The sequence below is a fragment of the Paraburkholderia caribensis genome (genome assembly GCF_002902945.1).
In the GTDB taxonomy this organism is placed as follows: Bacteria; Pseudomonadota; Gammaproteobacteria; order Burkholderiales; family Burkholderiaceae; genus Paraburkholderia; species Paraburkholderia caribensis.
The window spans coordinates 2,010,627-2,125,969 of the sequence record NZ_CP026101.1 but is presented as its reverse complement, the minus strand read 5'-3'; the positions used below and the strand labels follow the sequence as shown (position 1 = coordinate 2,125,969).

General features: G+C 64.2%; 90 protein-coding genes, 3 tRNA genes and 1 pseudogene (2 of these 94 cut by a window edge). 57 read left to right on the top strand and 37 right to left on the bottom strand.

Features of this window, described 5'->3' with window-relative positions; all coding sequences use genetic code 11:
- The 6 genes from typA to C2L66_RS09425 form a co-directional block, all read left to right on the top strand.
- A protein-coding gene (gene typA, locus C2L66_RS09450) for a translational GTPase TypA (protein WP_054930268.1) crosses the window boundary here: on the top strand, window positions 1-855 show its 3' end. The gene continues 972 nt to the left of window position 1, outside the view; only the last 855 of its 1,827 coding nucleotides appear in the window; its start codon lies off the left edge, out of view; it ends in the stop codon at window positions 853-855.
- Window positions 856-1,206: 351 nt separating this feature from the next.
- Window positions 1,207-4,062, top strand: coding sequence for a 2-oxoglutarate dehydrogenase E1 component (locus C2L66_RS09445; protein WP_054930269.1), 2,856 nt, complete (start codon window positions 1,207-1,209; stop codon window positions 4,060-4,062).
- A 143-nt stretch (window positions 4,063-4,205) separates the two neighbouring features.
- Window positions 4,206-5,480, top strand: a complete 1,275-nt coding sequence (gene odhB / locus C2L66_RS09440; protein WP_060600401.1) for a 2-oxoglutarate dehydrogenase complex dihydrolipoyllysine-residue succinyltransferase — start codon at window positions 4,206-4,208, stop codon at window positions 5,478-5,480.
- Window positions 5,481-5,615: 135 nt separating this feature from the next.
- Window positions 5,616-7,046 (top strand): dihydrolipoyl dehydrogenase, encoded by a 1,431-nt coding sequence (gene lpdA, locus C2L66_RS09435; RefSeq protein ID WP_060600403.1) that lies wholly within the window; start codon window positions 5,616-5,618, stop codon window positions 7,044-7,046.
- A 107-nt stretch (window positions 7,047-7,153) separates the two neighbouring features.
- On the top strand, window positions 7,154-8,251 hold the full coding sequence (zapE, locus tag C2L66_RS09430; protein ID WP_054930272.1) for a cell division protein ZapE: 1,098 nt from the start codon (window positions 7,154-7,156) through the stop codon (window positions 8,249-8,251).
- Window positions 8,252-8,409: 158 nt separating this feature from the next.
- Window positions 8,410-8,862, top strand: coding sequence for a transposase (locus C2L66_RS09425; RefSeq protein WP_060602613.1), 453 nt, complete (start codon window positions 8,410-8,412; stop codon window positions 8,860-8,862).
- A gap of 121 nt (window positions 8,863-8,983) precedes the next feature.
- On the opposite strand, the gene C2L66_RS09420 is transcribed toward C2L66_RS09425, so the two are convergent.
- The 3 genes from C2L66_RS09420 to C2L66_RS09410 form a co-directional block, all read right to left on the bottom strand.
- A complete protein-coding gene (locus tag C2L66_RS09420; RefSeq protein WP_060600405.1) occupies window positions 8,984-9,469 on the bottom strand; it encodes a DUF2147 domain-containing protein in 486 nt (161 codons plus the stop codon).
- A gap of 180 nt (window positions 9,470-9,649) precedes the next feature.
- Complete coding sequence (locus C2L66_RS09415; protein WP_060600407.1) at window positions 9,650-11,350, bottom strand: ShlB/FhaC/HecB family hemolysin secretion/activation protein; 1,701 nt, start codon at window positions 11,348-11,350, stop codon at window positions 9,650-9,652.
- A gap of 236 nt (window positions 11,351-11,586) precedes the next feature.
- Complete coding sequence (locus C2L66_RS09410; RefSeq protein WP_060600409.1) at window positions 11,587-12,993, bottom strand: collagen-like triple helix repeat-containing protein; 1,407 nt, start codon at window positions 12,991-12,993, stop codon at window positions 11,587-11,589.
- 669 nt (window positions 12,994-13,662) lie between these two features.
- On the opposite strand from C2L66_RS09410, the gene C2L66_RS09405 reads away from it, so the two are divergent.
- From C2L66_RS09405 to C2L66_RS09340, 14 genes are all read left to right on the top strand, one after another.
- Window positions 13,663-13,851 (top strand): Flp family type IVb pilin, encoded by a 189-nt coding sequence (locus C2L66_RS09405; protein WP_054930276.1) that lies wholly within the window; start codon window positions 13,663-13,665, stop codon window positions 13,849-13,851.
- A gap of 173 nt (window positions 13,852-14,024) precedes the next feature.
- Window positions 14,025-14,519: a prepilin peptidase gene (locus tag C2L66_RS09400; protein ID WP_060600411.1), complete on the top strand. Its 495-nt coding sequence runs from the start codon at window positions 14,025-14,027 to the stop codon at window positions 14,517-14,519.
- A gap of 50 nt (window positions 14,520-14,569) precedes the next feature.
- Window positions 14,570-15,031: a TadE/TadG family type IV pilus assembly protein gene (locus tag C2L66_RS09395; RefSeq protein WP_060600413.1), complete on the top strand. Its 462-nt coding sequence runs from the start codon at window positions 14,570-14,572 to the stop codon at window positions 15,029-15,031.
- Window positions 15,032-15,128: 97 nt separating this feature from the next.
- Window positions 15,129-16,040: a Flp pilus assembly protein CpaB gene (gene cpaB / locus C2L66_RS09390; protein WP_176056862.1), complete on the top strand. Its 912-nt coding sequence runs from the start codon at window positions 15,129-15,131 to the stop codon at window positions 16,038-16,040.
- 95 nt (window positions 16,041-16,135) lie between these two features.
- Window positions 16,136-17,536: a type II and III secretion system protein family protein gene (locus C2L66_RS09385; protein ID WP_060600416.1), complete on the top strand. Its 1,401-nt coding sequence runs from the start codon at window positions 16,136-16,138 to the stop codon at window positions 17,534-17,536.
- 75 nt (window positions 17,537-17,611) lie between these two features.
- The gene (locus tag C2L66_RS09380; RefSeq protein ID WP_060600418.1) at window positions 17,612-18,964 is read left to right on the top strand and encodes a fimbrial protein; all 1,353 of its coding nucleotides are present in this window, start codon (window positions 17,612-17,614) and stop codon (window positions 18,962-18,964) included.
- Window positions 18,965-18,967: 3 nt separating this feature from the next.
- Window positions 18,968-20,332: a CpaF family protein gene (locus C2L66_RS09375; RefSeq protein WP_054930281.1), complete on the top strand. Its 1,365-nt coding sequence runs from the start codon at window positions 18,968-18,970 to the stop codon at window positions 20,330-20,332.
- Window positions 20,325-21,326, top strand: coding sequence for a type II secretion system F family protein (locus C2L66_RS09370; RefSeq protein ID WP_060602615.1), 1,002 nt, complete (start codon window positions 20,325-20,327; stop codon window positions 21,324-21,326). Before C2L66_RS09375 ends, C2L66_RS09370 begins: the two co-directional genes overlap by 8 nt.
- Before the next feature lie 2 nt (window positions 21,327-21,328).
- The gene (locus tag C2L66_RS09365; RefSeq protein ID WP_054930282.1) at window positions 21,329-22,351 is read left to right on the top strand and encodes a type II secretion system F family protein; all 1,023 of its coding nucleotides are present in this window, start codon (window positions 21,329-21,331) and stop codon (window positions 22,349-22,351) included.
- 15 nt (window positions 22,352-22,366) lie between these two features.
- Window positions 22,367-23,266 (top strand): tetratricopeptide repeat protein, encoded by a 900-nt coding sequence (locus tag C2L66_RS09360; RefSeq protein WP_233444899.1) that lies wholly within the window; start codon window positions 22,367-22,369, stop codon window positions 23,264-23,266.
- A 41-nt stretch (window positions 23,267-23,307) separates the two neighbouring features.
- The gene (locus C2L66_RS09355) at window positions 23,308-23,658 is read left to right on the top strand and encodes a DUF3613 domain-containing protein (RefSeq protein WP_060600422.1); all 351 of its coding nucleotides are present in this window, start codon (window positions 23,308-23,310) and stop codon (window positions 23,656-23,658) included.
- Window position 23,659: 1 nt separating this feature from the next.
- Window positions 23,660-25,435 (top strand): TadG family pilus assembly protein, encoded by a 1,776-nt coding sequence (locus C2L66_RS09350; RefSeq protein WP_063803355.1) that lies wholly within the window; start codon window positions 23,660-23,662, stop codon window positions 25,433-25,435.
- A 31-nt stretch (window positions 25,436-25,466) separates the two neighbouring features.
- Window positions 25,467-26,858 carry a sigma 54-interacting transcriptional regulator gene (locus tag C2L66_RS09345; RefSeq protein WP_054930288.1) on the top strand — a complete coding sequence of 464 codons (1,392 nt, stop codon included), beginning with the start codon at window positions 25,467-25,469 and terminating at the stop codon, window positions 26,856-26,858.
- A gap of 48 nt (window positions 26,859-26,906) precedes the next feature.
- Entirely contained in the window at window positions 26,907-27,620 is a 714-nt protein-coding gene (locus tag C2L66_RS09340; protein ID WP_054930289.1) for a DUF2968 domain-containing protein, read from the top strand.
- Between the two features lie 260 nt (window positions 27,621-27,880).
- Here the strand turns inward: C2L66_RS09340 and C2L66_RS41210 are convergent, their stop codons facing one another.
- Window positions 27,881-28,051: a hypothetical protein gene (locus tag C2L66_RS41210; RefSeq protein ID WP_167352344.1), complete on the bottom strand. Its 171-nt coding sequence runs from the start codon at window positions 28,049-28,051 to the stop codon at window positions 27,881-27,883.
- 270 nt (window positions 28,052-28,321) lie between these two features.
- Here C2L66_RS41210 and C2L66_RS09330 point away from each other — a divergent pair, with 270 nt between their 5' ends.
- Entirely contained in the window at window positions 28,322-28,549 is a 228-nt protein-coding gene (locus tag C2L66_RS09330) for a hypothetical protein (protein WP_060602628.1), read from the top strand.
- Window positions 28,550-28,625: 76 nt separating this feature from the next.
- Here the strand turns inward: C2L66_RS09330 and hfq are convergent, their stop codons facing one another.
- A complete protein-coding gene (hfq, locus tag C2L66_RS09325) occupies window positions 28,626-29,081 on the bottom strand; it encodes an RNA chaperone Hfq (RefSeq protein ID WP_054930290.1) in 456 nt (151 codons plus the stop codon).
- A gap of 516 nt (window positions 29,082-29,597) precedes the next feature.
- On the opposite strand from hfq, the gene C2L66_RS41205 reads away from it, so the two are divergent.
- From C2L66_RS41205 to C2L66_RS09300, 6 genes are all read left to right on the top strand, one after another.
- Window positions 29,598-29,744: a hypothetical protein gene (locus C2L66_RS41205; RefSeq protein WP_167352345.1), complete on the top strand. Its 147-nt coding sequence runs from the start codon at window positions 29,598-29,600 to the stop codon at window positions 29,742-29,744.
- A 33-nt stretch (window positions 29,745-29,777) separates the two neighbouring features.
- Window positions 29,778-30,296 carry a sigma-70 family RNA polymerase sigma factor gene (locus C2L66_RS09320; protein ID WP_036004697.1) on the top strand — a complete coding sequence of 173 codons (519 nt, stop codon included), beginning with the start codon at window positions 29,778-29,780 and terminating at the stop codon, window positions 30,294-30,296.
- Between the two features lie 10 nt (window positions 30,297-30,306).
- Complete coding sequence (locus C2L66_RS09315) at window positions 30,307-31,101, top strand: anti-sigma factor family protein (protein ID WP_060600424.1); 795 nt, start codon at window positions 30,307-30,309, stop codon at window positions 31,099-31,101.
- A gap of 246 nt (window positions 31,102-31,347) precedes the next feature.
- Window positions 31,348-31,830, top strand: coding sequence for a hypothetical protein (locus tag C2L66_RS09310; protein WP_060602631.1), 483 nt, complete (start codon window positions 31,348-31,350; stop codon window positions 31,828-31,830).
- Between the two features lie 120 nt (window positions 31,831-31,950).
- Complete coding sequence (locus C2L66_RS09305; protein ID WP_060600427.1) at window positions 31,951-33,531, top strand: FAD-binding oxidoreductase; 1,581 nt, start codon at window positions 31,951-31,953, stop codon at window positions 33,529-33,531.
- A gap of 21 nt (window positions 33,532-33,552) precedes the next feature.
- Complete coding sequence (locus tag C2L66_RS09300; protein ID WP_060600429.1) at window positions 33,553-33,945, top strand: hypothetical protein; 393 nt, start codon at window positions 33,553-33,555, stop codon at window positions 33,943-33,945.
- On the opposite strand, the gene C2L66_RS09295 is transcribed toward C2L66_RS09300, so the two are convergent.
- The 10 genes from C2L66_RS09295 to C2L66_RS09255 form a co-directional block, all read right to left on the bottom strand.
- Window positions 33,946-34,929 (bottom strand): DUF1571 domain-containing protein, encoded by a 984-nt coding sequence (locus C2L66_RS09295; RefSeq protein ID WP_060600430.1) that lies wholly within the window; start codon window positions 34,927-34,929, stop codon window positions 33,946-33,948.
- A 61-nt stretch (window positions 34,930-34,990) separates the two neighbouring features.
- On the bottom strand, window positions 34,991-36,790 hold the full coding sequence (locus C2L66_RS09290) for an AMP-binding protein (protein WP_060600432.1): 1,800 nt from the start codon (window positions 36,788-36,790) through the stop codon (window positions 34,991-34,993).
- 80 nt (window positions 36,791-36,870) lie between these two features.
- Window positions 36,871-38,193, bottom strand: a complete 1,323-nt coding sequence (locus tag C2L66_RS09285) for an acetyl-CoA C-acetyltransferase (protein ID WP_060600434.1) — start codon at window positions 38,191-38,193, stop codon at window positions 36,871-36,873.
- Window positions 38,186-38,338: a hypothetical protein gene (locus tag C2L66_RS40595; protein ID WP_156516595.1), complete on the bottom strand. Its 153-nt coding sequence runs from the start codon at window positions 38,336-38,338 to the stop codon at window positions 38,186-38,188. Before C2L66_RS40595 ends, C2L66_RS09285 begins: the two co-directional genes overlap by 8 nt.
- Window positions 38,335-39,252 (bottom strand): MaoC/PaaZ C-terminal domain-containing protein, encoded by a 918-nt coding sequence (locus C2L66_RS09280; RefSeq protein WP_060600436.1) that lies wholly within the window; start codon window positions 39,250-39,252, stop codon window positions 38,335-38,337. Before C2L66_RS09280 ends, C2L66_RS40595 begins: the two co-directional genes overlap by 4 nt.
- A 5-nt stretch (window positions 39,253-39,257) precedes the next feature.
- Window positions 39,258-40,709 (bottom strand): 3-oxoacyl-ACP reductase, encoded by a 1,452-nt coding sequence (locus C2L66_RS09275; protein ID WP_060600438.1) that lies wholly within the window; start codon window positions 40,707-40,709, stop codon window positions 39,258-39,260.
- Window positions 40,710-40,891: 182 nt separating this feature from the next.
- The gene (locus C2L66_RS09270) at window positions 40,892-42,208 is read right to left on the bottom strand and encodes a M60 family metallopeptidase (protein ID WP_082433780.1); all 1,317 of its coding nucleotides are present in this window, start codon (window positions 42,206-42,208) and stop codon (window positions 40,892-40,894) included.
- A gap of 127 nt (window positions 42,209-42,335) precedes the next feature.
- The gene (locus tag C2L66_RS09265) at window positions 42,336-44,834 is read right to left on the bottom strand and encodes an acyl-CoA dehydrogenase (protein WP_060600440.1); all 2,499 of its coding nucleotides are present in this window, start codon (window positions 44,832-44,834) and stop codon (window positions 42,336-42,338) included.
- Window positions 44,835-45,064: 230 nt separating this feature from the next.
- Entirely contained in the window at window positions 45,065-45,994 is a 930-nt protein-coding gene (locus tag C2L66_RS09260) for a TetR/AcrR family transcriptional regulator (RefSeq protein ID WP_060600441.1), read from the bottom strand.
- Window positions 45,995-46,288: 294 nt separating this feature from the next.
- Entirely contained in the window at window positions 46,289-47,512 is a 1,224-nt protein-coding gene (locus C2L66_RS09255) for an MFS transporter (protein WP_060600443.1), read from the bottom strand.
- Window positions 47,513-47,818: 306 nt separating this feature from the next.
- On the opposite strand from C2L66_RS09255, the gene C2L66_RS09250 reads away from it, so the two are divergent.
- A complete protein-coding gene (locus C2L66_RS09250) occupies window positions 47,819-48,316 on the top strand; it encodes a GNAT family N-acetyltransferase (RefSeq protein WP_060600445.1) in 498 nt (165 codons plus the stop codon).
- Between the two features lie 182 nt (window positions 48,317-48,498).
- On the opposite strand, the gene C2L66_RS09245 is transcribed toward C2L66_RS09250, so the two are convergent.
- Together C2L66_RS09245 and C2L66_RS09240 are read right to left on the bottom strand one after the other, a co-directional pair.
- Window positions 48,499-48,585: transfer RNA gene (locus C2L66_RS09245), tRNA-Leu, on the bottom strand.
- 223 nt (window positions 48,586-48,808) lie between these two features.
- Window positions 48,809-48,895, bottom strand: a tRNA-Leu gene (locus C2L66_RS09240).
- Window positions 48,896-49,293: 398 nt separating this feature from the next.
- On the opposite strand from C2L66_RS09240, the gene rnr reads away from it, so the two are divergent.
- The 7 genes from rnr to C2L66_RS09205 all read left to right on the top strand — a co-directional run bounded on the left by rnr (window position 49,294) and on the right by C2L66_RS09205 (window position 61,060).
- Window positions 49,294-51,759, top strand: a complete 2,466-nt coding sequence (gene rnr / locus C2L66_RS09235; RefSeq protein WP_060600447.1) for a ribonuclease R — start codon at window positions 49,294-49,296, stop codon at window positions 51,757-51,759.
- 115 nt (window positions 51,760-51,874) lie between these two features.
- Window positions 51,875-52,618 (top strand): 23S rRNA (guanosine(2251)-2'-O)-methyltransferase RlmB, encoded by a 744-nt coding sequence (gene rlmB / locus C2L66_RS09230; protein WP_060600449.1) that lies wholly within the window; start codon window positions 51,875-51,877, stop codon window positions 52,616-52,618.
- Between the two features lie 962 nt (window positions 52,619-53,580).
- Complete coding sequence (locus C2L66_RS09225) at window positions 53,581-54,453, top strand: N-acetylmuramoyl-L-alanine amidase (RefSeq protein ID WP_060600451.1); 873 nt, start codon at window positions 53,581-53,583, stop codon at window positions 54,451-54,453.
- A 102-nt stretch (window positions 54,454-54,555) separates the two neighbouring features.
- Window positions 54,556-55,251 (top strand): ribose-5-phosphate isomerase RpiA, encoded by a 696-nt coding sequence (gene rpiA, locus C2L66_RS09220; protein ID WP_054930306.1) that lies wholly within the window; start codon window positions 54,556-54,558, stop codon window positions 55,249-55,251.
- 1,007 nt (window positions 55,252-56,258) lie between these two features.
- Entirely contained in the window at window positions 56,259-57,332 is a 1,074-nt protein-coding gene (locus tag C2L66_RS09215) for a sugar transferase (protein WP_054930308.1), read from the top strand.
- 149 nt (window positions 57,333-57,481) lie between these two features.
- Window positions 57,482-58,768, top strand: coding sequence for a polysaccharide biosynthesis/export family protein (locus tag C2L66_RS09210; protein WP_054930309.1), 1,287 nt, complete (start codon window positions 57,482-57,484; stop codon window positions 58,766-58,768).
- A 3-nt stretch (window positions 58,769-58,771) separates the two neighbouring features.
- Window positions 58,772-61,060: a GNVR domain-containing protein gene (locus C2L66_RS09205; RefSeq protein ID WP_233444897.1), complete on the top strand. Its 2,289-nt coding sequence runs from the start codon at window positions 58,772-58,774 to the stop codon at window positions 61,058-61,060.
- 727 nt (window positions 61,061-61,787) lie between these two features.
- Here C2L66_RS09205 and C2L66_RS09200 read toward each other — a convergent pair.
- The gene (locus tag C2L66_RS09200) at window positions 61,788-62,852 is read right to left on the bottom strand and encodes an acyltransferase family protein (RefSeq protein ID WP_233444896.1); all 1,065 of its coding nucleotides are present in this window, start codon (window positions 62,850-62,852) and stop codon (window positions 61,788-61,790) included.
- A 216-nt stretch (window positions 62,853-63,068) separates the two neighbouring features.
- Window positions 63,069-64,463 carry a glycoside hydrolase 5 family protein gene (locus tag C2L66_RS09195; RefSeq protein ID WP_060602635.1) on the bottom strand — a complete coding sequence of 465 codons (1,395 nt, stop codon included), beginning with the start codon at window positions 64,461-64,463 and terminating at the stop codon, window positions 63,069-63,071.
- 402 nt (window positions 64,464-64,865) lie between these two features.
- Between C2L66_RS09195 and C2L66_RS09190 the strand changes: the two genes are divergently transcribed.
- The 7 genes from C2L66_RS09190 to C2L66_RS09160 all read left to right on the top strand — a co-directional run bounded on the left by C2L66_RS09190 (window position 64,866) and on the right by C2L66_RS09160 (window position 74,504).
- Window positions 64,866-65,969, top strand: coding sequence for a glycosyltransferase family 4 protein (locus tag C2L66_RS09190; RefSeq protein WP_054930314.1), 1,104 nt, complete (start codon window positions 64,866-64,868; stop codon window positions 65,967-65,969).
- Window positions 65,957-67,174, top strand: coding sequence for a glycosyltransferase family 4 protein (locus C2L66_RS09185; protein WP_060600458.1), 1,218 nt, complete (start codon window positions 65,957-65,959; stop codon window positions 67,172-67,174). The genes C2L66_RS09190 and C2L66_RS09185 overlap by 13 nt, the downstream gene beginning before the upstream one ends.
- Before the next feature lie 57 nt (window positions 67,175-67,231).
- Window positions 67,232-68,668, top strand: a complete 1,437-nt coding sequence (locus tag C2L66_RS09180; protein WP_227242514.1) for a hypothetical protein — start codon at window positions 67,232-67,234, stop codon at window positions 68,666-68,668.
- 201 nt (window positions 68,669-68,869) lie between these two features.
- On the top strand, window positions 68,870-69,808 hold the full coding sequence (locus C2L66_RS09175) for a glycosyltransferase family 2 protein (protein ID WP_227242513.1): 939 nt from the start codon (window positions 68,870-68,872) through the stop codon (window positions 69,806-69,808).
- A 508-nt stretch (window positions 69,809-70,316) separates the two neighbouring features.
- The gene (locus C2L66_RS41585) at window positions 70,317-70,919 is read left to right on the top strand and encodes a glycosyltransferase family 4 protein (protein ID WP_233444895.1); all 603 of its coding nucleotides are present in this window, start codon (window positions 70,317-70,319) and stop codon (window positions 70,917-70,919) included.
- A 180-nt stretch (window positions 70,920-71,099) separates the two neighbouring features.
- Window positions 71,100-73,139, top strand: coding sequence for an acyltransferase family protein (locus C2L66_RS09165; protein WP_082670334.1), 2,040 nt, complete (start codon window positions 71,100-71,102; stop codon window positions 73,137-73,139).
- A 261-nt stretch (window positions 73,140-73,400) separates the two neighbouring features.
- Window positions 73,401-74,504, top strand: a complete 1,104-nt coding sequence (locus C2L66_RS09160) for an acyltransferase family protein (protein WP_060600466.1) — start codon at window positions 73,401-73,403, stop codon at window positions 74,502-74,504.
- Between the two features lie 614 nt (window positions 74,505-75,118).
- On the opposite strand, the gene C2L66_RS09155 is transcribed toward C2L66_RS09160, so the two are convergent.
- Entirely contained in the window at window positions 75,119-76,600 is a 1,482-nt protein-coding gene (locus C2L66_RS09155; protein ID WP_060600468.1) for a flippase, read from the bottom strand.
- A gap of 271 nt (window positions 76,601-76,871) precedes the next feature.
- Between C2L66_RS09155 and C2L66_RS09150 the strand changes: the two genes are divergently transcribed.
- Window positions 76,872-77,762 carry a hypothetical protein gene (locus tag C2L66_RS09150; RefSeq protein ID WP_060600470.1) on the top strand — a complete coding sequence of 297 codons (891 nt, stop codon included), beginning with the start codon at window positions 76,872-76,874 and terminating at the stop codon, window positions 77,760-77,762.
- Between the two features lie 146 nt (window positions 77,763-77,908).
- Window positions 77,909-78,907, top strand: a complete 999-nt coding sequence (locus tag C2L66_RS09145; protein ID WP_060600472.1) for a glycosyltransferase family 2 protein — start codon at window positions 77,909-77,911, stop codon at window positions 78,905-78,907.
- A 41-nt stretch (window positions 78,908-78,948) separates the two neighbouring features.
- On the opposite strand, the gene C2L66_RS09140 is transcribed toward C2L66_RS09145, so the two are convergent.
- The 7 genes and pseudogenes from C2L66_RS09140 to C2L66_RS09110 form a co-directional block, all read right to left on the bottom strand.
- Window positions 78,949-80,175, bottom strand: a complete 1,227-nt coding sequence (locus C2L66_RS09140) for an alpha/beta hydrolase family protein (RefSeq protein WP_060600474.1) — start codon at window positions 80,173-80,175, stop codon at window positions 78,949-78,951.
- An 18-nt stretch (window positions 80,176-80,193) separates the two neighbouring features.
- Complete coding sequence (locus C2L66_RS09135; RefSeq protein ID WP_082670336.1) at window positions 80,194-81,036, bottom strand: methyltransferase, TIGR04325 family; 843 nt, start codon at window positions 81,034-81,036, stop codon at window positions 80,194-80,196.
- Between the two features lie 437 nt (window positions 81,037-81,473).
- Complete coding sequence (locus tag C2L66_RS09130) at window positions 81,474-83,813, bottom strand: condensation domain-containing protein (protein WP_060600478.1); 2,340 nt, start codon at window positions 83,811-83,813, stop codon at window positions 81,474-81,476.
- Between the two features lie 3 nt (window positions 83,814-83,816).
- Entirely contained in the window at window positions 83,817-93,740 is a 9,924-nt protein-coding gene (locus C2L66_RS09125) for a hybrid non-ribosomal peptide synthetase/type I polyketide synthase (RefSeq protein WP_060600480.1), read from the bottom strand.
- Window positions 93,741-94,367: 627 nt separating this feature from the next.
- Window positions 94,368-95,171, bottom strand: coding sequence for a 4'-phosphopantetheinyl transferase family protein (locus C2L66_RS09120; RefSeq protein ID WP_233444894.1), 804 nt, complete (start codon window positions 95,169-95,171; stop codon window positions 94,368-94,370).
- 377 nt (window positions 95,172-95,548) lie between these two features.
- Window positions 95,549-96,283: a Crp/Fnr family transcriptional regulator gene (locus C2L66_RS09115; protein WP_036004799.1), complete on the bottom strand. Its 735-nt coding sequence runs from the start codon at window positions 96,281-96,283 to the stop codon at window positions 95,549-95,551.
- Between the two features lie 1,040 nt (window positions 96,284-97,323).
- Window positions 97,324-97,566, bottom strand: a pseudogene (locus C2L66_RS09110) (acyl carrier protein); the annotation flags it as partial.
- 872 nt (window positions 97,567-98,438) lie between these two features.
- Here C2L66_RS09110 and C2L66_RS09105 point away from each other — a divergent pair.
- From C2L66_RS09105 to lepB, 3 genes are all read left to right on the top strand, one after another.
- A complete protein-coding gene (locus tag C2L66_RS09105) occupies window positions 98,439-99,149 on the top strand; it encodes a FadR/GntR family transcriptional regulator (RefSeq protein WP_036004805.1) in 711 nt (236 codons plus the stop codon).
- A 138-nt stretch (window positions 99,150-99,287) separates the two neighbouring features.
- A complete protein-coding gene (locus C2L66_RS09100; RefSeq protein ID WP_060600486.1) occupies window positions 99,288-100,292 on the top strand; it encodes a Gfo/Idh/MocA family protein in 1,005 nt (334 codons plus the stop codon).
- 157 nt (window positions 100,293-100,449) lie between these two features.
- A complete protein-coding gene (gene lepB / locus C2L66_RS09095; RefSeq protein ID WP_060602638.1) occupies window positions 100,450-101,139 on the top strand; it encodes a signal peptidase I in 690 nt (229 codons plus the stop codon).
- 55 nt (window positions 101,140-101,194) lie between these two features.
- On the opposite strand, the gene C2L66_RS09090 is transcribed toward lepB, so the two are convergent.
- From C2L66_RS09090 to C2L66_RS09070, 5 genes are all read right to left on the bottom strand, one after another.
- Entirely contained in the window at window positions 101,195-102,229 is a 1,035-nt protein-coding gene (locus tag C2L66_RS09090; protein ID WP_060600488.1) for a quinone-dependent dihydroorotate dehydrogenase, read from the bottom strand.
- 129 nt (window positions 102,230-102,358) lie between these two features.
- Window positions 102,359-103,198 carry an arginyltransferase gene (locus C2L66_RS09085; RefSeq protein ID WP_060600490.1) on the bottom strand — a complete coding sequence of 280 codons (840 nt, stop codon included), beginning with the start codon at window positions 103,196-103,198 and terminating at the stop codon, window positions 102,359-102,361.
- A gap of 136 nt (window positions 103,199-103,334) precedes the next feature.
- Window positions 103,335-104,072 carry a leucyl/phenylalanyl-tRNA--protein transferase gene (gene aat / locus C2L66_RS09080; protein ID WP_054930335.1) on the bottom strand — a complete coding sequence of 246 codons (738 nt, stop codon included), beginning with the start codon at window positions 104,070-104,072 and terminating at the stop codon, window positions 103,335-103,337.
- Window positions 104,073-104,091: 19 nt separating this feature from the next.
- Window positions 104,092-104,637 (bottom strand): NUDIX hydrolase, encoded by a 546-nt coding sequence (locus tag C2L66_RS09075; protein WP_007588050.1) that lies wholly within the window; start codon window positions 104,635-104,637, stop codon window positions 104,092-104,094.
- A 205-nt stretch (window positions 104,638-104,842) separates the two neighbouring features.
- Window positions 104,843-104,919, bottom strand: a tRNA-Met gene (locus tag C2L66_RS09070).
- Window positions 104,920-105,176: 257 nt separating this feature from the next.
- Between C2L66_RS09070 and C2L66_RS09065 the strand changes: the two genes are divergently transcribed.
- Window positions 105,177-105,674 (top strand): heme-degrading domain-containing protein, encoded by a 498-nt coding sequence (locus C2L66_RS09065; RefSeq protein WP_054930336.1) that lies wholly within the window; start codon window positions 105,177-105,179, stop codon window positions 105,672-105,674.
- A gap of 3 nt (window positions 105,675-105,677) precedes the next feature.
- Window positions 105,678-106,016 (top strand): DMT family transporter, encoded by a 339-nt coding sequence (locus C2L66_RS09060; protein ID WP_060600492.1) that lies wholly within the window; start codon window positions 105,678-105,680, stop codon window positions 106,014-106,016.
- Window positions 106,017-106,043: 27 nt separating this feature from the next.
- Here the strand turns inward: C2L66_RS09060 and C2L66_RS09055 are convergent, their stop codons facing one another.
- Both C2L66_RS09055 and C2L66_RS09050 read right to left on the bottom strand, forming a co-directional pair.
- Window positions 106,044-106,397 carry a hypothetical protein gene (locus tag C2L66_RS09055; RefSeq protein WP_054930361.1) on the bottom strand — a complete coding sequence of 118 codons (354 nt, stop codon included), beginning with the start codon at window positions 106,395-106,397 and terminating at the stop codon, window positions 106,044-106,046.
- A 142-nt stretch (window positions 106,398-106,539) separates the two neighbouring features.
- Window positions 106,540-106,764: a hypothetical protein gene (locus tag C2L66_RS09050; RefSeq protein WP_060600494.1), complete on the bottom strand. Its 225-nt coding sequence runs from the start codon at window positions 106,762-106,764 to the stop codon at window positions 106,540-106,542.
- A gap of 161 nt (window positions 106,765-106,925) precedes the next feature.
- On the opposite strand from C2L66_RS09050, the gene C2L66_RS09045 reads away from it, so the two are divergent.
- Window positions 106,926-107,201 carry a hypothetical protein gene (locus C2L66_RS09045; RefSeq protein WP_060600496.1) on the top strand — a complete coding sequence of 92 codons (276 nt, stop codon included), beginning with the start codon at window positions 106,926-106,928 and terminating at the stop codon, window positions 107,199-107,201.
- A gap of 216 nt (window positions 107,202-107,417) precedes the next feature.
- Complete coding sequence (locus C2L66_RS09040; RefSeq protein WP_007588040.1) at window positions 107,418-107,705, top strand: DUF1488 family protein; 288 nt, start codon at window positions 107,418-107,420, stop codon at window positions 107,703-107,705.
- Between the two features lie 38 nt (window positions 107,706-107,743).
- Here the strand turns inward: C2L66_RS09040 and C2L66_RS09035 are convergent, their stop codons facing one another.
- On the bottom strand, window positions 107,744-108,727 hold the full coding sequence (locus C2L66_RS09035; protein ID WP_060600498.1) for an NAD-dependent epimerase/dehydratase family protein: 984 nt from the start codon (window positions 108,725-108,727) through the stop codon (window positions 107,744-107,746).
- Between the two features lie 111 nt (window positions 108,728-108,838).
- Between C2L66_RS09035 and C2L66_RS09030 the strand changes: the two genes are divergently transcribed.
- Complete coding sequence (locus C2L66_RS09030; protein ID WP_060600499.1) at window positions 108,839-109,606, top strand: TetR/AcrR family transcriptional regulator; 768 nt, start codon at window positions 108,839-108,841, stop codon at window positions 109,604-109,606.
- Between the two features lie 102 nt (window positions 109,607-109,708).
- Window positions 109,709-110,839 (top strand): enoyl-CoA hydratase/isomerase family protein, encoded by a 1,131-nt coding sequence (locus tag C2L66_RS09025; RefSeq protein WP_060600501.1) that lies wholly within the window; start codon window positions 109,709-109,711, stop codon window positions 110,837-110,839.
- Window positions 110,840-110,866: 27 nt separating this feature from the next.
- Here C2L66_RS09025 and C2L66_RS09020 read toward each other — a convergent pair whose 3' ends face one another.
- Window positions 110,867-111,286: a hypothetical protein gene (locus C2L66_RS09020; RefSeq protein WP_054930342.1), complete on the bottom strand. Its 420-nt coding sequence runs from the start codon at window positions 111,284-111,286 to the stop codon at window positions 110,867-110,869.
- 604 nt (window positions 111,287-111,890) lie between these two features.
- Here C2L66_RS09020 and ssuD point away from each other — a divergent pair.
- Genes ssuD through C2L66_RS08995 form a run of 4 tightly spaced genes read left to right on the top strand, consistent with a single transcriptional unit; the run spans window position 111,891 to window position 115,111 of the window.
- Window positions 111,891-113,054, top strand: a complete 1,164-nt coding sequence (ssuD, locus tag C2L66_RS09010; protein WP_054930343.1) for an FMNH2-dependent alkanesulfonate monooxygenase — start codon at window positions 111,891-111,893, stop codon at window positions 113,052-113,054.
- Window positions 113,055-113,111: 57 nt separating this feature from the next.
- Window positions 113,112-113,942, top strand: a complete 831-nt coding sequence (ssuC, locus tag C2L66_RS09005) for an aliphatic sulfonate ABC transporter permease SsuC (protein ID WP_054930344.1) — start codon at window positions 113,112-113,114, stop codon at window positions 113,940-113,942.
- A complete protein-coding gene (locus C2L66_RS09000) occupies window positions 113,939-114,850 on the top strand; it encodes an ATP-binding cassette domain-containing protein (protein WP_082433781.1) in 912 nt (303 codons plus the stop codon). Before ssuC ends, C2L66_RS09000 begins: the two co-directional genes overlap by 4 nt.
- A 45-nt stretch (window positions 114,851-114,895) precedes the next feature.
- The gene (locus C2L66_RS08995; RefSeq protein WP_012401038.1) at window positions 114,896-115,111 is read left to right on the top strand and encodes a TOBE domain-containing protein; all 216 of its coding nucleotides are present in this window, start codon (window positions 114,896-114,898) and stop codon (window positions 115,109-115,111) included.
- 76 nt (window positions 115,112-115,187) lie between these two features.
- Here C2L66_RS08995 and C2L66_RS08990 read toward each other — a convergent pair whose 3' ends face one another.
- A protein-coding gene (locus C2L66_RS08990; protein WP_060600505.1) for a hypothetical protein crosses the window boundary here: on the bottom strand, window positions 115,188-115,343 show its 3' portion. 120 nt of this gene lie beyond the right edge of the window; the window shows 156 of its 276 coding nt (coding positions 121-276); the start codon falls outside the window, past its right edge — the gene reads right to left on this strand; it ends in the stop codon at window positions 115,188-115,190.

Genomic DNA, 115,343 nt, shown 5'->3' with positions numbered 1-115,343 from the left:
AAGTTCGTGACGAGCCGCCAGATCCGCGACCGTCTGATGAAGGAACTGAATCACAACGTCGCGCTGCGCGTGAAAGACACTGGCGACGAAACCGTGTTCGAAGTGTCGGGCCGCGGCGAGCTGCACCTGACCATCCTGATCGAAAACATGCGTCGCGAAGGCTACGAGATGGCCGTGTCGCGTCCGCGCGTGGTGCTGCATGAAATCGACGGCGTGAAGCACGAGCCGTACGAACTGCTGACGGTCGACCTCGAAGACTCGCACCAGGGCGGCGTGATGGAAGAGCTGGGCCGCCGCAAGGGCGAAATGCTCGACATGGCGTCGGACGGCCGCGGCCGCACGCGTCTCGAATACCGCATCCCGGCGCGTGGCCTGATCGGCTTCCAGGGCGAATTCCTCACGCTCACGCGCGGCACGGGCCTGATGAGCCACGTGTTCGACGAATACGCGCCCGTCAAGGACGGCTCGCTCGGCGAGCGCCGCAACGGCGTGCTGATCTCGCAGGACGACGGCGCGGCTGTCGCCTACGCGCTGTGGAAGCTGCAGGATCGCGGCCGCATGTTCGTGAAGCCGGGCGATGCGCTGTACGAAGGCATGATCATCGGCATTCACAGCCGTGACAACGACCTCGTCGTGAACCCGATCAAAGGCAAGCAGCTGACCAACGTGCGTGCGTCGGGCACCGACGAAGCCGTGCGCCTCGTGCCGGCCATCCAGATGTCGCTCGAATACGCGGTCGAATTCATCGACGAAGACGAACTCGTCGAAGTGACGCCGCAAAGCATCCGTCTGCGCAAGCGCCATCTGAAGGAACACGAGCGCCGCCGCGCCAGCCGCGAAGCTGCCGTCGACTGATCGCGAAGTCTCGCGCAAGCCTCAGCAAAAAGCCGCCCTCGGGCGGCTTTTTGCATTTGCGTTGCGCGTTTCGCTGCAGAGCTTCGTGGAAGCGCCTAAAGTATTCTTCTGCAGTGCCGCAAACACTGTTACGCAAGCATAAAACTTGCCGCAAAGCCCCGTACCACGGGCTTTCCAGTTGGGGCCTGTCCTATGTCAACTATGGGTTATGTGATATGCTCCGGCGAGTGCAAGTTTTAGGTCCTTCCAAGCAAGACTTGATTCGCGCAATCCGCTAAACGGTCAGGCCGTGTCGCGGAAGGTTCAGTAACCCGCTATTTCTCGAGAAGCTCGAAGAAAGGTGAGCGTAAAATGATGAAGCAATTCCAGTCGAACTCGTATCTGTTCGGCGGCAATGCTCCGTACGTAGAAGAGTTGTACGAAGCATATCTCGACAATCCCGCGTCAGTGCCCGAGACCTGGCGCAATTATTTCGACGCTCTGCAGAACGTTCCTGCATCGGATGGCACCAGTGCCAACGACGTGGCCCATGGCCCGATCGTCGAATCGTTTGCTCAGCGCGCAAAGGCGAATGCCTTTCTGCCGCGCACGGGCGGTGAGGATCTCACCACCGCGCGCAAGCAAGTCTATGTGCAGTCCCTCATCGGCGCATATCGCTTCCTCGGCTCGCAATGGGCCAACCTCGATCCGCTGAAGCGCCGCGAACGTCCGAACATTCCCGAGCTTGAACCTGCGTTCTACGACTTCACCGAAGCCGACATGGACCAGACGTTCAACACGAACAACCTGTACTTCGGTTTCGAGCAGGCTTCGCTGCGGGACATCGTCAAGGCGTTGCGCGACACGTACTGCGGCACGATCGGCGCCGAGTACATGTACCTGAGCGATCCCGAACAGAAGCGCTGGTGGAAGGAACGTCTCGAATCGATCCGCTCCACGCCGAACTTCACGGCTGACAAGAAGAAGCACATCCTGAACCGTCTGACGGCAGCAGAAGGCCTCGAGCGCTTCCTGCACACCAAGTACGTCGGTCAGAAGCGCTTCTCGCTGGAAGGCGGCGAAAGCTTCATCGCGTCGATGGACGAAGTCGTGCACCACGCAGGCAAGAGCGGCGTGCAGGAAATCGTCATCGGCATGGCGCACCGCGGCCGTCTGAACGTGCTGGTCAACACGCTGGGCAAGATGCCCGCGGACCTGTTCGCCGAATTCGAAGGCAAGCACGTCGACGATCTGCCCGCAGGCGATGTGAAGTACCACAAGGGCTTCTCGTCGGATGTCGCGACGGAAGGCGGCCCGGTTCACCTGTCGCTCGCGTTCAACCCGTCGCACCTCGAAATCGTCAACCCGGTGGTCGAAGGCTCGGCGAAGGCCCGTATGGATCGTCGCGGCGACGAGAACGGCCTGCAGGTGCTGCCCGTGCAGATCCACGGCGACGCTGCCTTTGCTGGCCAGGGCGTCGTGATGGAAACGCTGAACCTGGCGCAAACGCGCGGTTACGGCACGCACGGCACGCTGCACATCGTCATCAACAACCAGATCGGCTTCACCACGTCCGACCCGCGCGACGCACGTTCGACGCTCTATTGCTCGGACGTCGTCAAGATGATCGAAGCGCCCGTGCTGCACGTGAACGGCGACGATCCCGAAGCCGTCGTACTGGCCACGCAAATGGCCATCGACTTCCGGATGCAGTTCCACAAGGATGTCGTGATCGACATCATCTGCTTCCGCAAGCTGGGCCACAACGAGCAGGACACGCCCGCTGTCACGCAGCCGCTGATGTACAAGACGATCGCCAAGCACCCGGGCACGCGCGCGCTGTACGCTGAAAAGCTCGTGCAGCAAGGCGTCATCACCGCCGATCAAGGCGATGAATTCGTCAAGGCATACCGCAAGGCGATGGACGAAGGTCACCACACGGTCGACCCGGTCCTGTCGAACTACAAGAGCAAGTACGCTGTCGACTGGGTTCCGTTCCTGAACCGCAAGTGGACGGACGCAGCGGACACGGCCGTGCCGCTCGCCGAACTCAAGCGTCTGGCCGAGCGCATCACGACGATCCCCGAAGGCTTCAAGGTTCACCCGCTGGTCGAGCGCGTGATCAACGACCGCCGTGCAATGGGCCGTGGCGAAGCGCAACTCGACTGGGGCATGGGCGAGCATCTGGCATTCGCGTCGCTGGTCGCATCGGGCTATGCCGTGCGCCTGACGGGTCAGGACTCGGGCCGTGGCACGTTCACGCACCGCCATGCGGTGCTGCACGACCAGAACCGCGAACGCTGGAACGACGGCACGTACGTGCCGCTGCAGAACATCGCCGAAGGTCAGGCGAAGTTCACGGTGATCGACTCGGTGCTGTCGGAAGAAGCCGTGCTCGGCTTCGAATACGGCTACTCGACGGCTGAGCCGAACACGTTCGTCGCGTGGGAAGCGCAGTTCGGCGACTTCGTGAACGGCGCGCAGGTCGTGATCGACCAGTTCATCTCGTCGGGCGAAGTGAAGTGGGGCCGCGTGTCGGGCCTGACGATGCTGCTGCCGCACGGCTACGAAGGCCAGGGTCCGGAGCACTCGTCGGCGCGTATCGAGCGCTTCCTGCAACTGTGCGCAGATCACAACATGCAGGTCGTTCAGCCGACCACGCCGGCACAGGTTTTCCACCTGCTGCGCCGCCAGATGATCCGCCTGTTCCGCAAGCCGCTCGTCGTCTTCACGCCGAAGTCGCTGCTGCGTCACAAGGAAGCCGTGTCGGATCTGTCGGAACTCGCGAAGGGCTCGTTCCAGCCGGTTCTCGGCGAAGCGGACGATTCGATCGACGCGAAGAAGGTCAAGCGCGTGCTGGTCTGCTCGGGCCGTGTGTACTACGACCTCGTCGCGCATCGCCGCGAAGCGAAGGCGCAAGACGTCGCGATCCTGCGTATCGAACAGCTCTATCCGTTCGCGCACAAGCAGTTCGAAGCCGAACTGAAGAAGTACGACAACGCAACCGAAGTGGTGTGGGTGCAGGACGAGCCGCAGAATCAGGGCCCGTGGTTCTACATCGAACATCACCTGCGCGAAGGCATGAAGGAAGGACAGAAGCTGGCGTACAGCGGCCGTCCCGCTTCGGCTTCGCCCGCTGTCGGCTACTACGCGAAGCACTACGAGCAGCAGAAGGCGCTGATCGAAGGCGCGTTTGGCCGTCTGAAAGGCGCGTCCATCGTTAAATAACCACAGAGAGCGAACCGGGAAAGCGCTGAGCGCTTTCCCGCCCCGCGTCGGAACATCCCATGTAAGCGCGACTACTACGCGCAAATATCGGACGCGGCTCGCACAAGGTTCGTTGTCACCCGATACGTATTCAGAGAAATCAAATGGCTATTGTTGAAGTCAAGGTCCCCCAGCTGTCCGAGTCCGTCTCGGAAGCCACGATGCTGCAGTGGAAGAAGAAGCCGGGCGAAGCTGTCGCCCAGGACGAAATCCTGATCGAAATCGAGACCGACAAGGTCGTACTCGAAGTGCCGGCGCCGTCGGCAGGCGTGCTCGCGCAGGTCATCAAGAACGACGGCGATATCGTGGTCGCCGACGAAGTGATCGCCAAGATCGATACGGAAGGCAAGGCGGGCGAAGCGGCTGTCGAAGCCGAAGTCAAGCCGGCTCCGCAAGCTGAACCGGCAACTGCCGCCGCACCGGCACAGGCTGCCGCTGTGGCGGGCGCAAACACCGCGGCATCGCCGGCTGCGACGAAGATTCTGGCCGAGAAGGGCGTCGCTGCAGGCGACGTCGCCGGCACGGGCCGCGATGGCCGCATCACGAAGCAGGACGCCGTCGCCGCAGGCGCACCGGCTGCCAAGGCTGCGCCGGCACCGGCAGCAGCGCCCGCACGCGCTGCCAAGCCGGCCCTGCCGCAAGTCGGCGCGCCGGCATCGGCTGACCAGTGGCTGAAGGACCGTCCGGAACAACGCGTGCCGATGTCGCGCCTGCGCGCGCGTATCGCCGAGCGTCTGCTCGAGTCGCAGCAAACCAACGCCATCCTCACGACGTTCAACGAAGTGAACATGGCGCCCGTCATGGACCTGCGCAACAAGTACAAGGACAAGTTCGAGAAGGAACATGGCGTGAAGCTCGGCTTCATGTCGTTCTTCGTGAAGGCGGCTGTGCACGCGCTGAAGAAGTTCCCGCTGGTGAACGCGTCGATCGACGGTAACGACATCGTCTATCACGGCTACTTCGACATCGGTATCGCCGTCGGCTCGCCGCGCGGCCTCGTCGTGCCGATCCTGCGCAACGCAGACCAGATGAGCCTCGCGGACATCGAGAAGAAGATCGCCGAATTCGGCCAGAAGGCAAAGGACGGCAAGCTGTCGATCGAAGAAATGACGGGCGGTACGTTCTCGATCTCGAATGGCGGTGTGTTCGGCTCGATGCTGTCGACCCCGATCATCAACCCGCCGCAATCGGCGATCCTCGGCGTGCACGCGACGAAGGAGCGCGCAGTGGTCGAAAACGGCCAGATCGTGATCCGCCCGATGAACTATCTGGCGCTGTCGTACGACCACCGTATCATCGACGGCCGCGAAGCCGTGCTGTCGCTGGTCGCGATGAAGGACGCGCTGGAAGATCCGGCCCGTCTGCTGCTCGACCTGTAATGCATGCCGCACGGCGGCTTGAAACTTCAAGCCGCCGTCGCGATATATGCATCGGGTGTTTCTCGCATTCCCGCAGTATCTGAAGCCACGCGCGCCGCGGAGCGCGGCCGCGTCGGCTAGCCAAAAAGGATAGTCATGTCCAAAGAATTTGACGTCGTCGTGATCGGTGCCGGTCCCGGCGGCTATATCGCGGCCATTCGCGCTGCGCAGCTCGGCAAGACGGTTGCCTGTATCGAAAAGTGGAAGAACCCGGCCGGCACATTGAAGCTGGGCGGCACGTGCCTGAACGTCGGCTGCATTCCGTCGAAGGCGCTGCTGGCTTCGTCGGAAGAGTTCGAAAACGCGTCGCATCACCTCGCGGACCACGGCATCAGCGTGGAAAACGTGAAGGTCGACATCGCGAAGATGCTGGCCCGCAAGGAAGGCATCGTCGAAAAGATGACGAAGGGCATCGAGTTCCTGTTCCGCAAGAACAAGATCACGTGGCTCAAGGGCCACGGCAAGTTCACGGGCAAGACGGACGCCGGTGTGCAGATCGAAGTGTCGGGCGAAGGCGAAACGGAAGTGGTCACGGCGAAGAACGTGATCATCGCGACGGGCTCGAAGGCGCGTCACCTGCCCAACGTTCCCGTCGACAACAAGATCGTCGCCGACAACGAAGGCGCGCTGTCGTTCACCGAAGTGCCGAAGAAGCTCGCCGTCATCGGCGCCGGCGTGATCGGCCTGGAGCTGGGCTCGGTGTGGCGCCGTCTGGGCGCGGAAGTCACCGTGCTCGAAGCGCTGCCCGAATTCCTCGGCGCCGCCGACCAGGCGCTCGCGAAGGAAGCCGCCAAGCAGTTCAAGAAGCAGGGTCTCGACATCCACGTCGGCGTGAAGGTCGGTGAAGTGAAGACGACGGGCAACAGCGTGTCGATCGCTTACACGGACAAGGACGGCAACGCGAAGACGCTCGACGCGGACCGCCTGATCGTGTCGATCGGCCGTGTGCCGAACACCGACAACCTCGGCCTCGAAGCGATCGGCCTGAGGGCGAACGAGCGCGGCTTCATCGACGTGGACGATCACTGCGCGACGTCGGTGCCGAACGTGTACGCAATCGGCGACGTGGTGCGTGGCCCGATGCTCGCGCACAAGGCCGAGGACGAAGGCGTGCTGGTTGCCGAAATCATTGATGGCCAGAAGCCGCACATCGACTACAACTGCGTGCCGTGGGTCATCTACACGGAACCGGAAATCGCGTGGGTCGGCAAGACGGAACAGCAGCTCAAGGCGGAAGGCCGCGAAGTCAAGACGGGCCAGTTCCCGTTCATGGCGAACGGCCGCGCGCTCGGCATCAACAAGGCGGATGGTTTCGTCAAGATGATCGCCGACGCGAAGACGGACGAACTGCTCGGCGTGCACATCATTTCGGCGAACGCGTCGGATCTGATCGCCGAAGCGGTTGTCGCGATGGAGTTCAAGGCCGCGTCGGAAGACATTGGCCGTATCTGCCATCCGCACCCGTCGCTGTCTGAAGTGATGCGTGAAGCGGCGCTCGCCGTCGACAAGCGCGCGCTGAACATGTAAGACGCATCTGCCCGGTTCTGAATTATGCGGAATGCGGGTTGAGAGCGAAACACGACGAAGGCGGGTGGGTTGAGTCCCTCCCGCCTTCTTCATTGCTGCCTCACACAATGAACGTCACCGAATACTACGAACAGGAACTGCAGACCCGGGGATACGAGTCTGATCCGGCTCAACGCGTGGCCGTCGATCGTCTGCAACAGTGCTATGAAGAGTGGGCTGCGTATAAGGCACGTCGTCCGAACGCCTTTATGAAGCTGATCATGCACCCTGATCTGCCGAAGGGCGTCTATATGTGGGGTGGCGTAGGACGCGGAAAGAGCTTCCTGATGGACAGCTTTTACGCAGTCGTGCCGCTCGTGCGCAAGACGCGTCTGCATTTTCACGAGTTCATGCGAGAAGTGCATCGCGAACTCGAAGAACTGAAAGGGCAGGCCGATCCGCTCGACGAACTCGCGCGGCGCATTGCGAAGCGTTATCGGCTGATCTGCTTCGACGAATTCCACGTGTCCGATATCGCGGACGCAATGATCCTTTACCGGTTGCTGGATCGTCTGTTCACGAACGGCGTGCAGTTCGTGATGACGTCCAACTACGATCCCGATCTGCTTTATCCGGACGGGTTGCATCGCGATCGTCTGCTGCCCGCCATCGAGCTGATCAAGAGCAAGCTCGAGGTGATCAACGTCGATGCCGGCGTCGATTACCGGCGGCGCACGCTGTCGCAGGTCGAGGTGTATCATACGCCGCTCGGCGCCGCCTCCGACAAGGCGTTGCGCGACGCATTCGGCAAGCTCGCGGCCGTGCCTGACGAAAGCCCGCTGCTGCACATCGAGAAGCGCGAACTGAAGGCGCTGCGTCGCGCGGACGGCGTGGTCTGGTTCGACTTCGCGACGCTGTGCGGCGGCCCGCGCTCGCAGAACGACTATCTCGAACTGGCGAGCCGCTTCCACGCGGTGATTCTGTCCGGCATTCCGCAGATGACGCCTCGTATGCAGTCCGAAGCACGCCGCTTCACGTGGCTGATCGACGTTTTTTACGATCACAAGGTCAAGCTGCTGATGTCGGCCGCCGTGCCGCCCGAAGAGCTCTACACAGAGGGGCCGATGGCCAACGAGTTCACGCGCACGGTTTCGCGTATCGTCGAGATGCAGTCGCAGGAATATCTGGATGCGCCGCGACGGATCGTCGATACATCGCTCACCTGATCAAATTGCCACCTGCGTCTGCCCCGTTTGGGATAGCGCGATACGCGCTGAACCATGCTGCGGCGGGTGGCGGTGCATTTTCAAGATTCGGATTGGTCTGATATTCGGTAGTGGGACGACTCTATATCGTCGAAATACTCTTGACGATTGGAGAACTCATGACCCCTTATCGCGATATTAGTGATGAAGAATGGCAGCGCATCGCGCCGCTGCTGCCGGAACTGCGGCCCCGTTCCGAACTGCGCGGCCGGCCGCTTGCCAACACCCGCTCCGTGCTCAACGGTGTGCTCTGGGTGATCTACAGCGGCGCTACCTGGTCTGCCATGCCGCGTAAATACCCCTCGTATCAAACCTGCCATCGCCGTTTCAAGGCGTGGCATCAGGCTGGCGTTCTGCAACGTGTGATGGACCAGCTGTTCGGCGACGCAGGCGGCGAACTATGCAACACGATGGAATCCCGCATGCGCACTCACGCGCCGAACGTGGCCACGGCCGCGAACGATGCCGTGAAGCCGTCCGTGCCCGCCATGCCGCTGTTTGCGCCGCCGTCGGGCGTGCCTGCGGCACCGCTGGTGTTCGACTACACCAGTCCTTTCAAGAACGCGGCATGACGGATCGAACGAATTGAGCGCGCGCGACAACGACAAGCCGGTCTGGCGAGACTCAACGCCAGACCGGCTTTTTTACGTCCTGCTGCGGCGCTCGCCGACAGTCGAGCACCGCGCGACAACCTCAGTTCTGGCGAATCCACGTCTGCGAACGCCCCAGTAGCGACACGCCAATATACCCACGCACCACCAGTTTCTGTCCGCCGTCTTCCACGTGCATCTTGCATTTGTAGAGCTTGCCGTTCTCCGGGTCGAGAATCTGCCCGCCGTCCCAGCCGTCGCCGTCCTTTTTCATATCGTCGATGATCGTCATGCCGAGAATCGGCTGATCTTTGCGCGCGTCCGTGCAGGCGGTGCAGCGGCGATCCGGCTGATCGTTCGGTCCGAGTCCCTTGATGACCTTGCCGCTCAGCCTGCCGTTCCCGTCCTGCGTGATCTGCACGAGTGCTTTGGGCTGGCCCGTATGATCGTCGATGGTTTGCCATGTGCCGACGGGCGTGTCGGCTTGTGCGAATGCCGTGACGGCGCCCGCGAGCAGCGCACTGGCCACGATGGCCTGTTTCAACGTGGTGCCGGGCGCAAAGCGCGCGCGTCGGGTGAGTGATGTCATTGTCGTCCTCCTTGTTGAAAATCGTCGCGATGGATGTCGCGCGGCGCCGTGTGAGTGCTGATTCGAGGCGGCGCCATGCCTGTCTTTTGATACATGAGAGAGGGCAGAATACGTGAAAGTATCCGCGTCGTTTGATAGTGAATGCTCTAATCGGTGCGGGTCCTGGCAACGACGCATGAGTCAGTTCAACTGATACGAGAACGTCGCGTTGATGCGTGGACTGCGCGACGCGCTCTCGACAGGCGCATCGCCGACGGCCTTCGCGACGGACAGATCCAGGCTGTAATACTTCGCGTCGGAGATCCGGAAACCGAGCGCTACCGAAGCAAGCTTTTTCGGCTGCGGCGTGCCCGCATGCAGATAGACGCGCGCCATGTCGACCGAAACATACGGGGTGAACGTGCGCAGATACGTGAAACCAGGCGCGATAGGGCGATTGATTTCGAACGACGCGCCCCAGCCCGAATCGCCCGATGTCTCGCCGGGTTGATAACCCTGCGCGAAGCGTTGCGCGCCGAATGAAATCTGCTCGGAGGCGGGCAGCGTATCGGGGCTGTATTGGCCCGTTGTGGCGAGCGTCGTGCCGATGCCGAGCGGCCACTCGTTGGTTTGCGAAAAGCTCGCACCCGTGCGGACAAAGGTGATCGAAGCGGGGTTGACGGTCGTCGTGCCGGGGATGTTCGAGTCGCCGGCTTTACCCGCGCCGAGTATGTCGAAGGCCTTCGCGACGTTGATGCTGGCCTTGCGCGCCTGGCCCGTCTGCACGTCCGCGTAGTCGGCCTGCAACTGCAGCACGCGCACCTGCGAACGAAGCCCGAGCGCCGCGCCCGTGATCGTATTGTTGAAGCGGTCTTCATCGTGCGATGCATAGGCCGTCACCGTTCCCGACAGACTGCGCGCGTTGCTCAGGATGAACGGATACGACACCGAACCGCCGATCCTGTCGTTGATCACCGTGCGCTCGACGTACGACGGCAAGCCGGGATTGTCCTTCGGATTGCCGCGATAGTGCGACGCGTCGACTCTCGCGGTCATGCCTTCACTGCCGACGGGCAGCGCGCCATGCGCCGCCAGATAGGTGACGTTGTCGCGCCCCTTCGGCAGCAGTGCCGACACGCTCAACTGCTCGCCGAGCGACGTGAGCCCGTTCTCCGTCGCTGTCAGCAACCCTTGCGCGCCGGGATGATTGAAGTCGATGCCGGTGCTGACATTGAAAGGTTTTCGATCGACGTTGAGTTCCAGCGTGGTTGCACCGTCGGTGGTCTGCGGCGGCGGCACGTTCGCCGCGACCTTCACGCCGGGCAGGAGACCCATCGCGTTGATATAGCGTTCGAAGGTCGTGCGGCGCAGCGGCCGGTCCGCCGCGATGTGCGCAGCGATCGCGCGTATCCTGTCCTCGGTCTTGCCGGGCTTGCCCGTCACCGTCACGTTCGCCACGTAGCCTTCGACGATCGTCACGCGCACGACGCCGTTCTCGAACGTCTGCGCTGGAACGAACGCGAACGACAACGGGTAGCCGCGCTCCTGATAAAGCCGTGTGACGCCGTTCGCGACTTCGATCAGCTCGCCGATTGTGATGTCCTTGCCGACCAGCGGGGTGAAGCGCTGCGCGACGTCGTTGAAGGGAATCGACTTGACGCCTTCGACCTCGACCCTGGTCGGTGTGAGATGCCGTGCAAGCAGTTCCTGGAGTTGCGGCGCTTGCGGCTGGATTTGCGCTGTCGCGTTCGGGCCTTTCTCAGGCGCCTTGATTTGCGGAAGCGCCTCCAGCGGATTGCCGCCCAGCGGATTGCCACTGACAGCAGGCCGCGTCTGCGCCTGAACCGCGCTCGCAGCGATGGCCGCCAGCACGAATGTCCATTGCCTGGTCCCGAATTTCATCGGTGTGTCCTCGGAGGCCCGTTATTGTTTTGCGCACGCGTGCCTGGCCGGGCGTCGCGTCCGCTGCTCTCGTGCCTGGATGGTTCTGCGATGCGGGGGCTTCAGTGCGCCTTCAGTGCACCTTCGGGCGCGAACGGCCGCTGCGTGCTTCACTTCGGCGTGAAGCACGCGCGTCGCGCCCGGGCGAAGGCCGTCATCTCTTCGCCAAAGGCTGCAGACTGCCAGCGAGGCTTTGGCTACTTCTTCGCGCCCGCGCCCAGCAGGCCGCCGACCAGCGACGTGACGGCGGAAAGAGGATTGGCCGGTCCGCTCGCGTTGCCGCCGCCCGTCGAAGTTAGCGAGAGGCCGCCGGGCGCGGATGAACCGGTGGAACCGGTGGAAGAGGTCGATGCCGCCGGCGCGGCGACGGCGCCCGCGACCGTCGAGGCGACGCCCGTGACAGCGCTCGTGAGGCCGCCCAGCGGGTTGCCGCCCGAAGCCGCATTGCCACCGCCCGCGCCGCCCGCGCCACCCGTGATCCCGACCGCGACGTTGCCGGTGACGCTGGCCGTGATGCCGCCCAGCGCGCCCGTCACGGCGCTCAAGGGGTTGCCCGCACCCGAGCCACTCGAACCGCCCGTCAGGCCGCCAGGCGCGCCCGTCAAAGGCGCGAGTGGATTGCCGCCCGCGCCGCCCGAGCCTCCCGTCAGCAGTCCGCCTGCCGCGACGCTGGTCTTGCCGACATCGGCGACGACGTTGCCCAGACCCGCCGAGACGGGATTACTGCCGCCCGTCGTCGCGACGATGCCGCCTGTTTTCACGAGCTGATTGCCGAGTGTCGTCAGCAGCCCGTTGACGGGCGCGCCGATGCCCGTGGTGTTGCCAACCGTCTGCGTGGTCGCCGCGACCGTCGACGTGATCGGCGTGACGGCCGTGCTGAGTTGTTGCGTGACCTGCTGAACGGGCCCCGTCGACAAAGCGGTGGTCAATGCGTTGCCGCCATCGGTCACGGCACCGCCCACCGTTTCGACGACGTGGCCAAGCGGAGTCGTGACGGCCGAGAGCGGCGCAAGCGGTCCGCTGCCGACGCTTTGCACCAGCCCGCCCGCGCTCGTCACTGCGCCGCCGACATGGCTCACGACCCCGCCCGTACTCGCTACGGTGGTGCCCAGCGGGTCGCTGGTCGCGCCCAGTTGCCCGAGTCCTTGCGACACGCCGTTGCCGAGTGTCGACACGGCCGCGCCGAGATTCGACACGACCCCGCCAGCCGCTTGCGTCGTATCGGTGCTGATGCCCGGCAGTGTCTGCGATCCGACCGTGCTGCCAATGCCCGATACCGTCGAGCCGACATCCGTTACGACGCCGCCCGCACCGGCGGAGACGGTGCCGACCTGGTTGGCCGTCTTCGTCGCCGGATTGGAGCCATTGCCGGTGTTGTCCGAGCCGCCGCTGGAGCCGTTGCCCGCCGTCGTGCTGCCTCCCGCGCCCGTGCCGCTGCCTGCCGTTCCGCTTGCGCCTCCCGTCGACAGCGTGCCGCTGCTGCCGCCCTTCGTGCCCTGGCTCAACGAGCCCGATCCGCCGCAAGCGGCCAGCGACAGCAATGCCGTCACTGTAGCCGCGACGATCGATGTCCGAACCAGCGCGTGTGTCGTTTGAATTTTCATTTCGTCCTCGGATCTCTCATGTTGTGTGGTGGTGCTGCGCGTCCCTATCTGCAACAGGTATGCCATTGCGTATGAGGAAATCGGGAGCCGTCGCGTGTGGAGCGCGCTGCTCCAATGCCGGCGCGCCCTGGCGGGTGATTGCGCGGAACGTGGGATAACTGCTGAGGAACGCTAAACAGCTGGGAGCGCGACGTCGCAGAGCGCGGCGTAACGTAACGGGAACGCGGTTTCGTTACGGGAGGATGGGTAACGCGGGGTAACGCGGTGCTTGAAACGAACGGCTCAAACGGGTGCTTGGTGGAGCCAATCTAACTTATGGTAAGTCCTATGTATTGTGGCGCACAGACTGCCGCTAATCTGCAAGAACGCTAAATGGTTCAAACGCAACGGTCTGAAAATTTGTGGCGTAACGCGATTGCTTCCAAAAGATTGTTAAGTTATAAATCTGAAAACATAATGGCGCCTGGAGCGGGAGGTGCGCTATAGAACAGACAACCACTTTCATATTGCTTTAGCGCATCAACGCCAGTATGTTCATGCGCAGATAAAAGGCTTCAGGCCAAGGCATATAAACCGCATGGGGCATGGGAGAGAATGTCCTTGACGGGCCGTCTGCAAGCATTGCGAGCGTCATCAAATCAACGACTAGAAAAACCGAGGGTCACCAAAATGAAGCATTTCGCCAGCAAATTCCTGAGAGACAACAAGGGCGTCACGGCAATCGAATATGGCCTGATTGCAGGTGTCGTCGCCATTGCAATCGCGACTTCCGCCGGTTCTGTTGGAACCAATCTGTCGACGCTGTTCGACAATATCGCCGGCAAGATTTCCTCGGCTGCCACGGCAGCTAAAACGTGACAGCGGCTTAATCGCTTTCATCTAGAAGCATCCCGTAGCGAGCGCCGCCAGCGACGCTCGTTGCCAGTTTGCGTCTATTCAAAGAGGCATGACGAATTAATGCGAAATGAATCGCGCGTCGTAATTAATTCGTATTGCCTGGTATCCGTTCGGTAAAAGCTTGCTGAATTCCTATGGCTACCTGGATTGGAAGTCTGACGTTCGTTGCGTGGGCGACGACGGTGGCGGCGTGCGATCTTCGCTATCGGCGCGTCACGAACGCGTTGATCGCAGCCGGGCTGATAGCGGCCTTCGCGTGCACCTTCACCGTGCGCATGCCGTTCGGCGTCGGGCCGGCTCAGGCAGCACTGGGCGCGCTGCTCGGTCTTGCCGCGCTGCTGCCGTTCTTCGCGCTGCGCGTGATGGGTGCCGCCGACGTCAAGGTCTTCGCCGTGCTCGGTGCGTGGTGCGGTCCGCACGCGCTGCTCGATCTATGGATTGCCGCGAGCATCCTCGCGGGGCTGCATGCGCTTGCGCTGCTGGTCGCGACGCGCACGCCGCTCGCCACGCTCGTCCGAAGCGGCGAGGCGACCTTCGGGCTGCGCGGGCACCGCGCGACGCCCTACGTGACGTGCCTCGCCATCCCGGCGCTCGGCATGCTCGTGCTGCGACAACTGGGAGGAACATGACCGTTCCTGTGCCGACGCCAGCCCTGCAGCCCACATGCGAGTGCAATCGCATGCGCGATCATGCGTGCCATGCGCGGCGGCGTCAGCGCGGCGCGAGCGCCGTCGAATTCGCGCTCGTGTTTCCGCTGTTTTTCATGATCTTCTACGCGATCGTGACGTTCAGCCTGATCTTCGTCGCGCAGCAGAGCCTGACGCTCGCTGCCGAAGAAGGCGCGCGTGCCGCGCTCAACTATCAGCAGGCGCAAAACGTGAATGCCGCGCTCGACAACCGCACGGCGGCCGCGTGCACGGCGGCGGCCAACCTGGCCAACTGGCTCGCGGCGAAAGCGAAATGCGACGCGAGCTGGGCCCCATGCACGTTCGACGGCACGATGCGCTGCGTCACCGTCACGCTCACCTACAACTACCAGAGCTATCCGCTCGTGCCGCCCGTGCCGCTGCTCGATGTCGCGCTGCCTGCGCAACTGACGAGCTCGGCGATGGTTCAACTCAACCCGGGGTATGTGCTGTGACTGCGATGCCGCGCCCATTTTCCCCATTTGCACATGACCCGGCCAACGGCAAGCGGGTACGCGCAGGAGGCGAGCCATGCCGAATCTGAGTCCGACTTTGACTCCGCATGTGACGCGGATCGTGGCGGGCGTGCTGATCGCGCTCGCCGTCGTGCTCGGCGTGCTCGCGTTGACGCTGGCGCGCCGTCCCGCGCCCGTGGCCGCGCCCGTCGCGCCGGCGCCGGCGGCTTATCACGTAGTTGTCGCGCTGCGCTCGCTGCCCGCCGGGCAGCCGATACCCGCCGACGCGCTGCGCATCCAGAATCTGCCCATCAACCCGTCGGGCGCCTTCGACGAACCGTCACTGGTCGCCGGCCGCGTGCCCGTCGCGGAGATCGGCGCGCAGGCGCCCGTGCTCGAGGCGCAGCTGTCGTCGGGCATTGCCGAGCGCATCGAGCCGGGCGAGCGCGCAGTGGCCGTGCGCGTCGACGAAACCAATGCGGTCGGCAACCGCTTGCGTCCGGGCAATCTCGTCGACGTGTTCTTTACGTTGAAGCGCGATGGCCTGAGCGTGGGTCCGGCGGGGCAGGCGGAAGTCGAGCGGACGCAGGCGCGGCTGCTGCTGTCGCGTGTGCGCGTGCTCGCGTGGGGCAACGTCGCCGCCAACGGCACGCCCGATGCGAACACGCCCGCGCGCACCGCCGTGCTCGCCGTGCCGCTTGCCGATGTCGACAGGTTGGCGCTCGCCGACGGCGCGGGGCGCCTCGTGCTCGCGCTGCGCAACCCGCGCGATACCGACGTGCTCGATGCCGCCACCTTGCCTGCGTATCCGGGCGTGCTGAAGACGGCGGCGGGCCGTGGCGCGCCGCCGTCGACGCGCGCGGCGGCGGGTGTCGCACTCGACGAACTGTCCGGCAGCCGTACGCGACAGTCCTTACCCGCGCCAGCCGCCGTGCCGCGCAGCGCGCCTGAGGCGGGCGGTGCAATCGAGGTGATACGCGGCGGCCGGTCGGAAACGCTTGCATGGTGACAACGCGCGCGGCGCGATGAAAACGGACGGCGCGGTTGACCGTCGATGAAAAAAGCGTGCTTCCAGGGAGGGCGCGAAGGCGCGTCCGGGGGAATATGAGAAAACGGATTCTTGCGTGGCGCGTGGCCATGATCGTGTGCGTGCTGCCGATGGCGGCGCGGCCCGTCGCGAGCGGTGCAGCCGACAGCGCGGGCCTTGCACCGGCGTCCGCTGCCGCGCCCGTCATCGACCTCGCCGTTGGCGCGCAGCAGACGCTCGCGGCGGGCCGCGCGCTGATGCGTGTAGCCGTCGGCGATCCGAATGTCGCCGACGTGCTGATTCTCAAGAGCGGTGCGAAAAAACGCGGCGGCGTGCTGCTGGTCGGCAAATCGGCGGGCACGACGAGCGTGATGCTGTGGGAGCGCGACGGCGATGCGCCGCTTACCTATACGGTGAACGTCACCTCTGCCGCCGCCAGCCATCTGCTCGACGACAGCACGACGGAGGTAAGGGTGCTGGGCGGCACGGCTGTGATCCAGGGCAAGGCCGCGACGATGGAAGCGCATCAGCGGGCGGCAAGCGTCGCGGCGGGCGCTGCGGCCTCGGCCGGCGCGAACGGGAAGGGCGGCGCGGTGCTCGACGTCTCGTCGATCGCGACGCGCCCGGTCGTGCAGGTCGACGTGCGTGTGGTCGAATTCAGCCGCGCCGTGCTCAAGCAGATCGGCTTCAATTTCTCGAAAGGCTACAACGGCTTCGCGTTCGGCTCGTTCGGACCTTCGTCGCTGAACAAGGCGACCTTCACGCCTGGCCAGGGCACCTCGTTCGATTCGACGATGCCCATCGCGTCCGCCTTCAATCTCGTGTTCGGCTCGGTCGCGCATAACCTGTTCGCCGACCTGAGCCTGATGGAGAGCAACAACCTCGCGCGCATTCTCGCCGAGCCGACGCTCGTCGCGCTGTCCGGCCAGAGCGCGAGCTTTCTCGCGGGCGGCGAGATTCCCGTTCCCGTGCCGCAGGGGCTCGGCACCACGTCGATCGAATACAAGCCGTACGGCGTCGGCCTCACGCTCACGCCGACCGTGCTCAGCCCGCAGCGTATCGCGCTGAAAGTCGCGCCCGAAGCAAGCCAGCTCGACTTCGTGCACGCCGTGACGGTGAACGGCATCTCGGTGCCCGCCATCACGACGCGCCGCGCCGACACGACCGTCGAACTCGGCGACGGCGAGAGCTTCGTGATCGGCGGGCTGATCGATCGCGAGACGGCGTCGAACGTCGACAAGGTGCCCGTGCTTGGCGATCTGCCCATCCTCGGGGCGTTCTTCAAGCAACTGAACTACTCGCAGAGCGACAAGGAGCTGCTCATCATCGTCTCGCCGCATCTGGTGTCGCCGCTCACGAAAGGCGCGGCGATGCCGTCTACACCAGGCGAGCAGTCCGAGCAGCGCGATGCGCCCGTATGGCGGTCGCTGCTCGGCGGCGCGGCGTCGCGCGATGCCGCGCCGGGATTTTCGAAATGAACGCGCGGCAGATATCGGTATCCGCAAAGGCAACGGCAAAGGCAATGGACTGGCCGCCGCAACAGGAACGGCAACATGAACGCGAGAACTTACGCCTTGACTGAGCACGCCGTCACCGACTGCTTCGTGCTCGCGACGCAAACCGACGAGCACGTGCGCTGGCTCGCCGGATCGCTGGTGTCGGCGGGCGCCGTCGAGCCGGTCAGCCTCGATCCGCACGCGCTCGTGCAGCGGATCGGCACGCTCAACCCGTCGCTCGTGTTCGTCGATTTTTCGGGCGGGCGGATCGCCGCCGCGAGCGCCGCGGCGCATGCGGCGCGTACTGCGTATCCGGGCCTGCAAATCGTTGCGCTCGGTTCGGTGCGTGAGCCGGAGAGCGCGCTCGCCGCGTTGCGCGCGGGCGTGCGCGATTTCATCGACCTGTGCGCGCCGGCGGCCGACGCGCTGCGTATCACGCGCGAGGTATTCGAGCACATCGTCGAGCCCGTCAGCCGTCACGGCAAACTGACGGTAATCGTCGGCGCGCGTACGGGCATGGGCGTGTCGACGCTGGCCGCGAATCTCGCCGTGCTGCTGCAACGGCGCGATGCCGCGCGAGGCCGCGAGGCGCTGCTGCTCGATCTCGGCTTGCCCGCCGGCGACGGCATGCTGCTGCTCGACACCAAGTGCGAGTTCGGCTTCGTCGAAGCCGTGCGCAACGTGCGCCGCTTCGATCAGACCTTCGTGCACACTGCGTTGTCGCATCACGCCAGCGGCCTCGCGCTCACGACGCTGCCCGCCGATCCCGGCGACATGCGCGAAGTCTCGCACGCGTCGTCGGTGGGATTGCTGAACCGGCTGCGCGCATTCTTCGACCAGCAGATCGTCGATCTCGGCGGCTTCACGAACAGCGAGTTTATTGCCAGCGTGGTGCAGGCCGCCGACGAAGCGTGGCTCGTCTGCGATCAGGGCGTGCCGTCCGTCGTGTCGGCCGTCGGCGTGCTGGACGACTTGTGCGCGCACGGCATCGAAGCGGAGAAGATCCGGCAGAAGGTGCGGCTCGTCGTCAACAAGGTCGTGCCGGAACTGGGTCTCACGCCCGCGCAGATCGCGCAGCGTCTCGAACTCGACCTGCTCGCGACGCTGCCCGAACGGCGCGTTGCGCTGGGCCAGGCGATGAATCAGGGCCACCTGCTGGCCGAGGCCGCGCCGCGCGACCCGTATGTGCGCGCGCTCGACGTACTCGTGACGAGGCTCGCGGGCGTGCCCGCCAGGCAGGGCGCTGAAGGCAAGGCAGGCAAGGCAGGCAAGGCGGCCCAACCAGCCATCGCGCCGGCGACGGACGGCGCAGCCGACGCAGCGCCGCCCACCAGCACGCCCCGCGCGCGCGGCAAGTCCGCGCTCGACGCGTTCCGGCGCTTCCTTCCCACTTCCAGCAAACGGTCATAGACGATGGCAAAAGAGATCGAATTTGCCGACGACGCTCCCGCGTTCGAGCAGAGCCAGCAGTTCCAGGACATCAAGAACGCGGCGCACGAACATCTGCTCACGCGCATCGAGGAACTCGGCGCGGAGTTCGGCCGCTGGTCGCGCAATGCGATCAATCAGTTCGTCGACCTGGAGATGGACAGCTTCGTGCGCCTGCGCCGCATCCCGATCAACGAGAGCGAGGTGCGGCGCATCGCCGAGGCGCTGACGAAGGAACTGGCGGGCTTCGGACCGATCGAGGATCTGCTGAACGATCCCGCCGTCGAGGACATCCTCGTGAACGGCTACAACGACGTGTACGTGTCGCGCCACGGCATCCTCGCGAAAATCCCCGTGCGCTTCGCGGACAACGCGCACCTGCTGCGCATCGTGCGGCGCATTCTCGCGCCCATCGGCAGACGTCTGGACGAATCGAATCCAATGGTCGACGCGCGGCTGCCCGACGGCGGCCGCGTGAACGTGGTGATCGAGCCGCTGTCGATCGACGGGCCGGTCGTGTCGATCCGCAAGTTCCGCAAGGACCCGCTGCGCCCCGACGATCTGCTCGCCAACGGTACGTACAACGCGGAGCTCGGCGCGCTGCTCGAAGCGGCCGTAGAGGCGCGCTGCAATATTCTGGTGTCGGGCGGCACGAGCTCGGGCAAGACGTCGCTGCTCAACGCGCTCGCGTTTCATATCCCCGACGCCGAGCGCGTCGTGACCATCGAGGACACGGCGGAACTCTCGCTCAATCATCCGCATGTGGTGCGGCTCGAAAGCCGGCCGGGCGGCTTCGACGGCAATGGCCTCGTGTCGATCCGCGACCTGTTGCGCAACACGCTGCGCATGCGCCCGGACCGCATCATCGTCGGCGAAGTGCGCGGCGGCGAAGTGCTCGAAATGTTGCAGGCGATGAACACGGGCCACGACGGATCGATGGGCACCGTGCACGCGAGCTCGCCGCGCGAATGTCTGTACCGCCTCGAAATGCTCGCGGGTTTTGCGGGCTTTCAGGGCACGGAATCGAGCTTGCGGCGGCAGATCGCGAATGCGATCGACTTCATCGTGCAGATCGGGCGGCTCTCGAATGGCCGGCGCCGCATCCTGTCGATCACCGAGGTCACGGGGCTGTCGGACAACATCATCGCGACGCAGGAACTCTATCGCTTCGAACCGCTGACCTCGCCCGAAGGCGAAGAGACGGACAACTGGACGTCGCTCGGCATTCATCCGCATTCGCCCAAGCTCGCGCGGTTCCGACAGGCGCTGGGTGGCGGCGCCGGCGGCGGAACGGGCGGTGGATTCGGCGCGGCGGGTGGCGGCTTCGGCGGCGGAGGCTTCAATGTATAGCGCCGCGCTCATCGCGGCGGCGCTCGCGCTGCTGTGCGCAGCGGGGGCGCTGATCGTCGTGCAACGCGGCGCGCAGCGCAGGGAGCGCGCGAGCACCGCGCGTTTCATCGACAGCCGCATGGCGCAGATTTCGCAGCCCGCGCGGGCCACTGGCGGCGCGGCCGCGGGCATCGGCAACCGGACAGCCTCGCTGCGCGCACAGGCGCTCGCGCAGACTGCGGACGAAGCAACCGGCTGGCGCAAGCTCAAGGCGCGCATGGCGCTCGCTTTCGCCCAGTCGATGAATCGCGCGGGCATATCGAACGCAAGACTGCCCGCGTTCTGCGCGCTATCCGGTGCGCTCGCGTTGTCCGGGTTCGCGGGCAGCCGTGCGGGGGCGGGCGTGTTCTGCATGACGCTGATCACCTGCGCCGTGCTGCTCTACGTGCTGATGGCGCGACGCATCCTGAAGCGCCGCCAGTTGATCGTGCGTCAGCTGCCGTCGTTTCTCGACGGCATCGTGCGTCTGATCGTGCTCGGCAACAGCGTGCCCGCCGCGTTCCAGGCGTCGCTGCAGACCACGGAGGCGCCGTTGCGCCAGTGCCTCGACCACGTCTCGCAGATGCTGCGCGCGGGTGTCGAAATCGATCGCGCGCTCTGTCATGTCGCGCAGGTCTATCGCGCGAACGAACTCGAACTGCTGGGTGCGGTGCTGCGCCTGTCGGTGAAATACGGCGGACGGGCCGACGTGATGCTCGACCGCATGGCGTCGTTCATGCGCGACCTCGAACAGGCGGAGCGCGAACTGTCGGCGATGTCGGCGGAAACGCGGCTGTCCGCATGGGTGCTGACGCTGCTGCCCATCGGCATCGGCGCATTTCTGATCGCATCGAATCCGCACTATTTTGCGTGGATGTGGAAAGACGCGTCCGGGCAACGCCTCGTGTATCTCGCGTTCGCGCTGCAGATGACGGGCGCGTTCCTGCTGTACCGCCTTGCGCGGTTGAAGGCCTGACGATGGACGCGCACCGTCTCGCCGCGCTCGCCGTTGCCTGTGCCGCGCTCGCGTCGTTGCTGGCGGGCGTGGCGCTGTGGCGGCGTCATGCGGCTGCGCGGCGCAGCGCGCAAGTGCTGGCCGATGCGCTGGAGCGGCGCGCCGCGCAGGCGGCGACGGCCTCGACTGCAAGCGCAGGCGCGCGGCCGGTGCGCGCCGATTCTGCCGATTCCGTTCATGCATCGGCGACGACGCCCGCGAAGGGGCTGCAACGGTTCATCGGGCGCGCGTCGGAAGCGGGCATGCACTGGCTCGACACGCCGCTCGGCCGTCAGGTCGTCGCCGAAGAAGACCGGCGCGTGCTGGAGCAGTGTGGTTTCGTCGATGCCCGCGCGCGCGGCCTGTTCCTGATCGCGCGCATTGGCGGCGCGATCGTGTTGCCGCTCGTCGCGCTGGCGCTGACGGAGTTTCATCCGCAGGGCTCGCGCGGGCCTGCCGTCGTCGTGTTCGCGCTGCTTGCGGGCTTCATGCTGCCGAAGCTCATCGTGCGGCGGCGCGCGGCGGCAAGGCGTCTTGCCGTGATCGACGAACTGCCGATGCTCGTCGATCTGCTGCGTCTGTTGCAAGGCGTCGGTCTTTCGCTCGATCAGAGCCTGCAGGTGATGGTCAGCGATTTTCGCAGCGTACTGCCCGTGCTGTCGGGCGAACTCGCGATCGCGCAGCGGCAGGCCGCGGCGGGCCGCACGCGCGAGCAGTCGCTGCACCGTCTCGCATCGAGCTATGCGAACGAGGATCTGCGCGCGATCGTGCGTCTGCTGATTCAGGTGGACCGGCATGGCGGCGCCGTGCAGGAGCCGCTCAAGCAGTTCGGCGACCGTCTGCGCGAAGCGCGCCGCGCGATGCTGCGCGAGCGCATCGGACGTCTCACCGTGAAGATGACGGGCGTCATGGTCGTGACGCTGCTGCCCGCGCTGCTGATCGTGACGGCGGGGCCGGGCGTGCTGGCCGTCGTGCATTCGCTGTCGGCGTCGGCGGGGCATCGATAGGGAAAACGAAACATCATGAAGAGGCACCACGATATGAAGCGCCCGTTGCAGTCCCCCGCGTCGAAGCCGCTGCGCGTCGTTGCGCTGCTTGCCGCCTGTGCGCTGCTCGGCGCGTGCGCGGTGAAAGAGTCGGGCTACGGCGTCGGGCCGCAAGCCGAGCGCGAGGCGAAGCTCCAGCAATCGACGCGCGACACCGCGCCGGATACGCCCGGCATGTACCTCGGCCTGATCGACCGGATGCAGGCGCAAGGGCTGTACTACGCGTCGCTCGCGCATATCGACGCCTACGAGAAGCAGTACGGCGTATCGCCCGATTCGCTCCTGCTGCGCGCCGACGCATTGCGCGCGACGGATCAGCCGGCGGCGAGCGCGGCCGCCTACACGCAATTGCTGAACACGCCGCTCGCCGCGCGCGGGTATCGCGGGCTGGGTCTGCTGGCGGGCGCGTCGGGCGACTTCGAGCGCGCGTCGCAGGCGCTCGGACAGGCCGCCGAACTCGCGCCGACGGATGTCGCGACACTGTCCGATCTCGGCTATGCACGGCTGCGCGCGGGCGACATCGCGGGCGCGCGCGTGCCGCTGATGAAAGCGGCGGAACTCGACGGACACAACCAGAAGGTGATTGGCAACATCGCGCTGTATCTGCTCGCGGATGGGCAGACCACGCGCGCGCAGGCGCTCGTCAAGGAGCAGAAGCTCGCGCCTGACGTGCGCACGCAACTTCGCGACGAGGCGGCGAAGGTGGCGGCCGCGAGCCGTGCGCGCCGTGGCGGCGAGCCGCGCGCGGCAAAGCCGCCGATGCCATCCATGTCAGCCGCGGCCACTGCGCTGCCCGCGCCGCCGACGCCGACGCCGGTGGCGAACCTGCAGCCCGTCGATCAGCCTCGGCGTTTGCTGCAACGGTTTGCGCAATGAAGACGCGGCTCGCGCGGCGACCAGGGATCAGGGAGAGAGCGATGAAAACGGAGATGAGAGGGCGTGGCATCGGCGCGGCATGCATCGTTGCGGCGAGCTTGTGCATGACGGGTGGCGCTTGCGCGCAGGATGCAGGCGGCAGCCCCGCGGTCGACACGCCGCTCGCAAGCGAAATCGGCCACTCGACGCATGCCTGGCTCGACCTGCAGCGCACCGGCGCGCAAGCCGCGCCGCCTCTGACCATGCTCGGCGATGAAGCGGGCCTTGCGTACCAGCGTTACATGGAGTCGTTCAAGGCGAAGATTCCTGTGTCGTTTGGCTCGTCGGTGGGCGGGGGCGGCAATCTGCTGCGGGTCGATTACACGAACACGGGTGGAGCGCAGCAGAACTGAAATGCCATTGCGCCAGACCGACCGCCCCTCGTCGATGCAGACTTTCGCACACCGTTCCCGACACGCGAGCGCGCGCCGCCAGCGCGGCGCGACGGCCGTGCTGGCGGCGGTGTGGATTGGCACGGCTGTCGCGGCGCTCGGTGTGCTCGACGTCGGCGATGTCTTTCTGGTGCGCCGCCAGTTGCAGCAGGCAGCCGACATGGCCGCCGTCGCGGGCGCGCAGACCATCGGCATGGCGGGCGGCTGCGCGGGCGCAACGCTTTCCGCGCAGCAGGCGGCGGCGCGCAACGGCTATGCGGGGGATGCTCCCGTCAGCGTCGCCTGCGGCAGATGGACGACGGCGAGCGGGCCTGCGCAATTCGACACGTCGGGTGCGACGCCGCTCAATGCCGTGCAGGTGACGGCCACCCAAAGCGTGAAGCATTTCTTCATCGGACCCGCGCGCGATGTGCAGGCCGTCGCGACCGCGAAGGCAACGGATACGGCGTCGTTCTCGCTGTCGACGAATCTGGCTTCGCTGTCGGGCGGCGCGATCAACGGATTGATGAGCGCGTTGCTCGGCGCGAACGTGTCGCTCGATGTCGCGACGTGGCAGGCGCTCGCATCGACGAACGTGCGGCTCGGCGATCTCGCCGCGCAAATCGGCGTCGCGTCGATCGACGAACTGCTGAACGCGAAAGCGTCGGTGCCGGATCTCGCCGGCGCAATGGTCAGCGTGCTCAGCCGGAACCAAGCCGCGAGTGCCAGCGTGACGTCCGCGCTGACGGCGATTCAGGCGGCGGCGAGCGGCGGCGCGAAGATCGCATTGGGCGACGGCGGCACAGCCGCGCCCGGATTGCTGGCGATCGGTCTTGCCGATAGGCAGGCGGCCGCCTCGGCGGCGATCAGCGCGCTCGATGCCTTGATCGTCGCCGCGGAACTCGCGCACGGCACGTCGGCGCTCGATCTCGGCGCGGCGCTCAATCCGTCGGCGATGGCGGGCATGACGTTGCCTGTGAGGCTGACCGCGAAGGCCGCGATCCTGCAAGCGCCCGTGATCGCCGTCGGCGAGGCGGGCATGGACGGCAGCGGTGCCTGGCGCACGAGCGCGCACGCCGCGCAGGTGCGGGTGTATCTCGATCTGAATCTGACCATTCCGCTGCTCGCGACCATCGACCTTCCGCTTTATGTCGAAGGCGCGAACGGCACGGCTGCCCTGACGCAGACGCAGTGCGCGGCTTCGAAGGCCGCGAGCACGAGCACGATACGCGTCATGCAGACGGGCGTGGCGAGCGCATGCATCGGCGGGGATGCCGCGTCGAAACTGACCAATACGACGAACGTTGCGCAATGCCAGCAGCCCGCGAAAGTGGCGAGCCTGGTGGGATCGCTGGTCGAGGTTTATGCGGGCACGGGCACGCCTTCGTCGGGACTCAATGTCGCGTTGCAGAGCCAGGCACCCGAGACGCTCATGTTCAACGGCGCCGCAGGCGACGGCGACGACACGCAGGGCGGCAATGCGAACGCGCTCGGCTCCGAATCGGGCGGGCTGCTCGGACAACTGATCTCGCAACTGCCGACCCGGGTTTATCTGACGCTCGCCGGCGTGCCTTTGACGGCGGGGCAGGCGCTTGCATACCAGCCGAGCGTGCAATCGCTCGCCGATACGCTGCAACCCATTCTGGGCAGCCTCGACACCGTGCTGGTGCCGCTGCTGCAACTACTCGGCGTGCAGGTCGGCGTGAGCACCGTCCATGCGATCTCGCTGTCGTGCAGCGACGCGCAACTCGTCGACTAACAGGAAACGGCCATCCAATGAAATCCTGCTTATGAGAGCCACCACGAAAATCGAGGAACTGGACCTGTACGTCTGGGAGGGCAAGGCCGATATCGTCGATCGCGTCGCGCGCTGCATGGCGAGCTTCGAAGTCGAAGTGATCCGCGCCGACGATGTCGCGATCTCGCTGGAGCGCACGTCGGCGCGGCCGTCGCTTGCGCTCATCAGCGTGTCGGTGATCGATACGGCGGGCTTCGCCGTGCGCGACCTGCAGGCGACGCACGGCATGCCCGTGATCTGGGTCGGCGCCGCGCCGCGCGACCACGACCCGGCAATGTATCCCGCCGAGTACTCGCACGTGCTGCCCCTCGACTTCACTTGCGCCGAACTGCGCAGCATGGTGACGAAGCTGGTCGTGCAACTGCGCGCGCATTCCGCGCAGACGCTGGAGCCGAGTGCGCTCGTCGCGAACTCCGAATGCATGCAGGCGCTGCTGCACGAAGTCGACACGTTCGCCGACTGCGAGACGAGCGTGCTCGTGCATGGCGAAACGGGGGTCGGCAAGGAGCGCATCGCGCAACTGCTGCACGAGAAACATTCGCGGTATGGGCGCGGGCCGTTCATCGCCGTGAATTGCGGCGCGATTCCCGACGGGCTCTTCGAGTCGCTGTTCTTCGGACATTCGAAAGGGTCGTTCACAGGCGCCGTCGGCGCGCACAAGGGCTATTTCGAACAGGCCGATGGCGGCACGCTGTTTCTCGACGAGATCGGCGACCTGCCGCTGTACCAGCAGGTGAAGCTGCTGCGCGTGCTCGAGGATAGCGCCGTCACGCGCATCGGCTCGGCGACGCCCGTGAAGCTCGACTTCCGGCTCGTCGCGGCGACCAACCGGCACCTGCCGCAACTCGTGAAGGACGGCACGTTTCGCGCGGATCTGTACTACCGGCTCGCCGTGATCGAACTGAAAATTCCGTCGCTGGAAGAGCGGGGCGCGGTCGACAAGATCGCCATCTTCAAGGCGTTCATCGCCTCCGTGGTCGGGGCCGAGCGTCTCGCGTCGCTGCCCGATATTCCGTACTGGCTCGCGGACGCCGTCGCCGACACGTACTTTCCCGGCAACGTGCGCGAGCTGCGCAACCTGGCCGAACGGATCGGCGTGACGGTGCGGCAGATCGGCGCGTGGGATGCGGCCCGGCTGCACCGGCTGCTTGCGGTGGCGCGCAGCAGTCAGCCCGTGCCCGCCGAGAGCGCGGCGGAAGTGCTCGTCGATCGCAGCAAGTGGGATATGGCCGAGCGCAGCCGCGTGCTCGCCGCGCTCGATGCGAACAGCTGGCGCCGCCAGGACACGGCGCAATACCTCGGTATCAGCCGCAAGGTGCTGTGGGAAAAGATGCGTAAGTACCAAATTTTCGACGAGGAACCCGAAACTCGTGAAAGTGAGTAATAATTGAACGGTTTTGCAAAACTAAAACACGACACGAGCAGAAATTACATGGACCAGAAGTCGAAAGTTCGACACATCGTGATGTCGGCAATGATCGTTTTCGGGGGCGTTCAAGGGGTCTACGCGCAGAGTTCCGCCGGCAACGGCACGGACGACGCAGCGAGTGTGATCGCTGCGCAGACCACGCCTGCTGCTGCTCCCGTCGATGCGGCCAGTCAAACGATTGCGCTCACGCCGGACGAGGCGAAGCAGTCGGCGGCGGGCAATGTCGCGGAACTGCAACAGAAGATTCACGGCACCGATATCACCGAACTGCGCACGACCTACAACGGCAGCTACGGTGCGAGCCTGTTGTTCTATGGCAAGGACATGACGTACTACGTCGCGCTCTTCCAGCAGAAGAACTTCTGGCGCGTGATCAAGACGCAGGACGAAACGCGCGCCGAGCAGATCTACCGCGACTTCGCGCGCCAGACAGCGCAGCTGTCCGATGTCGAGATCCGCCGCACCAAGCTCGAAGCGCAGAAGGCGTACACCGATCGCCTCGTCGCGCTGTCGCAGGAGCGCGCGAACCGTCTGCAGGCCGACCTGAACATCGCGCACCAGCAGCAGACCATCGTCAACAGCATGCAGCAGCAGACCCGTGCCGAAGCGGCTGCGCTTGCGCAGCAGAAGGCGCAGTCGCAGGAGCAGTTGCGCGCGGCGCAGCGCCAGGTGCGCGATCTGCAGCGCCAGCTCGAAAGCGGTTTGCCAGTGCACTGACGTTGCGCGAGCCGCGCCGGCCTTCACGGTTTCGCGGCTCGCCTTGTCTGTTTGAGCAGACCCGCGCCACGCGTCCGGCCATGCGTGTGTTCGTTCGTCTGCGCCGCCGCGAGGCGTTTGCGTCGACGTACGCAGCGATAGCAACGTGAGCCGTGCATCCGCGCACGGCGCACGCGTCGTCGCTCACACGGCCGTCTCTATCCACCCGCGCGCGCGTAGCGTCCGCGCGGATGGCATATCTCGCCCCGCAAGTGCCTTCCTTAGCGCGACTTCTTCTGCTTGCCTTGACGGTTATCGTCGTCGTCCTCGTCGGGATCGACCGCGATCGGGTCGCTGGCGGGAAAGGTCTCGTCGAGCGCTTCGTCCAGGCGTTCGTCGCTGGACGGATGTGTGTCGGGGGCCTTCGGGTTGGGGTGTTTCGAAGTGGACATGACGGGCTCCGCTACATAGATTGAAGTCAGCATAACGCAACCAGGCCGTCGCAGTCGCCTGGGCCAATGGCATAGGTCAAATGCACGTGGACAGCACGCGGCGTGGCGCGAATCGCACACGGACCCGCGACTCAGGTTGAAGATCGCGAAAGCATGTTGTAGGTTCCATGCAGGCCAATGGAATTTCTCGCGGGATCGTTCGTTATAACGGTGTCACACGACGCTGGCGCGTACGAAAGCGCCGGGCGCGGCTGGCTTACGAGGGCGACCATGCAACCGAACGGATATGGCAGCGGACAGCGCTTGAACGCGTCACATGTTGTCGAGTCGGAACTGGAGCATCTGGAGTGGGCAATGCGTCAGCCGATGGTGCGTCTGCTGAACGCGCGCTACTGGCAGCGACGGGTGCTCGAAGTGAAGTGCGGGTATGAACTGACTGCCCAGCAGGGCGTGCGGATCGAGAAGATGCTCAAGCAGCTGGCCAGTCGTCCCGGCTAGCCAGCCGCCCGTGTTGCGATGCAGGCGCGCCCGGTGCGCGCCTCATTCTGCCGTGAAGCCTGTCCGGCTCGCGGCCTTATTCAGTGCCGCCGCCGTTGTTACCCTGATCGCTACCATTGTTGCCCGCGCCGTACAGGCGTCTGCGGCGGGTGACGACCACGGGAGCGTCCGACGACGAAGACCGGTCCGACGGCCCTTGCGATGCACCATACGACTCACGCGGCTCGCGCGGTTCCCGGGGCTCGCGGTGTTCGCGCGAGCCGTGCGGGCCACGCGCGGAATGTTCGCCATGCGACGGCCGTCCTGCGCGCGGCGCGGGGCGTGTGCCCGTGTCGAGCTGGATCGTGGAAATGGCGCGCTTGTAGATGCCTTGCAGCCCGACAGGCGTGCGCAGCATCACCAGATACTGGTCGAACGACTCGATGCAGCCCGTCAGGCGAATGCCGTTGACGAGGTAAATCTCGACGCGCTTACGTTCTTTGCGCGCTGCGTTCATAAAGTCGTTTTGCGGATGCGATTCTGCGGAAGGCATGGACAATTGTGTGTAGAGAAACGGTTGTTCGCCGTGATTTTACCCGTTGTCGCTTTGTGGCGACATGATGGTTCCAGAGGTCGAACTGGGTTGACGACCACTATAACCACTTGTGGGCGCGGAAGCATCCTTAAAAGATCAAGTGTAACGTTGAGTTACCAAATCAATGCGGCGCTATGCGCGCCAGCCAACGTTCACAGGCGGACGAGGGCGCCCGGCGGCGTCGGCACGCACGCTCGTTCGAGACGACAGATGCCGCCATCGGCGCAGGCGGCGGAATAAAACGCCGGCCGCGAGCGTTTATCGGTCAGGCATCGCACGAAAGCCGCGAAGCCGTGAGACGGCAGGACGGACGCATCAGCAGCACGCATCGGCAATGGGCGTCCGTCTCTGCAGAAAGTTTCCTCAACTGTCCAATGGGTCACCGGTGTCGCGTCATTTGTCGCTCGCGCGCGTGCCGCCGGATCAACGCATGGCCACGCGATACGTCGCGCCTGGCCGTGCAGGAGGTTTTACATGAAAGTGTCCAGACTGGTATCGGCTGTATTCGTTGTGCTCGCGCTCGGGGTGGCGTCGCTCTCGCTGAGCGCATGTCAAGCCATGGGCGATGGAAGCTCGGGTGCGAGCAGCAGCGGCACGAGCGGCAGCAGTGGCGGCTATTGACGATGCCTGTGCCCGCATGACGGCGCGCGCCGGGTGAACTTCGAGGCCGAAGTGATTTCGTGGCTCCCGCAGTTGCGGCGCTATGCGCGCGCGCTGACGGGCGACCCTGCTTGGGCGGACGATCTCGTTCAGGATACGGCCGAGCGCGCGCTCGCGCGCTGGAAGGGCTTCCGCCCCGACAGCAATCTGCGCGCGTGGCTGCTGACCATCCTGCGGCACCTGTATATCGACCAGTTGCGCGTGCGCCGCGAAATCGCCGTCGACGACGAGAGTGCGCCATGGCGCAATCTCGAAGCGCCGCGCGGCGAAGTCGACGGTCTGGTGTTGCGCGATGTGCAGCGCGCGCTTTATTGTCTGCCCGTCGAGCAGCGCGAGGTGATGTTGCTGGTTTGCGTGGAGGAGTTGAGCTATCAGGAGGCGTCTGCGGCGCTCGGCGTGCCGATCGGCACGGTGATGTCGCGGCTGTCTCGCGCCCGCGAGCATATGCGGGCATTGTTGACGGAAGGGCCTGTCCACAAGTCGCCGTCGCTGAAAGTGGTGAAGGCCAGGTGAGAAGCGCGCAATGAACAACGACGAAAACACTACCGGTTCCGCGAACGCGCCTGATCTGCGCGCGCTGTCGGCATTCGTCGACGGCGAGTTGTCAGAGCGCGAGCGCGAGGCCGTGCGCGAGCATCTGGCGCGCGACCCGCAGGCATCCGCGCAGGTCGCGTCGTGGCGCGCGCAGAAGGCCGCGCTGCAGGCGCTGTGCGGCGCGCCCGAACGCGAGGAGCCGCCGTTCATCGTGCTGCGCGCGCGCATTCCGTGGTGGCGCCGCGTGGCCGTCGCCGCGTGCTGGCTCGCCGTCGGCGCGGGGCTGGCGCTTGCGCTCGGCCCGCTGGTGCCGCGCCTGGGAGGCGGCGGCAATGGCGACGTGATGTCGTTCGCGCGGCGCGCGGATATCGCGTATGCCGTCTATACGCCGGAGCGCCGTCATCCCGTCGAGGTGGCGGCCGCCGAGGAAGAGCATCTGATCAACTGGCTGTCGAAGCGCCTGAACCGCCACCTGTCCGTGCCGTCGCTCCAGGAGTACGGCTATACGCTCGTCGGCGGACGGCTGTTGCCGGGCGAGGCAGGCCCCGCCGCGCAATTCATGTACGAGAACCAGGGCGGCGCGCGGCTCACGCTCTACGTGACGGGTATTCCGAAAGACGAGACCGCGTTCCGGCTGTTCCGCGACGGCAACCGTCGCACCTTCTACTGGATCAGCGACCGCATGGGCTACGCGTTGTCCGGCCCGATCGAGGAAGACAAGCTGCGCTCGATTGCGATCGAAGTGTGCGGCGAACTCGGCGGCCGTCCGGAGACGTGGCAGTAATCGTCGCGCCGCAGCGTCGTTCCACGTGCCGGAAACATCGCGTAACACGATCCGCGCCGCCGCTTCCCGTGCGGCAGGAATAGCGCCTTGTGCACAAGCGTTTAAGTTGTGCAGGCGCGTGATTTTTCGCTCACGGCTGATCTGCAGCGGCCATTGGCCGCGCGTCCTGCAAGGCGAATCGAGGGCGTCTTCACGGCGACGGCACACGAACGTGCCGCAACGCCGCACCGTCGGGCAGGACACATCATGCGTACTTTGTTTGGACTCGGCGCGGCGCTGTGCGTGTGCGCCGGATGCGCGGTGCCGGCTTCACCGCCCGTTGCCGCGCAAGAGCCGCTCAACGATCAGACGACATGCCGCAACATCGTCGGCCAGGCGGAGATCGACGGCACGACGCAGCAGATCAGCGGGCTCGCTTGCCAGCAGCCGGACGGGACATGGCAAATCCAGCAGGGCGGCGACGCGGCCGCCGTCGTCTATCCGATTCCCGCCTATCCTTACTATGACCCGTGGTATTGGGGGCCGCCTGTCGCCGTGGGCTTCGGCGCGTCGTTCGTGTTCGTCGACCGGTTCCATCATTTCCATCACATGAACCACGTGCACTGGGGGCGGCCGGGCGGCGGATTCCACGGAACGGGCGGCATGCACGGCTGGGGCGGCGGGCACACATGGGGCGGTGGGCACACATGGGGCGGCATGGGTGGCATGGGCGGCGGGCATCGGCGTTGACCTTGCGCGATGCGTGTCGCGCGAACGCCTCGCGTCGACGACCAGTAATGAACAAACGCTAACGGGCGACAGCCGGCAACCCAGCCAGCCAATACCGCTTCGACACGACGAGGGCACACCTTGACACGCATCCTGCCGCCGGACATTTCCGCCGCGACGTTCGACCGCGCGCTCACCGCCTTCGAGGCGATCGTCGGCGCCACCCAGGTCGCGTCGTCGCCAGCGAGCCTTGCGCCCTATGCCGATCCGTTCGCGCCGGGCTCGCTGGCTGCATCGTTCGTGCCGTCGGCTGCGCTGCTGCCTGCGAGCGTCGATGAGATCCGCGCTATTCTGCGCGTCGCGAACGAGTACCGCATTCCGCTCTGGACGGTGTCCACAGGGCGCAACTTTGCGTATGGCGGCGCGGCACCGCGTTTGCCGGGATCGGTGGTGCTCGATCTGCAGCGGATGAACCGGATTCTCGCCGTCGACGAGCCGCTCGCCTATGCGCTCGTCGAACCCGGCGTCAGCTACTTCGATCTGCATCATCATCTGCGCGAGCGCGGCTACAAGCTGTGGGTCGATCCGCCCGCAGCGGGCTGGGGCAGCATTATCGGCAACACGCTCGAACGCGGCTTCGGCACGACGAACTACGGCGATCACGCAGCGGCGCAATGCGGGATGGAAGTGATGCTCGCGAATGGCGAACTCGTGCGAACGGGCATGGGCGGGATCGAGATCGGCACGTCGTGGCAGGCGTTCAGGCATGGCTACGGGCCGTCGTTCGATCCGATGTTCATGCAGTCGAACTATGGCATCGTCACGAAGATGGGCGTCTGGCTGATGCCCGCGCCGAGCGCGTATCTGCTGGGCGAAATCCAGTTTCAGCGCGACGACGATCTGGAAGCGGTCGTCGAGACGCTGCGGCCGTTGCGGCTGAACGGCACGATCGGCAATCAGGCGGTGATCGAAGGCGCGCTGCGGCGGGCGGCGGGCATCGGGCCACGCTCTCAGTGGTATCAGGGCATGGGCGTGATGCCGGAGAGCGCGATCGCGTCGATGACCGAGGCGCTCAAAATTGGCCGCTGGAATCTGCATTACGCGCTCTACGGCGATCGCGAAGTGATCGAAGTGCAAGAGCGGCTCGTGCGGCGCGCATTCGGCCGCATTCCGGGTGCGCGGATGCTGTCGAAGACCTACGACGGCAACGCGGAGCCGGAGGCGGGCGGCGATCGTAACCTCGCCGGCATTCCGGGCATGACGGCGTTCCGCATGCTCGACTGGCGCGGCGGCAGTGGCGCGCATGTCGACTTTTCGCCCGTCTGTCCGGCAACAGGGCGCGACGCGATGCGCCAGTATTCGATGGCGAAGGCGCGCGCCAACGAATATGGCTTCGACTACTACGGCGGCTTCACGTCGGGCGAGCGGCATCTGCATCACATCGCCGCGGCGATCTTCGACAAAAGCGACGCGCGGCAAAGCGAACTGGCCGGCGACCTGCTGCGCGCGTGGATGAGCGACGCGCACGGCGCGGGTTACGGCGAGTACCGCTCGCATCTGGTCTACATGGACTTCGCGGCGGCGCGCTACAGCTTCAACGACGGCGCCATGCTGCGGCTGTCGGAGACGATCAAGGACGCGCTCGATCCGATGGGTATCCTGTCGCCGGGCAAGCAGGGCATCTGGCCAAAGGCGTTTCGCAACTGGCGCGGATACACATGACCACGAGCATGGGGACATGACATGCAGCGGCGCACATTCATCGCAGCGGGCGCGTGGCTGTCGGCGGCGCCGGCTTTTGGGATGCCGTGGCTTCGTCTGGACGGGATGCGCGCCGATCTCGCGCTGATCGACACGGCGCTGCCCGAATCCGCGGCGCTGAGCGATCACGCCGCGCGCATGCGTCTGCCCGTTTTCGATGTGAGCGCCGCGCCGCACGCCGATATCGCCGCGCTCTGGTACGACACGCTCGCGCCGCGCATGCTGCATCCGGGCGGACGGCTGACGCTCGTCGGTCTCACGCGCGCCGCCGACTTCTTCGTGCTCGCGCGCCTTGCGCTGCCACCCGCCGCGCCGATCACGCACGCGCGCAGCGTGCCACAGCACGCATCGGTCGCATTCGCGCTGACCGCCTGATCAGAACCGGTAGTCGGGGTTTTTCGGATCGAACGCCATGTCGTCGAAGGTTTTCGGCGTGATCGTCAGGAACACGATGCGTTCGAAAATCTGGCCGTCGTTGCCGTACGATTCGGCCGTCCGGAAATAGGGATGCCGCAGATCGAGGCCGAGTACTTCCTTTTTCGCGTAGTACTCGGGCTGACCCGTCGGCGTTTCATAGGTGAAGGCAATGACGCGCACGCCGCCGACCGTTCGCACGTCGATGCTGGCAGGCCGCGTGATCCCCACATTGGCGAACTTCCGGCCTTCGTCGAGAAACTGCTGCGCGATGAACTCGGTGCCCAGATCGCGCACGCGATGGTTCGACTGCGAGCGCGCCAGCGTGCCGTTGATCGACGTCCATAGCGGGATGATGTTGAAGATGCCGCCGAGATGGCCGTACATCTCGTCGGCGCGCTTCGACTCGTCGTAGATGATTTCCTGACCCGAATGCGGGCCGTCGGGCAGCCACCGCGCGTAGATGCGCAGCGGCTCGCGCGTGAGCCGCACGAGCATGTGATCGGGCCGGCGCGGCCAGATGCCGCGAATGCGCTCCTGGCGCAGCATCGTGAACTCGTACGACGGGTAGCCGTTCGGCCCTTCCTCGATATAGCGCGGCACTGTGAGCGGATCGAACGATTCGAACAACGCGACGAGCTGCGCGTCGTCCATCTGCTCGAGCGCGCCGCTTTGCGCGGCGTTGCGCAGCCATTTGACCTGCTGCTCCAGCGGCAGCTTCGCGGCATTCGCGACGGCCTCGCTCGCGCCCAGCGCGATCTGGGGGGCGACATGCGCGGCGAGCGCGGCGGCATCGTTCTGCGCTGCGGCGGCGCCCGCGATGAACACGCAGGCCAGCTGCGCGACGACCAGCGATATCCAGCGCGAGCCATAAAGTGAGCCACAGCGCGAGCCGAAGCGCGGCCACCAGCGGGCGAGCTTTTCCACCAACTCCGGGTGACGCATGAATCGCTCCCAAAAGCGCGGAAGGCTTCGCCGTTGCTACGCGGTCAGGCGCGCGAAACCGTCACGAGGTTGTCTGCTTTGCCAGCTCCTGATCGCGCAGCTCGCGCCGCAGAATCTTGCCGACATTCGTTTGCGGAAGCTCGTCGCGGAACTCGACGACCTTCGGTACCTTGTAGCCCGTCAGATTCTTGCGGCAATGCGCGATCACCTGTTCCTCGGTGAGCGAAGGGTTGCGCCGTACGACGAACACTTTCACGCGTTCACCCTGCGCGACGTCGGGAATGCCGATCGCGGCCACTTCGCGCACGTCGGGGTGCATCGCGATCACGTCTTCGATCTCGTTGGGATACACATTAAAACCCGACACAAGAATCATGTCTTTCTTGCGGTCGATCAGCCGGATATAGCCGCGCGAATCCATCACGCCGATATCGCCTGTCGCGAGCCAGCCGTCGTCGTCGAGCACCTTGGCGGTTTCCTCGGGACGGTTCCAGTAGCCTTTCATCACCTGCGGACCTTGTACGCACAGCTCGCCCGGTTCGCCGATATTCGCCCAGCTGCCGTCGTCCTTGCGAAAGCGCACCTGAGTGGACGGCGCGGGCAGGCCGATCGAGCCGTCGAACTCCCGCATGCGCTTGAGATCGACCGGGTTCATCGAGACGATCGGCGAGCACTCGGTCAGCCCGTAGCCTTCGATGATCGGCTTGCCCGTCACCTCGCGGAAACGGTCGGCCACGGCTTTTTGCATCGCCATGCCGCCTGCCATCGCGAGCTTGAGCTTCGAGAAATCGCGGTGACGGAATTCTTCGTTGTCGAGGAACGCGTTGTAGAGCGTGTTGACGGCTGTGATGCCCGTGAAGGTTTCGTGCCGCAGAATCTTCATCACCATCTTGATGTCGCGCGGGTTCGCGATCAGGATGTTGCGCCCGCCCAGTCCCATGAAGATCATCGCGTTCACGGTCAGCGAGTAGATGTGATAGAGCGGCAGCGGGGTGAGCACCGTTTCGATCTCGTCGGTCAACTGGCCTTCCGCCCAGACCTTCGCCTGCAGCAGATTCGCGACCATGTTCCGGTGCGTGAGCATCGCGCCTTTCGCGACGCCCGTCGTGCCGCCCGTGTATTGCAGGAACGCGAGGTCGGTAGGGGAGATCTGCACGGGCGCGAGCGTGCGCCGGTAGCCCGTTGCGAGTGCATCCAGCAACGGCACGGCTTGCGGCAGGTTGTACGCGGGCACCAGTTTCTTCACGTGGCGCAGAATGAAGTTGATCAGCTTGCCTTTCAGATTGAGACCGTCCTTGAGCAGATCACCTAAGCCCGTGACGATCACGTTCTGCACGCGCGTGCCGGGCAGCGAGTCTTCGACAGTCTTCGCGAAGTTCTCGAACACGATGATGGTCTGCGCGGCGCTGTCCTTCAGTTGATGCGACAGTTCGCGCACCGTATAGAGCGGATTCACGTTGACGACAACCGCGCCCGCTTTCAGCACGCCGAATAGCGCGACGGGATACTGGAAGGTATTCGGCAGCATGATCGCGACGCGGTCGCCGGGCTTCACGCCGATGCTCTGCAGATACGCGCCGAACGCGGTCGCCTTGCGCGCCAGTTCGGCGTACGTGAGACTTTCGCCGACGCTCACATAGGCGACGCGCTCGCGAAAGCGCGTCGTGCATTCGTCGAAGAACTCGACGAGCGACGCATACTGTGACACGTCGATCTCGCGCGGCACATCGGGCGCATACGACGCATACCAGATGCCGTCGGTGTTCGGCGCGCGCTGCGCTTGCGTCGGTTGTGTCGGTTGCGTCTGAGATTGCATCTGCGTCTGCGTTTGCGTTGATTGCGATGTGGTCGGCTCGGTCATGGCGATGTCTCCCGGAGTGCCAGCTTTGTCGTTGTATGTGTCGTGTGCATGAATCGTTCGGGTGCGGATGGCGCGCGATTCTACCGTTCCAGAATCGCGACCACACCCTGGCCGCCCGCCGCGCAGATCGAAATCAGCCCGCGCGCCGTGCCCGCCGGCTTGTCGAGCTGCGCGAGCAGCTTTGCGAGTCCGGCGACGATGCGTCCGCCCGTGGCGGCGAACGGATGGCCCGTCGCGAGCGATCCGCCGTTCACGTTCATTTTCGCGCGATCGATGGTTCCCAGCGCGCATTCGAGTCCCAGTTGCGTGCGGCAGTACTCATCGTCCTCCCAGGCGGCGAGCGTGCAGAGCACCTGCGCCGCGAACGCCTCGTGAATTTCGTAGAAGTCGAAATCCTGCAACGTCAGGCCCGCGCGTTTCAACATGCGCGGCACGGCGTACGCAGGCGCCATCAGCAAGCCTTCTTTCTTGTCGAAGAAATCGACGGCGGCCGTCTCGTGCCAGCTGAGCCACGCCAGCACGGGAAGGCCGCGCGCCGCCGCCCATGCCTCGCTGGCGAGCAGCACGGCCGATGCGCCGTCCGTCAGCGGCGTCGAGTTGCCCGCCGTCATCGTGCCCGCGTCGCGGTCGAACACGGGTTTCAACGTAGCCAGCTTCTCCAGCGTCAGGTCGCTGCGCAGGTTGTTGTCGCGTGCGAGACCGCGAAAGGGCGTCATCAGGTCGTTCAGAAAGCCGCGCGCGTAGGCTTCCGTCAGCTTGCGGTGGCTATCGTAGGCGAGCACGTCTTGTGCCTCGCGCGAAATACCCCAGCGCTTGGCCATCAGCTCGCAGTGCTCGCCCATCGACAGCCCCGTGCGCGGCTCGCTATTGCGCGGCAAAAGCGGCTTGAAGAACATGCCGGGGCGCAGCTTGGCGAGCGCGCTGACGCGCTGCCCCGCCGACTTGCCGCGGTTCGCTTCGAGCAGGATCTTGCGCAGCCGTTCGTTGACGCCGATGGGCGCGTCCGAGGTTGTATCGGCGCCGCCCGCAATGCCCGCGTCGATCTGGCCGAGCGCGATCTTGTTGGCCACCAGAATCGCCGCTTCGAGGCCCGTGCCGCATGCCTGTTGCACGTCATATGCGGGCGTTTCCTTTGCGAGCGTGGTCGACAGCACGGCTTCGCGCGTCAGGTTGTAGTCGCGCGAATGCTTGATGACGGCGCCCGCCGCGACTTCGCCGAGGCGCTCGCCATGCAGGTTGTAACGGTCGATCAGACCTTGCAGCGCGAAAGTCAGCATGTCCTGGTTCGACGCCGTCGCGTAGGCCGTGTTCGAGCGCGCGAACGGGATGCGGTTGCCGCCCACTATCGCGACGCGGCGCGCGGCGGGAAGCGGGTGGGATGGTGGATGTGACGGGTCAGGCATCGAGTGGCTCCCTGGGAGTGTCCGTCTGCTGGACGGATCGGATCGTGCATGCAGCGCCCGGCACCTGCTTGAAACGGATCAGGCCGGGCATGGATTCCAACGTCGGATGCAGGCCGTGCAGCGGGGCGCGCACGGCGCGCGTCATTGCAGGTTCCACTGGAAGCGGCCGCGCAGGTGCGGCTTGCCGCCTTCGGGATCGCGTACTTCGAACTCGCGCGCAGTGGGCGAGGGCGATGCCGTCCACAGCGACGCTTCGCCGGGCAGCAGCATCGGCAGCTTGAATTCGCCTGCGAGCGTTGCATCGGCGAGGCGCCTGGGCGGTTGCAGTGCCGCCGCCGTGCGTGCCAGCGTCCACATGCCGTGCGCGATCGCGCGCGGAAAGCCGAACGCTTTGGCCGAGAGCATCGACAGATGGATCGGATTGAAGTCGCCCGATGCCTTCGCGTAGTCGCGGCCCAGTTGCGACGGAAGCTGCCAGCGCGCCGCGCGCGCGAGCGTGTCGCCTGCCGTCTCCAGCGGCGCGAGCGGATCGCCGCTCGCCGCGACGCCGCGCTTCAGATACACGCTGTCGCCGTCCCAGACGGCTTCGCCGCGCCGGTAGACGCGCGTCTGCAGCACGAACGCCTGGCCCTTGTCGTGGCGCAGGCGCGCGCCGAATTCGACTTCGACGCGCAAGGTGTCGTCGAACGACAGCGGGCGGCGCATGTGCACGCTGTTCGCCAGATGGACGAGGCCGAGCGCCGACCACGGAAACGCGGGCTCCGTCAGCAACATTAGATGCAGCGGGAACGCCAGCAGATGCGGAAACGTGAACGGAATGCCCTGCTCGGGGAAAAAGCCGCACACCCGCGCATAGCGCTCGATCGCGACGGAATCGAGCGATACGGCGGGCCGCACCAGCCGGAGCAGCGGCAGATCGCTCGGGCGGTTGCGCTGGAAGCCCTTGACGACGCCCGTCAGCGCCCGCGCATACAGGTTCGCGGGTTTGGGCAGTTCCGGCAGCACGATCGTTTTCAGGCGCGGCGCGCCGAACACCGAACTGGAGTCGTAGAACGCCATGACGGTCACGCTCCTATCAGGCTTTGTCCGCACACCCGCACGACCTGGCCTGTCACGCCCGCCGAGCCGGGATGCGCGAGCCAGGCGATGGTCTGGGCGACGTCGGCGGGCTGGCCGCCCTGGCTCATCGAATTCATCCGCCGGCCCGCTTCGCGCAGCGCGAGCGGCATTTTCGCGGTCATCTGCGTTTCGATGAAGCCGGGCGCGACTGCGTTGATCGTGATGCGACGCGCGGCCAGATACGGCGCCATGCCCTGCACGCGGCCGATCACGCCCGCTTTCGATGCCGCGTAGTTGGTCTGTCCCAGGTTGCCCGCGATACCGCTGATCGAAGATACGCAGATAATGCGCCCGCCGTCGCGCAGCGTGCCTGCTTCGAGCAGCGCGTCGTCGATGCGTTCCTGCGCCGACAGATTGATGTCGATCACGCTGCGCCACGCCGCTTCCGTCATCTTCGCGATGGTTTTGTCTTTCGTGATGCCCGCGTTGTGCACGAACACGTCGACGCCGAGTTCGTCGAGCGCCGCGGCGATCTGCGCGGGCGTTTCCGGCGCGGCGATGTCGAGCGCGAGCGCCGTGCCGCCGAGCTGGCGCAGGGTGGCGTCGAGCGCTTGCGTGGCGCTGGGAATGTCGATGCCGATCACGTGCGCGCCCTGGCTCGCGAGCACGTTCGCGATCGCCGCGCCGATGCCGCGCGCCGCGCCCGTCACGACGGCGCGCTGGCCGGCGAGCGGCTGGGTCCAGTCGAAGTACTGGCCTAAGTTCTGGCCCAAGTTCTGGCCGAAGTTCGGCGCGATGCCGCCGGCCGCCGCGCCGATCCGCACGACCTGGCCCGACACGTACGCCGAACGCGGCGACAGAAAGAAGCGCAGCGTCGATTCGATGCCGCTTTCGGCCCCTTGCGACACATAAATCAGATTGGCCGCGATGCCGCGACGCGCTTCCTTGCCGAGCGAGCGCGTCATGCCTTCGAGCGCGCGTTGCGCCGTCCACTGGCGCGGGCTCGCGCACGCTTCGGGCGGGCGGCCGAGCACGACGATCCGGCCGCATGTGTCGAGCGAGCGCACTGCGTCATGAAAGAACGTGTAGAGCGATTCCAGTTGCGCGCTGCTTTCGATGCCGCTCGCATCGAACACGAGCGCCTTGACGCGCGCCTGCGAGCCGGCTGCGGGATCGGCGGGCTCGAAGCGGCCCGTCATCAGTCCGTGGCGGTTCGCGAGCGGCACCCACAGGCCCGCGCTGGCATGCGCGACGCTCGTCATGCCGATATGCGCGACCACGTCGGCGAGCGCGTCGAGCAGTTGCGGCGCGGGCCCCGCGCCGACGGCGACGATGCCGTCGAATTCCGGCGCATCGGCGCGGTAGCGGCGCAGTACCTCGGGCTTCGGCAAACCGAGCGAGCGCGCGACCCGCGCGCCCAGCGGCGAATTGACGAAGTTCAGGTAGGAATCATTCACGTTATTGGCTCCTGGCCCCCGGACGGGCGGATGAACGACAGTGTGCACGGAGCGCGTGACTTGCCGCAAGCTGGGGGACGGATTTGCGGGGGCGGGCGTCTGCGGCATGTTGCGGTGCGTTGCACGATGCGGGCTCTGTCATGTGCCAGCCGCGCCGCAACTGGACGCTTCAGCCTGACCGGTCAGGTTTCGATCGCGCGCACGGGAAGACGCAGCGCGGCGATCTTGCCGTACGCGTCTGCGCTGGCCCGCAAACCCCATTTTTCGAAGAATGGACGCAGATCGTTGCCGGATACCGTGCACATCGCCACCACGAACTGGTCGACCCTGTTTGCCTCCGATACGTCGTCAGGCAAAGGATGCTCGCGGTAATACCGGAACAGCCGGGTGAAAAGATCCCAGCCGTAGGCGCGCTTCAGTTGATCGAACATCACGAGCCGCACGAACGCGAGGCCGTCGTACTCGCCGTCCACGTCCGATACATAGTCGCGCGACGCACGGGCGAGATAGTCGCGCGCACGTTCGCGAGGCGTGATGCCGTCATGTTCGGGCACGTCCAGCCGGTTGGGCTCGCCCATCTTTTCCTGCACATACAGCGAGAACAGGTTGACGGAGACTTCGGCCAGCGTGTCCCATGTCCAGGAGTTCTGCTGGTGCGTATGTCCGACCTCATGCCAGATGGACCACTCCCTGCGCAGACGCGCCGGGTCGGTGAGGTCGGCGGTGTTGTCCGCGAACATGCCGATGAACTGGTCGGTGGCATACATGTACACCCCTTTTCTTTCCTTCGGTGAGGTGCGGAAGTCGACCACGAGGTGTGCGCGCAGTGGTGTGCGCGCGTCGGCCGGTGTTGCGCCGTCGAATCCTGCCAGTGTGTCCTGCATCGCGAGCACCTGCCCGATCGTCGCCAGGGTGGCGGAGGGATCGGCGATGGGATCGCGCCGGAACACGTCGCGTGGCAACGTGATCATGCTTTGCTGGCCGACCAGTTGAACGAACGGCGCGTCCGCGTAGCGATCCAGTTGCGCCCGCCAGTCGCCCATGCTCGTGCGGCCTTGCACGAAGAGGGGCAACGGCTTGCCATCCGCGATCGATACCTCGACTTCAGTCGACATGGCGGGCCTGCCGGCCGGCGCGGTGATCGTGATGAACAGCGGGCCGTTCTGGCTGGCGACGAACCGGTTGTTGCCGTTGCGCAGGCGGGCGGTCTGCTGATCCCGTGACGACTTTCCGATCATGCGGCGGAAGCCGACCATCGCGCGCGCACGATACCCGCCGGGCATGCCGCCGACGTTCACGCGCACGGTCTCGCCCTTGCGCACGTAGCGACCCGTGGGTTGCTGATCCGACAGCTCCATGATCGTGTTCATGCGTTTCATCTCGGCTTCGGCCGAGGGCAGCGGCGTGAATGAATAGCGTCCCGACTGGTTGTCGAAGTGGGCAGCCGACGCTGCCGAGGCGAGAAAGGCAAGGCTGACAAGCGTTGGAATCCTTAGCATCTATGCGTCCCTTCTTCGAGTTGCTGCGGGGGAATACTAACGGATCGAGAGCGAAAGAAGGGCGTTGGCCGGCCGCCCCCCCCCTGCGGCAGCCGTCAAACGATGCGCGGTGAATCGAGCAGATGGGTCAGGCGGCCAGTTCCATTGCCTTGTCGAGGGCTTCCTTGCGCCGTTGCAGGTCGGCGAGCAGGCCGAAGTCGGCGGGAAAGTCGTCGACCTTCACGACCTCGGCGCCGTAGCGCGCGTAGTCGTCGAGCACCTTGCGCTCGTCTTCGTCGATCAGCCCGCGCTGCTGCGCCGCCTCCGTCCATTCGGCGAGATCGGCGAGGCTTTGCGGAATCGGCGCGAGGCGGCCATGTTTGATCGCTTCGCGCAAGCGCTGTTCGATCTGCGCGACCTGCGGCGTCAGCGCGAACGCCAGCTCGCCGTAGCCGATCGCGTCGACGCTGGCGTGCGGCACATACGAATCCGCGAGCAGACGGTCGCGCGTGTCGCCCGGCGTCTGCATCAGTGCAGCGATGGTGCTGCCGAGCGCATCGGACGGCGCGCGATGCGGCAGGCCGAACGGAAACGCGAGCATCCGCACGAGGCCCGCGGCGAAGCGGTTCGGATAGTTTTGCAGGACGCCGTCGAGGGCGGTTTGCGCGCGATACAGCGCATCTTCGACACCCCATTGCACGAGCGCCAGATCGCTGCCGTGACGGCCTTCGTCTTCGTAACGCTTGAGCGTCGCGGAGATCAGATAGAGCTGCGACAGCACGTCGCCCAGACGTGCCGAGATACGCTCGCGGCGCTTCAATTCGCCGCCGAGCACGAGCATCGACACGTCGGCGAGCAGCGCGAAGACGGTCGAAAGGCGAGTGGCCGCGCGGTAGTAGCGCACGAGCGGCGCGTGCGCGCGCTGCGGCTTCGCGATCAGCACGCCGCCCGTCAAGCCGTGCACGAGGCTGCGCACTGCGTTCGACAGCGTGAAGCTCATATGGCCGAAGAACGCGTCGTCGAAATCGCGCAGCGCCTTCGCGCGGTCGGGCTCGCGCGTCGCGGCCATTTCCTTGAGCACGTACGGATGGCAGCGGATCGCGCCCTGGCCGAAGATGATCAGGCAGCGCGTGAGGATATTCGCGCCTTCGACGGTGATCGAAATCGGCACCTGCTGGTACGCGCGCGCGAGAAAGTTCGACGGCCCCATGCAGATGCCTTTGCCCGCGACGACGTCCATGCCGTCATCGATCACTTCGCGGTTGCGTTCGGTGATGTGGTACTTCGAGATCGCCGAAATCACCGACGGTTTCTCGCCGAGATCGACGGCCTGCGCGGACAGGCGGCGCGCGGCGTCCATCACGTAGAGGTTGCCGCCCATGCGGCCGAGCGCTTCCTGCACGCCCTCGAACTTGCCGATCGCCGTGCGGAACTGGCGCCGCACGGCCGCATACGCGCCCACGCCGCGCACCGCGATTTTCGACATGCCCACATTCGACGACGGCAGTGAAATCGCGCGGCCCGCCGCGAGGCATTCCATCAGCATGCGCCAGCCGTTGCCAACCTGCGCGCGTCCGCCGATCACCCAGTCGAGCGGAATGAACACGTCGTTGCCCCAGTTCGGGCCGTTCTGGAACACGGCATTGAGCGGCCAGTGACGGCGGCCGATGTTCACGCCGGGGTGGCGGGTCGGAATCAGCGCGCAGGTGATGCCCGGCTCGTCGTCGTTGCCAAGCAGATGGTCGGGATCGAGCGCGCGGAACGCGAGACCGAGCACCGTCGCGATCGGGCCGAGCGTGATGTAGCGCTTGCTCCACGTGACGCGAAAGCCGAGCGTCTCGCGCCCCTCGAACGTGCTCTTGCAGACGATGCCGACATCGGGAATCGCGGCCGCGTCCGAGCCTGCGTAAGGGCTCGTCAGCGCGAAGCAGGGGATCTCGTCGCCGCGCGCGAGACGCGGCAGATAGTGATTCTTCTGCGCGTCGGTGCCGTAGTGCAGCAGCAGTTCGGCGGGGCCGAGCGAGTTCGGCACCATCACGGAGACGGCGGCCGCCGAGCAGCGCGTCGCGAGCTTCATGATGACCTGCGAGTGCGCGTAGGCGCCAAAGCCTTTGCCGCCGTACTGCTTCGGAATGATCATCCCGAGAAAGCCTTTGTCCTTGACGAATTGCCACGCTTGCGGCGACAGGTCCTGCCAGATGGCCGTCGTTTCCCAGTCGTTCGCGAGATCGCAGAGTTGCTCGCATTCGTTGTCCAGGAATGCCTGTTCCTCGACGGACAGCGTGGCCGGGCCATAGCCGAGCAGCGTGTCCCAATGCGGGCGCCCGGAGAACAGCGAGGCGTCCCACCAGACCGTGCCCGCTTCGATCGCGTCGCGCTCGGTCGGCGACATGTCGGGCAGGATCTTGCGGAACAGGTCGAGCACCCGCGCGCTGAGCCACGCGCGGCGGAGCGGTTTGAGCGTCAGCACGAGCGCGGGAAGGACCAGCACGATCGACAGCAGGATCGTCGCCGTCGTGCCCGCTGCGCGCGTCACGAAGGCAGCGGCGACCCACGCGACGAGGAACGCGAGCCACCACGAGGCCCGTGCCTGCCCATAGACGAGCGCCGCGGCGGCGACGATCAGCGCAACGATGAACCACGTCATGGCGATCCCTCCTTTTCGTTTTTTCAGGGCGAGCGCGGCTTGCGGTACATGGCCGGCTCGCGATGTCTTCGGGTTGTCTGGTGCGGGGCGGACGCCCGCTCTTATCCTTCGCAGCCTGTGTGCCCGCCGCACCGAGCGGCGCGTCTAATGCGGTTCAGGCCAGGCGTTGCCTCGTTCGATGCGAAGCGCAGACACCTGGAACGGTGCCTGCGCGCGTGCTGCAGCGGGTGTCAGCCGTGCGTCGCGTAGTGCGCGCCGTAATCGCGGGTGTCGGCAGGACGGTCGGCTTGCGCCGGTTGCGCCGGTTGCGCGAAGGACCCCAGGCCGGAGCGGTGGACCGCATCGGTCGATGGGTGCGGCTGCGATGCTTGCGGCGCAGATGGCGTCTGCGGCTCCGAGGCCGCCTGCGCTCCATCTTGCGCCGCCTGCCGAACCGCATCGCACGCGATGTCGGCGCTGCCCGCATCGCCGAGCACGGAGGCGAACACGGCGAGCTGGCTCGCATCGGGCAGCGGCGCCTTCAGCGCGGACACGATCAGCGACGCGAGCCGCGCGATCAGTTGCAGGTCGTTCATCGACTTGCCTTGCGAGAACTCGCTGATCAGGCTGTCGGTATCGGCGCCCGCCAGCACGCCGGAGAGTGCGCCGATCGCGAAGTGCAGCCGCCAGCCGAGTTCCTCGCGCGGCAGATGCGGCAGCGCGCGCTGGAACGCATCGAAAAAGCGCACGGAGACGCTCGCGTAGTGCGCGTTGAGGAAGTCGCGGATGAACGGCGACGGATCGGTGTACGCGCGGCCCAGCAGCCGCAGGAACGCCTTGCCGCCGATCCGCGTGTCGCGCGAGACGCGCAGCGCTGGAATGAACATCGCGCCCAGCACGTGCTCGCAGGTCAGGCGCGTGCCGAGCATCGCGTCGAAACGGTCGAGCAGCTTGACGCGCTCCTGGTTCAGCAGATCGAGGCGGCGCGCCAGCATGGCGTGCATCAGCGCTTCCTTGCTGCCGAAGTGGTAATTCACGGCGGCCAGATTGACCTCCGCCTTCGACGTGATCTGCCGCAGCGACATCGCTTCATAACCGCATTCGATGAAGAGCGTCTCTGCCGCATCGAGGATGCGCGCCTTCGTGTCGCCGGCGTGGCGGCTCGTCGTCCGTGTTGTCATGTTGTGTCTCCCTGTGTGGGCGGAGTTTGCGCTTCAGCGCCTGACTCCCGCCCATCGAAACAATCGATTCAAATTGGAATTTGAAACGTGCGTTCTTTTTCAGGATAAGAATGCAGTCGGTGATCGGGCAAGAGGCGAGTGTCGATAAACCCCTCTAAAAGTGTCCGACCGCGCGTGCCCTCGCAGACGACGCGGACAAAAAAGGCCGCTCCGAAACGAATCGGAGCGGCCTCGTATCTGCTGCATTGGCCCGGGCGCCGTGGCGCCCTGATGTTGGATGTGCGGTGCGTGCGCTCAGTGTACCGTCGCCGCGACCTGTTGGGCGGATTGTGTCATATCTACGCCGCGCCGTTCGCGGCTGAACAGGATGAAGACGGCGATCACGACAGCGACGATGCCGATCACCGTCGCCATCACGCTCGCGTAGTCGTTGCCGTGCGCTTCGGCGATGCCCGCCTGGAGCGGTCCGTTCACCGACGCGATGAGGTTGCCCAGCTGGTACACGAGGCCAGGAAAGGTCGCGCGAATTTCATCGGGCGAGATTTCGTTCAGATGCACGGGAATCACGCCCCATGCGCCTTGCACCGAAATCTGCATCAGGAATGCGCCCGCTGCGAGCAGCACGGGCGTCGACGAGAACGCCCACAGCGGCAGCACGGGCAGCGCGATCAGCGCGGCGATGCAGATGGCGCGTTTGCGGCCGATCCGCTCCGACAGCGCGCCGAAGAACAGGCCGCCGCAGATCGCGCCGATGTTCAGCACGATCGTGATCCATTGCACGGTATGGGCGTCGTGGTGGTGCTGCACGCGCAGGAAGGTCGGATACAGATCCTGCGAGCCGTGCGAGAAGAAGTTGAACGCCGTCATCAGGATGATGGCGTAGACGGACAGTTTCCAGTTCTGCTTGAGTGTGGCCACGAGTCCGGGGCGCGCCTTCTTCTCGAGCGTCTTGAACGCGGGCGATTCGGGCACGTGCGCGCGGATGTACAGCACGAGCAGGGCGGGCAACACGCCGACGAAGAACATGCCGCGCCAGCCGATGTACTGGTACAGCTGCCCGAACACGAGGCCCGCGAGCAGATAGCCGCTCGGATAGCCCGCCTGCAGCAGGCCGGAGACGAAGCCGCGTGCCTTGGGCGGCACGGTTTCCATCGTCAGCGCGCCGCCGACGCCCCATTCGCCGCCCATCGCGATGCCGAACAGGGCGCGCAGCACGAGTAGCGTGGTGAGATTCGGCGAGAGGCCGGACAACAGTTCGAGCAGCGAAAAGCACGCGATATTGACCATCAGCGTGGGGCGGCGGCCGAACTTGTCGGCGAGGTAGCCGAAGATGAGCGCGCCGACGGGCCGCATCATCAGGGTCAACATGATGGCGAACGAAACCGATTTGATGTCGGTGCCGAATTCACTGGCGATATCTTTCAGGACGAAAACCATCAGAAAGAAATCGAATGCGTCGAGAGTCCAGCCTAAATATGCCGCGATCGTGACGTTTCTCTGTTCCCGAGTCCAGCTCATTTCAATTGTTCTCCTGTCGATCGGAGTTGGCGTTTTGGCGCTTACTCTGATTCATGCAACGTGGTTGCGGTCTCCAATTCGTGCCATTCAATTGGCGAAAGACCTGGAATGGCACGGCATGCCCGTAACTAAAGGCTGCGACGAGTGTACGCCGACCGTTAAGCGGCTGCATGAAACAGCCTGGCTTTGTCAGTGCTTATCCCTGGATAATCGATTTCGGAATCGGGGATGATGTCTGCATAATGTAATATATGTATTAATTATGATTGAATACGGTTTGCTATTCGTAATAAACGGGAATAACAATTGCTGCCCGCTTTTTTCTCGCAACGCCTGTATTTAAAGCCGCGCACGCTGGCCGATCTCGACGATTGCATCGCGATGGATCGCGATCCCGAGGTCACGCGGCATATCGATGGTCCATGGCATGAGCCGGATGCGCATCGACGGTTCGTCGTGGATCGCCTCACCCGCGCGTATCCGGATGGGCTCGGCTACTGGTCGATTGCCGAACGGAGTGCGCCGGCCCGTTTTGTCGGCTGGGTGCTGCTGATTCCGGAAGACACGTATGGGCCGGAGGCGGAGATCGGCTGGCGCCTCGTGCGTGAAGCGTGGGGCAGAGGCATCGCCAGCGAGGCGGCGCGCGTCGTGATCGCCCATGCATTTGGCACGGTTGGGCTGCATTCGGTGGTGGCGGGTATCGCCGAAGGCAATCTCGCTTCGCAGCGCGTTGCGCAGAAGTTGGGGATGAGGCGTGAAGGGAGCGTGGGCGGATATGTCCGGTTCAGGTCGGACGCGCGCTGACTTGAGCGCTTGAGCAGTCGTCGTTCAGGCTTGGGCGATGTTCGTGAAGTATGAACACGCGAAATCACCGAACACGCGACGTGGGCCGTTGCGTTGCCGATCGGCCGCGGTGAGGCTGCCCCAAAAACAAAAAACCCCGCAGGCTTATCGCTTAGCGGGGTGATCTGTTCAGCTTGAGAGAGTGGTGCCCAGGAGAGGACTCGAACCTCCACGGTGTTGCCACCGCTAGGACCTGAACCTAGTGCGTCTACCAATTCCGCCACCTGGGCACGTCTCAAGCTAGACCGCTATTTTAACGAGAAGAATCTGCGTGTCAATCGGTATTTTGAAAACGCTTCATCTTTTCGTCAGGTTGTTCGCGCATCAAATGACTCGACGATCAACCGTTACTGCAACTTCCTGCCGTGCTTCGTCGCGATCTTGAAACCGCCGCGAAGCGCAATGCTCTCACTACAATGAAAAACCGCCCGAAGGCGGCTTTTCATTTGAATCTGGTGCCCAAGAGAGGACTCGAACCTCCACGGTGTTGCCACCGCTAGGACCTGAACCTAGTGCGTCTACCAATTTCGCCACCTGGGCAAGGTGCGTTTGAAGCAGAGACCGAGATTATAGCGGGTCGAAGAAGCGTGTCAAGCATTTCGCGAAAACATTCGCGTGACGGCCGCCATGCTCGCGCGGGAGCGTGGCGCGCGTCGCGCAGTCGCCCGCCGGGCGGCGCGTAGCGGGCGAGACGGGTGTTAGAATCGCCGCAGTAGCAGGCTGGCGCCGGGCACCCGTGCGCGGCCCCGCGTGACGGGCCGGCGGGTCTCAGTGGAGGCCTCGCTCAGGGCCGCATTCGCGGCAGCACGGTTGTCGACGGTCAGAGAGCAGTCGCAGTCAACAAAGTCACAAGAGCAGCAGTTGCAGTTCAAGTTCAGTTAGAGCAGCGTCATCCATCCGCCGACGTCCACGCAACGAGAACAATCATCGACAAGCCCTTGAGCAAATATCCGTATCCGATTCCAAGCCGCGAAGAAATCCTCGGCGTGCTACGCACGAGTGAAACGCCGCTTGCAGCGAACGACATCGCCGAAGCACTGTCGATCAAGCGCCAGGAGCGCGAAGGGTTTTTCAAGCGCCTCGCCGCGATGGAGCGCGATGGCCAGATCAGACTCGATCAGCGCGGCCATTATCAGTTGACTCATCCGTCGAACTTCGTCGCGGGCCGCGTGCAGGGCCATCGCGACGGCTACGGCTTTCTGATCCGCGACGACGGCCAGGACGACCTGTTCCTGCCGACGGGCGAAATGCAGAAGGTCATGCACAACGATCGCGTGCTGGCGCGTATCGTCGGTTATGACCGGCGCGGGCGTCCCGAAGGCCATATCGTCGAGGTGACCGACCGCGCGAACAAGCGCGTGATCGGCCGCCTGCTGAACGAGAACGGCGCGCTGATCGTCGCGCCCGAAGAGAAGCGCATCGGCCACGACATCCTGATCACGCAGAACACGAAGAAGGCGAAGGTCGGGCAGGTGGTGGTGGTCGAGTTGACGGACTTTCCGAGCCGCCATTCGCAGCCGCTGGGGCGCGTCGTCGAAGTGCTCGGCGACATCGACGACCCCGGCATGGAAATCGAAATCGCCGTGCGCAAATACGGTGTGCCGCACGAGTTCAGCCAGGCTGCCCTCGACGCCGCCGCGAAACTGCCCGACGAAGTGCGTCCCGTCGACATGAAGCATCGCGTCGATCTGCGCGATGTGCCGTTGGTTACGATCGACGGCGAAGATGCGCGCGACTTCGACGATGCTGTCTACTGCGAGCCGGTGAAAGTGGGGCGCGGCGACGGCTTCCGCCTGATCGTCGCGATCGCCGACGTGTCGCATTACGTGCTGCCCGACGGCGGCCTCGATGTCGATGCCGTCGAACGCAGCACGTCGGTGTATTTCCCGCGCCGCGTGATTCCGATGCTGCCGGAGAAGCTGTCGAACGGTCTGTGCTCGCTGAACCCGCAGGTCGACCGCTGCGTGCTGGTGTGCGACATGGTCATCACCGCGCGCGGCGAGATCAAGGCGTACCAGTTCTATCCGGGCGTCATGCATTCGGCCGCGCGTCTCACGTACACGGAAGTCGCGGCCGTGCTGACCAACACGAAGGGTCCGGAGGCGACGCGCCGCGCCGCTTTGCTGCCGCAACTGCAGAACCTGTACGGCGTCTACAAGTCGCTCTTCGCCGCTCGCCAGAAGCGCGGCGCGATCGACTTCGATACGACGGAGACGTATATCGTCTGCAATGCGCAGGGCAAGATCGAGCAGATCGTGCCGCGTCATCGCAACGACGCGCACAAGCTGATCGAGGAATGCATGCTGGCCGCGAACGTCTGCGCGGCCGACTTCATGAAGCGCAACAAGCACCCTGGCCTCTACCGCGTGCACGCGGGGCCGACGGCGGAGCGCCTCGAAAACCTGCGCACGTTCCTGCGCGGCATGGGCCTGACGCTCGGCGGCGGCGACACGCCGCACGCAAGCGACTACGCCGCGCTGATGGCGCACATCCGCGATCGTCCCGATGCGCAGATGCTGCAGACCATGCTGTTGCGCTCGATGCAGCAGGCCGTCTACAGCCCGGACAACATCGGCCACTTCGGTCTCGCCTATGAGGCGTACGCGCACTTCACGAGCCCGATCCGCCGCTATCCCGATCTGCTCACGCACCGCGCGATCTATGCGATCCTGCAAGGCCGCAAGTATGAGCCAAAGGCGCCGCACGGCGTCGAGCTGAACACGGCGCTGTCGCCGCGAGCCCGCGCATTGCAGGCGGAAGACGAGAAGCGCGGCAATCGCACCAATCGCGGCCGTCCGAACGCGGCGATCTGGGAAGAGTTCGGCCTGCACTGCTCGGCGAACGAGCGCCGGGCGGACGAAGCATCGCGCGACGTCGAAGCGTGGCTCAAGTGCTATTTCATGCGCGACAAGCTCGGCGAAGAGTATGGCGGCATGGTGAGCGGCGTGACGTCGTTCGGCATCTTCGTGCAACTCGATGCGCTCTTTATCGAAGGGCTCGTGCATGTGACGGAGCTCGGCTCGGACTACTTCCAGTACGACGAGATCAAGAACGAACTGCGCGGCGAGCGCACGGGCATCCGTTATCGCCTGTCGGATCGTGTGCGGGTGCAGGTGAGCCGCGTCGATCTCGACGCGCGCAAGATCGATTTCCGTCTGGTGCGCGACACGCCGGTGAAGTCGCAGTCGCATCGCGGCAACCCGGTGGAGAAGGCGAGCGATACTGGCGGCCCGCGCGTGCGTTCCGTCGATCGCACGGCGCCCGTCGACGGCGCGCGGCGCAAGAAAGCGGCACCCGCGCAGACAGCGGCCGTGAAGGAAGCACGCACGGCGCGCAAGGCGGCGGCGTCGAAGAAGCGCGCGGCGTCGAAGTCGACCGCGAAGCCGGTGCACAAGAAGCGTTGATTCCGTAGTAACGCCGCGCGCGCGTCATGCGTGCGCGGCGCTCATTCTCATCGGGCGCGCCCTGAACTGTTCGACTGGTTTGGTCAGGTGCGCTCATTCAAAGGTTGTTCTAGTCATGTCACGTCTCAAGGTTCTCTACGGTTTTCATGCGGTGACGGCACGCTTGCGTCACGATTCATCGACGGTCGAAGAAATTTATTACGACCAGAGCCGCCGCGATCGCCGGATGAACGAGTTTCTGGCCGTGGCGAAAGAGGCGGGAGTGCGCCTGATTGCTGCCGACGAGACGCGGCTGTGGGGGCTTGCGCATACCGAGCGGCATCAGGGCGTGGTAGCGCGTGCGGGCGATCTGCCTTTGGCGCAGAACCTTGCCGAGCTGCTCGATGGCGTTCAGGGGCCGGCATTGTTGCTGGTGCTGGATGGGATTACGGACCCGCACAATCTCGGCGCGTGTTTGCGGGTTGCCGACGCGGCGGGCGCGCATGCGGTGATTGCGCCGCGCGATCGGGCTGTGGGGTTGAATGCCACGGCGGCGAAGGTTGCGAGCGGTGCGGCTGATACGGTGCCGTACATTACCGTGACGAATCTGGCTCGCGCGTTGCGGGAGTTGAAGGATGCGGGGGTTTGGGTCGTTGGCACTGCTGGGGAGGCGACAGCGTCGCTGTATGAGACGAAACTCGATGGGCCTGTAGCGCTGGTTATGGGTGCCGAAGGGGAAGGGATGCGCAGGCTTACCCGCGATACGTGTGATGAGGTGATGAATATTCCCATGGCTGGGTCGGTGGAGAGCCTTAACGTTTCCGTTGCGTCAGGGGTTTGTCTGTTTGAAGCGGTGCGGCAGAGGGGTGTTAAGAAGTAGGTTTTTTTTGTCTGCGACGTGGGGTGGCTTTTTTGGCGGTGTGGTGGGGGTGTTGCGCGGGCGGTTTGGTTTGGTTTGCTTTGCTTTGCCTGTTCGGGCTGGTATCCGCGTTCTGCCTTTGCGCTGGCATTCGCGGTTTTGGGTTTTGGGTTTTGCGCTGGCATCCGCGATTCGTTAGCGTGCTTCACGCGTCGCCCCTGTGCGGGGCGGCACCTACTTTTCTTTGCCGCCGCAAAGAAAAGTAGGCAAAAGAAAGCGGCTCACACCGCCAGTGCTTGACGGTTATCCACGGGCCCCCAACGTCCCCACGCTTCACTCGGCAACGCCTTGGCTGGTGCCCGTTGCCAACGCTTCAAACAGGCGCCTCACCCGCTTCAGACACCCGTACAAGGGTTGGCGGCAGCGAATCGTATGTGCCGCCCAGGTGGCAAACTGTGTGTAGGTTGTCGCGTCGTATAGGGTAGCGCTCTTACAGGGTGGAACACGTGCGCTATCGGTCCGGAGTGATGCGTGTGGGGCACCGAGGGCCGACACACAGTTTGCCACCTGGGCGGCGGTGGACTGTCTGGCACGACATGCTGAAATGCGGGTGCGTGAAGAGGGTGAGGCGCTCATTCAGAGCGTTGGCAACGAACGTGGGTCACGTGATTGCCGTGTGAAGCGTAAGACCCTTTGGGGGCCCTCAGGCAAGAACTAGGTCTGGCGGTGTGAGCCGCTTTCTTTTGCCTACTTTTCTTTGCGGCGGCAAAGAAAAGTAGGTGCCGCCCCGCACAGGGGCGACGCGTGAAGCGAGCTAACGAATCGCGGATGCCAGCGAAAACGCAAAAAACACCGAAGGGCGTAGCCCGCGCCACGAAGGCACAACCCGGCTGCCAGCGCAAAATCCGAAACACCAAACGGCATAGCCCGCGCCACAAAGGCCAAAACCGCTAAAAGCCAGAGAACGAAAAAGACCACCAGCAATGAAACCCACCTCAATCCTCCAGGCACTGCTAGCGCTAGCAGCAACCCTTCTAACATCAGCCTGCACCCCGACCATCATCCACCACACCACGTACTACACAGACACGTCGCGCACAGCGCAATACCAGGACACCCGCATCCGTTTCCTCGTGATGCACTACACCGAGATCGACGAAAAGCAATCGCTAGACGTCCTGACCCACGAACAGGTCAGCGCGCACTACGTAATCCCCGATCATCCACAAGAAAAAAACGGTGAACCCATCGTCTGGCAACTGGTGCCGGAATCACAACGCGCCTGGCACGCAGGCCTCAGCTCCTGGCAAGGCACGACAGAACTGAACGCCGCCTCGATCGGCATCGAAAACGTCAACCTCGGACCCGTCGACACCCCGCAGGGCCGCACCTGGCAACCCTATCCGCCGGAACAGGTGAACGCGATGATCCGCCTGGCAAAAGACATCGTCACGCGATACAACATTCCGCCGACGCGCATCGTTGGCCACAGCGACATCGCGCCCCAACGCAAGATCGATCCAGGCCCGCTGTTCCCGTGGAAGCAACTCTACGATGCAGGCGTCGGCGCATGGCCCGACGATGCCACCGTCGCAAAAGAACTCGCGGGCCGCGATCCGCATGCGCCCACGGACGTCCGCGCGCTCCAGCAAAAGCTCGCACGCTATGGCTATGAAGTCGCGACGGACGGCGTGCTCGACGACCGGACGCGCCGCGTGTTCGCCGCGTTCCAGATGCATTTCCGTCCCGCCGATTACTCCGGGAACCCCGATGCTCAATCCGATGCGATCGCGCAGGCACTGCTCGACAAGTACACGCAGACCGCCGCCCCGGAACCGGTGCGGCCCGCGCCATGAAAGTACGGCTCAGGTGCACGCATCCAGATGCGCAATAAATCCGGCTGCGCGCCGCGACTCCGGTAAACTTGCAGTTTTCCGCTTGCCCTGGCATTTCCCATCATGACTCAAGACGAACTCAAGCAACTGGTCGGCCAAGCCGCCGCCGACTACGTGATCGCAAACGTGCCCGAAGGCGCCATCATCGGCGTCGGCACCGGCTCGACGGCGAACTGCTTCATCGACGCGCTCGCCGCGCACAAGTCGCGCTATCGCGGCGCGGTGTCCAGCTCGGTCGCGACGACGGCGCGCCTGCAATCGCACGGCATCCAGGTGTTCGATCTGAACGACATCGAATCGCTGCCCGTCTACGTCGACGGCGCCGATGAAATCGATCACAGCGGCGCGATGATCAAGGGCGGCGGCGGCGCGCTCACGCGCGAGAAAATCGTCGCGTCGGTGTCGGAGAAGTTCGTCTGCATCGCGGACGCGAGCAAGGTCGTCGACGTGCTCGGCCAGTTTCCGCTCCCCATCGAAGTCGTGCCGATGGCGCGCACGGCGATCGGCCGCCGCGTGACGGCGATGGGCGGCGTGCCCGTCGTGCGCGTGACGAAGGACGGCTCGCCGTACATCACCGACAACGGCAACGAAATCCTCGACGTCAAGGGCCTGCGCATCAGCGATCCGCGCACGGTCGAAACGCATATCAATGCATGGCCGGGTGTCGTGACCGTGGGCCTGTTCGCCACGCGCGGCGCGGATCTCTGCCTGCTCGGCACGGCCAACGGCGTCGAGACGATCGACTACCCGAATCGCTGACACCGGCAGCCCTCGCGTCGTGCCGTCGTGCTGACGACGCGGCGCGACGCCAGGACGGCCCGCAGGGCTGCTCCGTACTCTCCCTTCCAATGCAAGCGGTCCACGCCCGACAGCTGGGCCGCGTCCATCCCGTCACGCTTGCGTCGCACTGAATCGGCAGCGGTATTCCAGACGCGCGGCGAGTCGAGCGACGACAGCATGGCGCGAAACGTATCTCGCCACATTCCCCATCCGGGTATACGCGCGCATGCTTCGACGTGCGTCGGATCTCGCGCAAGTCGTTAAGATTGCCAATCGAAAGCGTCGCGGACGCGTCGGCCAAAGAGCGCGCGCGTTCCCGGGTGCATCGCGAATGGATCGTAGTGAGCCTGAACGCAAGCATATGTACGCTCGCGCACACTGCGTGCGTGCGCCCGGGCTGACTGACGATCGATAGACGTGGCTCGCGCCTTCGCGCGGCGCTCTGCGAGTGCTTTTCGAACACGGCGAAGCAGCGCAGCCGCGTGAACTGTCTGGCAAAACGGCGACGTCGAACACACCATTCGCGCTCGCCGCGTGTCTCGTCGAATCGCAGAATCGCAGAACATTTTTCTCGATCTCGACAATCACCCCGCAGCGATTTCAACCCTTCACACACCTTCACACACGCGTTGCGTGCGCTCTCGCACGCAACGCGCAATGTTGTTGCCGCATCCAATCGGGTTGCAGAAGGCGCATCCGACGATCGCGAATCGTTGGTGGGATTGCGCACGGAATCACTTTTGCCATCCCCGTACCTTATCGATGTGATTTACGCATTGCCTGCCTGCTTCGACGGCGGACGGCGATATCACAGGGGACCGCGCAAAGTGGGCGGCACACGAAAGCAAAAGCGGGTACGTGCGGCGGCAAACGGGCATAGCAAGGTTGCTGCCGGATACGACGGCTTTCGCAGTGCGAGCGACGACTGGGCGAACAGCGGCGGCTAAACATCAACCATTGAACACGCGACGCAGTGGGGTAGGAATATGTCCGAGCTGGTGCATCGTGCGATCGATATCGCGCTAATCGTGCTGGGCGCTTTCGGCGCACTGCACTTGAACCTGAACTTCAACGTGGCGGCAGTGGGTCCTGCACATCAGCTCGACCCCACGCTCGTCGCGTTCGTCGCGGCACTCGCGTTATCGGTGTTTCCAGCGTGTGGAACCTATCCGCCGCGAGGGCGGCATCCCGTCGCGAGCGTTGCCGGCCGCACGGCATTTGCATGGCTCGCCGTGCAACTCTGCGGGCTTGCCTTGCTCTACGCCATTCATCGCGACAACCTGATTTCCATGCCGTGGTTCATCTACTGGACACTCACCACGGGCATTTCGCTGCTCGCCTCGCATACGCTCTTCTTTGCGGAATTCAGCGTGGCCCGTCAGGCGACCGCATGGCTCAGGCGCGAGGACGCCGACCACGATCCCGTCGAAACCGAGCCGCATAAGGGCTCGGTCAGGCATGCCGTCAAGCGGGTCTTCGACGTCACGGTCGGCCTGACGATGATCCTGGCGCTGCTGCCCTTGCTCGTGCTGATTGCGCTGGTCGTGAAGCTGGACGGCGGCCCGTCGATCTACGGCCATACCCGCGTGGGCCGCAACGGCGAAAAGTTTCGCTGCCTCAAGTTCCGCTCGATGGTGGTCAATTCGCAGCAGGTGCTCGAAGAGCTGCTCGCGAACGATCCCGTGGCGCGCGCCGAGTGGGAGCGCGAGTTCAAGCTGAAGAACGACGTGCGCGTGACGCGCATCGGCCACTTCCTGCGCCGCTCCAGCCTCGACGAACTGCCGCAGCTATGGAACGTCGTGCGCGGCGAAATGAGCCTGGTCGGCCCGCGTCCGATCGTTGCCCAGGAACTGGAGCGCTACGGCGCCAACAGCAAGTACTACCTGATGGCGACGCCGGGCATTACGGGTCTCTGGCAGGTGAGCGGGCGCTGCGAAACCGACTACGCCACGCGCGTGTCGCTCGACGTCACCTACGTGAAGAACTGGTCGCTGCATAGCGACATCGGCATTCTCTTCAAGACGATCCTGGTCGTCATCAAGGGGAATGGCGCTTACTGACTTTGCAGTCTGAACGCCGCCCGCGGCAACACGGGCAGGGCATGTGCGAGAGGGCATCGCCAAGGCATCGTGGAACGAGTAGCACCGGGCCCGTATCTGCTGCGCACGGTACGCAGCGGGACAGCCAACACGCAACAGGGGGTTAGACCATGCAACTCAAGCGAGTTTGCGAGAACTGGAAGACACAGGCGCGCACCGCGCGCCTGTGCTCGTGGTGGCGAACGGTTCGCGCGCGTGCGAGGCTCGACCTTGCACGCGCAATCCGTCTGGTCGCATCCGGATGGGCAGCGCCCGCAGCCGCGGCTGTGCTGCTGTCGGGATGCGCGCTGTCGCCGGGGATGACATTCAGAGGTATGCCTTCGGGCAACGCCGTTGGGGCGGCGGGTGCCGCGCAGGCCGCGGCAGGCCGCGCAGGTTCGCAGGATGCGACGGGCAGTGATGGCGCACCCGCGGGCTCGCTCGTCGAAATCACCGATGACCTGGTCGCGAAGCAGCAAGAGGAACGGCCAACAGGCGTGTCGGCCGATGTGCGTAACCTGTTCGCAAAGGCGGAGCCTTATGTGATCGGGCCGGGTGACGTCCTCAGCATCGTCGTGTGGGACCACCCGGAACTCAGCATGCCGGCGGCAACGACGGGAGGCGGACCGAGCACGTCGGGCGCCCCTGCCGTCGCGCCGGGCTATACGGTCGATACGAATGGCTTCATCCAGTACGCCTATATCGGGCCCATCAAGGTGCAGGGGCTCTCGGAAATGGGCGTGAGGGACATGCTCACCGCCAGGCTGGCCCGCTACGTCAGGCAGCCGCAGATGACGGTGCGCGTCGAGACTTACCGTAGCAAGCGCGTCTATCTCGACGGCGAAGTGAAAACGCCGGGCGTGCAGGTGCTCAACGACGTGGCGATGACGCTTCCCGAAGCGATCAACCGGGCAGGCGGTTTTACCGACAAGTCGGATCGATCGAAAGTGTCGCTGACGCGCGGCGACGAGACGGTGCTCGTCGATATGCCGGACATGATCCGCAACAACGTGAACCCGGACCGGATCATCCTGCGCGATGGCGACCTGGTCCGTGTTTACGCGCAGAACGACAGCAAGGTCTTTGTGATTGGTGAAGTCCAGCGTCCCGGCGGGCTGCCGTTCAACAACGGGCGCATGACGTTGAACCAGGCGCTGGGCGACGCGGGCGGCATCAGCCAGACTTCCGGCGACGCGTCGCAGGTATACGTCGTGCGTGGCCGCGAGGTGAGCAAGCGCGTGGTCTACCACCTCGACGCGACCTCGGCATCCGCGATGGCAACGGCCGATTCGTTCGAACTCAAGCCGAACGATGTCGTGTTCGTCGACGCTTCCTCGCTCGTCAAGTGGAGCCGCGTCATTGGTCTGATCCTGCCGGCCACCCAGGCGGCGTCGGCGACCCGGGCACTCGGCTACTGATAGTTGTATATCCATGCACGTGCCCGGCGCGCTCGCGGGCACCGACGGAGAGATAGATTGAAACAACGTGAATATCTGCTAGAGGGGTCGGTCGACGACGGCGTACTGCCGCCGGAGGGCGGGTATGTCGGCAAGCTTCTCGACACCCTGTATGAAGGCCGCAAGACCATTGTCATCATCGCGTCGCTCTTTACGCTCGTGGGCCTCGTCTACGCGATGCTCGCGCGTCCTGTCTATCAGGCCGACATGCTCATCCACGTGGAGGATAGCGATGGCGCCGCGAAAAACGCACTAGCCGATGTGTCGTCGATGTTCGCGGTGAAGACCGCGGCCTCGGCGGAGATCGAAGTGCTGCGCTCGCGGATGGTCGTCTCGCGTGCTGTCGAAGCCACGCAGCTTTATATCAACGCGTCGCCGCGCTATTTCCCGGTGGTGGGCCGATGGATCGCGACGCACCTGAACGTGTCGAGCTGGTCGGGCCGTGGCGGCTACGCTTGGGGCGACGAGGCAATCACCGTGGCGCGCTTCGACGTGCCCGACCGGATGCACGGGGCGAAATTCATCGTCACGCTGAAAGGCAACGGCGAGTACGCGCTTGTGCACAATGGCATGGACCTGCCAGGCCGGGTCGGCGAGACGCTGCACGCCGAGGTGCCGGGCGGCGCGATCGACCTGCTGGTGAGTGCAATCGACGGACGCCCCGGCGTCACCTTCGAGCTGTCACGCTCGTCCGCGCTTGCGGCGACCCTCGATCTGCAAAGCAGGCTGATGATCTCCGAGAAGGGCAAGGAGTCGTCGGTGATCGGCGCGGCACTGGAAGGCGGCGACCCGGTGAAGACGAGCATGATCCTGAATGCGATCGGCAACGAGTACATGCGGCAGAAAGTGCAGCGCACGCAGGAAGAAGCCGAGAAGTCGATCGCGTTCCTCAACCAGCAATTGCCGGAGTTGAAGGCGAAGCTGGAGCAAGCCGAAGAAGAATACAACCAGTTCCGTTCGGAGCACGGTGCGGTCGATCTGGGCGCGGAAGCCTCTGCCTTGCTGCAGAGCTCGGCGCAGGCGCAAAACCGCATCGCCGAGTTGCGGCAGCAGCGCGCCCAGCTCGACGCGCGCTACATGCCCGACAACCCCGCACTGATTGCGACGAACGGGCAACTGGAGGAGGCCGAGAAGGCGCTGGCCGAACTGGCCGCGCAGACCAAGCGGCTGCCGCCCCTTGAGCAGAGCGTGCTGCGGCTGCAACGCGAAGTCCAGGTCGACACGAACATCTACACGAACCTGTTGAACACCAAGGAGCAGTTGCGTCTGGCCAAGGCGGGCAAAATCTCGAATGCACGTCTGATCGACAGCGCTGCCGTGCCGGAGGGCCCGATCCGGCCCAAGCGCGCGCTGATCGTGGTGGCGGGTTCGCTCACGGGTCTGTTCGTCGGCGCGGCGCTCGTGCTGTTCAAGCGCAGGATGAATAGCGGTATCGCGATGGTCGACGAGATCGAGGCGGGCGCGGGTCTGCACGTCTATGCTTCCGTGCCGCGCAGCCGCGTGCAACAAATGCTCACACGGCGGCTGCCGGAGGGCCTGCCAGGTACGTGCAGCGTGCTGGCGCGCACGGCGTCGTTCGATTCGGCCGTCGAGAGTCTGCGCAGTTTCCGGGGTGCGCTCGAGTTCGCGTTGCGCGATGCGCCCAACCACGTCGTCTTGCTCGCCGGCCCGACGCCGATGGTAGGCAAGTCGTTTGTGTCGGTGAATCTGGCGGCGCTGCTCGGTTCGTCCGGCCACCGTGTGCTGCTCATCGACACGGACCTGCGGCGCGGCACGCTGAACGCCCACGTAGGCGTGCGTGCGAGCCCGGGTATCACGGACATCATGCAGGGCGCACACTACGATGCCGTGGTGCATCGGAGCATTATGCCGGGTGTCGACTTCGTCGCGAACGGCGGTTATGTGACCAATGCGGCCGAGCTGCTTCGGCATCGCAACTTCGCGCGCTTTGTCGAATGGGCCGACAGCGAGTACGACGTCGTTCTGATGGACGCGCCGCCTATTCTGCCCGTTGCCGATCCAGGCATCGTCGCCCATCTGGCGGGCATGGTGTTCCTGGTTGCGCGCCAGGGTGTGACGAGCGTATCGGAGCTGCGCGAATCGGTGCGCCGTTTTGAACAGATCGGTGTACCGATCCGCGGTGTCGTCTTCAACGACATGACGTCGCGGCCCGGCAAGTACGGCAGCGAATATGCCGCCTATGGCTACGCGAGCTACAGCAATACGGGCGGCGACGCAGCGCGCGGAACCTGAACGCGGAAGCCCGGCCGTGTCACGGGCAACTCGCACTACGATCGCTGGGGGCACCGGGGGCAATCGGGTCGGCGCTCGCGTGCGAGGCCACACGGGCCATGGCGATCGATGTCCGATCGAAGTGCCGCTCGCGGAAGTTCATCTTGAGCATCTGCAATTGCGTATCGTAGGTGCTAAAGGAAAGTGAACCCAGCCATCTGTTTGCGTCATCGACGGGTGCCAGTCGAGATGGCGCAAACGCTGCTCCCCGATTCCGACGACGTGTCGCATCCCCGGGCGGTCCGGGAGGTGCCGGCGCCGCCGTTCACCAGAGGCGCAACCCGCACACCGGGGTACGCCGATCCTCTCGAACCTGGGCAGATCGCTCGCCGGCGTGGAGTTCAGCACGCCTCGCGCTCACGACGTCATGTCAGCAACCGGGGTCATCGACATTGCATTGCATGGCGCGGGCGACGGTGCGCTCTCGTTCCTTGAAGGCCGCACAATCCTGCTCACCTGAGCCCGCTGGGGAATTTGCGTGAAACACATGTCCGGGCACGACGATAACGGCGTGCGCTATCTTAGGCTTCTTCCCAACGTGCTTTGAAAAGATGAGATGCGATGTGTTCGACCCGCCAAATTGGTGAGCCGCACACATCTTCCGACTGCGCACTGATCGTGCACAGGTCGTGCGTGCTTCGCGGGTCAGCGTGCGTCCTGGTTGACAGGCGCATTGCGCGCCGTCTGGTCATCGGCGGTCATGAGCTTGTGGTTGAAGCCTGCCAGTCTGGCTGGCTCCGCGCAACCGTATGTCCGGTACGCTCTGCAAGAGCCGGCGTGCGCTCTTGTGCAGCGGCCTGTCGACGAACCAGTAGAGTGCTCCGCCCACGGCTATCGCCACGATGATGATCGCCGTCACCGCGACGGGCCCGGTGGCGTCAACGCCATCGAACGCCGACGTCAGTAGCTTGCGCGCGGCTTCGACACAGTACGGATGGCTAAGATAGATGGCGTAACTGGCGTCGCCGACGAATATCGCCCCTTTGGTGAGCGGGCCAGAGCCTATCGCCGGTTCGAGACTCAGGCTGCAAACGACCAGCAGGAAAGCCGGAACGCCGAAATACAGCAGGTGTGAGTCCGACAGGGCGTTCCAGCTCACGTATGCCATCCACGTGTAGGCCGCGACTGCTATGCCGCCGGCAAGCGCCGGCTTCATCCGCAGCCCGCGGTTCCACAGCCGGTAAACCACGAAGCCCAGCGGAAATTCGAAGATGCGCTGAAGCGAATAGAATTCGGCAATCGCGCCATGTGAACGGGATGCATTCGCCGCGACAAATATCACGAGGATCAGCGCCGACGCGAACAGCAGCCGGTAGCGGCGCATCAGCACCAGCGAAATGGCCGCGACCACGTAGAACATCATCTCGTAGTTCAGCGTCCAGCCGACAAACAACATCGGGAAGATAAAGCCACTCTCCTTGCGATAGGGGATGAAAAACAGCGACTTCAGCAGGTTTCCGAAGGAAGCTGTGGTCGAGTTGAACAGGGAAGGCGCGATGAGCGTGCCGGCGAGCACCACAAGCGTGAGCACCCAGTAGAGCGGCACGATTCGGGCAATGCGGTCAGAGAGGAAGCGCTGTGCGGTGATGCGGGGGCTGTCCAGCACGAGTGCGATGACGAAACCGCTCAGCACGAAAAATATGTCGACGCCGAATTCTCCGAGCGCGTGCCCCGTCGGCACCATGATGTGATAGAAGATGACGGTTGTGGCGGCAATGCCTCGCAACACGGTAAGAGACTGTAGCTTGTTCATGTGTAGGGCGCGATTTGCACGTTTGCCAAGGCCAGCCGGAGTGGATGCTCTGCGATTCCGCGTTTATTCTGACATTGCAAGGGCGCACATGAGTGCGCAGTTTCGTGTGTGACCGTACGCAATCCGGTAATTTGTCGAATGGTACCGAGCGCTGCCAGCAAGAGATCCCAGACAGGAAACGCATTGGCGCCCGCGAGCAGGTGCCGCTCGACGTGCTCAGGTTCCCGGCGTGTCCGCGAGTGTGACTTCGAGCAGAATGACGTGGTCGGGTACGTCGATGGGGAGCTGGCGCACGTCGCGCTGGCTGTCGACAGGCGCGGCCGAAACAAGCGGATCGTACACGTCGACACGGCGCGCTGTCGCGCCGAAATCGACGTTGACGCGCGCTGGCGGCATGGTGACAGGCGTGCCCTTCGCGCGGTCCCAGATCCGCGATTCGTTCCATAGCACGAGCACGAAACGACCGTCCTTTTTCTGCAGCAGCAGACTGTTGGCCGATGGCGGCATGTCCGACAGCGTGTACGCGAGCGTGTTGCGCGCCGCGCTCTTCGCACGTGTGGGCGCGCTGGCGTTCAGGATCGTCGTGAGATTGCGAACCGCGTGGGCCACGGGCTTGGGACTGTTATCGAAGCGGAACATCCCGAAGTGCATTTCGCCGCTCTTGTTCTGCGGATCGGACTTTTCGTCGAGCAGTTCGTAGACATAGATCCGTTTCACGCCCGCTGCGGCGGAGTCCATATAACCGTTGAGAATGCCTTTGGCCTGGGTCGCCTCGTCGACACCGATCATGTACCAGCCCGACTGAGGCATCGAGAAGTAGCCGAATTCGGTGATGACGACGGGCAGATTGTATTTCTTGACGCTACCGATGGCCGAAGGGATCCAGCTGCCGCCGTGCGGTGCGTTATAGCTGGGTTGATCGCCGTTTTGCGGATAAGCATGCTGGTTTGCGTAATCGGCGGAACCCGCGCGCGTTTCGACTGACTTGACGTCGTAGCCAGTGAGGTCGTAGACGGGTACACCGGCAAGTGCCGGCGTGCTTCGCACGCGTGCGTAGATATCGCGCTGCGCGGCGAGGCCGGCAGGCATGCCGCTGAGGCCGCGATACGGAACCGGAAAGTTGTCGATCTCGTTGAAGCCTTCGATCGCCGCAACGCTGCCGGGCACGGCGGCGTTCAACTGCGCGGCCAGATCGACCGACTCCGCGATGTTCGAGCGCACCAGGAAGTTGAACCTGACGCCGCGTTGCGCGAGAAACACATAGCTTTCGAATGGCGCGCTGGGGCCGGGCGTGTAGTCGCGAACGTGGCGCAGGCCGAGCCAGTTCATATCGTCGGCGACGTTGCGCACATTGGCGTAGGCCCCGTCCGTATAGTTGACGTGGGTGACGACACCGAGCGTGTCGATGAAGGCGTCGACAGGCATGGCCCGCACGGGATCGGCAGCGTACGCGGCCGATGCCCACGCGAGCACGCAGAGGCTCGTAGCGAGACTTTCGACGGCGCGCGTGCCAAACCATCTGTGAGGCTTCGCCCGGCTTGCACGGCGTGAACTGCGAGAGGCCGACTGGCGGGCAGGCAGGGCAGGAATGCTTGCTACGGGATGCTTCACGGCGAATTCCTCGCGTGCGACGGCTGCCGGCTCCGGGCGCTTTGCGCCATGCCGGCATCGTCGATGGTTTTGCGTCGGTCGGAGGCGAATGCAGCCGTCATTCTGATGCGTTGCCGCATCCGTGGTGTGTGCGACGGCGAACGGATACCTGTTTCGCGGAGCATCGGATTTCACTTGCGATGCAAAAGGCGCGGTCCGTGGATAAATATCAGGCGTTCAGCAGCGGCATTGCATGCGCGAATTGGCGTGCCATGAGCGACGGCGAACATTCGCGGCAGGGGACATCGGACACACTTCAAGCCACATAACTAGTAAGGCGTGGCTTGTCGAATCCGGTCGTGTGTCGCGGTGACTTCGCGCACGGATGACGACCGGTCATGAGCGACACCTCGGACCCTGCCGATGACACACGTGCATACCCCCAACCTGTTGATCAATGGCCGCTTCCTTGGCCGACGTGCGACGGGTGTCGATCGTTTTGCATTCGAGACCATCCGGGCGCTCGATCAACTGATCGAGCTGCGCGATCCGCTTGTCGCCGGATTGCAGGTCGAGATCATCGTGCCCGAAGCACTGACTGCCTTGCCGAACCCATTTCTGCACGTCGGGCTGCGAGCCAGTGGGAAAGGCGGCGGTGTGCGTTGGGAGCAACTCGCGCTACCGCAGGCTGCGCGCGGTCGCCTGCTGCTCAACCTGTGCAACTCGGGACCGCTGATGTACCGCCGTCAGGTGACGGTCCTGCACGACGCGGCGCCCACGCGCGTGCCCGACAGCTACAGCCGGTCGTTTGTCGCCTGGTATCGCCTGATGGCGCCGCGCCTTGGCCGGGTATCGAAACGTGTCATTACCGTTTCGGAATTCTCGCGGCGCGAACTGTGTGACGCTTACCGGATTCCGGTTGGCAAGATTGGCGTGGTGTCGGAGAGCGGCGAGCACATGTTGCGCGTGCAAGAGGACGAAGGGACCGTGGCACCCACGCTGAATGGGCGTCCGTTCGTGCTTGCCGTCGGCAGCCTCAACCGTCACAAGAACTTTCAGCTCGTGGCCGAGGCTGCGCGCCTTATCGACGATGCGCAGTTCGACATCGTGGTGGTGGGCGGCGGCGATCCGCGCGTCTACGGGGCGGGCAAGGACGCGTTGCCCGCCTTTGTGAAGCACCTCGGCTACGTGAGCGATGGCGAACTGGCCGCGCTTTACCGGCGTGCCGCGTGCTTTGTCTATCCATCGCGCTACGAGGGCTTCGGGCTGCCGCCCGTCGAAGCGCTGGCACTGGGCTGTCCCGTCATCGCGTCGAGATTGCCCGCCGTACAGGAAGCGTGCGGCGATGCCGTGCTCTACACGTCGCCTGACGATCCCGCGGAACTGGCGCGCCTGCTCGAACGGATCACCGCCGACGCCGCGTTGCGTGCAAGCCTGCGCGAGCGAGGCCGCACACGGACGGAAGAACTGACCTGGCGCGCGACGGCTGCCAGGTTGATCGAGGAGATTTCGCCGTGGCTAATGTAACGCTTGCCCCAACCCCTGCTAACGACATACGTCGCTTTGGCCGCGTAGCGCTCGTGCATGACTGGCTCGCTGCGTATGCGGGCTCGGAAAAGGTGGTCGAGCAGATTCTTCAACTGTTCCCACACGCCGATCTGTACAGCGTCGTCGATTTTTTTCCTGAGGCGCAGCGCGACGTGCTGGGCGGCAAACGCGCGCATACCTCGTTCATCCAGCATCTGCCGCGCGCGCGCAAATCGTTTCGCCACTATCTGCCGCTGATGCCGCTGGCTATCGAGCAGTTCGACCTGTCCGGCTACGATCTGGTGATTTCGTCGAATCATGCGGTGGCCAAGGGCGTGCTGACGGGCCCGCATCAGGTCCACGTGAGCTATGTGCACTCGCCGATTCGCTACGCGTGGGATCTGCAGCATCAATATCTGGCCGAGGCGGGCATGCAGCGCGGCATGAAGAGCTGGATCGTGCGTCTGCTGCTTCATTACATGCGTATCTGGGATCACCGCACCGCGCATGGCGTGGATGCCTTTGTCGCCAATTCGGCCTTCGTGGGCCGGCGCATTCGCAAGGCCTACGGCAGCGACGCCACGGTGGTCTATCCGCCCGTCGATGTCGAACGCTTCGAACTCAGTACGGAGCGCGAGGACTTTTATCTGATTGCCTCGCGCATGGTCCCGTACAAACGCATCCCGCTGATCATCGAGGCCTTCGCGGCGATGCCTTCGCGGCGCCTCGTGGTGATCGGCGACGGCACGGATTTCGCGCGCGCCAAGGCATGCGCGACGCCCAATGTGACGCTGCTCGGCTATCAGCCCGATGCGGCACTGGTCGACTACATGCAGCGCGCGCGCGCATTCGTCTTTGCCGCGGAAGAAGATTTCGGAATTTCGGTCGTGGAAGCGCAGGCCTGCGGCACGCCCGTGATTGCCTTGGGCCGTGGCGGTGTGCGGGAGATCGTCGTCGAATCGCAGGATCCCGAACGGGCGACGGGGCTCTTTTTCGGCGAACAGAGCGTGGAGTCCATCGTCGATGCGGTGGAGCGCTTCGAACAGTCGCCGCCGTTCCGCGCGGAAGTGTGTCGCCGCAACGCGCTGCGCTTTACTCAGGAACGGTTCAGGCGCGAGTTCCTGAGCGTGGTGGAACGCGCGGTCGAAGACAGCAAAGTGTCCGCCGATCCGGCGCCGGAGATTCGCCGCTGGCGCTCTGCCTGAGCCGTGCAATACAGCAAGTCCGCTCGCGCATGCGTGCGGTGAATGGAGGGGGGAGCAGTGCCGTCAATATACGGAATCCTGGTCATCGTCATTGGGCTGCTGGTGCTCCATGGATCGTTTCGCGGCGCCGTTTACGCGATGGCGGTATTTTCGCTGTTTGCCATGACGCTTGCGCTGAGTCTGGGCACGATCGGCATCATGCCGGCGCAGCTCTTTCTCGTTTTCTTTGCCCTGAGGGCGTTCAATCTCGCTGGCGGAAAGGGAATCGGCGACGCGCTGTCGATGGAAAAGCCGGGCTTCTGGCTGCTCTGCACCTGCGTGTGGGGTGTCGCAGGCGCCGTTATCCTGCCGCGTCTGTTTCAGGGCGCGACGCTCGTCTTCCCGGTCGACCGCAGTGTCACGGGTGTCGCCGTGCTGCAGCCGCTCGGCCCCGTTTCCGGCAATCTGTCGCAGGCGATCTATCTGATCGGCGATCTCGTGGTGTATGCCTGCATGTATGTGTTTCTCAAGTATCGCGGTGCATACCGGGTATTGGCGAACGCCATTTTCCTGCTCACCATTCTCGACGTGTCGGCGGGCGTGATCGATTTCGTCACTCATGCTGCCGGTCTGGATGTGATGTCGGTCATCAAGACGGCTCAGTACGCCGATCTGAGCGGGGAAGAGTTGGGCGGACTGGTGCGTATCACGGGCACGTTCGCCGAGACTTCTGCGTTTTCGAGTTTCACGCTGCCGCTGTTCGTCTTTTGCCTCAATCTCTGGCTGCTCGATTATCGCGCGAAGCTGTCGGGGGCGCTCGCGATAGCGACGGGGACACTGTTGCTGATGTCCACTTCCGGCACGGCGTATGTCGGGCTGGCCATATACATGTGTGTCCAGGTGGTCAGCCGGCCCGGCCGTGTTTCGGCTGGCGCCGTCGCGCGCCAGCAGCGCATGTGGATCATCGCTGCCTGCGCGGGCGTGCTGGGCACGCTCTACGTGATCCTGTTCATGCCGGGCGTGGCGAAAACGCTGACCGATTTCGTCGACGCCACCGTCATGAACAAGGCGGGCAGCTCGTCGGGCATCGAACGGATGAGCTGGAACACGCAAGGCGTGACCAACTTCATCGACACGTACGGGGTAGGCGTAGGACTGGGCAGCATTCGCGCGTCGAGTTTCCTCGTCGTGGTGCTGGCAAACCTGGGCGCGGTCGGCGTGATCTGCTACGGGATGTTTATTGGCAAGGCGCTGCTGTCGCCTGTCTCGGCGCATTACCCGCCGACGGAACGCGCCGTCTGCCACGCGGCACGGCACGGCATGATCGCGACCTTGATCGTCGCTTCGCTTGCTGCTGGGGTGTTCGAGCTGGGCGCGACCTTCTACCTGTTTGCGGCCGCAGCGAGCGCACTGTCGCAACGTGCACCGAGACGCGCGCCCAGGCGCCAGGAATGGGCCACGCCGCGCATGCAGGGAAGAGCGCCCGGTGTTGTTTCTCGCATCCGTGAGCCGTAGCGCATGCATCACACGCTTCGGCTTTCAGGAAGCGCGCGTTTGCGTGGGGTAGGCAGCAGTGCTGCGTTTGCGGCATCGATAGCATGGACCCCGAGGTGCTGGCATGGCTTGCTCGCTGGCACGGTCGGGCGATCGAATCCCGCACAAGACGGACTGCCGTTGTCCGATTTCCAGAAAAACATGCATTGGCCGACGAGGTGAATGTTGAATTCGACTGTCTGTTCGCAAGTAGCCATGTCCGGGGAAATGAGTCTGCCATCGTCTGTCCGGCAAGCAAAGGTCTGTCTGATCTTCGCCACGCGCGGGCGCGCCGAAGTGCTTGAACGTGTCGTCGCCTTCGTCGATTCGCAGACTGTGCAGCCGGATATGATCATCATCTCCTGTGTTTCGGACGAGGATGCCGGCAAGCTCGCAAGCCGGCCCGGATTGCTCGTGCTCAAGGGCCAGCCCGGCCTGACCGTGCAACGTAACCATGCCTTGAAGCACGTGCCGGATGACACCGACGTCGTGGTCCTGCTGGACGATGATTTCCTGATGCACAGCCGATGGATCGCGGAAGTGCTCAAGACCCTGGATAGCGATCCCACTATTTCCTGCGTCACGGGAGCGGTACTCGCCGATGGTATCCATGGGCCGGGTTATTCCGTCGAAGAAGGGCAAGCCATCCTGGCAAGGGCGGACGTGCCGGAAAGCTTGCGGGTCGTTTCGACGGGCTGCCCCTACGGCTGCAACATGGCCTTTCGAGCTAGCAGCATTGCCGGACTCCGCTTCGACGAGCGTCTTGTTCTCTATGGCTGGCAGGAAGATCGCGACTTCGGCGGCCAGATCCTGAGTCGCGGCGGTCGCCTGGTGCGCATCAATACTGCACTCGGCGTGCATCTTGGCGTCAAGCGAGGCAGGGTGTCCGGCCGCAAGCTCGGCTATTCGCAGGTCATCAATCCGCTTTATCTGGTGAGCAAGAAGACCATGCCTTTGCGCGACGCACTCAATCATGTTCTGCGCAATGTCGGTAGCAACGTGGTGCGAAGTTTTGCGCCGGAGCCGTGGATCGACCGGCGAGGGCGGCTGGGCGGCAATCTGATCGGCCTGTGGGATTTCGTGCGAGGCAGGCTGACGCCCGAGCGGGCAGCAAAACTTTGAGGACCGGTGCTGCATGTACAAGACGATAGCGTTTAACGGCAAGTTCTTTGGAGCAGCGCCAACGGGCGTGCACAGGGTTGCCGAACAGCTCATTGCCGCGACGGATGCACTGATTGCAGAGCAGTCTGCCAATGGCGCGGACTATGCGCTCGTAGTCAGAAATAGCGCGGGCGTTCCGTCTTACCGCAATATTCTGTGCGTCAAGGAGAATCCAATCGCTCGGCGGATGCACAGAATAGCGTGGGAGCAATGCTATCTCCCGCTGGCTCGCCGCAAAGACTTCATTCTCAATCTCTGCAATCTCGGGCCGTTGTGTCATCGCGATTCAGCGACACTGATACACGATGCCCAAGTGTTCTCCGCGCCCGAGTCGTATTCGTTGTCTTTCCGGCTGTGGTACAAATTTCTGTTCTTCTTTATCGGCAGACGGCACAAGCTGATCCTTACCGTGTCGGAGTTCTCAAGGCGAGAACTCGTGCACTACGGCGTTGCCAGTGCTGACAAGATCGTGGTCGTCTACAACGGCTGCGATCACGTCTTCGAGGTGCGGCCGGATGACGGGCAGCTTATGACGTTGAACCTCACACGGAAGCGCTATGTTCTCGCGCTCGCCAATACGCAGAAGCACAAGAACATCGCCATTCTTCTCAAGGCGTTCGCGAAGTCCGAATTGAAGAGCGTGACGCTCGTGCTGTTCGGCGGAGCGACGAAAGCCGATTTCGAAAATCTTGGGCATGTCGTGCCGCCCAACGTGCGATTTTCCGGCCGCATTACCGATTCCGAACTCGTAGGCTTGATGGCCAACGCCGGCGCGCTTGCTTTCCCATCGCTGACGGAAGGGTTCGGTCTGCCGCCGCTGGAGGCGATGGCGCTTGGCTGTCCGGTCGTGGCTGCGCCGTGTGGCGCGCTTCCTGAGGTCTGCGGCAAGGCCGCGCTGTATGCAGACCCTTTCGATCCCGACGCGTGGAGCGAGAAGATTCGAACCGTGCTGGACGATGAAACGGTGCATCAATCTCTGGTGTCGGCGGGGCGCCGGCAGGCTGGGATCTTCACATGGAAACGGGCGGCACGAAGCCTGTTCGAGGCAGTGAGAGCAGTGACTCCCGCATAGCAGGAGTAAAACGAACTGTCGCTTGCGTGTCACGCGAACCGCGTTCGTCTGGAATCCATCCGCTTGCGTGCGTTAGCCAGCACAGTGCGTGCCGGTCGAGCCTATACCATTGACGTTCCACCTGAGCCGATCAGCCATCGGCGGGGCTCGCGGTCACACGGACATGCGGGGTAATCAACGGTGAGCGCTACATCTCGCAAGCCCGCACAGGGTTACCGGCCGGACATCGACGGTTTGCGCGCGATCGCGGTCGTTTCCGTGGTCATTTTTCATGCGTTCCCAGCGACGCTGGCGGGCGGCTTCGCTGGCGTCGACATCTTCTTCGCGATCTCCGGCTACCTGATCTCGCAGCACATCATCGAGACGCTCGATCAAGGACGCTTCAGCATCGTCGACTTCTACGCACGACGTATCAAGCGCATCTATCCGGCTCTGATGATCGTGCTGGTCGCCACCCTCGCGGCGGGCTTCGTGTTGATGACGTCGGGCGAACTGGAACGGCTCGCGCGGGAAGCGCTCGCGAGCGTTGCATTCGTCGCAAACGTCTATTTCTACTTGACGCGCGACTACTTCTCGCAGGAAGCATCGGCAAGCGCGCTGCTGCATTTGTGGTCCCTCGGCGTGGAGGAGCAGTACTACATCATCTGGCCGGTCGCGCTGTTTCTGCTGTGGCGTTATACGAGCCGCCGTATGGCGACCTGTGTCATTGTCGCGGCGATCCTGCTGTCGCTCGCGAGCAGCGTGTACCTGAGCAGCTCACATGCGATCGCGGCGTTTTATCTGCCCGTGGTGCGTTTCTGGGAATTGCTGTTCGGTTCGATGCTCGCATGGGCCGAGTTTCACGCGCGCAAACGCAATGCCTCGCAGTCGGGCAGCGAAGTGTCGACACTGCGCGAATCCGTCGCGTTCGCTGGCCTTGCGCTGATCGTCGCGAGTTTCGTGCTGCTGGATCCGAAGAGCGTGTTTCCGGGCTGGCGCGCGGCACTGCCGGCGGGCGGCGCGACGCTCGTGATGGCCGCGGGACCGGGCGCGTGGCTCAACCGACGTGTGCTGTCCCTCAGGCCTTTCGTCTATCTCGGGCTCATCAGCTATCCGCTTTATCTCTGGCACTGGCCGGTGCTGGTCTTCGTGCGCCTTCTGAGCGGCGGCACACCGTCGATCACGATGCTGTTCGCCGCGCTCGTGGTCGCCGTCGCGCTATCGTCGATCACATTCAGCTTTATCGAAGCGCCTGCGCGCTTCAGCTTCTACTCACGCCGATACCCGGTGCGCGTTGCGAGCGTGCTATTCGCGATGATGATGGGTGTGGGCCTGTCCAGCTACGCGATCTCTCGCCACGATGGCTTGCCCGAGCGCTTCCCCGATGCGAGCTTCGGCGCGCAGCAGGAGCGCTGGGTCTTCACTGACACCTGCAAGAAGGACTTTCCGAATTCCGAATTCTGCGTGATGCCGGCGCCCAACGGACGCCCCCAGGTGGCGCTGCTCGGCGACAGTCACGCCAATCACTATTACGAAGGACTGAAACCGGCCTTGAGCGTTCGCGGGACGGGGCTGTTTGCAGTCGGCGCCGGTAACTGTCCGCCGTTCTACGGTGTCGACATTTCGCTGGGTGGGCACGTCAAGCATTGCTCCGCGCTGTTCGACGGCGTGCTCGATTACATCGTGAAGTCGCACGACATCCAGTGGGTAGTTCTTTCGAGCTACGCCATTTCGTCGATTGCAGGCGGCCTCGATTACGGCAAGGGCGACTTTATCCGCCTCATGGCCGTCGACGGCAAGCGCGTGACCCCAACGACGAGTCAGTGGAAGGGCGGGAACAATCTCGACGTCTACCTCGCTGCTCTCGAACTGACTTTGGACAGGCTCACGGCAGCCGGCAAGTACGTGATCTTCGTGCTCGACACGCCGGAGCTGGATTTCGATCCGAACGCCTGCGTGCGCCGCCCAGTGCAAATTTCGCTGCGCTCGCCGTGCGCGGTCCCGCGTGCCAAGGTAGAGCAGCGGCTGACGGGCGCGCAGACACGCATCGTCGCGTTGCTGGACAAATATCCCGACGTGAAGGTGTTCAATCCGCTGCCGTTGCTGTGCGACGCGAAAAACTGCTACGCGCGTCGCAGCGGCGAGTTCCTGTATGCGGACCGGGACCATCTGTCGCCGGACGGTTCCCGATATCTCAGCGGGAGGATCATTCAGGACATTGAGTCACGGGGCGCGAACTGAGCGATCTTGCCGTTGCGCGGGTCTGCACATGATCGATGTGTGGCTTTTCGAACGGTCTCCCAGGCGGCATGCCCGGTACATTGGGCAATACATGCACAAAATCGTGCTTTCTTCGCTATCCACGCGCCGCTGCGCGCCTTGCGATAACAACTGAAAGCGAAAGCCGCTCAGGCGACACATTGCGAACCGAACGGATGAATGGCTATTTTCAGACGTCCACGCCGGCACGCTGGCTCGCACATCGGTTTTGGGGGCAATGCAATGAAGAAGCTGGATTCGATTCAGGTGCTTCGCGCGGTCGCGGCCTTGCTGGTGGTGTTCTGCCACGGAGCGGCCGAGGTGGGCGGCCATGGCGCCGCCGCAGAGCAATTGTGGCCGCTCGTGAATACGAAGGGGTTGTTCGGCGTCGATATTTTCTTCGTCGTCAGCGGCTTCGTGATGATGTATATCGTGTCGGGGCAACGCTCCGGGAGCGCGAGCGCCGGCTGGTTCATCTGCGATCGCATCGTGCGCGTCGTGCCGCTCTACTGGATGGCGACGCTGCTCTCGGTTGGCATCGGTCTCGTGCTCCCCGCACTGAAGCACAAGAACGCGTACGGCGTGGAGTACGTGCTGCGCTCGCTGTTCTTCGTGCCGTCCGCAAACCCGATGACGGGTGCACCGGAACCGGTGCTTGGGCTGGGCTGGACGCTCAACTTCGAGATGTTCTTCTATGCCGTGATTTCACTGGTGCTGCTGCTTGGGGTCCGGCGCGTTTATCTCGCGGTGACGGCGATATTCGTGAGCTTCGTCGCGCTGGGCCTCTTGCTGAAACCCGAATACCTGATCCTCAAAAGCTGGACGCATACGATCATTCTCGAGTTCGTGTTCGGCGTGCTGTTTGCGCAGTTGCGCCTGTCGGGATTCCGGATCGGCGTGCCTGCTCAGATCGCCCTGGTCGTGGCGGGCGTGGCAACCTGGCTGGCAATAGGACCGCCCGCGGACGGCGCATTCGATACGCGCGGCCTCGTGTGGGGACCGGCTGCCGCGGCGATATTCGCGGGCGTCGTCATGGGCCGCCGCGATGTCGCGTATCCGAAGCTGCTTCTTTTGATTGGCGATGCGTCATATAGCCTGTATCTCACGCATCTGTTCGTCATGCGCGGCACGTCGCTGGCGGTGAATCATCTGCCTGTCGGGGCTGGGCTGCGTATCGTGCTGTTTTTCGTCATCTTCATACCTTGCGCGCTGGGGTTTGCGATTTTGTCCTATCGCAAGTTCGAAGTGCCAACGATGCGCCTTGGCCGGCGCCTGCTGCGGGCGCGGCTCAGCAAGCCGGGTCTTGCCGAAAGTGTGTCGACGGGGACGCAGGGTGCGGGAACCTGAGCAGGGCTGACGCATGAGGTGATGCGTGAGCCAGGTCTCGTGCGCCGGGTTCGGGCCGCGATTTCGGCGGCTATCGGGAACTGTGGTTGGGTTCGTCGGCAGCCGTTGTCCGTATTGCCGATCGCCATTGCATGGCTCGCTCAAACCGTGCGCGATCTCCACTCCGTTGAACACTCCTCTTTATCACCGGGATCGACTATGGCGATCGCGGCTGCTCGTGTTCTCACAGCGCGCGAGTCTGCCCGGTTGATGTTCGTGTCGAGGGAGTGATGCAGACGTGGTCGGTCTTGCATGTTCTGCCCGCCGCAACATGGTGGGGAGAGCAGGGCGACGAAGCGGTTGATCGAAGGAAGCAGCTCGCTGCCGCCACACAATCTGTTTCGCGGCATTCCCGACGGACGCGGTACGCTTTGCATCGTCGCAGCCATCCTGACGCTGCGGGGAGAGGGGATTGTGCAGTTTGATCCGTGATCGTTCCAAACATGCTCATCATGGACCGAGTCGCTCGCGAGAGCCTCTCGAAGTCCCGTATTTCCGGTCTGTGAGTCGTTGAGGTTGCGATTCGCGGCGACGCCATTAGCAAAGGTACTATTGCGCGTCGCCATCCCGCGTGATCATTGGCTTTGCGCCCAGCGTCGCGTGTAGTTGCGCATGGACGCGACGACGTCGAGCACACGTCCCCATGCCTGCGGTTCGGAGCGCGCGCTCCACACGAGCGAGACCACGGTCATGCCGAGCCACACCGCGATGGATGGCCACGTGAGCGGCTCGAAAACGAGTGTGCCGACATACGCTGCCGCGATGATCAGCGCCGGGAGGACCAGCTTGCGTGCCGGCCGCGCATCCAGGCGCGCGGCATGGAACAGCAGTACGCCGTCGAGCAGGCACCGCGCGCTCCAGGCGAGCGCTGCGCCCAGCACCCCGAAGTAATGCAACATCCACCACAGCAGCGCAAAGAACGGCAACATTTCGTAGGCCTGGAAGCGCGCGACGATGCCCGGTTTCCCGGTCGCCTGCAGATGGCAGGCCGCGATCGATGCGAGTGAGTTGATCCAGATGCCAACGAGTATTGCTTCGCCGACCGACGTGGCGCGCGATGCGAATTCCTGGCCCACCCACAATGTGAGAAAGGGATGCATGAGGAATATGCCGAATACCGTCATCGGCGTGAGGGCGGCGGCGAGGCCGCGTACTGCGCTGGAGGAGAGCGCTGCGGCGCCTGCGGCATCGAGCGACGACAGGCGCGGAAATAGCGTCCGGACGATGGCGTTTGGAAAGAGTCGTACGCGCGCGGCGAGATTGAAAGGCACCTGATAGTAGGTGACTGCCTGCGGCCCGAGCGCATGGCCGATCATGAGACGGTCGGCCGTCTCCAGCAGCGGCTGCGCCAGGCTCGTCACGCTGATCCACGCGCCGTAGGAAAACAGGTGGCCGACCAGGTCGCGGCGCGGGCCGCCGGCGAGGCGCAACGGAAAGACGCGCCAGACCGCGATCGCGGTCACCGTCAGCGCCGCTACGCCGGCCACTAGCGTGCCGAACACCAGGTAGCGCAGATTCGGCCCGAAGACGAGCGCCGCCCCGAGAGGCACGAGTTGATACATCAGCGTGACGGGGAGTGTTACCGCGTTGAGCGTGCCAAAGCGCTCGCGTCCCACGAGCGCGCCGTTGAGCACGAAAATGAGATTCGAGAGCGGCACGAGGCAGGCTACGTACGGCAATGCGGGCATCAATTCGACGCGTAGGGCCTCGCCCATGTCGAAGTACGCGAGCAGCACGTGCATGAGCGCATACAGCGCTATGCCGCCCACGAGACCCAATGCTGCGTTGAGGAGCATCGCCGTCCACAGGACGGCTTCGCGCTCGCGGGGTGGCGCATCGTCGAGTTGCGCGATGCGGTTGGACGTCGCCGAAGACAGCCCCAGATCGAGAAAGCCGAAATAACCCTGCACCATCCAGACGATGGCGAGCACACCGTAGCGCCCCGCGCCGATGTGGTGCAGATAAATCGGCGTCGTCACAAGCGCAACGAACATAGGCAGGATTCCGCCCACGAAGTTGAGCGTTGCGCTGCGTTTGAGGCTGGGCTTTGCTGTCATGGGGTACTCCAGTGCGCGACTTGCACATTCTGGCCGAGGCAGGCGAGAGCGTTTGTGTGTCCGCGTACGGAGAGATGGGATTTAAAGGCTAAATCTGTCGAGCGGTGTTTTGCGTGCGGTATCCAGCAGTGCTGCGTCTGCTACGCCGATACCATGCCGCTTTATGTGCTGCGTGGAATTGCTTGCGCCTAGCAGGCGCTGACCGGACAAGCCTTGGACATCGGTTCCTGCCACGCTTGCGACGTCTTCTAACCCAGTGTGGATTGACTAAATGATACCGTCTGCCGATTCTCTACTGACCATTGATCAAGCCGTCTACAAGACCTCGTTCAACAATACTCCGTTCGGTTTCAAGCACTGTCTGCATCAGCTTCCGATGTTCCAGCCGGCAGCACTAGCGGAGTTGGCGAAGAAGTATGGTGAGAACCCTGCGGATTATTACGTCTCCAGTTCGGCTCCCACGCCGGAGACCCGATTTTTCGATGTCAAATCAAAGACGTTGAAGCCGGATGAGGCGCTTGCTCAACTTGCCACAGGGCCGACGCGCGTGCTTTTGAAGCGGCCCGAGAATTATGACGCCGGCTTTCGGGAACTGTTGGACAAGCTGTTCGAAAAAGTGATCGAACTACGCGGCGGTCTCAATGGTGAAAAGGTCGCGCGGCTCGAATCTGCCATCTTCGTTAGCTCCGCTTCTTCGACCACGCCGTTCCATTTCGATCCAGAAATCAATCACTTCTTCCAGATCGAGGGCGACAAGCACTACCATGTCTATCGTCCCAGTGCCGTCCGCGAAGACGAGCTGGAGGATTTCTACGTGCAGGGCATAGTCGAGATCGGCCAGGTGGATCTGGCCACGCGAGACAAGAGCCTCGAACATGTCTTCGACCTGGTGCCCGGAAGTGGCTTTCATCAGCCGCAGGACGCGCCCCATTGGGTTCAAACCGGCGCGGAACGCAGCGTTTCCTATGCGTTCGTCTATGAGACCGACGCGAGCCGGGCCCGTGGCCGCATCTTTGCCGCCAATCACTACTTGCGCAAACTCGGGGTAAATCCGCAGCCGCCCGGTGCGGACCCCGGTACCGACAATGCGAAGTCATCGGTGATGAAGGTCGTTGTTCCCGTTCGCAGGCGTATCGTTCGCAATCTGAGTCGGGGTCGTTGATCTGTAAGCGCTAATTTGAGCACACGACCCAGGCAATGCTGGCCAAGTCCCGGTCCGCCGCCGATCCTCCCCTGACGTTGAAGTCGGCATGAAGCAACGGATCCTGGCGCGATCAGATCGTAAATTATCCATCAGTGGGGGCATCGTTGCAGATCGCCATCGTCATTCCTTGCTACAACGCCGCTGCGTATGTCGACACCACGTTGCAAACCGTAACGTCACAGACGCATGACGAGATTGAAATCCTGATCGTCGACGACGGCTCATCGGACGATACCGTCGCGAAGGCTCGGGAACACCTCAAGGGTTGCCGCCATCCGTGGACGATTCTCACGCAGCCCAACAAGGGAGTGAGTGCTGCCCGAAACCTGGGATGGCAATCGACGACAGCAGAGTGGATTCAGTTTCTGGATGCCGACGATTTCCTGGCGCCGACAAAACTGCAGCTTCAGTCGATCGCCTGCCGGACTGCTGATCCGGGTGTCGCCTATGTGATGTCGCGATGGGAAGAGGTCGTGGTCGAACTCGATACTGTGCGAAGGGTCCGCCTCGCCGAGTGCTCAACGTTTTCTTCACAGCCGGGCGAATTGGAGATTCTCGCCAAGGGACCTCTCATACATTTAGGTCAGAGCGTATTCAGAAGACGATGGATCGCGGATGTGGCCGGCTTCGACGAAAATCTCAAGGTTGATGAGGACCAGGACTTTCTACTAAAGCTCGCGAGAAAAGGCGCAAAGGTTCTGACGGTCGAGAGCGCAGACCCGCTCTTCGCGTGGCGACAGCAAGGACACCGGCGTCTTGGGCTCCGAGGAGCGCGCTACAACGCCATACACCTCACAGAACAATACATGGAGAACTTCTTCAGGATCACCGAGGGACATCGGCATTCTTTAGACGTGCTTTCGGAGGACGATCAGGAAATGCTCAAGCAACGTCTCTCGTCATACATGCGGCTGTTGTATCGATACGATATCGTGGCGTTCCGGACCCGCCTCGCGCAACTCGACCAGATGTTCGGACGCTTCCTGCCCTTAAGCCCATCATATCTCAACGCATTGTCGCGTTTCGTTGGTTTCGAACGCGCAGAGGATGTCGCCTCAATATATCGGCGTGGCAAAGCCGTAGCCGGAGTCGGCGTCGAATAGATCAACGCTAGTCGTCCAGACGCGCAAAAATGCGCTGTGATCTAAGGACAGCGGGCTTTTATGGAACCAGTGGCCGATACCGGGTCTTGTGGAGGCGCCTGGTTCTCCATGAAAGGCCGTATTTCCGCGAACGGAGCTGGCTCCGTCAACAAAGGCTGGTCCTCGCCTAGCAAGAAGCGGGTGAAGAATGCAACAACGTAGCGATTGATCTCGGACCAGGTCTTCGCCCTGTCGATTGTAGATTTGCCGAATGCGGCCCTCCATGAAGGCTTCGCGAGCTTGTCTGCGAAATCATCATGTACCGTACCCTTTACCGTGAAGGTCCAGTTGTTCGGGAGCGTGGCCTGGCGGACCTGGTGCGCAACTGCCTCGACCGTCAGCACCGAGTTGATCCGCGTGGCGAAGTCACTATGCATGAGTTCCTCGCAAGTCGGATAGGTCCAACCACTAAAGAACATCATGTAAGGCACCTCGACATTGCCGCGTTCAGGGCGGCCATACAAGGAGCCGTCAAAATTCACGACGGCCTTGATGCGTCGATCGTCGCTACTCATCTGCGCTGCCGTCGCGCCTCCGAACGAGAATCCGACGGCGCCGACCTTCGCCATATCCACACGTTGTCCAAACACCGGAATATTCTGAAATGCGTCGATGATGGCAGAGCCCGATTTCGCCGCTAGTTCAGCCCGCAGGGCTGCGACGGGGCGATAAGCCTCGAAGCTTTCCATCGAATCGCTGGGGATCTCCGATGCCTGAGCCTCGCCCTCTCGTCCGGGAAGACGAGGGGCGTGCACGATGTCGTCCACGGTAGCGACGATGAAACCATGGCTCGCCAGGTTTGCGGGCGTGAATGTGCTCTGTTGGCGAACACTGAACCATGATGGAAAGTAAATGATGAGGGGATATTTGGCACGGGCCTCGGACAGCTTTCCATCTGGTGTGAACGGCGGGGACATAGGATGTCCGATTGCTCTGATCCACTGCAGAAGCGAGCGCCCAATGCCATCGCCGGGCGCCTGCGCGGGGTACCAGATATCGACGGGAAGCGAAGGGCCATCGATTCCCGTTTTCACTTCAACACTGGAGAAGCCGACGGCATAGGGCCCCTCCAACCGAGGCTTGTCTGTGTCGAGGAATAGGGCGGCACGGATCATTTCCTTCGGATCGGCAAGCCCTGTATACCAGCTCACGCCAATCACCGCCGCGACCACGAGCGCGACAAGACTGGCAGCGCCAAGAACCCAGGAAGAAGACGTGCCAGAGATCATGCGGATGCCCTGTCGCGGTTAGTAACTGTGGGACAGGGACGTTTCCGTGTCGATTCCAGGGGAAGCTTCCTCCGTGATGCCGTTAGCGATCCAGGCTTCGCCGATCGATTCTATCGACTGCTTACCATTGGCCGTTGCCGCTTCGAAGATTCGGTCCGGAATGCTCCATCGCGACAGAAGCCGGTATCCAAGGGCATCTCGTGCCCGATCCAGATCTGCAATTGTCGTCACATGGTAGGGAATGCGGCTGCGTCCTAAGGATTCAAGCGTGTAGAAGGCGCTGTCCCTGGAAATGGCAACCTTGTTCAACAATATGAGGCGGGGGCGAGACGGCAAGCGGGCGACGGCTTCTACCAGTGAATAGTCGAGATATTGCAAGACGCCGGAACAAAGCAACACGTCGCACGGAGCTGTCTTTTCCGGATCCTCGAAATACTGCAGAGACGTTTCCCCGGATCTTTGGCGCCTTCTTCCCTCCTTGCATACAGCCGGGACGTCGACGACTTGCCATGATGTGTCTTTGGGGAGGTCCAGGAACTTCCGGAAGGCATGGTATTTGACACCCAGATGACCTCCGAGATCCGTGACGGTGGTAAGCCGCCCTCGGCGTTTGAAGTCCATCATGAAGAACATTATCGGCCAATCGAAGGAATGGACAGTCGAGAACGCCTCGACGTTCATCACGGCCATGTCTTCGTTGTCCGCGGTTGCGAGTCGAGAGGGCCGAAGAAACCGTACCGCATCTTCCCGACTAGGGAATGCGCCCCAATAAGCACCATATCCGAGCCGAAGCTTGTGATTGAGCCACCCCGATCGACGCAGTTGCTTCAATCCGGGAATCCGCCAGACTATGCTCCGCATTTTAGCCTCCTTAGGCAACACGGCCGAATTTTGGTGCCTGAATTCGCGGCCAGATTTTCTCCCCCGGCCCCGACTTGAATAGGTTTAACTAACTACCGTTCCGGCTACTGCAAGGCCGTGCATTGGCCTCGATTTCGGTCAAGCGCTCACGCAATTGATTGCCTATGGCCGCCGAGCCCGCACCGTGGAATAACTGGTCATGCATGCCGGGGCCCTCAGTCACGACCAGGTTGCCCGTTACCTCCGGGCGCGATCACAAATCCGCCTGGCACGAGGAAAATGTCTACACCGACTTCGCCGAATGTAGCTTGCAACGCGAGACTAGACACCTGAAGAGGTCACCATTCCAGGAAACCGGTCGCCGCGTTTTTTCTCTGGCTGCTGCGTCGGTTCACGAATCCTTCGTGAACCGATGTGCAATCCTTATGAAGTCGGTTCTAAGCCGTGGCGCGGCTCAAATATGCTGCGGGAGCGTCCTCTTGGCCAGCATTGGCTTCAGCGCTGTTCTCCCCGATCCGCGCCAGACGCTCACGCAGTTGCTTGCCGATGACAGCCGCGCCGGCCGGGCGGAAGATCTGGTCGTGCATGCCCGGCACCTCGGTGACGACCAGGTTGTCCGGTTTGCCCGTGACGACTGCCTCCCATCCCAGATCGTGCGCGAACAGGCGTCCATTGAGCACCTGGCCACTGCGGAAGATCTGCACGTCGCCGTCATAGGGGGCAGGACGATACCGCGCCTGCTGCGCGAGCAGATATTCGATGTACCAGCGATTCTCCGAAACCATATGCTCTGAGGCATTGCCCTGAATCAGGCCGAGCTTGAGCGCAAGGTTGGCAATGCCGAGCCAGCGGACGATCCGGTACTGGTTGAGGAACGAGACCATCGAGGTCTCGCCCCGCAGCGCCTTGCGGAAGTCGCGCGGAATGTTGTCGGCGCGCACCTGCATCTTGCGCAGTTGCCGGTCGTACCAGGGCATCGATTCGCGATAACCCGGGCACCAGGAATCGTTGAGAATGACGAGCTCCACCGTTTCGCCTTCGCGCCTGAGCTGATGGGCCGCTTCCAGCGACAGCGCGCCGAGCACGCAGTGCCCCATCAGAATATACGGGCCGTGTGGCCGGGCCAGCCGGATCAGCCGCACGGCGTCCGCGGCGACGTCCTGGAACGCGCGCTGCGGGAATTCGCGCGGGGCGCCTTCCGGGATCATCGGAATATCGATGATGGGACGTTCGTCGCCGATCTGCCGGGCCAGTTCATAGAACACGGCCGTGTTGTTGAGCGCGATGATGGGCGTGCCCGGCGCATTCTCGTTGAAGCGCACGATATTGCGCGCTTTCGCTTCCAGTTCGGCCTGACTCATGAAACCGCTGTTGCCGACGCCCGCTACGAAGGTCGCCGTTGCTTTCGCGGCAGCGGGCGCCACCGGCAGCTTCGCGTTGATCTCGACGGTTTCCAGCATCTCGCGCCACTTCGCCAGATGTCCGTCTATCGTCCCGATGTCATAGAGGTCGGTGTCGCCTTCACAGGAGATGCGCCAGCCATCCGGGCGCCGCACCATGAAGAAGTTCAGGTCGTAGAGCGCGCCGGCGTTGAAGGAGGGCGAGGTCGTCGCAGCGAAAACGCCCCGGCGAACTTCGTCGCCGCCGCCTACGAAGCTTTGCTGCAGGGCGAAATTGACCGAGCACAGCGGCGGGCGATCCCCATCGGCTACCTCGCCCGCCATCTCCATCATCTCTTCGAACGGCAAGTGCAGATGTTCGATGGCGTCGCTGAGCTTGGCGCCGCACTGCGCCGTGACGGCGGCCACGCTACTGCCTTGAGGCACGTCGAGGCGCAGTATCACCGTGTTGATCAGCGGCCCGACCACGCCTTCGAGTTCCTGCTGATCCCGCACCGACATCTGGGTGCCCATGGCGACCTTCGTCTGGCCTGCCGCCTTCTGTAAGGCCATCGCGAGGCTCGCGGCGGCAACGCTGAACAGCGTGACGCCTTGCGCCTTGGCAGCCGCGATCAGCCGGTCGCTGAGCGCGCCGGGCAGGAGAATCGAGCGGATGATGCCCTGGAAGCGTCGCGCCTGCGGCCGCGCACGATCGCCGGGAACATCGAAGCGACTGAAATCCTGCAGCTCCTGGCGCCAGTGGGCGCGCGCGCGATCGAGCGCACCGCTGGCAAGGAACTCTTCCTTCCACAGCGCGTAGTCGCCGTGGTGAAGATCGACATCGGGATAGGCGGGCTCGAGGCCGGCATGCACGGCCGCCAGTCCTTCGACGAGTTCGCGCACAAGGATCGCGAACGACCAGCCGTCCATCACGAGCGAATGGAAGGTCAGCTGCAGTTCACCCTGTGTGGCTGACCTGGGCAACCACACGGCCCGGAAGAAGGAGGGCGACGTCAAGGCGAACGGCGTGCGGGCCTGCTGCCCGCCGACGCGCTCGGCCTCCGCAAGGCCCTCCTTTTCGTCGAAACCGCTGAGGTCGACCACGTCGAGCTGGAAGGGCGCGCGGCTCCAGACCTGTTGACGCAGCCCTGCACCCGTCATCAGGAAGCCGGTACGCAATACCTCGTGCCGCGCAACCAGTTCGCGGAGCACCTGTTCGATGCTCGCGGCGTCCAGCGGTCCCGACAACTGCAGCCGGAACGCGATGTTGAGCGCGGAGGCCTTCGGCGACGCCTTTTGCTCATGCCAGAACCTGACCTGGCAGGCCGTCGCCGGGAACACGGCGTAGCTGGCTTCGACTTCGTCAGCTGGGGCGATCTTAAAGGCTAGTCCGTTCATCGCTCAGACTCCTTCGGCGACTCTGCGCTTGAAATTGAGGATCGACGGACGGGCGACCACAGGCGCCGCCATCAGTTCGTCTGCCGGCGGGCCGTCGAGGCTCGCCGCCAGTTCGGCGATCGTCAGATTTTTCATGAGCTGACGCGCATCGACACCCAGTCCGCGCTCGTTCATTCGCGCGACGATGCGGAACAGCTGGAGGCTGTCTGCGCCGAGGCTGAAGAACTGCTGGTCGAGGCCGACCTGCTGGAGGCCGAGCACGTCTGCCCAGATCGCTGCGATGGTCGACTGCGTCTGCGTCATGGCGGCGGGTGCTGCCGTTACGGGCTCGATCACGATGGCCTCGGCGGCCACGGGTTCGATCGGCATCGGAGCGGGCGGCACCACCTTGAGCGCCGCATGCGCAGGACGCACGGGCGTGGCCACCATGTCCGCGGTCGGCACGGGCAGGGCCTTGCGATCGAGCTTGCCGTTGCTGGTCTGCGGCAGGGCGTCGAGCGTCATCCACAGGGTCGGCACCATGTACGCGGGCAATTGTCCGGCCACGTGCGCGGCGACGGCTGCGTGGTCGCTCTTCTCAGAGGCCGTCCCGACGAGGTAACCCACCAGACGCGGACTGTCGCCGACGGTATGCAGCGCGACGGCAGCGGCGGCCACGCCGGGCGCCTTGCGCAACGCAGCCTCGATATCCTCGATCTCGATGCGGAAGCCGCGCAGCTTGATCTGCTGGTCACGACGGCCGAGGTGCTGCAGCGAGCCATCGGCGAGGCGTTTGGCCAGGTCACCCGTGCGGTAGAGGCGGCACGGCGCTGCGCCTTCGATCGCCACCAGCCTGAACGCGGCATCGGTGAGATCGGGGCGGTTGAAATAGCCCTTTGCGAGGCCATCGCCGCCAATCCACAGTTCGCCGCTCACGCCTTGCGGCGCCAGATGCAGGTCGTCGGTGAGCACATGCAGCTGCGTATTCGCGAGGGGCGCGCCGATCACCACTGCGCCGTTCGCCACGACACGCGAAGCGGACGACCAGATCGTCGTTTCCGTCGGACCGTAGAGGTTCCACACTTCCGCGCCCGTCGCCAGCAGCGCGTCGGCGAGATCGCGCGGCAGCGGCTCGCCGCCACACAGGATCTTGAAGCCTTGCGGGACCTTGAAGCCGGCTTCCAGCAGCATGCGCCAGAGCGACGGCGTCGCCTGGAGCACGGTGGCAGCCTGCTCGTTCAGCCGCGTCACCAGCTCGTAACCGGTGCGCACCTCGGCATGGCCTGCGATGAAGGTTTGCCCGCCCGCGATCAGCGGCAGGAACAGTTCGAGACCCGAAATATCGAACGAGAACGTCGTGACGGCGACGATCCGGTCGCTGGCCGTGAAGCCCGGCGCTTGCGCCATCGACAGCAGGAAGTTGCTCAGCGCGCGATGCCCGATCTCCACGCCCTTGGGCTGGCCCGTCGAGCCCGACGTGAAGATCACGTAGGCCGAGTCCGCATCCGATACGTCAGGCAACGTCACGGCTGCGTCGTCGTGTTGCGCAAGCAGCGTCTCCAGGTCCAGCACGCGGTGCGCGCCGGGTTCCAGCACGGCCCGGCTTGCGCCATCCGTGAGGATGGCGGCGATGTCGGCGCCGTCGAGGATCTGGCGCAGGCGCGCAGGCGGCATCGTCATGTCGAGCGGCACGTAGGCGCAACCGGCGCGCCACACGCCGATCATGGCGGCTACCGTCATCACGCTCCGGTCCATTGCAATGGCGACGCGTCCGCGCGGCGCGATACCTGCCGCCACGAGACTGCGGGCGATCCGGCTGGCGCTTGCATCGAGCTCGCCGTAGCTCAGGCGCAGGACCTCGTCCGACACGGCCGGCGCATTGGGCGTCTGACGAGCCTGCGCGGCGATCATCGCGGGAGTCGTCTGCGAGAGATCGTAGGCACGCTGCGAGTCGTTCAGTTCATCGCGCAGATAGTGGATCTCGGCATCGTTGAGCAGGGGCAGTGCGGCGATCGTGGTGCCGGCATCGCGGGCAATCGCGCCCAGCAGGTTTTCGTAGTAGCCGAGCCAGCGCTGGATCGTCGCTTCGTCATAGACGTCGGTGTTGAAGTCGCAATCCAGACGCAGACCCTTTGCCGATTCGATGACGTTCAGGAACAGATCGAAGTTGCTATACGCCTTCGCGTTCGGCGTGAAGCGCGTCGTCACGCCCGCCATGTCGAGTTCGCCGTCGACCTTCTCCAGGTTGAACTGCAGATCGGTCAGCGGCAGCCGGTTGAGATCGCGCTTGACGCCGAGGTCGCGCACCAGCGCGCCATAGGTGTAGTTCTGCCGGTCGCCGGCGTCGTACAGATGATCGCGCACCGCCTTCATGTGCGTGGCGAAAGGCTGGTTGCGGTCGAACCTGACGCGCAGCGGCAGGAAGTTGACGCAGTGCCCGACCAGCAGCGCTTCGCCCGCTTGCGACTGGCCAGCCATCGGCGCGGCGATCACGACATCGTCGTTGTTCGACAGGCGGCCGAACAGCACCTGGGCCGCGCCGAACAGCGTGGCGAACAGCGAGCAGCCTTGCTTCGACGAAGCGGTCTTCACCTGCTTCAGAAGGTCGGCTCCCAGATGGCGTGTCGTCGACGCGCCGCTGAAGCTCTTGAGTTCCGGGCGCGGACGATCGCCGGGCAAATCGGGCTGCGGCGCGGGCTCGCGATGGAGGTTCATCCAGAACTCGCGCGTGTCCGCGTCGACGCCGGCTTCATCCTGCGCCTTGGCGAAGGCGAGAAAACTTTGCACCTCGTCGAGTTCCGCCTTGACGCCCGACACTTCCGCCGCGTAGAGAGCGGACAGATCGCGCAGGATGATGTTGATCGACCAGCCGTCGCAGATGATGTGATGGGCGGTAAACACGAAGGCCCACTTCTGGCTTTCCAGCCGCACGAGCCCGGCACGGGCGAGCGGCGCGCGGGTGAGATCGAACGCCTCGCGGGCTTCCGCATCGATGATCGACGCGAGTTGCCCGGCGGGATCGGCGTGGCCGGACAGGTCGATCTTTTCCAGCGGAACGGCCGTCGCCGGGTCCGCGAACATCGTGTCGCCGACGCGCGAGAAGTGCACACGCAGCGCATCGTGGCGGGCCACCGTGGCCGCGAAGGCGCGTTCGAACGCGGCCTCGTTCAGGTTGCCGTTCAGTTCGAGCGTGAACGACTCGTTGAACGCGAGCGAGGCTTCGTTGCCCAGCTGAGCCGACAGCCAGATTTCTTTTTGCGGCTCGGTGAGGGGCGCCTGGGTGAGTTGCAACGGTTCGGCCTGCGGCACGGCAGCCGGGGCCTCCTGCGCGCTGCCGAGAATGCCGACGCGCTGGAGCGCGGCGATACTTTCGATGAACGCGTCGCCGATCTTGCGGATGTCCTCGTCCGAATGGCTGGTTGTCAGGAAGCAGGGGAAGCCTTCCATGATGTGCACGCCGAGGTAGCGCATATACGGATAGAACAGGCTGCCCAGACGGTCTTCGCCCGCAAAGCTGACGTAGAACCAGCTCGAGAAGGATTCGGCGCGTGCCGCGATGCCGACTTTCTCCAGATGGCCATTGATGCGTTGCACGAGCCCGTCCATGCGGGCGGCGAGCGTTTCCTGCAGCGCCGGGCCGGCTTCCTTCAGATGCAGCAGCACGGCTTTCATCGCTGCCAGCACCACGGGGTGGCGCACGAACGTACCGGCGAAGAAGGTCGGCGGGACTTCGGGAACCGATGCGTCGCCGAATTGCCACTGGCCGCCGTCGAGCGCATCCATGAACTGGGCGCTGCCGGCCAGCACGCCGACGGGCAGGCCGCCGCCGACCACCTTGCCGTAGGTCGCCATGTCGCCCTTGATGCCCCAGTAGCCTTGCATGCCGGCGGGGTGGACGCGGAAGCCCGTCACGACCTCGTCGAAGATCAGCGCGGAGTCATTGGCCGCCGTGATGTCGCGCAGCTGCTGCACGAATTCCTTCGGCCGCAGATTGGGGTGACGCGACTGCACGGGCTCGAACAGCACACCGGCGATATCGTCGATGTTGGCCTTGATCCATTCGAGGCTTTCGGACCTGGCGTAGGGCAGCACGACCATGTTGCCCACCGAGTTCTGCGGGATGCCGGGGGCGAGCGGGAAGGCACGCGGGACGCCCGCCTCGCTGCCCGGCTTGACGAGGACTTCGTCGAACTGGCCGTGATAGTCGCCGTCGAAGCAGACGATCTTGTCCTTGCCCGTCACCGTGCGCGCGAGGCGCATCGCCGCCATCACGGCTTCGGAGCCGGTGTTGCAGAAGGTGACGCGCTGATGCCCCGTCATGTCGGCGAACATCTGCGCGACTTCGCCCGCCAGCGGGGACTGCGGTCCGATCGCGAAGCCTTCCGCCATCTGCGCGTTGACGGCGTCCACCACGAAATCGGGCGTATGGCCGAACGCGGTCTGGCCGTAGCCATTGACTATGTCGATGTATTCATTGCCGTCGACGTCCCAGATCTTCGACCCCTTGGAGCGCTGGGCAACGATCGGATAGACCAGCTCTTTCCATTCCTCGCGGAAGCCGCTCGCCGTACGCGGATCGGCGAGCACGGCACGGTAGGACTGCGTACGCGCTTTGGAGGTCGGTGTTTTCGCCGAGTAGCGCGCCGTCAGGTCCGCGATGAACGCGGTCTGAGCATCTGTCATCTGCGCGGAGTTCGTCGCGCCTGGCTTGTAGGCGGTGAAGCGCGTCGGGCGGTTTTCCTCGAACTTGATTTCGGGGCCGGCGGACGGCTTGAGCGCGGCGGCTGCCGCGACGGGCACGGGCGCCGTGGCTTGCACGGGTGCTGCCGCTGCCTGCACGGCGGCGGCAGGCTGCTGGACGGCCAGCGGTGCGCCTTGCAGCACGTCGAGCTGACGCGCCATCAACGACTGCATCGCGGCGATCTGGTCGCGGATCACCGACTGGATATCGCCCGAGGCCGGGGCTGCCGCCATTGCCGGTGCGGCGAAGCCAGGCGCGGCCACGATGGGCGCGGCCGCGACGGGCGCCGTAAGGGCAACGGGTGCGGCAACGGGCGCGGCAACGGCAACGGGCGCTGCGGCCGGCTGTTCGGGATCGGGCGGCATAGCGCCGTCGAGGAACTCGGCCAATGCAGGCAGCGTCGGATAGTCGCTCATGATCTGCCGGAAGCTGACCGTGACGTCGTAGCGACGGCGAAGCTGCCGGGAGACCTGTCCCATCAACAGCGAGTCGTAACCGAGGTCCCAGAAGGTCATGTTCGGGTCGGACGTATCGGGCGCCTCACCGGAAATCTCGGCGAGAAGAGCGGCCAGTTCGGCAATCAGGCGCGGTTTGCGGTCGATTTGGACGGTTTGGGTCATGGCGGTCTGAGAGAGGGTGGTGATGGCGTCGGACGAGGCTGGAGCGGCAATCGCCGCGGCTTGCGTCGTGAGGTTGCGTGAAGAGGCAGTTGCAGGGGCGTCGATCCAGTGCCGTTCCTGTTCGAACGGATAGGTCGGCAGCGAAATGCGGCGGGCGGCTTTCGGCTGGACGGTTTTCCAGTTCGGCGTGAGCCCGTTCAACCACAGCCGCCCGGTCGCTTCGGCGAGAACGGCAAGCTCGCGGTCGCGCATCGCGAAATCGGGCAGTGAGGCCATCGCGCCCAGATACCGGTCCTTGGGCAATCCCTGCATTGCAAAGGTGGTCAACGTCCGGCCGGGGCCGATTTCGAGCAGCAGCGGCTCGCCTTCCGCCGTCACCGTGGCGAGCGCGTCGCTGAAGCGCACCACGTCGCGGCAATGTCCGGCCCAGTAACGTCCCGGCACGGGCTGATCCATTGAAGCCCATTGCCCCGTCACCGACGACACATACGGAATCTTCGGGCGTGCGAACGAAAGGGTATCGGCGAGCTTTGCCAGATCTTCGACGACGCCGGACATCATGCGCGAGTGGAAGGCGTGAGACGTGTGCAGGCGCCGATGCTCGATATCGCCGGCTTTCAGCGTGGCTTCGAACGCTTCGATGGCGGCGAACGGGCCCGCCACCACGCTGAGCGTCGGCGCATTGATCGCGGCCAGATCGACATCGGCGGGCAGCATGGGCCTCAGATCGGCCTCGGACAAACGCACCACCAGCATCGCGCCCGGTTCGGCCGACTGCATGAGCGCGCCACGCTTCGCGATGAGGTACAGCGCGTCTTCGAAGGCGATTGCCTCGGCCACGCAGGCGGCGACCAGTTCGCCGACGCTATGGCCGATCATCGCCGCCGGCTTGATGCCGCGCGATATCCACAACTGCGCCACTGCGTATTCGACGAGGAACAGCGCCGGCTGCGCGTAGATCGTCGAACGGATGGGATGCGGGGTATCGTCGCCTTCCGGGGTATCGCTGAACATCAGCGTGCGGATATCCAGCCCGACGTGCGCAGCCAGCGCTTCGGCGCCCTTGTCGATCCATTCGCGATAGACAGGCTCGGTGCGATAGAGCGCTTCACCCATGCCCGGATATTGCGAGCCCTGCCCGGGGAACATGAAGACGACGGGCGGCGCGGCCTGCGGGGCCTGTGCTTCGATGGCGCCCTTCTGCAGCTTCGCCTGGGCCTGATCGGCGCTCTCGGCGATCACCACGGCGCGATGCGTGAAGGCGCGGCGGCCCGTTTGCAGCGTCGCTGCCACGTCGGCGAGCGAGACGCCGGGATTGGCTGCGAGATGGCTGGCAAGATTGGCCTTCGCGCGTTCGAGCGCTGCTGCGCTCCTTGCCGAAAGCGGCAGTATCTGCAGCCCGTCTTGCTGCTCGGATGCGTCGATGCGATGCGGCGCTTCTTCCAGCACCACGTGGACGTTCGTTCCGCCGACGCCGAACGAACTCACGCCCGCGCGGCGCGGCGTCGGGCCATCCGCCCAGGGACGCGCTGCCTCGTTGAAGAAGAACGGGCTGTTCGTCACGTCGATGCCCGGGTTCGGCGCATGGAAATGCGTGAGGGGAGGCAACGTACGATCGCGCAGCGCGAGCGCCGCCGCCATGAAACCTGTCACGCCCGCTGCCGCGTCGAGGTGTCCGACGTTGGCCTTCGCCGAGCCGAGCGCGCAGAACTGGCCGCCTTCGACGCCCCCCAGGCGGAATGCCTGCACGAGGCCCGCGAATTCAATCGGATCGCCGAGCGGCGTCGCCGTCCCGTGGGCTTCGATATAGCCGACGGTGGCGGGATCGATGCCCGCCTCGGCGTGCGCGATGGCGATCGCGCGGGCTTGTGCGTCGACGCTCGGCGCAGTGAAGCCGACCTTGTCGGAGCCGTCGTTGTTCATGCCGACACCACGGATTACGGCATAGATGGGATCCTCGTCGGCGATGGCATCGTCGAGACGTTTCAGCAGGACCACGCCCGCGCCGCTGCCGAACACCGTGCCGCGGGCGCTGGCATCGAACGGGCGGCAAACGCCGTCGGGCGCGCCCATTCCGCCTTCTTCGTAGAAGTAGCCGCGCTTCTGCGGGAAGGTGATCGATACGCCGCCCGCCAGCGCCATGTCGCAGCGTCCGGCGCGAAGGTTCTCGACCGCGAGGCCGATCGCCGTCAGCGATGTGGAGCATGCCGTCTGGACCGAAATGGCAGGCCCTCTGAGGCCGAGCTTGTAGGCGGTGCGGGTGGCGACGAAATCGCCCGCGCCGACCAGCTTTTGATACTCGCCAATCTGGAACTGGCTCGTGAACTCGTCGATCACGCCACGATCGGTCAGGACGTGCTTGAGGAAGTAGGTGTTCATCGAGGTGCCGGCGAACACGCCGACGGCACCGGCGATCGTCGCCGGATCGTAGCCGGCATCCTCGAACGCCTCCCAGGCGATCTCCAGGAACAGGCGCTGTTGCGGGTCGGTCAGCGCGGCCTCGCGCGCCAGCACCCCGAAGAAGCCGGCATCGAAACGGTCGACGTCCTGGAGTATCGGCCGTGCCTTCACATAACGCTCCTCGCGGCGTGAGCCGTCGTCGAAGCTGTCTTCCAGTTCCGCCACGTCGAAATGCGTGATGCAGTCGCGCCCCGCGAGGACGTTCGCCCAGAATTCGCGGACATTGCGCGCGCCGGGAAACCGTCCGGACATGCCGACGACGGCGATAGCCCCGTCTTGCACGTCCCGGCGCCGCCGGATGGCGCCTTGCTGCGCCAGGCCGAGCGCGTCGCGCAGATGCGTGGCCAGCGCCTCGACGTTGGGATGCCGGAACAGGTCCACCAGCGCGACCTTGGCCGACACGTCGCGCGCGATGATGGCATGCGCCCGCATCAGATCGAGCGAGCGCAGGCCGAGATCGAAGAAGTTCGAGCGGCGATCGACGGGGTTGCCGAGCAGCCCCTCGAACACGGCCGCCAGCTTTCCGGCGATGTCGTCGTCGACCGGCCCGGCTTCGGCGGGCGCTGCGGCGGGCGTGTCGAGTCCCGCGAGCAGGGCTTTGCGGTCGATCTTGCCATTCGGCGTCAACGGAAAGTCCGGCAGGACACGCAGTTCCGCCGGGACCATGTAATCGGGAATGGCAGCCTTCAGATGCGCGCGCAACGCGTCGAGGAAGCGTGCGGCATCGGCGGCATCGGCCTTCACGAAGCCCGCGATCGACTTGCCTCTGCGGCCTTCGAATGCCGCCACGGCCGCATCGGCGACGCCGGGCGCAACGCGCAGTGCATGCTCGATTTCATCCAGCTCGATGCGCTTGCCCGCGATCTTGATCTGCCGGTCGTTGCGGCCCAGGAAATCGATGGCGCCGTCCGGGCGGCGGCGCACGAGGTCGCCCGTGCGGTAGAGCTTGCCGCTCCGCGTGAAGACGTCGTCGATGAATTTTTCCGCCGTCAGTTCGGGGCGATTGAGGTAGCCGAGCGCCACGCCGTCGCCGCCCGTGACGAGCTCGCCGACTTCGCCGTCGCTGACGGGAACCAGCTTGTCGTCGACGATGTAGACGCGCGTGCCCGCGATCGCGTCACCGATGGGAATCGCCTCGCCCTGTGCCGATGCCTCGCTGTCGCGCGGAATGCGGTAGCAGCAGGTGAAAGTCGTGTTTTCGGTCGGCCCGTAGCCGTTGATGATCTGCAGCCCGGGGTGGGCCTCCATGACCTTGCGGATATGCACGGGCGACAGCACGTCGCCGCCCGTCAGCACTTCCTTGAGCGGCAGAAAGGCCTCCAGCCGATAGTCGGCGAGCGCATTGAAGAGGCCCGCCGTGAACCACGCACTCGTGACGCCGAGCCGCGCCATGTCGGCGGCGATCGTGTCGAGCGAAGGTTGGACTTTGTTGATGATCGCGGCGCTGCCGCCGTTCAGCAGCGGACCCCAGATCTCCAGCGTGCTTGCATCGAAGGCAAGCGGCGCGAGGTTGAGGAAGCGCGTCTGCGGCGACAGGGCAGTGAAGGTCTGATCGCGCACGAGGCGCAGAATCGCGCGATGCGGAACGATCACGCCCTTGGGCTTGCCCGTCGAGCCGGACGTATACATGATGTAGGCAGGGTCGTCGGGACCCGTCGCATGCAGCGGAGCGGGATCGACAACTGCCGACGATGCCACGATTTCGGCCAGATCGATCATCACGCCATTCAGGTCGCCCACGCTGGCAAGCGCCGCCCCTTCCGCGATGATGAGCCTGGGCGCGCAATCGGCAACGATGAAATCGAGCTGGGCTTTGGGATAGGCAGGGTCCAGCGGCACATAGACGGCGCCCAGACGCAGGATGGCCAGCATCAACGCCAGCGTGTCCCGGCTGCGCGGAACCATGATGGCGCAACGATCGCCTCGCTCCAGGCCCATGCTGGTCAGGACGCTTGCGAGGCGGGCCGAACGCTCGCCGAGGGCGGCATACTGTTCTTCACCCGTCTGGTCGATCACAGCGACATGATCGCCAAACTCGCCACATACGGCATCGAAGCGCGCCGCTACGCCAGGTGCATGACCTGCGCCGCCCGGCAAGTCGCTCAAATATCCATCTCTATGTGACATCTGCCGGTCTCCAGAAGTGTGATGAAGGAATTGAACTGAGCCCCGCGTGGCGCTTGGCGCTCATGTTGCGGGGCCGGTTACGGGAAGCGCGGGCAGCACGTGGCTGTCCACGCGTGTCCCACGCCTCAAACGCGAAATTTGCGGTAAGTGAAAGTTAAACTCCTGCGGGATGCCTATCCGTACGCCGTCGCACACACGGGCGTCGCAACAACACATTGCGCAGAGGAGTTCGTACGGAATGGCGCCAAGCCGCGCGTCATGCCGCAAACAGGTGCATCGTGTGATGCTCCTGACCTGCATCCCGTCGCGGGAATGGGTGTGCCAGCAGGCGCAACGTCGGCAGAGCGACGGTCGCTTCGACGCGATGGTCAACGGTTGATGGTCGGGTTGCGCGTGGCGAAACTGCGTCACGGCATGACGGAAAACGAAAATGGATGCTTGCCCGGCAGGCCCGTGCTTCAGCATGCTCGTGCGTGCGGACGCGCTCTGGCTATGCTCGCCAGTCAATAGGACAGTCGTACCTTTCGTTGGAATATTTAGTTGGTACTGCGATGTATGCGAACGGGGAAGTCGTAGGGCGCTACAGGTGGAGCAATGTCCGCGCTGCGTGCCTGCAGCTGCCGTCCGTCAGTTCATTTTGACGATCGACCAGTTCGTGCGTCGTGCTGCCACCGCTCCCGCACAGCCGGGACGCGATGACAGGGCACAAATGCGCCAATGCGTCGCTTCCTCCGCTTCGCCGCCGACCAGGCGCGGTGTCGTGTCGCCGTGAATGGAAAGATCGAACTCGAAGTGGGTCGGTGGCAGGATGAAGCCCGTGCCGAGCGCCTTCAGGCAGGCCTCCTTGCGCGCCCAGCTTTCGAAGAAGACGTTCTGCCGTTCCGCGTCCGGTAAGGCGGCGAATTGCGCGCGCTCCCGCGCGGAGAATACTTCGAGCGGCAAGCTCTCTTCGATCGTCCGGAATTGTTCGACGTCGATGCCGACCTCGAAACCGTTCGAGACGGCGAGCGCCGCTGCATTTTCGCTGTGGCTGAGATTGAAGCAGATCCGCCATTCAGCGGGCTGGCTCGCGCAGAACGGTTTGCCATCCGAACCATAGCCAAGCGTGATCGCCGATGGCGCTAACCCGACATAGCGGCCAAGAAGCTGCCTGAGTTCGCCCCGGCCTGCCACATAGCGACGGCGATGCCGTTCGAAGCGGAACCGGTTGGCGCGCTCGCGCTCTTCCTCCGATAGCGTTTCCCAGTGCCGTTCAAAATCGTCGGCGCAGGCATCGAGGTCCCACTCCCAGACATGCACTTCTTGCGTAGAGGGGCGCGTAAGGAGAGAAGAGGGCATGGAAAGTCTGGACTCGACGGGCGCAGGGCTGGTCGATTCTACAGGATCGACATCAGCGGGCTGACATCCCTCATCGGCGATCAGCCACGACATGGTCTGCGCTCCGTTCGTCCGAATTCATCCGCGACCCGCCAGTTTCGATCCATTAAGTAAATATGGATTGCTAATAGATTGGCGAGGTTAGATGGCCTCGACTGCGGCGAACGCAAGGCGGTCCGAGATTGAATCAAAATTGCAACCCGATGTTCTTCGCCGCACTTCACAGCCGGGTACATCCGCTTGACGCGATGTCGCCCGGTTGATGCGCAGGCGCGCAACGTCACGAGGTCGAACAGGATCGCGTGCGATCGTCAGGCCAGTGCTGACGCCGCACGCTATCTCTTCACGGAACCGTTCAAAGCTGTCGATTGCAAACCCGCGCGCCGCGACCTGCAATCGAGTCCGTCCACACCATCGCGCAGCTGCACACTTCAACCTACCGTTTCGGCTTCACGCAGGCGCGGCAACAGACGGTCGAACTCGCGCTTCACGAGGCCGTAGCATTCGCAGGCGCGCGCTTCGAGACCCTTGCGATCGAGCACGCGGATGTGGCCGCGGCTGTGATGGATCAGGCCGTCGTTGTGCAGCTTGCCGGCCGCTTCCGTGATGCCTTCGCGGCGTACGCCGAGCATGTCGGCGATCAGCTGTTGCGTGACGGACAGATCGTCCGATGCGACACGGTCGACTTCGATCAGCAGCCACCGGCAAAGTTGCTTGTTCAACGAGTGATGCCGGTTGCAGGCTGCCGTTTGCGCGACCTGGGTGAGCAGGGCGTGCATGTAGAGCAGCATCAGGCGACGCAGGAAATCCGAGCGTGCGAACTGCTGGCGCAGCGCTTGCGCCGTCATCCGGTACGCGAAGCCCGAGCACTGCACCTGCACGCGGTTCGGCATGGTCTCGCCGCCCGTCAGCACGGGCACGCCCGTCATGCCTTCGCGGCCCACTGCGGCGATTTCGACGGAACCGCCGTCTTCCATCGTCGACAGCATCGAGATGATGGCCGTGGTCGGGAAGTAGACGTGATGGATACGTTGTCCCGAGTCGCACAGCAGTTGCTCCGTGCGCAGATGAACGAGTTCGAGATGAGGGGCAATGGCCTGCCACTCATGGGACGGCAATGCGCCGAGCAAATGATTGCCGTGCAGATCGGATTGAAGCGTCAACATGATCGGTCCTCGCATGAAGCCGTGCCCTGCACGACCCCTTGTTTTTTAACCCGGCGCTGCACGCTTCCCGATGTCTTGCCGCCTGGCTTGCGGCGAGATACGTACAGACCAGCCCCGTCAACCATCCATCGATGCCGTTGTTGTGAATGTCTGCATCGACGTTGGCAAATTCACTGCGCCCACCATCTAGCGAGGACTGTGCCAAACGACTGGAAAATGAGCGCTGGTGCGGCGCAGCGTGACGAGCAACTTCGTCGAATCGCCTAAAACGTATCGTTTTGTTTCAAAACTGCACAATGGCATTTGTCGGCGGATTCGAGAATTCATCTTAAGTTATACAAGCTAACTCACTGATTTTGCATGGGTTGAAAATAGCCTGGCAATGACCTGTTAAGCCCGATCAGGCGTGAAACACGGGCGAAACGCCCACCGAAGAGTGATTCCGCGCTGAACGCGATTTGATTCAGATGTGTTCCATGAATTTAGTGTGCTGCCGCACCGAAAACCGATTTTTGGAGGAGAGCGGGATTTTTGCAGCGCGATTGTGTCGTACGAATTCCAACGGCTCGAGCGCGAGTGTTGGCGCGCTCCGTCATTCTTCAGTTGGATGGGCGGCAGCAAGCCGTTGGGATGCGCAAACGTTTTTGCGGCAGCACATCGCGCCTGTTGCGCTGAGTACCCGTACTTTGTCTTCTCGGTACTGTGCGCCCGCGATATGGGCGAAGCGCGTGAAGCGCTGCGGTCATGCAAATGAACGCGTTGTGATGCAACGCGCTACCCGTAGCGTCACTGGCGAGCGCGTGCCTCAACTCAAATGGGCAACGTTGACGGTATCTTCACGTGACCGGGCTATTTCAACCTGCACGGTCCGCGTCCGGTTTGTCTCATTGATGAGAATCGCCGGGACCGATCAGTCCTGCAACGGCAGCAAACACGCCCGCTAGCGTGTGCCGTCGCGGTCAGCGCGGCGGCTACAACGCGTCGGGCGAGAACGTTCCCACCGAGGCCGTCTGAATGAGCGGCGCGTTCAGGCTGCCGCCGCTTCGCGCGCCCTGCAATTCGGTAACGGCCGCAGCCAGTGACTCGATGCTCGAAAATACGTCGCGCGTGAGCATGCGGTTCGGGATCTCGATGTCGAATTCGTCTTCGATCGATAGCATCAGCTGCACGGTGCCGATTGCCGAGAGGCCGGCTGCATAAAGGTCTGCGTCGTCGGCGAGCATGTCGGGCGGCACGTCGAGCCGTGCCCATTCGGAAAGAATGCGTCGCAGTACCGTTTTCATGAGCGCAGCCCTCAATGGGTGTAGGCCAGCCGCTAGTGGCTCAGGTCCGGCGTATAGGCTTGCGGTTGCCAGAGCCCGTCGATGATCCAGGATGGTCGATCGCGACGGGGGCGCCGGTTGAATCTATTTAACGGATTGCGACGCGCCGGCGTCAGTGCGTTGCCACACGGAAACGCGAGAGTGCAGGCGCGCGGCCGTACAGCAGACAGATTCCCGATGTCGACAAGCAGAAAGGGATGGCGCTGCGCCGTGTCCGGCACACGGGTTACATTGATCTCAAAGCGCGAAGAAAGTGTGTGTACACGTACAGAGAGGGACGCTGAAGATCGGTTCCAATGGCGCTCAGATGTGTTGCATCGAAGCATTGACGCGTGATGGACGTCATGGGTGATTCGGGTGAGCGCGATGCATCATTGCACGGGATGACGAGTCGCTATAGAGAGGAGGATACAGAAGCGCAAATCGGAAAGAAGCTTTGCCATACGCTCGATAAGCGGGCCGGAAGAATCGAATGGACGGAAACGGTGAGAGACGATACGCCCGGGCGATTTGCATGCGGACTGCTAATTGATTCGATCGGTAACAAACGTAACGAATGTAACCGCAAGGGATTATCCGACGTATGAGTACAGTACTTTCAATGCAATTTTTCCCCATTCGCGCAGGCTGGCTGCGATGTACTGCTGACTTCGCTTCACGACGCGTTACACGAAAGAAACAATTGATCGGAGGGAATACCCTGTCGAGTAATTTCCCGACTGGCGTATTCAGATAAAGCGAAGCAACGTAATGTTCGCAAAATAACAAATGACACGAGGGCACGTGATCAACATTCATCGCAGGCGAGAAACGCCGCATCGGGGAGAAGGATGATGGAACAAACCAATAAAGAACGTTCCTTGGTCAGCAAGGTTATGGATGGTCTTGTGACCGGGATCGTCGAAGAGAAGTACGGCGCGGTGTTGCCGCCGCAAGACGTATTGTCGAAGGAATTCGACGTCAGCCGCACGGTGATGCGCGAGGCGCTGTCGATGCTGCTCGCCCGTCACATGCTCGACGTGCGGCCCAAGATCGGCACGCGTATCAGGCCGATGCACGACTGGCGCATGATCGACGAGGACGTCGTGAACTGGCGCTTTCGTGCGAAGCCCGATCCCACGTTCTTGCGCGACGTGATCGAGTTCCGCGTGCTGATCGAACCGCGCGCCGCTGCGCAGGCGGCCACGCGCGGCAACGCCTCGGACATCGCCGCGATCCGCGATGCGTTCGAGGCTTTCCGCAACAGCCCGCCCGGCGAGCCCGGGCATCAGACTGCGGATGAAGCACTGCATACGCGTATCGTGATTGCGAGCGGCAACCAGTTCTTCCAGCAGATGGCGGCCATCATTCGCGGCGCGCTGTCCGCGTTGAAGCCGCTCGTCGATCTGCCGCAGAGCGCATGGGAAGAGACGGTGCGGCTGCATTCGCGGGTGGTCGACGCGATCGAGCGGCACGATGCGAAGGAAGCGGAAACGGCGGCGATCGCGCTGATCGATTTCTCGATGAGCCGCCTGAGCAGTGCCATGCCGGACGCGGCGGCCTGAGGCCGGGCAGGAGAAAGACAGTACCAGCGTGACCAGGCAGCACGCGAGGCCGTGCGAAGGCGAGTCCGACGAAGTGATACGCGACATCGGCGACAATGTCGGCTGTCACTCACTGGACGGACACCCTTTTTGCGACCGATGAATAACGCAGCAACCCACCACCATTCCGGGCATCCCGCGACAGTACGCTGGGGCATCGTTGGCACAGGCCGCATCGCCCATCGTTTCGCGCAAAGCCTCGCGCATGTCCCTGACACGCGACTGACGTCTGTCTGGTCGCGGCGCCGCGCTCCCGCTGAAACGTTTGCGCAGCAACATGGCGCACAGGCGTTCGACAGCTTCGACACACTCCTTCAAAGCGGCATCGACGCGCTCTATATCGCGACGATGCAGGACAGCCATGCGCACTACGCGACGGCCGCGCTCGAGGCCGGTATTCATGTGCTGTGCGAAAAGCCCGCGACGGTCAACGCGGCGCAGCTCGATCGCGTGATCGCCAGCGCGCGCGCGTCGCAACGGCTCTTCATGGAAGCGATGAAGCCGCCGTTCTATCCGCTCTACAGAAAGCTGCGCGCCCATCTGGCGGCCGATCCCATCGGTGCGATCGGCCTTGTGCGGGCCGGTTGCTCGGTGCCGGGCGTGCCGGACGATCATCCGTCGCTGTCGTTCGACCAGGCGGGCGGCGCGCTGCTCGATATCGGCATCTACGAGATGTTTCTCGCCGTCGACTGGCTCGGCGCGCCGCTCGACGTGCAGACGCTCGGACGGCTCGGGCGGACGGGCGTCGACACGTTCGCGAGCCTCAACAGCCGCCACGAGAACGGCATCGCGCAGCTCTTTTGCGGATTGGACCTGTTCGGCAAGGGCGATGCGTTCATCGCGGGCACGCTGGGTCACGTCACGATTCACGAGAACTGGTGGAACCCGGCGCGCGCGACGGTGCGCTACGTGGATGGACGCGTCGTCGAGCTCGATGCGCCGTTCGAAGGCGGCGGCCTGAACTACGAGACCGCGCACTTCTGCGAACTGGTTCGCCGGGGCGAACTCGAAAGTCCCATCATGACGCACGCGAAGTCGCGGCAGATGATCGAGATGGCCGATGCGGCGCGCGCGGCACTGGGTCTCAGGTTTCCATGCGAGTGACGCTGCGGGACGAGTGCGCGCAATGATACGATCGTCACGGCCGGTGCGGGTGTGGGTGCAGGCGGGCGCCGGTGCGTTCGGCCCGGTTCGCGCCTGACCACCAGGCCGGCCGGCTTCATTTTCCTTCCGTAGACATGCTGTTTCGAGGAGCGCGATGATGCGCATGCTGGCCCGGCTGTGGCGCGAGTACAAGAGTCTCGTCGCATTTATCGTTCTGATGGTGCTGTTTCGCAGCGCGATCGCCGACTGGAACGTCGTGCCGAGCGGTTCGATGCTGCCGACCATCCGCGAGGGCGACCGCATTCTCGTCGACAAGATGGCCTACGATCTGCGCGTGCCGCTCACGCACATTGCCATCGCGCATCTGCATGAGCCGCAGCGCGGCGACATCGTAACGATCGATTCATCCGCCGCGCACGAACTGATCGTGAAGCGCCTGATCGGCCTGCCTGGCGACATCGTTGCGATGCGCGACAACGTGCTGTACGTGAACGGCGTGCGGGCGAGCTATCAGCCGCTGGCGCTCGCGCCGCTGCCCGGCGACGCCGCTTCGCCCGGCGACTATCTGACCGAGCGTTTCGCGGGCGTCGCGCATGTCGTGCGGCTCTCGGAAGTCGCGCCTAGCCCGCGCCGCTCGTTCGACCCCGTGACGGTGCCCGCGGGCGAGTATCTGATGCTCGGCGACAATCGCGATGACAGCGCGGATTCGCGCTATTTTGGTTTCTTTCCGCGTGAAGAGCTGATGGGCCGCACGCGCCGCGTCGCGTTTTCGCTCGACCCGGATCACTTCTACGAGCCGCGCTTCGACCGGTTCGGCGCACGGCTCGATGCGCTGGCGGCGCGCTAGCGTTGCTCTACCGATGCACCGCTAGCCGTTCGTCCGCGCGCCGCCGGTTCGTGGCTCAGCCCCGGCGACCGGCAAGCGCTTGCGCGCACTCGGCGACGAGGGCAGGGCCGCGATAGATGAAGCCCGTGTAGAGCTGCACGAGGGATGCGCCCGCATCGAGCTTGGCCTGCGCGTCCGCGCCCGAGAAAATCCCGCCCACGCCGATGATGGGCACCTCGCTGCCGACTTCGACGCGCAGCTTGCGGATCACTTCATTCGATGCATCGAACACAGGACGCCCCGACAGGCCGCCCGCTTCGTCGGCGTGCGGCAGGCCTTGCACGGCAGTGCGCGAGAGCGTCGTGTTGGTCGCGATCACGCCTTCGAACCGGTGACGCAACAGCGTATCGGCGATCGATTTGATCTGCTCGTCGTCGAGATCCGGCGCGATTTTCAGCGCGAGCGGCACGAGCTTGCCGTGCAGGTCGGCCAGACGCTGCTGCTTGTCCTTCAGCGCGGCGAGCAGTGCGTCGAGTTCGTCCGCGCCTTGCAACTGGCGCAGGTTCTTCGTGTTCGGCGACGAGATGTTGACGGTCACGTAGCTCGCGAACGGATAGACGCGCTCGAGGCAATACAGGTAGTCGTCGGCGGCGCGCTCGATCGGCGTGTCGGCGTTCTTGCCGATGTTCAGCCCGAGCGTGCCGCGATAGCGCGCGGCCTGCACGTTCTTCACGAACTGGTCGACGCCCGCGTTGTTGAAACCCATCCGGTTGATCACGGCATTCGCCTGCGGCAGACGGAACATGCGCGGGCGCGGATTGCCCGGCTGCGCGCGCGGCGTCACGGTGCCCACTTCGATGAAACCGAAGCCGAGCGCCGCGAGACCGTCGATGCACGCGCCGTCCTTGTCGAGACCCGCCGCGAGGCCGACCGGGTTCCTGAAGGTCAGTCCCATCACGGTGCGCGGCGAATCGGGCACATGCGGCGCGAGCGCGCCCGCGATGCCGGTGCGTCCGGCCGCGCCAAGCACGCGCAGGGTGAGATGGTGGGCGTCTTCCGCGTCCATGCGGAAGAGTTGGGCGCGTACGAGCGGATAAAGGGAACTGAACACGGCGGGGCGCCTGGCGGCTGAAAATGAGAACCCGCTATTTTAACGGTTCGGCGCGCCGGCTATCGACGTTTCGGTGTTGAAGCCCGTCTGGACAGGCCGCCAGCAGCGAAATCGCGACGCCGCGTGCCATCAGCTGCGTTCGCCGCGCGTGCCGCGCGCGCCCGCTTTCGCGGCTTCGACGGGTGAGAGATCCAGCGCGGTGGGATCGAGCACCTTCCACGTTCCGTCGAACAGCCCTTCGAGGGGCGTGAAATTGGCCTTGTAAGCCATCTTCGGGCTTTCGCGGATCCAGTAGCCGAGATACACGTGCGGCAGCTTCAGACTGCGCGCCTGCTCGATTTGCCAGAGGATGTTGTAGGTGCCGAAACTCGTGTGCGGCAGGTCGGGGTCGAAAAACGTGTACACCGACGACAGCCCGTCGCCGAGGATATCGATCATGCTGACCATGCGCAGCGTGCCGGGCATGTCGGGATGGCCCGCGTAACCGGGATTGGCCGGCTCGCGGAATTCGACGAGGCGGGAATTGATCCGGCTTTGCAACAGGAACTGCTCGTACTGGTCGCGGCTGTCGCGGTCCATGCCGCCGCCCGCGTGGCGCGCCGACTGATAGCGCATGTAGAGCGCGTAGTGCTCTTCGTCGTAGTGCAGCGGTGCGACGGTCGCGATCAGGCTGCCGTGCCGTTTCCACACCCGCCGCTGCGTACGGTTCGGCGTGAAGCGTTCGACGGGCACGCGCACGGGCACGCACGCGCGGCAGCCGTCGCAGTACGGCCGGTACGTGAACACGCCCGAGCGGCGGAAGCCCGCGCGCACGAGTTCGGTATAGACGTCGGAGTTGATCAGATGGCTGGGCGTCGCAACCTGCGAGCGCGCGACGCGCCCTTCCAGATAACTGCAAGGGTAAGGCGCTGTTGCATAGAATTGCAGCGCCGAAAGCGGTGAAAGCGGCAGCTCATTCGGGTGAGTCACGTTAGCAGCTCTCGAAGCGTTTCTGGATTTGCCCAATCCGGCTTGCTGCTCAACGGTAGCTTGCAGCGTGCCCGGCGGACGCGTCCATGGCGATTGTCATCTTTCACGCGGCGTCGGCCCTCGACGACGCTGCGCATCACGCCGCCGGCGCAAAAAGATCGCGCACGACGGTCTTGTCGAACGACCAGGGGATCGGCGCTGCGTCGACGCTTGCGCGCACATGCGCGACGAACGCCTTGCGCGCGATCTCGCGGCCGCCCAGCGACGCCAGATGCGACGTGTTCTGCTGGCAGTCTATCATTTCTATTTCGTGACGTCGCAAGTGGAAGACGAGCGCGGAGAGCGCGATTTTCGATGCATCGGTGACGTCCGCGAACATCGATTCGCCGAAGAACATTTTGCCGAACGACACGCCGTACAACCCGCCGACGCGCTTTCCCTCGTGCCACGTTTCGATGCTGTGCGCCTCGCCCCGGCGGTGCAATGCCGTGTAGGCGTCGATCACGTCCGACGTGATCCACGTGCCGCGCTGGCCGTGACGCGGCGTGAGCGCGCAGGCGCGCATCACGGCGGGGAAGTCGGCGTCGACGCGGATTTCCCAGGCGTCGTCGCGCAACACGCGCTTGAGCGTCTTTTTCAGCGAAGGCGAAATCTTGAATTCGCGCGGGCGCAGGACCATGCGCGGGTCGGGCGTCCACCAGAGCACGGGCTGACCGTCGGAGTACCACGGAAAAATGCCGCGCCGGTACGCGTCGATGAGTCTCGACGGCAGCAGGTCCGCGCTTGCCGCGAGCAGGCCCGGCGCGCCGCTCGCCGCGGATAGCGCGCGTTCGACGGGCGGAAACGGGTCGTCGGGGCCTAGCCAGGGAACCATGCGACAGCTGTCGTTGTGGTCAGCCGTCGCGCAGCGAGCGGAAGATGTCGCCCGTGTGCAGACCGTAGTTGCCCGACGCGCGGTCGGTGAAGAAGAAGCGCAGGGTTTGCGCGACGGTTGGGAACGCGATGTCGTCCCATGGAATTTCATGCTCTTCGAAGAGGCGCACCTCGAGGCTCTCTTCGCCGGCTTCCACGTCGAGATCGAGCAGCCGCGCGAGATAGAACAGATGCACCTGATGCACATGCGGCACGTTCAGCAACGTGTACAGGTTCTGCACTTCGACGCGCGCACCGGCTTCTTCCAGTGTTTCGCGCGACGCCGCCTCCGATGTGGTCTCGCCCATTTCCATGAAGCCTGCGGGCAGGGTCCAGTAGCCGTAGCGCGGTTCGATCGCGCGCCGGCACAGCAGCACCTTGTCGTCCCAGACGGGGACGGTGCCGACCACGTTGCGCGGATTCTGATAGTGCACGGTGCCGCAGCTCGCGCAGACGAAGCGCTCACGGTTGTCGCCGGGCGGAATGCTCAGGCTCACTGCGTGGCCGCAGACGGAACAGAATTTCATAGGAAGGGGATGGGAAACGGTGATGGGAGTGTATCACCGGGGCGGGGGTTCTCGATGACGCCTGCGGCCCCCGCGCGAGCGTGTAGCGACCATGACGATTTCATCCTGAAGCGAGAACAGGCCCGCAAAACAAAAAACCCGCCATTGGCGGGTTTGATGGTGCGACGGTACTTGATGACACCTGGAACATATAACCAGTGACTACTGGTTGCGGGGGTAGGATTTGAACCTACGACCTTCGGGTTATGAGCCCGACGAGCTGCCAGACTGCTCCACCCCGCGTCCGTCGAAGAGAAGATTATAGGGCAACCGCATGCTCAATGCAATCAGTTTTTAAGAATCGACATGAAAGTGTGGAAAGCGACGGTGATCTGGCTTGCCGCGACAAACGTGTCGAACGTGCCTCGAATGCGCGCTGCGACTGTGAGAGCATGGTCATGTAGCGCGCGACACGTGCGCTAGAATCCCCGTTCTTCGGCGCCGTGCGAGACTTGATATCGCGTGCGGCGTCGCATTCATCAATGCTCACTCGACACGCCATGGACATCGCTCACGATTTGCAGTCGATCGCTGCGCAGGAAAATACGCTTGTCTTCCCTCATTTCGATGCCGACACCGCGTGGCAGCTCGGTGCGTATCTGCACGAGGTCGCGAAAGCGCGCGGCCTCGCACTTGCCATCGAGATCCGCACGTTCGGCCAGCCCATGTTCTTCTCGTTGCTGGACGGCGCGACGCCGGACAACGTCAACTGGGCGCGCCGCAAGGGCAACACGGTGGCGCATTTCCGCCGCAGCTCGTATGCCGTCGGTCTGACGCTGCAACAGTCGAACGGGACGCTCGCCGACAAACACAGTCTTCCCGTCGCCGACTATGCATCGCATGGCGGCGCGTTTCCGCTGACCGTGAAGGGCGTGGGCGTCATCGGTTCGGTGACGGTGTCGGGGCTGCCGCAACGCGCGGATCACGAGCTCGTCGTCGAGGCGCTGTGCGCGCACCTCGGCCACGACTACAGCAAGCTCGCGCTTGCAAAGGCCTGACGCATGCGCGTGCCGCCCTATGCATTGCTCGGCATCGCGATCGTCGCCGAAGTGATCGCGACCTCGGCGCTGCGCGCCTCGGAAGGTTTCACGCGGCTCGTACCTGCGCTCGTCGTGCTGCTCGGCTACGGCATTTCGTTTTACTGCCTGTCGCTCACGCTCAAGAGCCTGCCCGTCGGCATCGTGTATGCGATCTGGTCCGGCGTCGGGATCGTGCTGATCACGCTGGTCGCGATCCTGATGTATCGACAGGTGCCGGATCTTGCGGCCGTCGCGGGCTTGAGCCTGATCGTCGCGGGCGTCGTCGTGCTCAACCTGTTTTCGAAGATGCAGGCGCACTGACGCCGCGCGACGTGTGCGCGCGGCGAATCACTTGCAGCGAATCACCATCGAACGGTTCTTCACGCTCGCCGACACCACGTTCGTGACGCTGCCGCCTGCCAGGCCGCCGTCGTCGTTGTCCTTCGACACGATGTCGTAACCCGTCGCGCCGCACGCCTTGCCTGCCAGCACGTAGCACGATGCCCAGCTCGAACTCGCGTCCGCGCCGCTGCAGCTGACGGCGAAGCCGGTTTCGCCGTTAGGCAGGTTGATCAGCTTGGTTTCGTTCGACGACGCGCATGCGCCAAGGCTCGCAATCGCGAGGACGGCAAGCGGCAGCGCCGCAGCACGGATCGCGTGGGAGACAAGAGGATGGCGCGCGCGCCGTTCAATCGACTTCATTGTGTTTCCTTCCAGAAATAAGCTGTGACGCGAGCGCTGCGCACGCGAGCCGCCAGCGTCGTGCGCCCATTGCGGGCGACGCGCCGTCGCTGGCGGCTGCATGGCGCACAGAATGCGGGTCCTTGTGGCTCGGCGGGACGCCTCAGACTTGCGGCCGGAGGCTCAGGCGCCCCGTTTCGGACAGTTCGATGCGGATGCCCGCCTGCCCGACGAGGCGTCGGCTTTCGACGCCTTCTTCCGTCGCCGCGTCCTGCCAGATGTTGATCGCCCGAGGAATGTCGATGCCGTGACTTTCCGCGTAGGCGAACCACGCGTTGGCCGCGTCCGGTTCGGCGATCTCGCGCTCTCGAAGCAAATATTTTCCCATATCGTCGGTTCTCGTCCGGAAATTGCAGGCGGCGCGCCCGTGCATGCGTGTTGCGCAGGCCGCGCAGAACTTATCGCGCGGCGGGCAGACTTACCGTGTATCGCACGTGGCGTGCCGCGTGCTGTCGATTCCATTGCAGCAACTTCGAACGAGAGGCGAACATGGCAGAGCGGGTGAGCGGCCCATATCGTGGCTATTACATCAGCGCATCGGCGCGGCTCGTGCCGCCGCATGAACAGGCGCGGCGCGCGGGCGAGCGGGAAGGGCTGTACGTCGGAGCGGTCAGTCTGTCGGAGCGCGGGCCCGACGATCCGCACCGCATCGAAACGTTGATCGAAATCGGCGACGAGCATCGCTTCGTGTCGGAAGACGAAGCGCTGGTGTTCGTCGAGAAGGCGGGCCGCGCGTATGTCGACCGGCTGCTCGACGGTGAGTGATGCGTGGCACGACGCGCGCCGATCGGGCGCATGCATGAGAACGGACGGCCGCGTCGCCGAAGCGGACCGGCAAACCGCGGCCTACCCCACGCTGGACCGTCGTGTGCCGCTACGAGTACCATTAAGCCCGCTGATTGGGCCAGTCGTCGCCTGCCGGTTCTCGCGCACCGGGGCGGCCACTCGCCTGGAACGCCGGATTTTCCCGATGAGGTCACCATGGAGATTCGTTTTCCCGCGGACGCGCCCGCTTACCGCGACTTCAATCTGACGCTGGTGTTTCCGGCGCTGGTCGACGGTGAAAGGGTGCCGTGCGCCATTTCTGTCGAAGCGCTCGAAGATCATTTCGGCGCCGACGCGAACGACACCGACGCCTGGCGCCGCGCCTTCGACGCGGGCCGCGAGCGTATCGAAGCCGTCGCGCGCGAACATCTGCTGATCAGCAACGGCACGCCCGTTTTGCTCAAGAGCGGCCACTTTCCGCCGGGCAATCTCGCCAGTACCTGAGCAGCGCAAGCCATGACGCGTTTGCGAGGCGGTGTGCGTCACGCCGCCTGCACGCCAGCGTTCTGTTGCAGCGCACGCTGCGCAGCCGCCAGCGACTGCGCAATGCCCGCTTCATACGATGTCTTCCCGACGGAACCCATCAGCTTCGTCAGCGCCGAGTCGTCGAGCACGACGGGGTCTGTCAGCAGGTAATGCATTTCGACCATTTCGCGTAGCAGCGGGTTGAACAGACCCATGATGCGCAGCATCGTCTTGTTCGCCACCATCAGCTTCGGTTCGCGCTGCGCGAGCGCGTAGGCGCGTTGCGCGATTTCGCGCTGCGTGATGGTGCCCGCGCCCGCCAGATGCAGCACGCGGCCGAATGCTGCGGGCGTGCGCGAAAGGCGTTCGACGACCGGCCCCACATCGGGCATGAACACGAATTCATGCGGCACGTCGATCGGGCCGATCATCTGCGCGCGCTTGCCTTGCGCCGCGCCTTCGAATACGCCATGCAGCAAACTGCGTTCGACCCCGGGACCGTAGAAATCCGGCAGGCGCAGCACGAGCGTTTCCAGTCCGCCGTGGCCATGCGCGTCGATCACGAGATTTTCCTGCGCGAGGCGCATCTTGCCTTTGAACGTATGCGGCTCGCGCGGATGCGACTCGGTGACGGGCGTAGTGCGGGCGCGCCCGTACGGATACACGGTGCCTATCAGGATCAGCCGCTGCACGCCCGCCGCGCGCAGTCCGTCGAGCGTCTTTTGCATCAGCACGGGATGCTGTTCGAACTGGTGATACGGCACACCGACGAGATACACGGCCGTCTGCAAGCCTGCCGCTGCGGCGGCGATCGTGGCGGGATCGTCGGGATTCCACGCGACGATTTCCGCCAGAGGATCGTGTCCGAACGACGCCTGCAGCGCCTGCCGCCCGCGTCCGATCACCCGATAGCGCCGGCCCGCCGCGCTGAGCGCGTGGGCGATGATGCGTCCGGCGGCGCCCGCCGCGCCGAACAGTCCAATCTGTGCTGCGTCTTCCATGACATCTCCCGTCAAGGCGAAACTGACCAAAAGAAATTTACTGAACGGTGTTCACTGAACGATGTTCAGTTTAAATTGACTTTTCAGTTTGTCAACCGGAAAATTGGCGTCATGGGAATCGCCGAACGAAAGACACGCCAGAAACTGGAACTGCGCACGCGCATCCTCGACGCCGCGCGGCGCATCGTCATGCGCGAGGGCTTTGCCGCGCTGTCGATGCGCAAGATCGCCGATGCGATCGAATACTCGCCGGCCACGCTGTATCTGCACTTCGAAAGCCGCGATGCGATCGCGCGTGCGCTGTGCGCGGAGGGTTATGCGCAGCTGCTCGCCAGTTTCGAGCCGTTGACCGCCATCGCCGATCCCGCCGAGCGGCTCAAGGCGATCGGCCGGGCGTATGTCGCGTTCGGTGTCGCGCATCCCGAAACGTACCGGCTGATCTTCATGGAAGACCCGTCGTACACGGGCGCGGCGCTCGGCGGCGATGCGGGTGCGGATGAGGGCGACAGCGCGGACCCCACGGACCACGCTGACGACAAGGCGTTTCGCCTGATAATCGAATCGATCGATGCGCTGAAGGCAGACGGCCGTCTGCCCGAGGCGCCCGAGGCGCCCGACAGCCAGGTGTGCGCCGAGGCGTTCTGGGCAACGATGCACGGCATCGTTGCCTTGCATCTGACGTGCCCTGTGTTTCCGCGCGCGCCGCTCGATGCCGTGGTGAACGCAGCGCTCGTGGCATGGTTCGGAGCGGGCAACGCGCAAACAGCGGCACACAAGGACGAAGCGTCAGGCGAGGGCGCAACGCATGCGCAGACGCAGCAGGCCGACAAGCCATCGAAGTCGCACCGTGCCGCGTCAACGAAAGCGAAAAGCGCATAAGGCTTGACGGGTGCATCCACGTCCGCTGGTTTCACTGAAGAAGTCCGGTCCGCGTGCTACCGTTTGCGTCGCATGCTCATTCAACCGCTTTACGCCCACACCATGCCGATACCCGAATCGTCCCGCGCCACCGACGAGTTGATGACGTATGTCGCCAATCGCATTGGCTTCATCGAACTGAACCGGCCGAAGGCGCTCAACGCGCTGTCGCTGGACATGATGCGCGCGATGCATGCGGCGCTCGACCAGTGGCGCGACGATCCCGACGTGCTGGCCGTCGTCGTGCGCAGCACGAGCGAGCGCGCGTTCTGCGCGGGCGGCGATATCCGCTATCTCTATGAGTCGTTTCGCCGTGGCGACGGCGATGCCGTGGACACGTTCTTCATCGACGAATACCGGCTCGACCACGCCATCTTCACGTACACGAAGCCGTATATCGCGTTCATGAACGGCATCGTGATGGGCGGCGGCATGGGTATTTCGCAAGGCGCGCATCGCACGGGCGGTTTGCGCGTCGTGACGTCGACGACGCGCATGGCGATGCCGGAAACGCGCATCGGCCTGTTTCCCGATGTCGGCGCGGGTTGGTTTCTCGCGCGCACGCCGGGCGCGGTCGGCCGCTATCTCGCCGTGACGGGCGAGACGATCGGCCCGGCCGACGCGCTTTACGCAGGCCTCGCCGACGCGTGGCTGCCCGACCAGGCGATTCCCGCGTTGATCGACCGCCTGAAAACGCAGTCATTCGAGCTGGGCGCCGACGTCGTCGCGGCCGTGCTGCACGAAACGCAATCGCACAAGATCGTGCCGACGCCCGACACATCGCCGCTCGCCGACGCGCGCACGTCGATCGACCGGCACTTCGCGTTGCCCGATATCGTGCAGATCATCCAGTCGCTCGATCGCGAAGGCGATTGCAACTACGCCGATTGGGCCGAGCAGACAGGCGCCGTGCTGCGCGAGCGTTCGCCGCTGTCGATGGCCGTTGCGCTGGAAGTGGTGACGCGCGCCGAAGGCACGATGGCCGAATGCCTGCGCCGCGATCTGGACTTGACGCGCTCGTCGTTCGAACGCGGCGATGCGCCGGAGGGCATCCGTGCGCGCATCATCGATAAAGACAACAAGCCGCAGTGGCGCTTTGCGCGTATCGAGGACGTGACGCGCGCGGACGTCGAAAAGATGTTCGACAGCCCGTGGCCCGCGAACGAGCATCCGCTGCGCGACCTGCAGGGCTGAAGCACACAAAAGAACGGGCGGGCGGCCTCAGTCCTCGCGCGTCATGAAGGCGCGCATGAATACGAGCGCGCCCCAGCCCCACATCGCGTTCGACGCGAAGCCGAGCGCGAGGCGCGGCAACATGTTGCCCGTCGGCCAGATGCCGCGCAGGGGATCGACGACGAACACGCCCGCCGCCGTCAGCACGATGCCGCCGAACACGAAGGCCTGAACCCACGGCGCGGGCCGCTCGGGCGATACGCGCAACAGCCACGCCATCAGCACGCCCCACACGGAACTCCAGATCGCGTTGGCGATGAACTCCGGCAGCCCGACGGGCACGAACGGCGCGGTCGAGAACCCTGTCGGGTCGATGAGGCCGGCGGCGTGCAGAAGCGCGAGCGTCGACTCATGAAAGAACAGCGACGCCAGAAAGCCGGACACGAACGGCAGGATGATTTTTTGCATGCTTGACAGCGACAGTCGCCGGGCGTCATTGACTTTGCGCAACGCCCGCGCAGGTTGATCGGAACGAGCGCCATTATATGGGTTGTGCGGCGCGGATCAGGTGCGCTGGCGGACGGTGCGCGTGCGCGGCGTATGCTGCAGCGTCAGGTAAAGCACGAAAGTGGAAAACCTAAGCTCAAAAAAATCGTTCAAAAGAAACAGCGCCGTCCATAGACTGTTTTCCCATGCAGGCGGCGCAGCGTGTATGAAGCACGCATGAAGCGTGTGCGATAAGCACTTGCGGGGCGCGCCGCTTCCCGACACGCAGCGCGCACCTTGGATGCCGCGCGCCGCGTGCGCCGATTACATCGATTCACTTGAGAGAACCCGTCGCGATGTCCCATCCGATGCCCATCCGCGCTTGCCCGGCTGCGCCGTCCGTGGCGCGCGGTCCCGGCCTGCCGGGCAGGCCGCCTCGCTGTCGCCGCTGACGCGATCTTCTTCAACCATCCGTTTCCGATGCGCTGCGCGTTCGCGGCAGGACGTGTCACGCCTTACGCAGGCGCCCGCACGCAACGCATCCCGTCATCCCCAAGACATCAGACGAACAAGGCAGGAACTGCAGATGAATGTTTTCTGGTTCATTCCGACTCACGGCGACAGCCGCTATCTCGGCACCTCGCAAGGCGCCCGTGCAGCCGACTATGACTACTTCCGGCAGATCGCCGTCGCCGCCGACACGCTCGGCTACGAGGGCGTGCTGCTGCCGACGGGCCGCTCGTGCGAAGACGCATGGGTCGTCGCCTCGAGCCTGATTCCCGCCACGAAGCGCCTGAAGTTTCTCGTCGCGATTCGTCCGGGGATCTCGTCGCCGGGGCTGTCGGCGCGCATGGCGTCGACCTTCGACCGCCTGTCGGGCGGACGTCTGCTGATCAACGTCGTGACGGGCGGCGACGCGGCCGAACTCGAAGGCGACGGGCTGTTCGTCGATCACGACACGCGCTACGAAATCACCGACGAGTTTCTGCGTATCTGGCGCGGCCTGCTGTCGAGCGCGCATCAGGGCGAGAGCTTCGATTTCGTCGGCAAGCATCTGACCTCGAAGGGCGGCAAGGTGCTGTATCCGCCCGTGCAGGACCCGCATCCGCCGCTGTGGTTCGGCGGCTCGTCGCCGGCGGCGCATGAGATGGCGGGCGAGCACATCGACACGTATCTGACGTGGGGCGAGCCGCCCGAGGCGGTGGCGAAGAAGATCGCCGACATCCGCGCGCGCGCCGCACAGCACGGCCGCCAGATCAGGTTCGGGATTCGCCTGCATGTGATCGTGCGCGAGACGGAAGACGAAGCGTGGGCAGCCGCCGACAAGCTCATTAGCAAGCTCGACGACGAAACGGTCGCACGCGCGCAGGCGTCGTTCTCGAAGATGGATTCCGAAGGCCAGCGGCGCATGGCCGCGCTGCACGGCGGCAAGCGCGGCACGCGCGAGGACCTGGAGGTGTATCCGAACCTGTGGGCGGGCGTCGGGCTCGTGCGCGGCGGCGCGGGCACGGCGCTCGTCGGCAGTCCGGAGCAGGTTGCGGCGCGCATGCAGGAATACGCGGACCTCGGCATCGAGACGTTCATTCTGTCCGGCTATCCGCACCTCGAGGAATCGTACCGCTTCGCAGAACTCGTGTTCCCGCTGCTGCCGGGGCGGCAGCGCTCGAGCGTGAGCGGGAACCTTCCGCTGTCGGGGCCGTTCGGCGAAATCGTCGGCAACAACTATGCGCCGAAGGCGTCGCAAAGCTGATTCGTTGTCCAGAGGCGATGCTCAACGACGCATCGTTCAGCAAAGGAGTGCTCGTTTATGTCGACTGTTTCCGGCAACCGTGCTGCGAGTGTCAGTTTCGCGCGCCTGAATCTCGGGCCGCTCGCACTTAGAGTCGCGCCGTGGATCGTGCCGCTCGTCATTCTGCTCGCGTGGGAAATCGCCGCGCGCAGCGGCGTGCTGTCCACGCGCGTGCTGCCCGAGCCGCTCGCCGTCGTGAAGGCGGCGTGGTCGCTGATCCAATCGGGTGAAATGTGGGCGGACGTGAAGGTCAGCACGTGGCGCGCGGTGTCGGGGTTCGCGATCGGCGGCGGCATTGGTTTCGTGCTCGGGCTCGCGACGGGACTGTTCCGGCCCGTCGATATCGCGCTCGACACGACCGTGCAGATGATCCGCAACATCCCCGCGCTCGCGATGATTCCGCTCGTGATCCTCTGGTTCGGTATCGAGGAAGAGGCGAAGGTGTTTCTGGTGTCGCTGGGCGTGTTCTTTCCGATCTACGTGAACACGTATCACGGCATCCGTTCCGTCGACGCCAATCTGATCGAAATGGCGCGCAGCTACGGCGTGAAGGGTTTTGCGCTGTATCGCGACGTGATCCTGCCGGGCGCGTTGCCGTCGATCCTCGTCGGCGTGCGTTTCGCGTTCGGACTGATGTGGGTCACGCTGATCGTTGCGGAGACGATCTCCGCGCAATCGGGCATCGGCTACATGACGATGAACGCTCGCGAGTTTCTGCAAACGGATGTGGTGGTGGTCGGGATTCTGCTGTACGCGGCGCTCGGCAAGCTCGCCGACATGCTCGCGAAAGGGCTCGAGCGCGTGTCCCTGCGCTGGCATCCTGCCTATCAACGAGGAACGAAAGCATGAGTGCAAGCACCTTGTCCGCATCGTTTGGCGGCATTGCGGGCGCGGATCTCGAAGCCGAACTGCGGCAACTGGGCACGCATGAGCTTGCGTCGACGCAAGCTCCCGCGCTGCGCGAGATCGCGCGTGAAAAGCAGGATATTTCGGTCGAGTTGCGCGGCGTCGGCAAGCGCTACGGCGAGCGCGCGGTGCTCGCGGATTTCGATCTGTCGATCGAGCGCGGCAGCTTCGTGTCGATCGTCGGGCGCAGCGGCTGCGGAAAATCGACGCTGCTGCGGCTGATCGCGGGTCTCGAAGCGCCGACCTCGGGCACGCTCGACAAGCACGCCGACGGCTCGCAGCCCTTCGACACGCGGATCATGTTTCAGGACGCGCGTCTGCTGCCGTGGAAGACCGTGCTGCAGAACGTGATGCTGGGCCTTGGGCGCGCATCGCGGGACAAAGCGCGCGCGGTGCTCGACGAAGTCGGCCTGCTCGAACGCGCCAACGACTGGCCCGCGCAGTTGTCGGGCGGCCAGCGGCAGCGCGTCGCGCTGGCGCGCGCGCTCGTGCATCGGCCGCAATTGCTGTTGCTCGACGAGCCGCTCGGCGCGCTCGACGCGTTGACGCGCATCGAAATGCACGCGCTGATCGAGCGCCTGTGGCGCGAGCACCGTTTCACCGCGCTGCTCGTCACGCACGACGTGCAGGAAGCCGTTGCGCTCGCCGATCGCATTTTGCTGATCGAGGAGGGCAGGATCGCGCTCGATCAGCCCGTGCCGCTCGCGCGGCCGCGCGAACGGGCGACAGCGGCGTTCGCGCAGATCGAGGAGCGCGTGTTGCAGCGTGTGATGAAGACACGCGCAACCGGCGAACCCGCGCCTCAGGAAGGCCGCACCGTGCATGCACGCGATATCCGCTGGGCAGTTTGAACGCTGGCTGGATACTTTTTCATCGACCCACCGGAGCTATCCGATATGAGCATTTCCGCGATTAACGTACGCAACCAGTTCAAAGGCAAAGTGAAGGAAATCATCCGCGGACCCGTCGTGTCCGAAGTCGACGTCGATACGCCGTTCGGCATCGTCACGTCGGTCATCACGACGCGCTCGATCGACGAACTCGAACTGAAGGTCGGCGCGGAAGTGGTCGCGCTCGTCAAGTCGACGGAGGTCTCGATTGCGCGCCTGTAACGCGTGCGTGTGCTTTTGCCTTTGACGCGCGGCGGTTGTGGTAGCCGCCGCGCGTCGCCGGTTCACGCGCCGCCTGCTATTTCGCGTTGGTCGCGCTGGCGGGCGGATGAACCGACATGTCGTCGTCGGGCGGCTTGCGTGGCTTCTTGACGGGCATGTTGTCGGGATTGGTCGCGCTCGCCGCGCCTGAGGCCGCCGCGGGCGGCGGTTTCACCATCGGCGTGCCGCCTGG

Bases quoted from the DNA above. Each gene is read 5' to 3' on its own strand.
- C2L66_RS09175 (WP_227242513.1), top strand. From the start codon at position 68,870: ATGTTGAATTCGACTGTCTGTTCGCAAGTAGCCATGTCCGGGGAAATG.
- C2L66_RS09425 (WP_060602613.1), top strand. From the start codon at position 8,410: ATGACCCCTTATCGCGATATTAGTGATGAAGAATGGCAGCGCATCGCG.
- C2L66_RS09100 (WP_060600486.1), top strand. From the start codon at position 99,288: ATGAATAACGCAGCAACCCACCACCATTCCGGGCATCCCGCGACAGTA.
- aat (WP_054930335.1), bottom strand. From the start codon at position 104,072: ATGGTTCCCTGGCTAGGCCCCGACGACCCGTTTCCGCCCGTCGAACGC.
- C2L66_RS09075 (WP_007588050.1), bottom strand. From the start codon at position 104,637: ATGAAATTCTGTTCCGTCTGCGGCCACGCAGTGAGCCTGAGCATTCCG.
- lepB (WP_060602638.1), top strand. From the start codon at position 100,450: ATGCGCATGCTGGCCCGGCTGTGGCGCGAGTACAAGAGTCTCGTCGCA.
- C2L66_RS09265 (WP_060600440.1), bottom strand. From the start codon at position 44,834: ATGACGTGGTTCATCGTTGCGCTGATCGTCGCCGCCGCGGCGCTCGTC.
- C2L66_RS09065 (WP_054930336.1), top strand. From the start codon at position 105,177: ATGGACATCGCTCACGATTTGCAGTCGATCGCTGCGCAGGAAAATACG.
- C2L66_RS09385 (WP_060600416.1), top strand. From the start codon at position 16,136: ATGAGAAAACGGATTCTTGCGTGGCGCGTGGCCATGATCGTGTGCGTG.
- C2L66_RS09355 (WP_060600422.1), top strand. From the start codon at position 23,308: ATGAAAACGGAGATGAGAGGGCGTGGCATCGGCGCGGCATGCATCGTT.
- C2L66_RS41210 (WP_167352344.1), bottom strand. From the start codon at position 28,051: ATGTCCACTTCGAAACACCCCAACCCGAAGGCCCCCGACACACATCCG.
- C2L66_RS09375 (WP_054930281.1), top strand. From the start codon at position 18,968: ATGGCAAAAGAGATCGAATTTGCCGACGACGCTCCCGCGTTCGAGCAG.
- C2L66_RS09050 (WP_060600494.1), bottom strand. From the start codon at position 106,764: ATGGGAAAATATTTGCTTCGAGAGCGCGAGATCGCCGAACCGGACGCG.
- C2L66_RS09310 (WP_060602631.1), top strand. From the start codon at position 31,348: ATGCGTACTTTGTTTGGACTCGGCGCGGCGCTGTGCGTGTGCGCCGGA.
- C2L66_RS09160 (WP_060600466.1), top strand. From the start codon at position 73,401: ATGAAGAAGCTGGATTCGATTCAGGTGCTTCGCGCGGTCGCGGCCTTG.
- ssuD (WP_054930343.1), top strand. From the start codon at position 111,891: ATGAATGTTTTCTGGTTCATTCCGACTCACGGCGACAGCCGCTATCTC.
- C2L66_RS09000 (WP_082433781.1), top strand. From the start codon at position 113,939: ATGAGTGCAAGCACCTTGTCCGCATCGTTTGGCGGCATTGCGGGCGCG.
- C2L66_RS09260 (WP_060600441.1), bottom strand. From the start codon at position 45,994: ATGACAACACGGACGACGAGCCGCCACGCCGGCGACACGAAGGCGCGC.
- rlmB (WP_060600449.1), top strand. From the start codon at position 51,875: ATGTCACGTCTCAAGGTTCTCTACGGTTTTCATGCGGTGACGGCACGC.
- C2L66_RS09410 (WP_060600409.1), bottom strand. From the start codon at position 12,993: ATGAAAATTCAAACGACACACGCGCTGGTTCGGACATCGATCGTCGCG.
- C2L66_RS09225 (WP_060600451.1), top strand. From the start codon at position 53,581: ATGAAACCCACCTCAATCCTCCAGGCACTGCTAGCGCTAGCAGCAACC.
- C2L66_RS09200 (WP_233444896.1), bottom strand. From the start codon at position 62,852: ATGAACAAGCTACAGTCTCTTACCGTGTTGCGAGGCATTGCCGCCACA.
- C2L66_RS09350 (WP_063803355.1), top strand. From the start codon at position 23,660: ATGCCATTGCGCCAGACCGACCGCCCCTCGTCGATGCAGACTTTCGCA.
- rpiA (WP_054930306.1), top strand. From the start codon at position 54,556: ATGACTCAAGACGAACTCAAGCAACTGGTCGGCCAAGCCGCCGCCGAC.
- C2L66_RS09115 (WP_036004799.1), bottom strand. From the start codon at position 96,283: ATGTTGACGCTTCAATCCGATCTGCACGGCAATCATTTGCTCGGCGCA.
- C2L66_RS09255 (WP_060600443.1), bottom strand. From the start codon at position 47,512: ATGAGCTGGACTCGGGAACAGAGAAACGTCACGATCGCGGCATATTTA.
- C2L66_RS09040 (WP_007588040.1), top strand. From the start codon at position 107,418: ATGGAGATTCGTTTTCCCGCGGACGCGCCCGCTTACCGCGACTTCAAT.
- C2L66_RS09215 (WP_054930308.1), top strand. From the start codon at position 56,259: ATGTCCGAGCTGGTGCATCGTGCGATCGATATCGCGCTAATCGTGCTG.
- zapE (WP_054930272.1), top strand. From the start codon at position 7,154: ATGAACGTCACCGAATACTACGAACAGGAACTGCAGACCCGGGGATAC.
- C2L66_RS09140 (WP_060600474.1), bottom strand. From the start codon at position 80,175: ATGATCTCTGGCACGTCTTCTTCCTGGGTTCTTGGCGCTGCCAGTCTT.
- C2L66_RS09345 (WP_054930288.1), top strand. From the start codon at position 25,467: ATGAGAGCCACCACGAAAATCGAGGAACTGGACCTGTACGTCTGGGAG.
- C2L66_RS09330 (WP_060602628.1), top strand. From the start codon at position 28,322: ATGCAACCGAACGGATATGGCAGCGGACAGCGCTTGAACGCGTCACAT.
- C2L66_RS09365 (WP_054930282.1), top strand. From the start codon at position 21,329: ATGGACGCGCACCGTCTCGCCGCGCTCGCCGTTGCCTGTGCCGCGCTC.
- C2L66_RS09400 (WP_060600411.1), top strand. From the start codon at position 14,025: ATGGCTACCTGGATTGGAAGTCTGACGTTCGTTGCGTGGGCGACGACG.
- C2L66_RS09120 (WP_233444894.1), bottom strand. From the start codon at position 95,171: ATGTCGTGGCTGATCGCCGATGAGGGATGTCAGCCCGCTGATGTCGAT.
- C2L66_RS09280 (WP_060600436.1), bottom strand. From the start codon at position 39,252: ATGGCGTTCTACGACTCCAGTTCGGTGTTCGGCGCGCCGCGCCTGAAA.
- C2L66_RS09035 (WP_060600498.1), bottom strand. From the start codon at position 108,727: ATGGAAGACGCAGCACAGATTGGACTGTTCGGCGCGGCGGGCGCCGCC.
- odhB (WP_060600401.1), top strand. From the start codon at position 4,206: ATGGCTATTGTTGAAGTCAAGGTCCCCCAGCTGTCCGAGTCCGTCTCG.
- C2L66_RS09300 (WP_060600429.1), top strand. From the start codon at position 33,553: ATGCAGCGGCGCACATTCATCGCAGCGGGCGCGTGGCTGTCGGCGGCG.
- C2L66_RS09395 (WP_060600413.1), top strand. From the start codon at position 14,570: ATGCGCGATCATGCGTGCCATGCGCGGCGGCGTCAGCGCGGCGCGAGC.
- C2L66_RS09045 (WP_060600496.1), top strand. From the start codon at position 106,926: ATGGCAGAGCGGGTGAGCGGCCCATATCGTGGCTATTACATCAGCGCA.
- C2L66_RS09420 (WP_060600405.1), bottom strand. From the start codon at position 9,469: ATGACATCACTCACCCGACGCGCGCGCTTTGCGCCCGGCACCACGTTG.
- C2L66_RS09125 (WP_060600480.1), bottom strand. From the start codon at position 93,740: ATGTCACATAGAGATGGATATTTGAGCGACTTGCCGGGCGGCGCAGGT.
- C2L66_RS09060 (WP_060600492.1), top strand. From the start codon at position 105,678: ATGCGCGTGCCGCCCTATGCATTGCTCGGCATCGCGATCGTCGCCGAA.
- C2L66_RS09105 (WP_036004805.1), top strand. From the start codon at position 98,439: ATGGAACAAACCAATAAAGAACGTTCCTTGGTCAGCAAGGTTATGGAT.
- C2L66_RS09055 (WP_054930361.1), bottom strand. From the start codon at position 106,397: ATGAAGTCGATTGAACGGCGCGCGCGCCATCCTCTTGTCTCCCACGCG.
- C2L66_RS09380 (WP_060600418.1), top strand. From the start codon at position 17,612: ATGAACGCGAGAACTTACGCCTTGACTGAGCACGCCGTCACCGACTGC.
- C2L66_RS09150 (WP_060600470.1), top strand. From the start codon at position 76,872: ATGATACCGTCTGCCGATTCTCTACTGACCATTGATCAAGCCGTCTAC.
- C2L66_RS09405 (WP_054930276.1), top strand. From the start codon at position 13,663: ATGAAGCATTTCGCCAGCAAATTCCTGAGAGACAACAAGGGCGTCACG.
- ssuC (WP_054930344.1), top strand. From the start codon at position 113,112: ATGTCGACTGTTTCCGGCAACCGTGCTGCGAGTGTCAGTTTCGCGCGC.
- C2L66_RS09135 (WP_082670336.1), bottom strand. From the start codon at position 81,036: ATGCGGAGCATAGTCTGGCGGATTCCCGGATTGAAGCAACTGCGTCGA.
- C2L66_RS09285 (WP_060600434.1), bottom strand. From the start codon at position 38,193: ATGCCTGACCCGTCACATCCACCATCCCACCCGCTTCCCGCCGCGCGC.
- C2L66_RS09415 (WP_060600407.1), bottom strand. From the start codon at position 11,350: ATGAAATTCGGGACCAGGCAATGGACATTCGTGCTGGCGGCCATCGCT.
- C2L66_RS08995 (WP_012401038.1), top strand. From the start codon at position 114,896: ATGAGCATTTCCGCGATTAACGTACGCAACCAGTTCAAAGGCAAAGTG.
- C2L66_RS09315 (WP_060600424.1), top strand. From the start codon at position 30,307: ATGAACAACGACGAAAACACTACCGGTTCCGCGAACGCGCCTGATCTG.
- C2L66_RS09025 (WP_060600501.1), top strand. From the start codon at position 109,709: ATGCCGATACCCGAATCGTCCCGCGCCACCGACGAGTTGATGACGTAT.
- C2L66_RS09190 (WP_054930314.1), top strand. From the start codon at position 64,866: ATGACACACGTGCATACCCCCAACCTGTTGATCAATGGCCGCTTCCTT.
- C2L66_RS09155 (WP_060600468.1), bottom strand. From the start codon at position 76,600: ATGACAGCAAAGCCCAGCCTCAAACGCAGCGCAACGCTCAACTTCGTG.
- C2L66_RS09445 (WP_054930269.1), top strand. From the start codon at position 1,207: ATGATGAAGCAATTCCAGTCGAACTCGTATCTGTTCGGCGGCAATGCT.
- C2L66_RS09295 (WP_060600430.1), bottom strand. From the start codon at position 34,929: ATGCGTCACCCGGAGTTGGTGGAAAAGCTCGCCCGCTGGTGGCCGCGC.
- C2L66_RS09210 (WP_054930309.1), top strand. From the start codon at position 57,482: ATGCAACTCAAGCGAGTTTGCGAGAACTGGAAGACACAGGCGCGCACC.
- C2L66_RS09030 (WP_060600499.1), top strand. From the start codon at position 108,839: ATGGGAATCGCCGAACGAAAGACACGCCAGAAACTGGAACTGCGCACG.
- C2L66_RS09360 (WP_233444899.1), top strand. From the start codon at position 22,367: ATGAAGAGGCACCACGATATGAAGCGCCCGTTGCAGTCCCCCGCGTCG.
- C2L66_RS09270 (WP_082433780.1), bottom strand. From the start codon at position 42,208: ATGCTAAGGATTCCAACGCTTGTCAGCCTTGCCTTTCTCGCCTCGGCA.
- C2L66_RS40595 (WP_156516595.1), bottom strand. From the start codon at position 38,338: ATGACGCGCGCCGTGCGCGCCCCGCTGCACGGCCTGCATCCGACGTTG.
- C2L66_RS09020 (WP_054930342.1), bottom strand. From the start codon at position 111,286: ATGCAAAAAATCATCCTGCCGTTCGTGTCCGGCTTTCTGGCGTCGCTG.
- C2L66_RS09290 (WP_060600432.1), bottom strand. From the start codon at position 36,790: ATGACCGAGCCGACCACATCGCAATCAACGCAAACGCAGACGCAGATG.
- lpdA (WP_060600403.1), top strand. From the start codon at position 5,616: ATGTCCAAAGAATTTGACGTCGTCGTGATCGGTGCCGGTCCCGGCGGC.
- C2L66_RS09340 (WP_054930289.1), top strand. From the start codon at position 26,907: ATGGACCAGAAGTCGAAAGTTCGACACATCGTGATGTCGGCAATGATC.
- hfq (WP_054930290.1), bottom strand. From the start codon at position 29,081: ATGCCTTCCGCAGAATCGCATCCGCAAAACGACTTTATGAACGCAGCG.
- C2L66_RS09370 (WP_060602615.1), top strand. From the start codon at position 20,325: ATGTATAGCGCCGCGCTCATCGCGGCGGCGCTCGCGCTGCTGTGCGCA.
- C2L66_RS41205 (WP_167352345.1), top strand. From the start codon at position 29,598: ATGAAAGTGTCCAGACTGGTATCGGCTGTATTCGTTGTGCTCGCGCTC.
- C2L66_RS09130 (WP_060600478.1), bottom strand. From the start codon at position 83,813: ATGAACGGACTAGCCTTTAAGATCGCCCCAGCTGACGAAGTCGAAGCC.